Genomic DNA, 115,343 nt, shown 5'->3' with positions numbered 1-115,343 from the left:
TTTGTACACTCGTGCTTATGCCACCATGTTGGTACTAAAAGTTGAAGACACCGTGTTACCCGCGATCTTCAATGAAGTGCATGGCAAGAAAAACTTCCTACAGACCCCAGCGGCACTGCGTGATTTCTTTATTAAGAACGGCGTTGATGCCGGTCAGTATGATGGTGCGGTTAGCAGCTTTGCGGTTAACGGTCTGGTTAGCCAGATGCAGAAAGCCACCAAAGATTACAAGATCACCGGTGTGCCAAGCTTCTTCGTCAACGGTAAATACAAGGTTAACACCAGCTCTATCAAGTCTGCGGATGAGTTCGTACAGTTAGTGCTGTTTTTGTTAGAGAAAAAGTAAACCTGATAGCGTTTAGATGACGATTGATCCGGTTTAAGCAAAAAGGCGCCTGTAGGCGCCTTTTTTTGCGGGGTGATATATTGAATCTTGTTCTCACTTAGTAAATATTTTATGTTTCGTTTATGGTTTTTTTATCAGTAGCGGTTCCCAAATAGTGCTAGACACTTGCGACCCACTGGCTGCTTCAATCATCGAAAAAATAAGCTGTTCTGCAGACACACCTTGTTTATCTATGAGCGCCTGGAGTGCTAAATTGGCTGTGTTAAGCGTATCGATCATATCGAACTTCCATTGGTTGTTTTCTCGAATGAACTGATATTTATGGGAGGTTAGTTTTTCACCTATCTTCACGACCGCACTTGCTTGTTCTCCCTGAAGTTGAATATCCGTGATGGTTGTTTTTACAACTGTTTCATTACTAATCCAATCATGATTAGTGGCATATATAAAAGCATCTTTTCCAGTCATGGAGCGTAATTGTTCTAAAGGGATTTGGTGCTTAATAAGAAGCACCTGAAATTTATTGATAATCGATAAGTTCTTGAAGGTTCGTCTGTCAGCGTAAAGAGCCCAATCGACATACTTCTGATACTCATCAACAGTGCGTTGGCTGACATATTTCACCGCCCTTTTTCCTTGGCTACTTAGAATTGAGTGCTTGTATTCACTAAAGCAGGCCTTAACGGCATTGATATCCTCTGTGGAGCGGTCTTGGCATGCGAATAATGAAAATATTAGCAACAGACAGGTAAGTATTCTTCTCACTTCTTATTCCCTTAGAATTTATTCAATGATAGAGAGCTTTGTATAATATTGTTTATCGATTGTTTAAATGCTCATTTTATGACTATGAATATACGCTATTCTCTTGGTTCTAGGAAATAAAAGCAGCGGTGTATTATACCTGTGGACATTTAATTCAGTTTTGCTGGTAACAACAATAGATGGATGAATTGGGTTACCGTTTGCGAGTTAACATCATGGCTATTATTTGGATTCGACCATTGGCAGAAGTTATCAGTTTTTTATTTCTGGCGAGTTGTTCGGTCACCTCAAACACGTGTCTTTATTTGCACGGGCGGGGCTTAGTCTGCGCATTGTAATCATTGCCTATTGGCTCGGAATCTCCTAATAATAAATAGTCATCACTACAGAGTTATCATGGAAAAAATTCTCATCAGCGCCTGTTTACTAGGCGATCGCGTGCGTTATAACGGCGAGATCCAGCTATGTCAGCATCCGTTACTTAAACGTTGGCAGGCGGAAGGGCGATTAGTCAAAGTGTGTCCGGAAGTGGCGGGGGGGTTATCTGTGCCCCGCCCAGCGGCTGAGCAACAGCCGGGTGGCCGGGTGATCACGCAACAGGGTGTGGACGTGACGGCTGAGTTTGAAGCTGGCGCCACGCTGGCGGTTAAGTTGGCACAGCAGCAGGGGATTCGTTTAGCTTTGATGAAGGCGCGCAGTCCCAGTTGTGGTAGCGGCCATGTGTATGATGGAGCGTTTCAAGGGCGTCTAATCACGGGGGATGGTGTGACGGTGAGCCATTTGCGCCGTATCGGTGTACAACTGTTTGATGAAACCCAGTTAGATGCACTCGCGGCGGAGCTCCTGCGGTGTGAAAGTGGCAAAGACCCCTCACCCTAGCCCTTTCCCCTTGGAGAGGGGATCACAAGCAGAGCGGTTGTGCTTTGTTGTTTCGCTCCTTCTCCCCTAGCGGGAGAAGGCTGGGATGAGGGGACGCTTTTGCGTCTTCATGGTTGTTTGATGAAACCCAGTTGGATGCGTTGTCGGCGGCGATCCTGGAGTATGGAAAGGGCAAAGACCCCTCACCCTAGCCCTCTCCCCTTGGAGAGGGGATCACAAGCGGAGCGGTTGTTCTTTGTTGTTTCGCTCCTTCTCCCCTAGCGGGAGAAGGCTGGGATGAGGGGGCGCTTTAAACCCGCTACCCCAGTGGTACAGAATGTTAGGTAACCCAATATGACCCACAATGGTTTTGCAGGCGGTTTGTTGTTGCTTAGTGCTGCGCTGGCGCTGATCTCTGGCTGTGCTCAGCCTTTGCCAGACAATCTGACGCTTAAGCCTGATACCCAAGGCGAATGGGTATTTGAGCGGCCTTATAAAGCGCGTAATACGGGGCGTCGCTTGCAGTACAGTAAGCATATTATCTGCGTCACGCCCATTGGGTCATGCCCTATGCCGGGTAGCAGTCCAATAGATATTTTTTGTCAGTGTGCAGTGGAGCCCGAGGGTTACTTACAAGGCGTGACAGAATCTGTGATTGTCGCACCGGTATTTCCGCCCGCCAGCAGTTCAGATAACTGATCATCCTTTGCCTGCCACCAGCCATTGAGTTGTTGCTGAAACTGATGGCGAAATGCGGCGTCATCAAAGTAGTCGCCAATCAGCTCATCGGTCACCGCAATTGCTTCAATCTTTAGTACCACCCGTTTTAGTTCTCCTTTTAGTGCCGCAGGCATGGCGGGCTCTCTGTTGTCGGGATAACAGAGCGTGGTATTGAGGATGGCATCAAACTTCATTGCGTTTAGGGCAAAGGCGATCCCACCCGCTTTAGGCGCCAATAGATGTTGGTAAGGTGCTTGCTGATGTTGCTGCTTCTCAGCGGTAAAACGTGTGCCCTCAACAAAGTTGATCACTGTGGTGGGGCTATGACGAAAGTGGGCACAGGCAGCGCGCGTGGCATCAATATCTTTGCCTTTGAGGTGCGGATATTTGGCTAAAAACGCTTTGGAATAACGTTTCATAAACGGCATATCTAATCCCCATGCCCCGATGCCGAGGAAAGGCACCCAAATTAGTTCCTGTTTTAAGAAGAATTTGCCGATTGGGATACGACCATGGAGCTGGGAGGTGAGCACCACGATATCCAGCCAACTCAGGTGGTTACTGATCAGCAGGTACCAGTGCTTGGTATCAAGCTCGGCTGGCAGCTCAATCTGCCATTCAATGCAGTTGGTTAATGCCAGCGTACCGTGCATACACAGGGTCCAGGCTTGATAGAAGCCATGTAAGAATAGATTGATTAGCTTGCGCCAAGGGGAGATGGGTAACAGCTTCAGTAGGCCACCGAGAAAGATCAATCCGCCCCACAGTCCCAGCCATAGGCTGATAAAAAACAGATTGATAACGGCTAACAAAGGGCCCGGAAGAAAACTCAACATCGCGGATCAGCTACCTTGTGGTGTCGACGGAATGAACATTGAGGGAGGGGGTTGCTAAAAGCCTCATTGCGAGGCTTTCATCTCTGCCAGTTTGAGATCCTTCTCTTGCCACAGTTGGTTTACCCAGCCCTGAAAGCGTTGCTGGAACTGCTTGTCGTTCTGATAGTCGCCGATCAGGTGCTCATCAATCGGTAGTACGCGCACATCGACTTTGATCTCTGCTACTTTACCACAGACAAAATCCCAGAAGCTGGGGCGCTGTTGCGGATAAAGAATGGTCACATCCACCAGCTTGTGCAGTTGATTACCCATGGCATTTAACACAAAGGCGATACCACCCGCTCTGGGCAGCAGCAGATGCTGATAGGGGGATGCCTGCTTTTCATGTTTTTGCTCTGTGTAACGGGTGCCTTCAACAAAATTCATGATGCTGGTGGGTTTAAAGCGAAACTTGCGGCAAGCGTTGCGCGTTGCTTCGATATCTTTGCCTTTCAAGTGCGGGTGTTTCTTTAGGAAAGCACTGCTGTAACGGCGCATAAACGGGAACTCTAACGCCCACCAGGCGACGCCTAGAAATGGCACCCAAATCAGCTCTTTCTTGAGGAAGAATTTCAGAAACGGGATGCGATGATTGAAGATCCGTTGCAGTACCAGAATATCGACCCAGCTTTGGTGATTGGCCAGTACCAGATACCACTCTTTACGCACGACTCCCTCTAACCCCTGCACTGCAATGCGGGTGCCTGTGAGTAGCCGCTGGTTGACGTTGTTGATGCTGATCCAGGCAACGGCACAAGCATCTAACAGGTAGGTGCAGAGTTTGCGCCACAGGGTGATTGGTACCAGCAGCTTGCAGAATGAAAGCAGCAAGATCGGCAACACCCAAAAAATGGTATTCACGATATATAACAACAGGCCTAGGGGCCCTTTAATAAAACTAGGCAGAAAACTCAGCATGCTTAGTCCTCGAAATAGGTGTATCCGCTGACCCCTGCTTCCAGCTCGATCAGTAGCTTATTTACTTCTTTCCGGTTGCCTACTTTCGCCAGTTGGCGACGGTAGCTTTCGACTAGGCGACGTGGCTCAAAGTGAACATAATCTAACACTTGTGCAGCGGTATCGCCTTTCATTAACCTGCTGAGACTGTAGCCGTCGTCAGTAAGTTCAACATGCACAGAATCGGTATCACCAAACAGGTTGTGTAGATCACCGAGGATCTCCTGATAGGCACCGACCATAAAGAAGCCCAGTAGCTGCTCTTCATCCTGTTTCGCCTTTGGCATTGGCAAGCTGGCTTCGATCCCTGCGCCATCGACATATTGCCGGATCTGACCATCGGAATCACAGGTAATGTCCTGAATAATGGCGCGATCTGTGAGCGGACGATCCATTCCTTGCAGTGGCATCACTGGAAACAGTTGCTGAATGCCCCAGATATCCGGTAGTGATTGAAACAGGGAAAAGTTACAGAACAGTTTGTCGGCCAGCTTTTCGTTGAGCTCGTCTAATACTTCACGGTGGGCACGGCTGCTGTGTTTCAAGTGCTTACGTACTTCGTGACAGATAGCGAAGTAGATCTGTTCTGCCTGTGCCCATTGGCTGATGTTGAGCATGCCGTGGGAGAACTGGCTTGCCGCTTCGCCGATGCAGTACATCGCCTCGTGGTAGGCTTCCAGAGCACTGTGGGCATCGACACGCTGATGACATTGCCATAATTCATAGATCATGGAAGGCGCTTCGTCACCGACCTCCGGCAGGTTTTCACCCTTAGGTTGGCGTTCGTTGTCGATCACATTGGCTACCAGGACGGCGTGATGGGCGGTCATTGAACGGCCCGATTCGCTGATGATATTGGGATGTGGCAGGCCGTGTTCGTAGCAGATCTCATCCAGCTCGTGGACAACACGGTTGGCATAATCAAATGGCGTGTAGTTGACGCTGCAACCGTGACGGCTGCGGCTACCTTCATAATCCACCCCAAGACCACCACCAACATCAACCGTATCAATGGGTACGCCAAGGTGGCGAAGCTCGGCATAGTAGCGGGCGCATTCATGGATCGCCTTCTGAATATCGCGAATATTCGCTACCTGGCTACCAATATGGAAATGCACCAAGCAGAGATATTGCTCTTTACCCATCGCTTTCAGGCGTTCAACAGCTTCCAGTACCTGATGGGCGGCCAAGCCGAACTTGCCCTTTTCACCACCGGTGTTCTGCCATTTGCCTTTACCAGTAGAGTTTAAGCGGATGCGGATGCCGATACGCGGTTCCACTTCAAGATCCGCGGCTTCTTCCAGCACCTTATTCAGCTCACTGAGTTTTTCTACCACGATATTAACCGTGTGCCCCATCTTCTGGCCGATCAGCGCTAGGCGGATAAACTCGCGATCTTTGTAGCCGTTACAAACGATAGTGATCGGGGTATCTGAAACCCCTAAAATCGCCAGTAGCTCAGGTTTAGAGCCGGCTTCTAAGCCGACTTTGCCGCTGGTATGACTGAGTAGCTTTTCCACCACGCTGCGCTGTTGATTCACTTTGATTGGGTATACCGCGGTGTAGCCGCCAGGGTACTCACAATCTTGCTTGGCCTTTTCAAAGGCGCGGATCAGGGTATCAACACGGTGATAAAGAATATCGGTAAACCGGATCAGGATCGGTAGTGATAAACCATGGGCGCGGATATCTTCCACCAGATCTGGTAGCGGGATAGAGTGCCCCTCGCTATTGGCGGTCGGATTGGCAGTCAGGCTCCCTTGTTCATCGACATCAAAATAACCTTCGCTCCAATGAGCGACATTGTAGGTGTGACGTGCGCGTTCGGTGGCCGAATTACTCAATGGCGTGATCTCTGAATAGGTTAAATAAACAACAATTTTAAGGGCGCCATTCTAATGCTAGATCCGCCACTCGCCTAGTTTTTTAGGCTGTGCTCAACGGGGCTTTGCTTGCGACAGGCTACCAGTGGGTGAAGTTTAGCTGAATTTGGGCTGCTCCAGCCGATAGGGAGAGGCCTGAAGAGGGGCAAAACGGCAGCTTTGGTGCGCTGAATGACGGGTGCAAACAGAAAATAGGCGTGGCATTGGTAGCGGGAAAGGCGGTAGAAGTAAAATAGTTTGCCCTAATTATTCTGACGCTGCTTATGTCTATTTTGCTTGCCCCGTTTTGGGGCGTCACTCAAGCTGCTGTTTTTAGTGTTTATCTTTCTTTTTTAAGGTACTTAAAAGCTGATAACTCCCTGGTTTTTACGTTGCATTACTTTTACTAATCGTAACAACAAAAAAGAATCATTTTTCTTGCCTGAAAGCTTGCTTTATAAAGCGCTCCTAAACCGGCTAACGCCAATTTTTTCTACATTTAGTCAGCGAGTTAAAAGAAGTAGCCATGGACCTGTTCAACTTTATTGGCGCACTTGGTGGAGTGCTCTATCTTGCCTCATATCTACTGCTTAATGCCGGTAAGGTAAGCGGTAATAGTTATGAATATATCGGTTTGAACCTGGCCGCCTCTACTTGTATGGCTATTTCGTTGTTTGTACATTGGAATGGCCCCTCTTTTACCGCACAACTTTGTTGGATTGTGATCTCTTGTGTTGGGCTAGTGAACTGTTATCTTGAATCTAAGCACAAGGCAAAAGAGAGTGTTGAGCAGCTCGCTGCAGCGCCGCAGATACAACAAGAGATGCCAACCCAATTGAATGCTTAAACATGGAGCGCGACCAAGTAGCGCGCCCAGCCTTGAGATCAAGCCGCCGCTAACCTCGCCAACAATCGATCAAATGCTCGAAAGCCTAATGCTTCGCTGAGATGGCCGCTGTGTATGCTCGGTGCCTGTTCCAGATCCGCAATGGTACGTGCCACGCGCAACACGCGATGGTAGGCGCGGGCGGAGAGCCCAAGTTTGTCGATAGCCATGCCCAAAAACCGGTTATCTTCACTGGTTAGGCGGCAGTGCTGATCCAGTTGTTTACCACCGAGTTGTGCATTGGCGCAGCCTTGGCGCGCTAATGCCTGCTGATGGGCGGTAGCCACTTTAGCGGCAATGGTGGCAGTGTCTATTTGTGGGGTGTCGATATCCGCCAGTTCTGCGGGTGATACCCGCGGTACGTCTACGGTGAGATCGAAACGGTCGATAAATGGGCCGGACAGCTTGCTCAGATAGCGCCTGACCTGATCGGGTGTCGAGCGACTTTGTACACCAGGTACACCCCAAGTGCCACATGGGCTGGGGTTCATGGCGCCGATCAATTGGAAGCGTGCGGGAAATTCCGCTTGGCGAGCGGCTCGGGAGATAGTGACATGGCCTGTTTCCAGAGGCTCCCGCAGCATCTCTAGTACTTTGCGGTCATATTCTGTCAGTTCATCAAGGAATAACACGCCGCGGTGTGCCAGTGAGATCTCCCCAGGCTTCGGGTGGCTACCGCCACCCACTAGGGCGATGGCTGAACAGGAGTGATGCGGTGCGCGGAATGGGCGTTGCCGCCACTGTGCTGGCTTAAAGCCCTGACTACTGACCGAGTAGACGGCACTGGATTCGAGCGCTTGCTGTTGATCCATGGGGGGTAAAATTCCGGGTAAGCGGCTGGCGAGCATACTTTTACCTGTACCAGGAGGACCAAATAGCAGCAGGTGGTGGTTCCCTGCTGCGGCGATTTCCAGTGCTCGCTTCGCCTGATGCTGACCTTTTACATCTGCCATGTCAGGATAGTTTGGCGTGGCTGTCTCTGCGGGAGCACTATCCATCAGCTGCAAGCTTTGTTGTCCATTTAGTCCGGCACAGACCTGCAGCAGATGATCGGCAGCCAGCACCCGACAGTTGTCTACCTTGGCCGCCTCTGCGGCATTGTGTATGGGTAAAATCAGTGCGCGCCCGGCTTGTTCGCTAGCAATAGCGAGCGGGATAGCGCCGGTAATTTTCCGCAGAGAACCATCGAGCGCCAGTTCACCGGCAAACTCATAGCGACTCAGCGCGTCGAGGGGGATCTGCCCTGACGCCGCAAGAATGCCGATGGCGATAGGAAGATCGAAGCGACCGCCCTCTTTTGGCAGATCGGCCGGTGCCAGATTGACGGTGATCCGTTTGGCGGGAAACTCAAATCGTGCATTGAGCAGGGCGCTGCGAACCCGTTCGCGGGCTTCGCGTACTGATGCTTCCGGTAATCCAACAATGCTGAAAGCAGGCAAGCCTGCGGCTAAATGGACTTCGATATCTACTTGTGGGGCGATCACGCCAACAGAGGCGCGACTATGAACAATCGCTAAAGACATGGTGCGCAATTCCTTTTGCTGCAGTAAAACCTATATCAAATCTATTTCTCTAGTGCTGGTTGTATCTGGTTGAGTAACTCGGTTATCGCCTGATAATCCGCCGCAGCGACAAACCCTTTTATCCCTGCCGCAGTGGCAACCGGACTACTCGCCGATAAGCTTAGCAGAGCCATTTTAACTTGAGAGATCTGTTGCGCAGTTAAGCTATCGCTCACTACGACCCCCCAGTGTGGATATTTAGGGGTGGTATGAGGGCTATCGGCAGGATTGGCTGGCGGTAAGACTCGAAACAGAGTGGGATCATACTCCTTCGCATCGGCAATCAGCCCACTGCGGACAAACCCGGCATCGACCTGCTTATTGGCAACGCGTTGCAGAATGGCGTATTGATTATTCAGGGTGGCAAACTGCACATAATTGGATAGTGGCTGCCAACCTAGTTTTACCAGTTCATAGGCCTGGAACAGGAACCCTCCTGCAGATGTCGATTGATTAACCACGCCGATCACCCGGCCTTGCAGTTGCGCCATGCTGTGCAGCGGACTATCGCGATGAACGATAATATCTCCGGCGAATGCATCGCCATAGGCTTGGCTGTTTAACGTGGCGACCACCTGATAGTTGGGTTGGTACTTTAAGAGTTGGCTGGTGACGACCGGGTTACTCAGCAGTAGGTCGGTTTGCCCCGCCAATGCTAATAGTTCGGTGTGCTGCAACGGTACTAACGTCACTTCTGTTTGTAATGTGGTGGCGATAAAGTCAGCTAGGGGTTGCCAGCGCGCGCGGGCGACATCTGCACCACGGAAGTCCAATACCGCAAGGGTAAGTGCTGTTTTCGCTGGCTTGGCGTAGGCGTTTGCTGCAAGTAGTGTAAATAACAGCAGAAACAGGGATAACACACCGAAAAAATTGATGTTTTGCTGGGACTTTCGGTGAATAACAGGAACTGCTGCGCGATTCATTTGCTAAATCTAGCCCAAAAAAATTGTGATCTGTCAAAAGCTATGGTATTTATTTCGGTAATGTATCTGTAATCACAAATTTACGCAGAGCCAAGAATAGTGAACATGTTGTCTGTAAGCCTACTTATTATCGTACGTGTCGTGGTGGTGATTAGCCAACCGCGCGGGGCGTTATTTGGGTAGACAACACTGAATATCGAAACCCCCGCGCCGTAAGGCTCGGGGGTTTTTTTTTACCGCATTGACGTTGATGCGGATGACCGAGATAAAAGACAGGAATTCGAGATGAATGGAGCGCAGTTAGTCATTAAGGCGCTGGTACAACAAGGGGTATCTACCTGTTTTGGTTATCCTGGTGGCGCAATCATGCCGATCTATGACGCTTTTTATCAGAGCGAAATTAAGCACATCTTGGTGCGCAACGAACAGGGTGCTGCCCTGGCCGCACTGGGTTATGCCCGTGCCAGCGGTGAAGTTGGTGTTTGTTTAGCCACCTCAGGCCCTGGCGCGACTAATTTGATCACCGGTTTGGCTGACGCTTATCTTGACTCTATTCCTGTGGTTGCCATCACTGGCCAAGTTGCCAGCCCGCTGATTGGCACGGATGCGTTTCAGGAAGTGGATGTTTTAGGTCTGTCTTTACCTATCACCAAACACAGCTTCTTGGTTGAAGATATCGCCGAATTGGGTGATGTACTGCAGCAAGCTTTTGCATTGGCTAAAAGTGGCCGCCCTGGCCCTGTGCTGGTCGATATACCGAAAGATATTCAATTGGCTGCTGCTGAGTTGCCTCCCCTGTTAGTTTCTGATGATGCTTTGCCTGCGCCGACCGCGGATCAACTGGCATTGGCGCGGCAGCTGCTGAGTCAGGCAGAGCGACCGGTGCTATATGTTGGCGGCGGTGTGGGTATGGCGAAAGCCGTGCCTGAACTGCGCGCTTTCCTTGAACAGACGCAAATCCCGGCAGTGACCACGTTAAAAGGGATCGGCACCTTGCCGAAAGATCACCCTCGCTTCCTTGGCATGCTGGGCATGCACGGTAATCAGGCGGCGAATCTGGCGGTACAATCTAGTGATCTATTGATCGCCATTGGTGCACGTTTTGATGATCGGGTGACAGGCAAGCTGGATACCTTCGCTCCGGATGCCAAAGTGATCCACTTTGATATTGATGAAGTGGAGTTCGGCAAGCTGCGTCGCCCTCACGCACTATTACATGGCGATATGAAACCGGCATTGGCGGCTTTGGCAATGACATTATCTATTGATGAATGGCGTAGTCAGTGTGACCAACTGAAAACACAGTATGCATGGCGTTATGACGCGCCGGGCGAAGGGATCTACGCCCCGGCCTTATTGCGTCAGCTGTCCGACCAATTGCCTGATGATGCGGTGGTGAGCTGTGATGTTGGACAGCACCAGATGTGGGTCGCACAGCATATGCAGTTTGATTCGCCTCATGATCATCTGTCTAGTGGTGGTTTAGGCACCATGGGATTTGGTATGCCTGCCGCGGTTGGTGCGCAGTTAGCTCGCCCTGATGCCACCGTGGTGAATGTGACCGGTGATGGCTCCATCATGATGAATATTCAGGAGTTAGGCACAATTAAGCGCTTTAACTTGCCAGTTAAAATCGTCCTCATCGACAACGAGCGGTTGGGCATGGTGCGTCAGTGGCAGGAGTTGTTTTTTGATAAGCGTTATAGCGAAACCAATCTGTCAGACAACCCAGATTTCTTAACGCTGGCCAGTGCTTTTGATATCCCTGGCCAGTTAATTACCCAGCGGGAGCAAATCCCCGCGGCGTTAGATGCCATGTTGTCTGCAACGGGTCCGTACCTGTTACATGTGGCTATTGATGCCGAAGAAAATGTATGGCCCCTGGTGCCACCAGGCGCGGCAAACCAACAGATGATGGAGAAACAGTCATGATGCATACCATGCATATCGAGGCTAAGGATCGCCCAGCGACATTAGAGCGGTTACTGAGGGTGACACGCCACCGCGGTTTTGCGGTGCGGGAAATGCAGATGAATGCCTCAGCTGAACGGGATAGTGTTACTATTAGCGTCACTGTGGCCAGCGACCGTCCCATCAGTCTGTTGCAAGGCCAACTTAGTAAATTAGTGGATGTTGCGTCGGTGAACATAGAAGCCCAGTCGCAACCCCTTTCGATCACCGCATAAGGAAGTTTTTGATGGCTGCTCAAGCTGAATTTATTTGGTTTAACGGCGAACTCATGCCCTGGGCTGACGCTAAAGTACACGTATTGAGTCACGCAATTCACTACGGCTCCTCTGTGTTTGAAGGTGTGCGCGCCTATAACACGCCGAAGGGCCCTGCAATTTTCCGTCATCAAGAGCACACCCAGCGCTTGTTTGACTCGGCCAAGATCTATCGCATGAAAGTCGACGTGACTGCACAACAGATCATGGATGCGACCAAAGAAGTGATCCGTGCCAATAAGCTGAATAATGCGTATATCCGTCCGGTGATCTTCTATGGTGATATCGGCTTGGGTTTACGGGTTAAAGATGATGCCAAAACTGATGTGTCGATTGCCGCGTTTGAGTGGGGCACTTATCTGGGCGACGATGCGCTGGAACAGGGCGTTGATGTCGGCATCTCCAGCTGGAACCGTTTAGCAGCCAATACCATGCCAACCGGCGCGAAAGCTGGCGGTAACTACCTTTCCAGCCAGTTAATTGGCCAGGAAGCTAAGCGTCACGGTTATCAGGAAGGTATCGCACTGGATATCAATGGTTATATCAGTGAAGGTGCTGGTGAAAACCTGTTTATCGTTAAAGATGGCAAGTTGCTGACCCCACCGACTACGGCCGCGATCTTGCCGGGTATCACCCGTGCGACAATCATGCATCTGGCACAGCAGCGCGGTATCGAAGTGGTTGAGCAATCACTGCCCCGTGAAGCGCTTTACCTTGCTGACGAGATCTTCCTCACGGGTACTGCGGCAGAAGTGACGCCAGTGCGCAGTGTCGATGGTATCCAGGTCGGTTGTGGCAGTCGTGGCGCAGTGACCACCACCTTGCAGAAAGATTACTTTGACCTGGTGAAAGGGGTCAGTGAAGACAAAAACGATTGGTTGGATTACGTCGAGTAATCTACCGAATGAACTAGCTCTGAGCCGCATTTACTGCGGCTCAGTTGTCTAGTAGACAGACAATTTTCAGCACAGAGAGTTTAGTTATGCCACGTAAATTGCGTTCAGCGACCACGACTCAGGGTCGTAATATGGCCGGTGCCCGCGCCCTTTGGCGTGCCACGGGTATGAAAGATGGTGATTTCGATAAGCCGATTATCGCCGTTGTTAACTCCTTTACCCAGTTTGTTCCCGGTCATGTGCACCTGAAAGATATGGGGCAGTTGGTCGCAGGCGCAATTGAAGAAGCCGGTGGTGTGGCAAAAGAGTTTAATACCATCGCCGTCGATGACGGTATCGCCATGGGCCATGGTGGCATGTTGTATAGCCTACCTTCCCGTGAGCTGATTGCTGACTCGGTGGAGTATATGGTGAATGCACACTGCGCTGATGCCATGGTTTGTATCTCTAACTGCGACAAGATCACCCCAGGTATGTTGATGGCGTCACTGCGCCTGAATATCCCAGTGATCTTTGTTTCCGGCGGGCCGATGGAAGCGGGTAAAACCAAGCTATCTGACCAGATCATCAAACTAGATCTGGTTGATGCCATGGTGCAAGCGGCAGATCCGACTATCTCTGATGAACAAACCGAACAGGTTGAGCGCAGTGCCTGTCCAACGTGTGGCTCTTGCTCTGGCATGTTTACTGCCAACTCTATGAACTGTTTGACGGAAGCCTTGGGTCTATCTCAGCCCGGCAACGGTTCTTTGCTGGCGACTCACGCTGATCGCGAGCAGTTGTTCCTCAATGCGGGTAAGCGCATTGTTGACCTGTGTGAGCGCTATTATCAGCAGAATGATGATAGTGCCCTGCCACGTAATATTGCGACCTATGAAGCGTTTGAAAACGCCATGGCGCTAGATATCGCCATGGGCGGTTCGACCAATACTGTGTTGCACTTATTGGCTGCGGCACAGGAAGCGGAAGTTGATTTCACCATGGCGGATATGGATCGATTATCTCGTCGGGTGCCTAATTTATGTAAGGTTGCACCTGCGACCAGTAAATACCACATGGAAGATGTGCATCGTGCAGGCGGTGTGATCAGTATTTTGGGCGAACTGGCGCGTGCTGGCTTGCTGAATACCGATATCCCTACGGTATTGGGCCAAACCATGGGTGAAAATCTGGCCGAGTACGACATCACTGTGACCGACAGCGAAGCCGTGAAAACCATGTATCGCGCAGGTCCTGCAGGCATTCGTACCACCAAAGCGTTCAGTCAGGATTGTCGCTGGCCAACGCTGGATGATGACCGTGAAAACGGCTGTATCCGGAGTAAGGAACATGCTTACAGTCAAGACGGTGGTTTGGCCGTATTGTTCGGTAACTTGGCAGAAAAGGGCTGTATCGTAAAAACGGCTGGGGTTGAGGAAGAGAATCTCACTCACCGTGGCCCTGCCCGTATCTATGAAAGCCAGGACGACGCGGTGGCCGGTATTTTGGCCGGTGATGTTAAGGCTGGCGAAGTTGTGTTAATTCGCTACGAAGGTCCGAAAGGTGGCCCGGGTATGCAGGAGATGCTTTATCCCACCAGCTACCTGAAATCGATGGGCTTAGGCAAAAAGTGCGCTCTGATCACCGATGGTCGTTTCTCCGGTGGTACGTCCGGCTTGTCGATCGGTCATGCTTCGCCAGAAGCCGCCGCTGGGGGCAACATTGCACTGGTAGCGCAAGGGGACATCATCGATATCGATATTCCTAATCGTAAGGTACACCTGGAAGTGTCTGATGAAGAGCTGGCCAAGCGCCGTGCCGCGATGGAAGCGAAAGGTGAGGCTGCTTGGCGTCCGGAGAATCGTGAGCGTGCAGTGAGCTTTGCGCTGAAAGCTTATGCGGCCTTGGCAACGAGTGCCGACATGGGTGCTGTTCGTGATAAAAGCAAACTGTAAACTGGGATAGTCGATGAATAACCTGTTACCTCACCTGAGTGCTCGTCAGCCGAGTGCTGCCGAGTATCTGCGCCGGATATTGCTTGCCCCTGTTTATGATGTGGCGGTGAAGTCAGATCTGACACCGATGCGTAAATTGTCGGAACGTTTGGGCTGTGAAGTGCTGCTGAAACGTGAAGATCAGCAACCGGTGCACTCATTCAAGATCCGTGGTGCTTACAACAAGATCGCCGGTTTGAACGCGGATCAGCAGGCAAAAGGTGTGGTGGCAGCATCGGCAGGAAACCATGCGCAAGGGGTGGCTTTATCTGGGCAAAAGCTCGGTATTAAAGCCACCATTGTGATGCCCAACAACACACCGGACATCAAAATTGATTCGGTGCGGCGTTTGGGTGGCAACGTGGTGATCCACGGCAATAGCTTTGACGAAGCATCTGCAGAGTCCCGTCGTTTAGCCGAAACCGAAGGTTATACCTTGGCGGCACCCTTTGATGATCCTGATGTGATTGCGGGTCAGGGCACTATTGGTGTTGAGCTGTTGCAACAGGCGCGGGATATGGACTATGTGTTCCTCCCTGTCGGTGGTGGTGGCTTGGCGGCTGGCGTGGCTTTGTATCTGAAGAGCTTGAAGCCGTCTATTAAGGTGATCGGCGTTGAGGCCGAAGATTCCGCCTGCTTACTGGCGGCGCTGGAAGCCGGAGAGCGAGTGAACTTGGATCAGGTTGGCTTGTTTGCCGATGGCGTTGCGGTGAAGCTTATCGGTGAAGAGACCTTCCGCGTATGTGCGGCGTTTATCGACGAAGTGATCACTGTTTCTACCGATGAGATCTGTGCGGCGATCAAAGATATTTTTGATGATACCCGTGCTGTTTCAGAGCCCGCGGGGGCGCTGGCGCTGGCGGGCTTGAAGAAGTTCCAGGCACGCTACAAGCTTCATGGTAAAAAACTGACTACGGTGTTGTCAGGGGCCAATGTTAACTTTCATAGCTTGCGCTATGTGTCTGAGCGGACTGAGCTGGGAGAAGGACGGGAAGGCGTATTGGCTGTTACCATCCCAGAGCAGAAAGGCAGCTTCCGCCGCTTCTGTGAACTGTTGGGTGGTCATGGTATTACCGAGTTTAACTACCGCTTTGCTGATCCTGCGAAAGCCCATATCTATGTTGGTGTGCGGTTGGCGGAAAAAGCTGACATGGCTAACCTGTTAGCCACTTTGGGTGACAGCGGTTATGAGGTGCATGACTTAACTGACAATGAACTGGCGAAGTTGCATGTGCGCTATATGGTTGGCGGCCGCCCATCGCAGCCATTGATTGAGCGTTTATATGGCTTTGAATTCCCAGAGTCCCAAGGCGCGCTGATGCGTTTCTTGAATCGCCTTGGTGAGCGCTGGAATATCACGCTTTTCCATTATCGTAATCACGGCGCCGCTTATGGTCGAGTGCTAGCTGGTTTTAATGTTAGCGATCAAGAAAAAGCTGAATTTGAAGCCTCTTTGGATGATGTTGGCTACGAATGGCGTGACGAAACGTCCAATCCTGTCTATGATTACTTCTTAGCACATCGCGATTAATACTGATTTAAATAGATACATGGCTCGCCGGATCGCGAGCCACAAAAATAACATGGAGGTACACTATGCGCCCTATTACATCTGTCGCCTTATCCCTTTCTCTTGTGGCATCCAATGCCGCTGCTGATAACGTCCCAAAACCTTTCGTTGAAAAAATGATCGCCAAAAGCATGCAGGAACAGTGTGCTAGCTCGGCCTATCTGGCGTGTCGCGACATCTCTGCTGCTGAATGCCAGAAGCAGGGGGAGCTGTATCTGAAAACCTGTATTGCCCCGCTGCCCGACCAGATCCCAATGGGAAGTGCGGCGTTTGAGAAGGAGATGGAAGCCTGCGGTGTGAAGCTCGCGGACAAGCTGGGCATTGACTTAGATAAAGTAGAAGCCTGTGATGATGCGATGGAGATGGCTGAGGAAGAGTCTGTTTACCATGATGAGTTGACGCCGGAACAGCTTGAAGAGTTGATGCGTGCAGAGCAACTAAAGCAGCAGCAAGAGATGCAAGCGTTTGTTGATATGATGCGCGAGGCAACCGGCAACGGCAATCGCCTTGAAGAGATCACTTTGCCGCTCTATGAACCCTATGAGTTGGGGATCCATATGGCGGATGGTGCCGCTTGGGAGGAGCTGAGGGGGTTACCCGCTGTAACATTCCGCGTTAACGCCAGCAAAGATGAAGTGTTGGCTTTCTATAAGCAGAAATTGCCAACTTTTAAAGTGGATCCTAATGATCCTTATCGTTTAGTGGAAAAGGTGCTACCTGGCGAAGAGACAATCGCTAAGTACATTAATGTTCCTCACGTGGCAATCTATGGCGATACTTTCGTTCAGCTCACCTACCGCCGCTAATATAGATGCGCCAGTCCCTTGTACTGGCGCAATCCCCTTCTCTGATGTTTTCCGTTAGAATGCTGCGCCTAAATATCTAGCCGGTAGCGTTTTGATGATCTCTATTCAAGCATTTAGCCTGAGCCTGACCTTGGTCTTTTTGGCGGAAATAGGCGATAAAAGCCAGCTAGTGTGTATGGCTCTGGCCGCACGCCATCGCGCCTGGCCTGTACTGCTTGGCTCTGTGGCGGCGTTCTCGGTTTTGAACTTACTTGCGGTGCTCTTTGGTGCGGCGCTCGCTGAGTGGATCCCAGCGTCATGGCTGGCGGTTGGTGTGGCGCTGCTGTTTCTTTGGTTCGGGATCCAGTCGCTACGTAATGGTAGCGAAGAGGATGAGGAGTGTATTCAGCGTCCTACGCACCACTTGATCCTGTCGACTTTTATGATGATTTTTGCCGCAGAGTTTGGCGATAAAACTCAACTGGCAGTGGCGGGATTGGCTGCGCAACAACCTCTGCTATCGGTCTGGCTGGGGGGCACCTTGGCTTTGGTTTTTACCTCTGCCTTGGGAGTGTTCGCGGGACGTCGTTGGCTGTCGAAGTTGCCCGTAAACTATTTGCATAAGGGGAGTGGGGTGCTGTTTTTGCTGATGGCAGCGCTCAGCGCCAGTAGCTTAGTTTGGTCTTTTTAACGAGCTGATCTGGCAGTAATAAATAGCCCCGAGAGTCCGGGGCCTGGCCGTTTTCAGGGCTTACCAGAACTTATAGCTGACGCCCATGAATACGCTGCTTTCTGCATCGTCGTCAACCAGCGGGCTATCTTCAAGCTCGCTATCTAACCATGAGTAGTTAGCGCCAGCAGACACGCTCCACTCTTCGGTAATACGGTAGGCCGCCGCCAGACCAACGCCATACTTCAGTGCCGAGCCTGTGTCATAAGCAGAGACACCACTACGGGCAGATTCTTCTTCTGAAACGCCATAGTAGTAGTTGGCATAGTCTGAATCCATGTAGCTCAGGTGAATGTTAGGGATCAGCATCAATTCGGGTGTCACAGGATAAGGGTAGCCGTAGCCCAAGTCGGCTCGGATACCGTTGTGGTCATCACTGATATCTGTGCTGAGTTTGGCGCTGAATTGGCCATAGATACGATCTTGAAAGCGGTAAGAGACGCCAGCGTCAATACTGCGATGGCGGGTATCTAACGTACGGAAACGATTGGTGTTCTTTGGATCCCACTCCTCTTTGCCTATCCCGATGGCGATACCGACGCGGTGTTGTTGATTTTCAAACAGTTTGTAACCGGCCCCATCTTTATCGACAAAGAAGTGCTCGTTTTCAAATTTCACCAGAGGAATAACGCGATTATCATCATCATAGTCAGCGTAAGCGCTGTTTTGCAGTACGAATCCGGCACCAATACTTAGGCTTTCCTTTGTGTCTGCGCAAGTCATAAAAGGCAGTAGAGAGGCTGCGAAAAGAGCTGTGTACTTCATAGGGTTCTCATTCATGTGACGTTTGGGGGGATTTACGCGGCACTATACGATAAAGATCAAAAAGTTAAATCTGATTAGACGTAAACAAATGTTATTTATCTGAAAAACGGCATTTAGAAAAGTTTGAGAAGTATATTTTGTATGCAAATGGGGTGGCGGAATGTCGTTGCTGTGGGCAAAAAATAGGGATGAGTGGACACTCATCCCTATTATTCATATCACTTGAATGCTTTAGAATTTATAAGCGACACCCAGCATACCACTGGTTTCGTTATCGTCGTCTAGCAGAGGGCTCTCTTCCAGATCATCATCTAACGAGGTATAGGTGACGCCAGCGTATAGGTTCCAATGTTCGGCAAGATGATAGCCAGCCATCAAACCAACAGAGATGTTGGTAGCGCTGCCAGTATCGTAGGCCGAAACAGCGGCGCTGGTGGCGGCATCTCTATTGCTGATACCGTAGTAGTAGTTGGCGTAATCTTCGTCCATATACTTGATACGTACGGATGGGATAAGAACGATTTTGTCACTGACTTTCCAAGGGTAGGCGTAGCTAAGCGCTGCACCATTGCCGTCGTGCTCGTCGCTGATATCGGTGAAGTATTGTGCTCTTACCACACCCCATTTGGCTTGGAAGCGGTAGCTGGCACCTAGATGGAATGCTCTGTCTTTGTCTTCAAAGCCATCGAATTCCGCTTGATCATTATCGCTGCCATCCCACTCCTCTTCACCCATGGTGAGGTAGATACCAATACGGTGAGGACCTTTATCCAACGCTTTGAAGCCGAATTCTCCGCCATCAGCATAAAACCATTCGGTATCGAATTTGATGATAGGAATTGCGCGTGCGCTGTCGTCATAATTACGGTAGGCCGAGCTGGGCACCTGTACGCCGACACCAATTTCTGTGTCACCGGCGGCCATCGCTGTTGCTGGTAGAGAGCTAGCTAATGCTAAGACCAACAGATGTTTCATGTTCATAAGTGCGTCCTTGTTATCTGCATTGGATAAACATTTTTCTACTAATAGTCTAGTTTAGTTGAAATTTTCTTAATAAGAATGAATTATTTTGCTTTCTTGTTGTCACGTTGAACGTGGCGCCTGTGTCATTCGTTGTTGTTTTCTTCATTGGCTTGATTATTTTCAAGCTGAGACAGACGCTGCTCGAGAGCGGTCAGTTTTTCCCGTGTGCGCAACAGTACCTGCGTTTGTACATCGAACTCTTCCCGCGTTACCAGATCCAGCTTAGCGAGTTGTGCCTGCAACACCTGTTTGGTTTTGGCTTCAAACTCATCAGCAATATTTTTGACGCCGGGCGGTAGTGCATTGCTGATCTGTTTGGCTATCTCTTCGAGTTTGCTGGGGTTTATCATCTTGATACCTTTACTCTATTTTGCATTGCGGATTATCAATGCTGCTATTTTTCCATTGTAGCTAGCTGGTGAGCATGAAACTAGTCAGGGAGTAAAAAGCGCTCTCCCTGACATGTTGTTTATGTGTGTGCTCTTTGATCTTTTAACAGGGTCGCGACATCCGGCAGAGGTTTATGGCGTTCCGCCAGATAGCTATAAATCACCGGCAGCACAAAGAGGGTGAAAATAGTGCCGATCCCCAAACCTGCGCAGATCACCAGACCGATACTGAAGCGGCTGACGGCACCAGCACCTTCTGCCATCAATAGTGGGATTAAGCCGGCGATCATCGATACTGTGGTCATCAGGATAGCCCGCAGGCGGACATGGGCTGCTTCAATGACTGCTTCCACACGATCCAGTCCTTTTTCCAGTTGCACCTCTTTCGCCACTTCACAGATGAGAATACCGTGCTTACTGATTAAGCCGATGAGGGTGACTAGCCCTACCTGAGCGTAGATGTTCATGGTGGAGAGCCCCCATGCCATGCTGATCAATGCACCACTTATTGCGAGTGGTACCGAGACCAGGATCACCAGCGGATCTCGTACACTCTCAAATTGGCTAGCTAACACCAGAAAAATGACCGCCAGAGCCAATAGGAAGGTGGCGAACAGCGCTGACCCTTCGGTGACGTACTGACGAGCCTCTCCAAGGTAATCATATTGATAGCCTTGTGGTAATAGCCGAGTGGCAAGCTCTTCAAATACGGCGATAGCATTGCCCATACTTACCCCAGGAGCGGCAACAGCGCCAATCGTTGCCGAATTTAGTTGGTTGAAGTGGGGCAGTGCTCTGGGCTGTCCCTCAATGGATATACTCACTAGATTCGACAGCGGTACCGGATCACCGTTGACCGAGCGGACATAAAAGTTATTTAGGGATTCAGGATTTAACCGCCATTTACGCTCAACTTGGGGGATCACTTCATAGCTGCGGCCATCGAGATCGATGCGATTGACGTAACCATCGCTGAACATAGCGCTGAGGGTGGTGCCGATATCTTGCATCGTGATGCCGTATGCTCCTGCTTTATCACGATCAATCTGCACTTTCATGGTGGCTGAGTCATAGTTCAGATCAAGATCCAGATAGACGAAGTTAGGGTTGCTACGCAGTTCTTCGAGAAAGCTGCTGGCCACGGCAAATAAGCTTTCAAAGTTGTTAGGCGTGGTGATCACAAATTGAATTGGTAAGCCGCTGGACGCACCAGGCAGCTCTGGGAATGGGAAAGCGGTCATCGCCACTGCGGGAACGTCGGCGATCAATGGATTGGTTGCCTGGATCACTTCGGCTTGTTTTCTCTCTCGTTCGCTCCAGGTTTTGAGGTTAACGATGCCGAGTCCTTGGTTGGCGCTAGGTATACCTGCAAAGACCAGCGTGGAACGGACTTCTGGTAGGGTGTCTACCTTTTGTAACCCTTCGACCATCGCGTTTTCTATGAAGTCTAAGTTGGCGTTCGCAGGTGCTTTGCCAAACAGCATATAGCCGCCCTTATCTTCACTGGGCGCCAATTCACTGGGAATAAAACTGGCAAGAATAGGTAAGCTTGCAAAGGCGAACAGTGCAAATACAACCACCACAGGACGATGGTTCATTACGCTACGCAGGGCTTTGTCGTAGCCACGGGTTAGCGCGCCTAAATAGCCTTCGACAAAGCGCTCGAAGCGCCCGGGCTTATCGTGGGGTTTGAGCATTTTTGAGCACATCATTGGCGACAGGGTCAGTGCTACAATCCCCGATACAAAGACTGCGCCAGCCAGCGTCAGGGCGAACTCCTTGAACAGTGAGCCGGTGATCCCTCCCATTAATGCGATGGGGGCATACACGGCAGCCAGCGTCAGGGTCATTGATATCACAGGGCCGGCGATCTCTCGCGTACCAATAATCGCTGCCTGAAACGGTGTTTTCCCTAACTTGACGTGACGATCTACGTTCTCCACCACGACGATGGCGTCATCCACTACTAATCCGATGGCGAGTACCATGGCAAGCAGCGTCATCAAATTCAGTGAAAAGCCAAACAACGACATCATCATCGCAACGCCGATGAGCGACAGCGGAATAGTAACAACGGGGATCAAGACTGCGCGAAATGAGCCCATAAACAGGGTGATAGCGATTAGTACAATCACACCTGCTTCGATAATGGTGGCGACCACCTCGTTAATTGACTCCTCAATAGCGATGGTGGAGTCATACAGCACATTCATTTTGATGGTGCTGGGAATGTTATTGGCAAACTCCGGCAGCATATCGCGGATCGCGGCAGTGACCTCTAACGGGTTGGCCGTCGGCGTGGGGTCGACTGCGACCACAACGGCGCTCTTGCCATCGGCTACGGCGCGATACGTATCATGGCTCTTCTCCAGAGTGACATTGGCAATATCATCAACGCGAATGAGTGAGCCGTCGCGGCTCGCTACTACCATGCGTTTTAGCTCATCAACGGTGCGGACCTGGGTATTGGCTTCGGAGTTATATAACACATAAACGCCGGTAGCTTGCCCGGGGGCTGACTGAATATTATTGGCCTGCAGTACCTGCATCACTTCAGTGGCTGTGAGATCGAAAGCCGCCATTCTTTGGGGATCCAACCAAACCCGCATGGCGTATTTCACGCCACCATAGAGATTCACTTTTGCGACACCATTGACAGTGAATAACTGGGGTTGGATAACCCGCTCCAGATAATCGTTGATTTGGCTGGAATTGAGAGAATCACTGGTGAACGAGATATAGATCAGTGATGTGGTTGAGCCGGTGGACGAGGTGACCGTGGGATCTTCTGCTTCGCTGGGCAGCTGTGAACGCACCGAGTTCACCTTGGCAAGAATATCCGCCAAGGCTCCGTTGGGATCCGTGTTCAGTTTCATCTGCACGCTGATACTACTGGACCCCATAAAGCTTTGGGAGGTCATAAAATCAACGTTGTCGGCCTGGGCGATCGCTTGCTCTAATGGTTGGGTAATAAAGCCTTGAATCAGATCGGCATTGGCACCGTAGTAACTGGTATTGACCGAAATAACTGTATTGGTCATCTCCGGATATTCGCGGATCTGCATCTCTTTTAGTGCTTGCAGTCCCAGTAACACAATCAGCAGGCTAATAGAGATCGCCAATACCGGCCGACGGATAAATGTATCAGTGAATCGCATCTGATTATCCTCTTCCGGGCTTAAAGCGCCGGGATCTCCGCTGGAGTATTTAGGGCATCACTCTCAACGACTTTGATCTGGCTGCCGTTAGACAGGCGTACCTGGCCTGAAGTGACAATGGTTTCGCCGGGATTCAAGCCGCTCACTCGTGCCACATCGCCACGGCGTTCCTCTACCTTGATGGTGCGCTGTGTTGCTATCAGTTGGCTATCGCCTTCGCGGGTTTCAGCAATAAAAATGGTTTCACCATACAGGGTGAAGTTTACTGCGGTTTGCGGGACGACGAGCTGCTGTGGCAGCGTGGGTAGGATCACATTAACACGCGCAAACATGCCGGAACGCAGTACGCCATTTTCATTGGGAACGTCAGCCTGCACCTGTACCACACCACTTTGGAAATTCACCGCCGGTTCAATGGTGGTGATCTTGCCGTGGAAACTGGTTTCCGGATACGCATCCACTTGTACTTCAATGGTTTGGTCGACAAAAATCTTGCTGAGCTGATTTTGTGGAATAGTGAAGCGAATACGCATGGTTGAGGTGTCTTCGAGCCTGACAATCTCGGTACCTGCCTCCAGATACTGTCCAAGAAACACCTGGCGAATACCTATTTGCCCAGCAAAGGGCGCGCGAATTTCACGGCGAGCGATGGTGGCTTTTTGTGCTGCGACGTCCGCCACTTGCGCTTCATAGTTGGCAACCGCTTCATCTCTTTGTCCTTCCGAGGCGCTGTTTTGTCTCAATAGCACTTCCATACGATGGGCTTGTGCTTTTAGTGCGGGCAAACTGGCTTGTGAGCGTTTCAGATTAGCGCGTTCAACATCGGTGTCTAAAGACAGCAGTAAGGTATCAGCGGAGACCTTCTCGCCAGATTCGAAGTCGATCGTCTCAATCAAACCGGCGGCTTCACTTTTCAGGGTGACCCCCCGGTAGGGTTCAATAAAACCAATGGAGTCAATGCTTGGGATCCAATCGACCGGAGAGACGGTGGCAGTGGTCACCGGAAAGGTAGGGGCGGGCTGATTGGCCATATATTCGCCGATCATCTTTTGTTTAAACAGGTTAAATCCGATCACACTACCGAATACCAGTACAACCAAAACCAGCATAAGCAGGCTCCAGATAATACGTTTTCCGTTGACCATCACACATTCTCTCTCATTGGTTGGCGATGGCTTGCCAGCTCGCATTCGCGGCGGTGGCGATCATCGCATCATTCAAAATAAAACTGCCTTCAATATGCCGCCGCGCTAGGGCGGCACAGCTTTCAATACCTATCGCTCCGAGCACTTCAACAGGTAAAGGTTTCAGTTGTTGTGCCGCGAGCCCCGCCTCTAACATCGCGGCAAGTGGTAAAAATAGCTGTTGTCGTCGTTTGATTAAGTGCGCGAGCTGCGATTTATCGGTGACATGACGGGATAACTCCCAGCCATGTAATGTGTCTGGGTGGGCGATTAGATATTGAAACAGTGCTTGCCAGATCTGGGTAAATTGTTGCTCCAGGCTGACACCCAGCCGATGTTGTTTGAAGCAGGCATCAGCGATTAGCTCCAAATTGTTTTCCAGAGTCTCCAGCAGCAGGGTCTGTTTATCTTTAAAGTAGAGATAAAGAGTGCCTGCCGCCATATCGGCGTGCTGCGCTATTTCGCCCATGGTGGTGCCGTGAAACCCTTTATTGGCAAGGGTGACACTGGCTGCTTGGAGAATTCGTCGTCGTTTGTCCATCATCGCTATCGCATTATAATGAATGAGCGTTCATTCATTTTGTAAGATTTGTAACAGCTGATGAAAAATCAGCAGTTGATTTCGCTCACGTTCGTGGCTGGCTTGCAGTAAAATCGCCACCTCAAGTTTAGTCTGTGAGTCAGAATGAAGTTAAACCCTGGGCAAGCTAACGCCGTCAAACATATCTCTGGACCTTGTCTGGTGCTTGCTGGAGCCGGTTCCGGTAAGACGCGAGTGATCACTTTGAAGATTGCTCATCTGGTGCGTCAATGTGGCTATCAAGCTCGGCATATCGCGGCGGTGACCTTTACTAATAAGGCGGCGCGGGAGATGAAGGAGCGCGTGGGACAGACCTTAGGCCGCAAAGAGGCTCGGGGCTTGATTGTTTCCACCTTTCATACCTTAGGGCTAACTATTCTCAAGCGTGAAGTGACTACCTTGGGGATGAAAGCTGGTTTTACTCTGTTTGATGATCAGGACAGTCGTGCGCTCATTAGCGAGCTAACCGAGAAAGAGTACGACGGCGATAAAGATCAGATTAACTTGTTGTTGAATCAGATCTCCCGCTGGAAGAACGACCTGATCTTACCGCCACAGGCCATTAAGATGGCTGAAAGTGGTGGTGAACAGATCCTTGCTATGTTGTATGAGCGCTACCAGCGCCACCTGACGGCATACAATGCTCTCGACTTCGATGATCTTATCCTGCTGCCAACGCTGCTATTGAAGCAAAATGAACAGGTGCGCCAGCGTTGGCGTGATCGTATTCGCTATCTGCTGGTGGATGAGTATCAAGATACCAATACCAGCCAATATGAATTGGTGAAGCTACTTGTGGGCGAGCGTGCGCGCTTTACCGTGGTGGGTGATGATGATCAGTCAATCTACTCATGGCGCGGCGCGCAGCCGAAAAACCTGGCCTTGCTGCAACAAGATTTTCCGTCATTAGAGGTGGTTAAGTTGGAGCAGAACTATCGCTCCACGGGCTGCATCTTGAACGCGGCTAATATCTTGATCGCCAACAATGACCATATTTTCGATAAACGCCTGTTCAGCGAGTTGGGTTACGGTGAGCGTTTGCGAGTGCTTTATGCCAAGGATGAGGAGCATGAAGCTGAGCGCACGGTGGCAGAGCTGCTGAGCCATAAGTTTATGAAACGCACCAACTATAAAGATTACGCCATTCTCTATCGCGGCAATCATCAGTCACGACTGATTGAAAAATCGCTGATGACCAACCGTATTCCATACAAGATCTCCGGTGGTACCAGCTTTTTCTCCCGCGCCGAGATCAAAGACATGATGAGTTATTTGCGTCTGTTGGTGAATCATGATGATGACAATGCGTTTCTGCGTATCGTCAATGTGCCAAAGCGGGAGATCGGCCCGGCAACATTAGAGAAGCTAGGTAATTATGCAAACATGCGTGGTATTAGCCTATTTGCTGCCAGTTTTGAGCTGGGGCTAGAGCAGCACCTGACCGGACGCGGTTTGGCTTCGCTGCAGCGCTTTACCCGTTGGATGGTGGAGCTCGCTGATTTTGCCGAGAAAGGCGAAACGATTGAGGCGGTGCGCCAGTTGGTACGGGATATCAATTACGAAGAGTATCTTTACGACAGCTCCCCTAGCCCGAAAGCCGCAGAGATGCGGATGAAAAATGTCTCCGAGCTGTATCGTTGGATCACCGGCATGTTGGAGGGGGATGATCTCGATGAAGCGATGACTTTGCCAGAGGTCGTGACCCGTTTGACCCTGCGCGACATGATGGAGCGAAATGAAGGGGATGATGAGAGTGATCAGGTGCAGTTGATGACATTGCACTCATCGAAAGGTTTGGAGTTTCCGTACGTCTTTATGATCGGTATGGAAGAGGGGTTGTTGCCACACCAAAGCAGTATTGATGAAGAGAATGTAGATGAAGAACGGCGTTTGGCCTATGTTGGGATCACCCGGGCACAAAAAGAGCTGAGCTTTATCGTCTGTCGTGAACGACGTCAATTTGGCGAAAGTTTTCGTCCAGAGCCCAGCCGTTTTCTGTACGAGTTACCGCAGGATGATCTTATCTGGGAAGGTAAAACTCAGAAATCGAAAGAGGAAAAGAAAAAAACCGGCATGGCGCATTTAGCCGCGATGAAGGCGATGTTGAATAAAGATAAGTAGTGGTGGACTAAAAACAAAAAAGCCGCGAAAGCGGCTTTTTTGTTTTACTCGACGGGCGATTAGATCCCTTCAATCATAAAATCGATAGCTGCCTGGATCTCTTCGTCAGAACAGTTACCACAGGTGCCACGTGGTGGCATGGCGTTGAAGCCGTTGATTGCGTGGTCCATCAGTTTGTCCATGCCTTTTGCCAAGCGCGGCGACCAAGCTGCGGCATCGTCTTTCTTCGGCGCGTTCATTGCGCCAGTGCCGTGACAAGCAAAACAAGATGCTTGGTAGACATCGCCGCCAGAGCGAGGGCCTGCCGGTTCGGCTGCCAGAGCTTCGCCAGCAGGAGCATCGCCTTCAATATAATGGTCACCGACAGGTTTAATGCGTGATTCAACAGGGTCTACTTCTGCTGCAAAAGCAGTGGAGGCCATAACCAAGCTGGTGATTCCTGCGACGAGGAATTGTTGAAGACGAGTTGCCATTGGGATCTTCTCTCTCTAGTTGTTGTTATGCAGATCAATCATGATCTATATCGGCTGCATCCTGATTTTTCGATTATAACGTTAAAACCCGGTAGCTAAAATGCTAACTGCGCTGATTTTTCAGTCAATAATGATTCGGATCGCAAGAGTTTTTCAGATTCTTTAAAATAATCGTAGACAAGCGATTAGTGCTTTTGTAATATGCGCATCCGCTGAAGGCAGGTGAGCGCCCGTAGCTCAGCTGGATAGAGCGTTGGCCTCCGGAGCCAAAGGTCACAGGTTCGAATCCTGTCGGGCGCGCCAGAGCTACAACGTACTTCATCTTCAGCAAAGTAAGACACTGGTGGCTGTAGCTCAGTTGGTAGAGCCCTGGATTGTGATTCCGGTGGTCGTGGGTTCGAGCCCCATCAGCCACCCCAGTTTTAGTGTCGGCGATTAGCGCAGCTTGGTAGCGCACTTGGTTTGGGTCCAAGGGGTCGCAGGTTCAAATCCTGCATCGCCGACCATTTCTTCAGAGCCCTCGGCAACTATGCCGGGGGCTTTGTCGTTCTAACACCCTATTCTTTCTATCGCTCCCTTGTTTGTTGCAGCAACGCGCACGGCAGAGTTATCCTGCCCTATTCTTGTTTGTCTGGAGCGACCCCTTTGGATCTTCAGTTAGCCGCTATCGCTGCTGGTAGCCTAAGTCTGCTTTTTCTCGTCACTACCCTGATCTACCGCCAGCGGGCGTCGCGTTTAGCGCAGCATTATCAAAGCTCAGAACAGCTTCTGCAGAGCGAGTTGGCGTTTAAGTCGGCAGCACTTGAAGCGCTACAGGTCGATGTTCAGCAGCTAACAGAAAAAGAGCGGGAGCAATCCCTCAGCGCGACTGCACTCCGAACCCAGTTGGCGGTTGAACAGAGTGCCAATCAGGAAAAAATAGCGTTGCTGGCGCAGTCAGAAGCACGCCTGAAAGAGCAGTTTGAGAATCTGGCTAACCGTATCTTTGATAGCAAAGCACAGCAATTTGATCAGCAAAGCCAGCAGCGTTTGGCAGCCACGTTTGCTCCTTTGAAAGATCAGTTAGGTGCATTTCGTCAGCAGGTGCAGTCAGTTTATGAAACTGAAGCGAAAGAACGTCATACCCTAAAAGCCGAAATTTTGTCTCTCAAACAATTAAATGAGCGGATGAGTGAAGATGCATTGAATCTCACCAAGGCACTAAAAGGCGACAGTAAGCAGCAAGGGAACTGGGGCGAAGTGGTATTGGCGCGGGTATTGGAACAATCTGGGCTGCGTCAAGGCCATGAATACAGCACTGAGGTCAGTCAATCCACCGATGACGGCAAGCGTTATCGCCCCGATGTGATTGTGCATCTGCCGGAAGGCAAGCAGATCATCATTGATTCGAAAGTTTCGTTAACCGCTTACGAGCAGTATTTTAATAGTGATGATGACGTCGAGCGTCAGGCGGCGTTAACAGCTCATGTGCAGTCGCTACGTAATCATATTAAAGGGTTAGGAGCAAAAGATTACCAAGCATTACCAGGGATCCACAGCCTAGATTACGTATTGATGTTTATTCCCATCGAAGCTGCTTTTTTAACCGCGCTGGATCAGCAGCCGGACCTGGTGAAGTTGGCTTTAGATAACAACATTATGTTGGTTAGCCCAACCAATTTGTTAGTGGCCCTGCGTACGGTGAATAATATCTGGCGCTATGAGTATCAGAACCAGAACGCCAAGCTGATCGCTGACAAAGCCGCGGCGATGTACGACAAGCTGCGCTTGTTTGTTGATGAGCTGCAAAAGCTGGGTAAAGGGCTTGAGCAAGCACAGCTAAGTTATGAAACGAGCTTGAAACGTCTGGCCAGTGGCCGGGGGAACTTGCTGTCGCAAGCGGAGGGGTTGCGTGACCTTGGAGTGACAGCGAAGAAAGCGATTGATCCTGAGTGGCTCCAGCAAAAAGGTGTTGTCGTTGAGAAAAGCAGCGACAACGGCGCTACCAATGGTGAAATGACCCGACCAGTAGCCTCAGAGCGGAGCGCCAACGATGAATAAGGCGTTAGCTGCCAATGCCGTTTCGCCGATTTTTGTTCATGACGACTTCTGGATCTTTAATAAGCCGGCGGGGATCAGCTGTCATGATGAGCCTACAACCGGTGAGCATGGCTATTTTCGCCTGCTGCGGCAGGCTCTATTGGAAGATGTTTATCCTGTTCACCGCTTAGATAAAGTCACCTCCGGGCTGCTGATTGTGGCTCGCAGTAGCGAGGCAGCCGCCCAATTTGGCTCGCTGTTCGCCAATCGAGAGATGCAGAAATTTTATCTTGCGATCAGTGATCGCAAGCCGAAAAAGAAGCAGGGCTGGGTGATCGGTGATATGCAGCGCTCACGTCGGAGTAGTTGGCGCTTAACGAGTGGCAAAAGTGACCCAGCTGTCAGTCAGTTTTTCAGCTATTCGATGAGACCGGGATTGAGGCTCTTTGTTGTTAAACCTTTATCGGGTAAGACCCATCAGATCCGTGTGGCATTGAAAAGCCTTAGTGCACCTATTGTTGGCGATCATTTGTATGCTGGGACGCCCGCAGACAGAACCTATCTGCATGCTTATGCGGTAGAGTTTAATTGGTTAGGAGAGTGTTTGCGCTATCACTGTTTACCCACTGAAGGCGTTGAGTTCTCCCCCGTTGAGTCGCTGCTTATGGCAAAAGAGCTGTCTTGCCCTTGGCTGCTCCCTTGGCCACAACGTTAATGACAGTGTTGCGTACCAAGCTAATAAGCCACCCTACTGCGGTGGCTTATTGTTATGTTTTTAAGCTAGCTTAATTACTGTAATTCAGATAGATAGGCTCGACATAGCCAGCCACGCTTTGGGCTTTTTTCACTGTCCCTGCCGCTGGCGGAGCTGTTCTGAGAAGTGTGTCTAGATCTGTTACTGTTGGATCAAACTGGTAGTTAAGGTAGCCGGGGGTAAATACCCCATTTTTTGAGGTTTTTCCCATCGGCAGCGTTGTCCCCTCGTGACTGATCTTAACTCCATAATTCAAATAGATAGGCTCTTGGTAACCGTTGTTGGCATAGGCGGATGTGGCTAGCAAGGTGGCGCCGAGAAACATTATTAGGTTTTTCATCTCTGTATCCTCCGGGCGAGCCGTGCCAGTGTTCATTGGGTTATGCCAGCTCGCGTAGTGTCTTCCTGATAGTTGACCTACTCCCAGGCCATCTGCTTTTAGACGCTGCGGTTATGAGGTGGCAGTTTAGGATCTGAAAGATATTTAGCTATCTGGTTAACTTTGTCTGCATATTGACTGTGCTATGGTGTCGGGGTTAAACCAATATCACGCTTTGGTTGGTTATAAATGTATGGAGAGGCCTGTGGAACAAGTGATGTCTGCCCCAAATACCATTGAGATCTCAGTGGCTAATTTTCAACAAACTATTCAGCAGTTGACGCCTGATCAGCTATTGCTTGTGGAGTTCTGGGCGCCGGAGATGGAAGCTTGCCAAGCGATGAGCCCGATACTTGCGAAGGTGGCGGCGGAACATAGTCATGCGTTGGTTTTAGGGCGGGTAAATTGCGCAGCAGACCAACAGTTGGCCATGCAGTGCGGAGTGAGAAGCTTACCCACGGTGATGCTGATTAAAGAGGGCAAAATGCTTGATGGCTTTGATGGTGGTGCGGATGAGATGCAGATCCGTGCTTTGCTGGATAAGCATTTACCCAAAGAGCAGGACCAACTGTTAGCTCAAGCGCGAGAGCACCTGCAACAGCAGCAAGCTGGCGACGCATACCCGCTGTTAAAGCGTGCCATCGAGCTGGATAGCTCTCGGGTCGATATTAAACTGGCGCTATCGGATGCACTGTTGGCGTTAGGCAAACTCGCTGATGCAGAGAGCTTATTGCGCAGTATCGGGATGGCTGATCAGGATGGCTACTATCAGTCGTTGATGGCGCAATTGGAGCTGAAGCAGCAGGCGGCGCAATCGCCCGAATTAAAACAGCTTGAGGAGCAGCATGCTGCCTCCCCTGACGACTCGCAAGTCAGTTTTCGGTTAGCAGTGCAGTATCAAGCGGCAAACCGAAGTGAAGAGGCGCTGGCACTGCTGTTGTCTCTGCTGAAGAAAGATCTAAACGCCGCTGATGGTGATGCGAAAGCGGCGCTGTTGGATATTTTGGCTACCCTGCCCCAAGGCGACCCCCTGGCTGGTACCTACCGCCGCCAGTTCTATAGCCTGCTTTATTAAGAGAGCATCGTTGCCGATGCGAGTGGGGCAGGTTTACCCAACAAGTAACCCTGCCCATGCTCAACACCTAACTGTCGCAGCAGTGCCAGATCTTCTTTTTCTTCAATCTCTAATGCGATCAAGGTGCATTGCAAACCGCGGCATAGCTGTAACAGTGTCTGAATAAAAAACTGATTGTCTATATGTAGCGCCAGTTGGTGGCTATAGCGGCCATCAAGTTTCAGATAGTTGGGTTTCATTGATGTTAACAGGGCGAAACTGGCTGTCGCAGCGCCAAAATGGTCGATGGCGAAGCGGACGCCCAGTAATGCCAACTGTGAAATGATGTTGCTGATACTGTTATAGCTCGGCGTTAGCCGCCTTTCATCGAGCTCCAAGATTAACCGCTTGGCTAAAGTGGGATCTTTGCGGCAGCGATCAATTAACCAGAGGGAAAAATCCCGATCCTGCAGCGTCAACGGATCCAAATTGACGGAAAAATCACCACCGGGCTGCTGTTTTGCGAAGGCTAACGCTTCTGTGACTATGCCTCGCTCTAGTGCCGGTAGCTGATCCGTTTGCCGGGCTAATGCCAGGATTGTCGCTGTCGGTAGTGCTTGTCCTTTAAGATCTGCAAAAGTTGGTAGCCACTCTTTGTACAGGTGATTGTCGCGGATCAGCTGCTTCACCCCCTGCCAGCGAAACTCAAAGCGTTGTTCCTTAATGATGGCGTCGATCAGCTGCTGTCGGCGCTGGGTATTGAGCAAAATGGTAGGTAACTCTCGGTTACCTTGATTGAAGAAAAGATTATGTGCACCTTGCTGTCGCGCCTGCTGTTGTGCCAGATCCAATTCACTTAACAGCTGATCCTGGCTATCTCCAGGACGGAAGTAGCATAGCCCGGCGTGGCCTAAGCCTTCATCGGTCAGTTCGCTCTCTTGTTCTGACAAAAATTCGAGCAGGCCTTGCATGGATCGTTCGGCACGTTGCCGGTCGCATTGTGGAAAGAGGATGGCAACTTCGTCATCGTGTAACCTAAATGACTGGTTTGCCGCTAATTTTTCTTGTTCGATGCGCTGAACTAATCCGCGCCACAGTTGGGTGACCGCACTGTAACCCTGTTTTTGATGCAAGGCTTCGATATTCAGTTTGAGTAGGCCGATACAGCCGATCGACGCTTGTTCACTTTGGGTTAAGTGCTGTAGTTCGGCGATAAATCCACGACGATTGCCAAGCCCTGTTTCATCATCCTGAAAAGCTTGAAGTTGTAAGTGTTCAGCTTTCTCTTCTAGGCCAGAAAATAGCTCCTTGAGTGCGTCAGACATCTGGTTGAAACTGTCAACCAAGCTGTCAATCTCCTGCGTACCAGACATGGCTTGCATCGGTTTAAAGCTGCGTTGACTGATCTGAGCGGCTTGCTTTTGTAGCTGTTGCAGTGGCTTGAGTATTCTTTTCACCAGCAGTCTGGCTGCAATGACGGCGACGAGCAGTATGATTAAAGTGGCGATCATAAACTGCCAACCGGCAAGCCATAACCGATTGTAGGCTTGGGTGACATCGGCAGTCACCTCCACTCTGCCCATGACGCGCCAGCCGTCACTTAGCTCCATCTTTTGGGTCGGTGCTTGTAATGGATACAGTTGTTTAAACCACTGCGGAGCACCGTTCTGTTGCTCTAGTGGGGTCTGTTTTCCCGCGATCAGGCGATTATCGTTATCAAACAGTGCTATCTGACTAAAGTAGCCCCGGTCATGCAGTGCAGTGATTGTCGCGGTGATCGCGGCGACGTCCAGGGGTGAGGTGTATGGGGTAAGCGTTAGACTTAGAGCGGTGGCAGTGTCTTGGGCGTGATTGCCTAACTGCTGTTGCATCTCGCTACGACTGTTTTGCAAGTAAATTAGCCAACAGGCGACCAGCATTAAGCCTAATAACAGTCCGATCATTCGCAACAACTGCCGCGATAGTGTCATAGAGTCCCTCCTAGATCTGTTTTTCAATGCGTTCCATCAACTCCTGCCAGAATGCGCCGCCCTCCTCTTTCACTTTTCCACCGCGCCCTTGCACCCGTGCCAGCCATTGGCCGTCATCATTGAAGCTGATGATGGGGAGTAGATCGGTGCGCTCACTGGCAGGGCGGATCTCCTGGTCGAGGTTGTCTAGAACCAATGGTATGTCACCGTGGCGAGGGTGGTAGGTTAATACCATGTGGGGCTGATTATCGGCGATATTCTTCACATACATCAGGCGTAGCTTTTCTGGCGATACGCCCATCATCTTTAGCGTCGCCAATTTCGCCACCGAGTAGTCTTCACAATCCCCGCCGCTGGTAGCGATAAATTCCAGTGGTGTTGCCCAATAGTCCTCTTGCTGCCAATGCTCCATGTCACTGATGAAAGCCATTTGGTTGAGAAACTGATTGGTGAGCAGCAGTTTTTCGTCATCGCTGCTGAGCTGGCGACCATCATCAATCAGTGTTTGCCAAGCGAGCACGTTGGCCCGCGCATCGACACCATAGGTCTGCTCTATGTTGGCTAGCGCTTGATCTGAAAAATAATTTGATGGGTGGCTATCCATTGCCCACAAGGGAAAAGTTGTCATCCAAAGCAGCGCAGCAAAGAAAGTGTTTTTTATCATCGGCGTAATAGGATTCTCTAATTTATAAACCAAGTGTAGTCGGCAAATTCAACAAATAAACCTTATTGCCGTAGTTTGGCATGTAATTAGCGTTTGGGGAGTCGTGCTATTTTTCAGTACACTGGGCAGCAATAAGTTATTGAGGGGAAAGCAGTGAGCGGATCATCAACGGGCGATACCACCCATTTTGGTTTCAAAACGGTCGCCAAGGCCGAGAAGGAATCATTAGTAGCCGATGTGTTTCACTCTGTTGCGGCCAAATACGATTTGATGAACGATTTGATGTCTGGCGGCATCCATCGGGTATGGAAGCGTTTTACTATCGATTGTAGTGGTATCCGTCGTGGTCAACGGGTGCTGGATCTCGCTGGTGGTACGGGTGATCTTACCGCGCGCTTCTCTCGCTGTGTCGGTGATACCGGTCAAGTGGTGTTGGCAGACATCAACAGTTCGATGTTAAAAGTCGGACGAGACAAACTGCGTAATATGGGGATCTTGGGCAATGTCAGTTATGTGCAGGCAAATGCCGAGGCGTTACCCTTTCCCGATAACCACTTTGATTTAATTACCATCGCTTTTGGCTTGCGCAATGTTACCGAAAAAGAGCGTGCACTCGCTTCCATGCTGCGTGTGCTAAAACCTGGCGGTCGCTTGTTGGTGCTTGAGTTCTCTAAGCCGCAAATAGAGTTATTAAGTAAGGCCTACGATGCCTACAGTTTCCATCTGCTACCAAAGATGGGAGAGGCGGTGTTGAAAGATGGCGCTAGCTATCAGTATTTGGCGGAATCGATCCGTATGCATCCGGATCAGGAAACCCTGAAACAGATGATGGAACAGCAAGGCTTCGAACAGGTGAGTTACTACAACCTGACCGGTGGCATTGTTGCCTTGCACCGGGGTTATAAGTTCTAGGAGTTTTGGTGATGCCGATCTCGCCGCTGTTAGTAGGCGCATTGGAAACAGTGCTCAATCAATACCTTAAGTTAGATCCTGACTATGCGAATGGCTTGCTCCCTATGGCTGGTAAGCGTTTGCGTATGGATCTGTCGGAATTGCCTTTTCCTCTGTTATTTGTTTTCAGCGCCAAGCAGATAGACCTGCTCTCCGGTGAGCAGGATGATTGGGATTGCCGTATGCAATTAGCTATCCGCGATCTGCCGAGACTACAGGATGGTGAAACGCTGGCGCAGCTGATCAAACAAGACCGGCTGCAGATGGAGGGGCAAGCGGAACTGGCACAACAGTTTGCTGGCATGCTCAAAGGGTTGGACATCGATTGGCAAGAGCCGTTGTCCCGCTGGCTTGGTGATCCTGCCACGCACATGGTGGCGCAGGCCCTGACTCGTGCCAAAGCGTTTGTCGTTAACCAAACGCAGGAAGGGAAACAGCAGTTCGGGCGTTTCATTACTGATGAAGTCGCACTGCTCGCTCACCCCTTGGCTCTCGCTGCATTTGCCGACGATGTGCAGCTACTTGCCGCAGATGTGGATGATGTCGAAGCCAGAGTAAGACGTTTGGAGCGTTCGCAGGCGGATATCTCATGAATCCCTTTAGGCAGCTGTTTCGATTGTATCTGATTGGCGCGACCTTGTTGCGTCACGGCGTTGATCAGATCATTCCTCGTCAACGCTGGCCGTTGTCGCTGAAGTGCTTACGTATTGGGTTGTTTTGGCTACGCAATCAACATCCCGACGCCTCGGAAGCGAAGCGCTTACGCCTCGCCATGGAGGCGCTTGGTCCGGTGTTTATCAAGCTCGGGCAGATGCTTTCTACCCGTCGCGACCTACTTAATGATGATTATGCCGAAGAGCTGGCATTGTTGCAGGATCAGGTTGCCCCTTTTCCTGGCGAGCAAGCCTTAGCTTTAATAGAAGCGTCGCTTGGTTACCCCTTAACTGAGCGCTTCAGTGATTTTGATGAGACGCCGTTGGCTACGGCGTCGATTGCCCAGGTGCATACCGCCACATTGTTGGCTGACGAGCAGGGACAGTCGCAACAGATTGTCTTGAAGGTGATCCGGCCGGGGATCGACAAACAGATTTTAGCGGATCTGCATTGGATGGAAAGCTTGGCAGAGCTGGTGGCGCGCTTGCTGCCGGATGGCAAGCGGTTGCGGCCGAAGGAGGTGATCCGGGAGTATCGCAAAACTATCCTGGACGAGCTGGATATGGCGCGAGAAGCAGCCAACGCAATCCAGCTAAGGCGCAATTTTGAAGGCTCAGACGCCCTCTATGTGCCGCGTATTTACAGTGATTATTGCCGCCCTCGCCTGTTGGTTATGGAGCGTATTTATGGCATTCCAGTGGGCAATATCGCTGAGCTGGAATCTAATGGCACCAACATGAAGCGCTTGGCTGAGCGGGGTGTCGAGGTGTTCTTTACTCAGGTATTTCGTGACAGTTTCTTTCATGCCGATATGCATCCCGGGAATATCTTTGTTGCCAAAGAGCATCCGGAAGATCCTCTGTGGATAGGTATTGATTGCGGCATTGTTGGTACCTTGAATCGCGAAGATAAGCGCTATCTGGCGGAGAACTTCCTAGCGTTCTTTAATCGAGATTATCGCAAGGTGGCTGAGTTACATGTGGATTCAGGTTGGGTGCCTGCTGATACCAGTATCGATGAATTTGAAGTGGCGATCCGTACTGTCTGTGAGCCTATTTTCAATAAGCCTTTATCTGAGATCTCGTTTGGCCATGTGCTGATCAATCTGTTTAATACCGCCCGCCGCTTCAATATGGAGGTGCAGCCGCAGCTGGTGCTGTTGCAGAAGACCCTGCTCTATATCGAAGGCCTGGGGCGTCAGCTATACCCGCAGCTGGATCTGTGGCAAACCGCTAAACCTTTTCTCGAAGATTGGATGCAGGATCAGTTGGGGGCGAAAGCGCTGAAGCGCAACTTATTGGAAAATTTACCTTACTGGGGGGAGAAACTGCCGCAACTGCCAGACCTGATTTTCAATAATCTGCAGCAAGCACAGCAACTCCTTCCTCGGTTAGAAACGCTATCTGAGCAGTACCATCAGCAAGCTGACCGCCGTTCTCGCAGCCTGTTTTGGCTTGGTACTTCTGCCATCATCGCCTTGATTACGCTGTTTTTTGATTGGCCATCTGTGACTTGGTCGATGCTGGGATGGAGTGGCGTAATTGGGTGCTGGATCTCGGCTTGGCGGTTTAGCAGCCGTTAGAGGTTTTCATGAACAACCATCTGCCTATAATGGGTCAGCATAGCCACTTCTGGCGTTTGGGAGAGTAAAAATGGGTTTTAGTTGGCCTCAGCTATTAATCGTTGCCGTTATTGTCATCCTGCTGTTTGGTACGAAAAAGCTCCGTAGTCTAGGTGGAGACTTGGGCTCAGCGGTTAAGGGCTTTAAAAAAGCGATGAGTGACGAAGATGCTAAAGGCGAAAAAGCCGATGCAGATTTCGACAAGCAGCCTATAGAACACAAACAAGACGCCAGCGCAGATGTGAAAGAGCCGGTAGTCAAGGATAAGGACAAGGCCTAAGCCGTGTTTGATATCGGCTTTTGGGAGCTTGTTATTATCGCTGTGGTTGGGCTGCTGGTACTTGGGCCTGAGCGACTGCCGGGTGCGGTGCGCAGTGTTACGCGTACCATCAGCAGTGTGAAGCGTTATGGCAGTGCGATCCGTAGTCAGGTAGAGCAGGAGCTGGAGATCGAGCAACTGCATAATGACCTGAAGAAAGCAGAAGCCTTAGGTACCAAGGTAACGCCCGAGCTACAAGCATCGTTGAACAAGCTACGTGCGCAAGCGGATGCTGTGAATCGACCTTATGCTGCAGAAGAGCCTGAGGCGCAGGTTGATGGTGATAGTGCTGAGAATAAACTCGACGTTGAAGAGGATCTGCTTTCTGCCAATGATTCCGGTCACCGAGAGTATCCTGGTCCTGATGATAAAGTGGAGCCACTCCCTACCCCCTCGGATAGTAAACGGCAATGAATAACCCCACCCAGCAGCCATTTTTAAGTCATCTGTATGAGTTGCGAGACCGCTTACTGAAAGCGTTAGGTTCTGTGCTGGTGATATTCCTCGGGCTGGTTTATTTTTCCCAGGAGATCTATCACTTTATTGCGGCACCGTTGATTGCTGAGATGCCAGACGGGGCCTCGATGATTGCAACTGATGTGGCCTCGCCGTTCTTTGTACCAATTAAGCTCACCATTGTGCTTTCCGCAGCGCTGGCTGTGCCATTTATTTTGCATCAGGTGTGGGCTTTTATCGCGCCAGGGCTTTATAAACATGAGCGCAAGTTAGCGCTGCCTTTGGTGGTGATGAGTTCACTGTTGTTTTATGCCGGTGCTGCGTTTGCTTTTTTTGTGGTGTTTCCATTGGCGTTTGGCTTTCTTACTGCGATTGCCCCAGAGGGCGTGACCATCGCCACTGATATCGGCAGCTATCTCGACTTTGTGCTGAAGCTGTTTTTCGCTTTTGGGCTGGCTTTCGAAGTGCCCATCCTGATTATTGTGCTCTGTTGGGTTGGCATTACGACCCCGGAGAGTCTGAGTAAGAAACGGCCCTATATCATTGTGGCCGCATTTGTTTTTGGAATGTTGCTGACGCCGCCTGATATCTTTTCGCAGACGCTATTAGCTATACCTATGTTGCTTCTGTTTGAAGTTGGCTTGTTGATTGCGCGATTGTATCGGCGTAAAGATGATGAGCAGGAGGAGGAATAATGATCCGAACCACGGTCCTTTTATCTGTGGCGTTAAGTTGTTTAAGCGTTCATGCCGCTCCCGCTTCATTGCAGCAATGCGCCGCGATCAGCGATGATGCCCAGCGCTTGAACTGCTACGACCAACTTGCTGCTCGCACGCTGCCTGACTCCCCGGCCGCCATTGCGCCAGAGACGCAGCCATTACCAGCCGTGCAACCTGCTCCGGGCGGTTTAGCTGGCGCACCTGACGCACCCACCGTGATGGCTGTTGAACCCACCGCCGAAGAGAAATTTGGCCTCGAACATAAGCAAGCGGTCGCTGAAGATGCACCTGAGACGTTAACGTTACGGATCAGTAAGAAGAAAAAAAATGCTTACGGCAAGTGGGTATTAACCCTAGAAAACGGCCAAGTTTGGCAACAGACCGATAGCACACGTTATAACTTTAATCATAAAGATGGCCTGGTGGTGATCTCGCGCGGCTCTGTGGGTAGCTTTTTTATCGGTCAACCAGATCGTAATAAACGGATCCGGGCGAAGCGAGTGAAGTAAGGTGAGTTGGATCGATATTGGGGTTAATCTCACGAATGCCCAGTTCAAAGATGACGCTGCTGATGTCGTGGAGCGTGCCCTAACCGTCGGTGTTAATCAGCTGATTTTAACGGGTACCTCGTTGCTTGAAAGTCAGCAAGCGCTCTCTCTGGCAAAGAGGTGGCCTGGTACTTGTTTCAGTACCGCGGGCATTCACCCCCACGATGCGAAAGAGTTCCAGCCTGAACAGCTGACAGCGCTTGCACAGTTATTGACACAGCCGCAAGTAGTGGCTGTCGGCGAGTGTGGCTTGGATTTCAATCGTGATTTTTCACCGCGACCAGTGCAATGCGAGGTGCTAGAACAGCAACTCTCGTTGGCGGCTGAGCTAAATATGCCGGTATTTCTCCATGAACGCGATGCCAGTGACACACTATTGGCGATACTCAAACCTTGGCGAGATAAGTTGCCGGCGGCAGTGGTGCACTGTTTTACTGGTAGCGAAATAGCATTGCGTCAGTATTTGGAGCTAGATTTGCATATCGGTGTGACAGGATGGGTGTGCGATGAGCGTCGAGGTACTGAGCTTTTAGCTATGATGCCGCTGATCCCCGCCGGGCGCTTGATGTTGGAAACTGATGCGCCGTTTTTGATTCCACGAAATGTGCAGCCAAAGCCTAAACGCCGACGTAATGAGCCTGCTTATCTGCCTCATATTGCGGCAACCATTGCGGCACAACGGGGCGAAACATTGGCAGAGTTGAGTCTACATACGGTGAAGGCAAGTCAGCAGTTCTTTGGCCTTAAATAGCAAATTTGCTAGCGCTGGTGCGGCAAGGTGATTTGTTACTCAAATGAGAAAAGCCTAATTAATTGCTGGTAGACTCATGTTTGGACAATCTGTTTGCCCTCATGTTGAGGGTATGCGAGAAACGTGAATAGGATTTTAGTATTGCCTATGGGTATCCAACAGCTCACCCGGGCTTGGTTTGGCTGGTTGCTGATCTGTGTCAGTACAACGGCCAATGCTGCGTGGGTATTGAGTGACGATACCCTGCATACATTGGTTACTAGCCCGTGCTGTGAGTTTTTGGCGACCGATGATGCTGAGCTTTCTGCTCAGCAGATCATGGCACTCCCTGAGTCGGCCTGGCAAAAATTATCCACCTCCCGCATAAATGCAGGCTTTTCGTCACGTATCTATTGGCTGCGGGTAAGCATTGATAATCGTGCCGTGCAGAACCGTCAGTGGTTGCTGGCGTTGGATAACCCGCTAATCGATTGGATTAATATCTATCTACAAAGCGGGGACGAGCCTTGGCTGCAAGTGGCAGCGTTAGCGGAAGGTGATCATGGGCGAAAGGTCTCTCACCCGAGTTACCTAATACCTCTGGAACTAGCTGGCGACGCGCAGAGACCAGTATTACTAATTCAGTTTCAGACTGCAGGCGCGGCGAATCTCTCTCTCACTCTGTGGGATAGAGACAGCTTTGTGGAATCGGATCATCGCAGCAGTTTGGGATGGGGGCTCGCTTTTGGTGCCTTACTGTTGATGGGCACTTATAACGTCTTGTTGGCCGCTTCCACGCGCATGCTCAGTTATCTGATGTATGCTGCTTACATCTTCAGTGGCTCTTTGTTGGTGGCCGGTTTACTGGGGATTAACAGTTACTACCTTTGGCCAAACAGCCCTTGGCTACAACACATCTCTCTACCTTTGTTAGGGGGCTTTACTCTTCTATTCGCCAGCTTGTTTACCGAAAGAGTGTTGCAGACAGAGCGTCGTCAAATCGGTATTAAACGCCTGCACCGTGGCTTGCAGGCCGGCATTGTTTTATATCTGTTTTCTGTGTTGCTGCTGGATTATCAGAGCGCAGTGATTGTACTCGCCGGCTTGGTGGTGTTGGTCGTGATCAGTCTGCTCGCTCTTGGGATCTGGCTCTGCGTTCAGAAGGCGCCATTGGCACGCTACTACACTTTTGCTTGGCTGGCGTTGCTGGTCGGTGCACTCATCAGCAGTTTGGCCTATTTTGGCTGGGTACAACTGCCAATAGATAATTTGACTCCCTTCTTAATTGGCGCGGGGATCGATGTCGCTGTTATGGCGGTAACGCTGGCGTTGCGGGTCGGTGACTCTTACCGCTCTCATCAATTAGCCGAAAAAAATGCCATGGAGCAAGCGCGCCGAGTGCGCTTGGTGCAGGATAAAGCACTACAGATGCAGGCGACGGCCAATGCAGAATTGGAGCAAAAAGTACGTGAACGTACGTTTGAGTTAGAGGTGGCGCTGCGGGAGTTGGCAGACAGCAATCGAGAGCTGGAAGAGCAAAATACCCGTGATGCGCTAACTGGCGTACGCAACCGAAAATACTTTGACAAACGCTATATAGCGGAGCAGCGACGTAGCCGTCGTGAACAGACACCGCTTGCTCTGATCATGGCGGACATTGACCACTTTAAGCAGATCAATGACACCTATGGTCACCCCGTTGGTGATATCTGTATTCGGGAAGTCGCGTCGCGAGCTGCTGAAGTGGTTAAACGTCCAGGGGATGTGGTGGCTCGCTATGGTGGTGAAGAGTTTGCGCTGATTTTACCCAATACCTCGCCGGAAGGGGCGAGACAATTGGCCGAGCGGTTATGTAGTGCTATTCGTGACCAAGGTGTAGTGACGGGGGCGGGAGAATTACCTTTGACCATCAGTTGTGGTGTCGCTTGTTTGTATATTGATCCCCAACTCCCCCCTGAAACCTTACTCGCGCAGGCAGATAAAGCACTCTATCAGGCCAAACAGCAAGGTCGTGATCGGGTATGCGTTTTTATTACTGAGGAGCAGCAGGTTGAATAGTTATTGGCAAATCGCCGTTGAGCGAAGTGGATTAAGATTAACGGTGATGATAGCCGTCGGCTTGTGCTGCTTTATGCTATTAACTGGGTGTCAGGAGCAAGCTGTAGAGCAGGAATTAGATCCCATCCATTTCCGTTTGCAGGTGAGCGATTACGGCTTATATCAACGCCCGGACAACGTCAGTGAAGAGTGGTCAAATGAGGCCGAACTGTTGCGGCAGCGACGTAAATTAGAGCTGGGAGCGCAAATCAGTTTTGGCTTTCGTTTTATTCTGCATGCTGATCCTGCCGAACGCCCAGTGACCCTGACGTACACCGTCAAGCCGCCGGTAAGTGAAAACGGATTGAAGTCGTTACAAAAGAAAGTCGTGGTAATGCCAGAGCAGTTCCCTTACCAAGGTAGCTTTATTCACACCCTAGAAGATGCTGATAGCCTGGTACCTGGTACGTGGCTTATTTATCTCAAAGCTGACGGTGAGTTGTTAAGCCGTCAGCCGTTCCAACTATTACCTTCAGTGCAACCTTAACGGAAAATTATTCATGTCTGATGTGATTAACAGTTTTGGTCAGTTTCCTGCGCGGCGCCCTCGCCGTATGCGTGCTGATGATTTTTCCCGCCGTTTGATGGCAGAGTCGCAACTCTCCGTGGCTGATCTTATCTTTCCGATGTTTGTGCTTGAAGGTGAGGGCCAACGGGAATCGGTGACCTCGATGCCGGGTGTTGAGCGGGTATCTATAGACCTGTTGCTGCAGGAAGCTGAAGAGTTGGTTGCCCTTGGGGTTCCTGCCATTGCGCTTTTTCCGGTTACGCCTGATGGGGTGAAATCTTTGGATGCTGCTGAGGCCTATAACCCTGAAGGTTTGGCACAACGGGCAGTGCGTGCGGTAAAAGCTACGTTTCCTGAGTTGGGGGTGATCACTGATGTTGCTTTGGATCCGTTCACTACCCATGGCCAGGACGGTATTATTGATGAGCAAGGTTACGTGGTAAATGATGTCACCACAGCGGTATTGGTCAAACAAGCGCTGTCCCATGCGGATGCGGGTGCTGATGTGGTGGCGCCGTCTGACATGATGGATGGCCGCATCGGTGCTATCCGCGCCGCGTTGGAAGCCGCTGGTCATGTTAATACGCGCATTCTTGCCTACTCAGCTAAATATGCTTCTAGCTACTATGGTCCGTTCCGTGATGCTGTCGGTTCAGCCGGTAATCTTAAGGGCGGCAATAAGTACAGCTACCAGATGGATCCGGCCAATAGTGATGAAGCGCTGCAGGAGGTGGCTCTGGATCTCCAGGAGGGAGCCGATATGGTGATGGTGAAGCCAGGTATGCCGTATCTGGATGTGGTGCGCCGGGTAAAAGACAACTTTAAAGTGCCTACCTATGCTTACCAGGTTAGCGGCGAGTATGCGATGCATATGGCGGCGATTGAGAATGGCTGGCTAGCGGAAAAACCGGTAATAATGGAAAGCTTGTTGGCTTTTAAGCGTGCCGGGGCTGATGGCATTTTGACCTATTTTGCCAAGCGAGTGGCGCAGTGGCTTAATGAGAAATAGCCCCTGTGTTGGATGCTGAAAATGGCGAATAAAAAAGCGAGCTCAGCTCGCTTTTTTATTGTCTGCTACTTTGCTAGCTAAAGTTAGCTATTCGCTGGGCGATGGCCTTTTGCCAGTTCGCCGGAGCGTTGTCCATCCGCGTGTTCGATTTTAGGTTTCTTCGGCTTTTTAGGTCGCGGAGCACGCCTTGCTTGTGGCGTGCGTGAAGGCGGTAGCGGATGAGTCGGTTCAAAACCAGATAACTCTTTACGCGGAATAATATCGCCAATAAGTCGCTCAATAGCAGCAAGCAGTTTGAAATCATCGGCACAGACTAGTGATACCGCTTCGCCACTGGCACCAGCTCGGCCGGTACGACCGATGCGATGGACATAATCTTCAGCCACATGGGGCAGATCGTAATTGACCACATGGGGTAACTGATCGATATCCAAGCCGCGGGCAGCAATGTCGGTGGCAACGAGAACGCGGATAGCACCACTCTTAAAATCGGCTAATGCTTTGGTTCGCGCCCCCTGACTCTTATTGCCGTGGATCGCTGCGGCGTTGATCTCTTTGGCGTTAAGTTGCTTGGTGATACGGTTGGCACCGTGTTTGGTTTTACTGAATACCAACACCTGTTGCCACTGATTATCTTGGATTAAACGGGTCAATAGCCCGGATTTCCGCCCCTTATCCACTGGATAAACTAACTGCTCGATACGCTCGGCGGTAGTATTAGGGGGAGCAACGGAGACCTCAACAGGGTTGTTAACCATCCCTTTTGCCAGCGCCCGGATCTCGTTTGAAAAGGTTGCCGAAAACATCAGGTTTTGGCGTTGTTTAGGCAGCAGGGCGAGGATCTTCTTGATGTCGTGAATAAAGCCCATATCCAACATACGATCGGCTTCATCAAGTACCAGTATTTCCAGTTGCTTAAAACGCACCGCATTTTGATTGTATAGATCAAGCAGTCGACCCGGTGTAGCGACCAATACATCCACGCCCCGTCGTAGTGCCATCATCTGTGGATTGATCTTAACGCCACCAAACACCACCGCAGATCTTAAGGGTAGATGTTTCGAGTAAGTTTCAACACTTGCACCTACCTGCGCCGCCAGTTCGCGGGTTGGTGTCAGCACCAGAGTGCGCACCTGGTTGGCTTGTGCTTGCGGCCCCTTCGACAATATTTCCAAGATAGGTAAGGTAAAACCAGCCGTTTTACCGGTACCTGTCTGTGCCGCTGCCATCACGTCCCGCCCTTCGAGTACCGCAGGAATGGCCTGCGCTTGAATAGGAGAGGGGGTTTCGTAGCCCTGCTCTTTGATCGCTGCAAGAATGGAATCAGAGAGGCCGAGTGAGGCAAATGACATATAAAGGTCTCGTTTTGTTACGGGGGTAAGTGCCTAATGGCGGGCGCGCAGCTTACCCTATAAAGAGCGCCAGCGCGAATAGGTCTATAAAATCGTTATGTGGCCTTGTTAAACAGTGTAGCGGGTTTTAGGGGGCTAAGGAGCTGAGATAAGAGTGCTCAATCAGGATCCTGTCGCCGCAGTGAGCTTTAATTCACCGCCAATCTTCAATGTGTAGCACGCTTCTTGCTGCAACTCACTGCTGACCAGCGGGTGGCTATTTAGCCATGGCTGGGAAAGTTGCAAGCTCAGGGTCTCGCCCTCTGCTGTCAAACTCAGCTCAGGTACCGAGCTGTCTTGGCGGCGGCCACAGAATATAATGGCCAAGCGCAGTAGCCGAGTCAGGCGCATGGCTGTTGTTGGCTCAATGCCGGTCAGCTGCTCATAGCAAGCATTGTCGAGAGGCCCTTGATACTGACCGAGCAGATTTGCCAACAATAATTTCTGGCTGTTGCTAAAACCGGGGAGCGTGGCATTTTCGATGATATATTTTGCGTGTTGCTGGGCATTTTGGTAGCCAATCAACAGGCCGATTTCGTTGAGTTGTGCCGCACTGGCAAGTAGCTCATTGAGTTCGATATCTTCTAGCTGCCATGGAGCCGCTACTTGCTGACATAAGGCCAATGCAAGTTCACTGACCCGAGTGGCGTGGGGCTGATCGATTCGAAACTGTTGTTTGAGGCCGGCGAGGGTGCGTTGGCGGACATTCTCTTGGCGCTGCTCGCCTAACATCTCGTAGACGATCCCTTCTCGCAGGGCGCCGCCAGAAGTGGTCATCTGCTCAATGCCAAACTTACGAAACAGGGCAATTAAGATCGCCAAACCACTGACAAACACCGGTTTGCGTTCTTCTGATAAGCCGACGATATTCAATGCCTGAAGTTGGCCACAAGCTACTGCTTGCGCCATCATTCGCTGTAACTTAGGCAGCGTGATCCGCTCGTCATATCCTTGCGCCAGCAACACTTCCTGTAATGCCTGTACTGTGCCGGATGCGCCGACACAACGCTGCCAGCCATAGGCGCAATAATCGACGACCAAGGGCGCGACTAAGGCTTCTGCCGCGCTAATGGCTGCATCAAAATTACTTTGTTGCAGTTGACCGCCGGCGAAATAACGCTCACGGAACAGTACACAGCCCATATTCAAACTATGCAGAATGTGGGGTTCATACTGTTGCCCAACAATCAGCTCGGTGCTGGCACCGCCAATATCAATCACCAACTGATTACCACTGCCACTGGAGGTGTGCGCGACACCTTGGTAGATGGTTTCTGCTTCTTGCTCGCCGGTAATGATTTGGATTGGGTGGTCAAGGATCTGTTCTGCCGTCGCAATAAACTGCTCGACATTTGCGGCGACTCTGAGGGTGGCGGTGCCGACAATACGAATATTGTTGGCGGGAATATCCTGCAGGCGTTCAGCAAACAAACGCAAACAATCCCAACCGCGGATCATCGCTTCTTCGCTAAGTTGGTTTTGCGTGTCTAGCCCTGAGGCCAGCCGCACTTTGCGTTTGATCTTCGCCAGTACCTGCACACTACCCGCGACCACCCTGACAACCAACATATGAAAACTGTTGGAGCCAAGGTCGATGGCGGCATAAAGCTGGTTAGGCGAACTATTCAAACATTAGCCTCGGCGATGGCCACCGCTGCGGCGTTGTGAAGAGCGGTTCTGTCCGCCGCCACTGCGTCTTGGGCGGTGCTGACGGATCGGCGCTGGCAGATCATCCAGCAGAGCCGTAGGATCATATTGGCTGACGGGAATGTCATGACCAACATAGCTTTCAATTGCTGGCAGATTCAGTGCGTAACGTTCACAAGCAAAACTGATGGCGTGGCCACTTTCGCCAGCACGGCCTGTCCGGCCTATACGGTGAACATAATCTTCACAGTCATCTGGCAGATCGTAGTTAAAGACGTGAGTCACTTTTGGAATATGTAAACCACGGGCGGCAACATCTGTCGCTACCAGAATATCCAAACTACCATCTGTAAATTGCTCGAGAATTTTTACGCGCTTGCGCTGAGGTACGTCACCCGTGAGCAGTCCAACTCGGTGGCCGTCAGCGGCTAGATGGCCCCAAACTGCTTCCGATTGGTGCTTGGTATTAGCAAAGACAATTGCTTTGTCCGGCCACTCTTCTTCCATCAAGGTCAGCAGCAGTGGCATTTTATGCTCGTTAGAGGGATAAAACAGTTCTGCTTTAACGCGATCTGCCGTCATCTTTTCCGGCTCGACGTGAACGTGAGTCGGATCATTCATATGCTCGTAGGCTAACTCACGAACGCGCATCGATAATGTGGCAGAAAACAAAAGGTTGAGTCGGTTATCAGGCTCAGGCATGCGGCGGAAAAGATAGCGAATATCTTTAATGAAACCGAGGTCAAACATACGGTCAGCTTCATCCAATACTACGGCTTGGATATGGTTGAGGCTGAAAATGCCCTGCTTGAAATAGTCAATCAGGCGGCCGCAAGTGCCAATAAGGATATCAACACCTTCATTGAGCGTTTGCCGTTGAGATTCGTATCCCTCGCCCCCATATACCAGACCTAGGCGCAAGTTTGAGCTTTTCGCCAGCGCTTCAGCATCATGGTAGATCTGAATGGCCAATTCTCGGGTCGGTGCAATAATAATTGCACGCGGATCCTGTGGCTTGCGCTCTTCAGCAGCAGGGTTGTTTAACAGGTAGTTGACGGTTGCAACAAGAAAGGCAATGGTTTTACCTGTGCCTGTTTGGGCTTGCCCTGCAACGTCTCCACCGGCTAATGCCACTGGCAGGCTCATCTTTTGGATGGGCGTACAATATTCAAAACCCTTGCTATGCAGGGCGGCGAGGACCTCCGGACGGAGATCAAACGCGTCAAAGCGCGTATCTGATAGGTGTGTTTTACTCATGGCGCCAAGCATATCAGGTTGCGCTTGCTTTACAACTTGAGATGATTTGAAATACTAACGCTAGTGCACATGCGCTTCGCGCTAGTCGATTAATAAAGCGGAGAAGAAAATGAACGAAAAGATTGTTCAGCTAAGCGATGATAGCTTTGAAGCTGACGTACTGGCTGCAGACCAAGCGGTATTGGTAGATTTTTGGGCCGAGTGGTGTGGTCCTTGTAAAATGATCGCCCCTATCTTGGATGAAGTGGCTGATGAGTACGATGGAAAGCTGACCATTGGCAAGCTGAATATCGACCAGAATGCTCAAACTCCCCCTAAATACGGCATTCGTGGTATCCCTACTCTGCTGTTATTCAAGGGCGGTAATGTGATTGCGACTAAAGTGGGTGCGCTGTCTAAAACTCAATTAAAAGAGTTTCTCGACGCCAACATTTGATCGTGCTCGACAATGCGGCGGGAATTCCGCCGCATTTAGTGGACGCCCCTAATTTAAGCTGCTAATCTGATCCTGCTTTGAGCATTTCCTGACCAATTTTCAATATAAATCCTTTTTAACATTAAATATTCTCGGGAATATCCAGGGTTCAGCCACGCATTCTGCGTGCTTAATACCCACCATTCAAGAAACCCACCGATATGAATCTAACTGAATTAAAGAACAAACCCATCTCAGAACTCGTTGCCATCGCAGAGTCGATGAAGCTAGATAATCTGGCTCGTGCTCGCAAACAGGACATCATCTTCGCAATTCTTAAAGCCCATGCGAAAAGTGGCGAGGATATCTTTGGTGGAGGGGCTCTTGAGATTTTGCAGGATGGTTTTGGCTTCCTTCGCAGCGCCGATAGCTCATACTTGGCCGGACCGGACGATATCTATGTATCGCCGAGTCAGATCCGCCGCTTTAATCTGCGTACTGGCGATACCATTGCCGGAAAAATTCGCCCGCCCAAAGATGGCGAACGCTATTTTGCACTGTTGAAAGTCAATGAAGTGAACTTCGACAGACCGGAAAACGCCCGCAGTAAAATCCTTTTTGAAAACCTCACGCCACTGCACGCTAATGAACGCCTGCGTTTGGAGCGAGGAAACGGTTCGACCGAAGATATCACCGCACGAGTGCTGGATCTGGCTTGCCCCATAGGTAAAGGCCAACGCGGTTTGGTGGTTGCACCACCTAAAGCCGGTAAAACTATGCTGTTGCAGAACCTGGCGCAGTCAATTGCCTACAATCACCCTGAGTGTGTATTGATGGTGTTGTTGATTGATGAACGCCCAGAAGAAGTCACAGAGATGCAGCGTTTGGTACAGGGAGAAGTGGTTGCTTCTACCTTCGATGAACCAGCAAGCCGTCACGTTCAAGTGGCCGAAATGGTGATCGAGAAAGCCAAACGTCTGGTTGAGCATAAGAAAGATGTGGTGATCTTACTTGATTCCATTACCCGTCTGGCACGGGCTTACAACACTGTGATCCCGAGCTCCGGTAAAGTACTTACCGGTGGTGTTGATGCCAACGCCTTGCATCGTCCGAAGCGTTTCTTTGGTGCGGCGCGTAATGTTGAAGAGGGTGGTAGCTTGACGATCATCGCTACTGCGCTGATCGATACCGGCTCGAAGATGGATGAAGTGATCTACGAAGAGTTTAAGGGAACTGGTAACTCTGAAGTTCACCTGGATCGTAAGATTGCTGAAAAACGTGTTTATCCAGCTATCAACATCAATCGTTCTGGTACCCGCCGCGAAGAGCTGCTGACGGCACCGGATGAACTGCAGAAGATGTGGATATTGCGTAAAATCGTTCATCCTATGAATGAAAGTGATGGTATGGAATTCTTGATTGATAAGTTGGCCATGACCAAAACTAACAATGAGTTCTTTGATGCGATGAAGAAGCAAAAGTCATAGTCTGACACGTTTTTTTTAGCATAGAAAACCCGCCATATTGGCGGGTTTTTGTTTATCAAATGTACAGAGTTGTTAATTGTTTGAGTGTTAGCTGATATACTGCACCGGTATTCTCAGTTGTTATCGTCGTCATTCGGCGATCTGTAGTAGGGAACCCCGATGTTGAAAACCTCTTTTGTGGTCTCTTTCTTGGCATTGCTATGGGCGCCATTGGCCTCGGCAAACTTGATTGTAAATGGCAGTTTTGATCAGTTTGAACAAACACCCACACGCAGTTGGTCTGTTTATCAGTCGTTGACTGGCTGGCAAACGACGGCAGGATCCGGCATTGAAGTGGGTAAATATCATCTCTACACCAGCAGCAACCCTGAGGATGATAACCCTTGGGTCGTTGAACTCGATAGTTACAACAATTCAGCTATGCAGCAGACGGTACAGGTTGAGCAAGCAAGCTTGTTTGAGTTGAGCTTCAGTTATGCGGCACGTACCAATAGGCCAAATGACAACATCATCAATGTTGGCTTGCTGCCGTTGAGCCCTGATTTGGCCAGCTTCAACGAAACAAAGCGTTCCCAGCAAGGCTGGCAAACGGTGAGTTATAAGATTTGGTTGCAACAAGGTGCTTACGACCTTGAGTTAAGTGCGGGCGGTATTAGCAACTCTCTGGGTGGTTTGATCGACAATGTGCGTTTGATTGACGTGGATGCACCAGCAACCCCTCTGCTTGCCAGTTTGGCTCTGTTTGGTTTGTTGCTTCCTCAGTTGCGCCGTCGCGGGGAGTAATCTCTTCGCTGGTGTTTATAGGCTTAATCCGGGTAACGTGTCCGGATCGCCTTAATCTGTTCGAAGTTCTCTATCAATAGGTCAACAAGGCGTGGTTCAAACTGTTTACCACGCTCTCTTTGCATCAGATCGACAATTTTGTCGTATGACCATGCCTCTTTATAACAACGCTGGCTGGCCAAGGCGTCTAACACGTCGGCCACGGCAGTGATCCTGGCGGCTACGTCGATCTCTTCTCCCGCTAACCCTCTTGGGTAACCTGTGCCATCCCAACGTTCATGATGCTGCCCGGCAATCACTGAGGCGAGCTTAAGTATTCGCTTGCCGGAACGTGCCAGCAGGGTTTCACCAAAATTGGCGTGGGTCTGCATGGTTTGCCATTCCACATCGTCCAGTTTGCCTGGCTTATTGAGAATACTGTCGGCGATACCGATCTTGCCGATGTCATGCAGGGGCGATGCATACTTGATTAAGTCTGCCGATTCTTCGTCTAAGCCATAGCTGAGTGCGAGAAAATGGCTGATTTTGGCAACCCGTTTAACATGGGCGCCGGTCTCCTTTGAGCGCCCCTCAACAGCCTCACCTAGGATATAAACAAGCTCCCTCTGGGTATCCTCTACCTCTTCCCGGATCAACAGGTTTTCGTAGGTAAGGCCAACATTGGAGGCGTAGATCTCCAGCAGTTGTTGGTCGAGGTCGGTGAGATCTCCCGGATACTCCAAATAGAGCAAGTTTTCTGCCCCCATGTGAGAGCGCTTGTAGCAGACGTAGTAGTGTTCGGTAGCGAATGATCCCTGTGTTTCTGATGCTTTTTTAAAGGCATTGGCAACTTCTGCAGGCAGTTCGTCAATGGATTGCACATCCTTGTATTTGTCCATGTCACCACTGGTAGCCAGCACATGGTAGTGGCCTTCCTGTACGCTGGCGGCGTAAGCGCTGAGTTGGCGGCAGCAGATCGCATCTGACTGGAGACCCAGTAAGTTGATGATCTGATCGAGTATGGCCGAGGCGAGCGTGCGTAACGTGTGTGATTCATTGACTTCACTGATTGCGTCGATAACCCGGCGTAACCCTTTACGACTTTGATTGACGGTGCAGATGTCGCGGTAGCTGCGGATAGTGGAGTAGACGAGCGTTTTCATTTTGGTGGAGGTTAGTTCGGTCTTGTCTTTGTAATCGTTGATGTCATAGTCTCGAATGACTTGCTCTTCCGGTGCTTGCCCTGGCTGGCCGGTTCTAAGAACGAGGCGCGTGTATTTGTTTTTCATCTCTTCACGGATCACGCGGGCGCAGTTGAGACCGGCATCGGGGGTTTCCATCACAACATCAAGTAACGCCAGTGCGATATCTTCTCGCTCTGCCATCACTTGCAATGCTTCTTCACCGGTATAAGCGCTGATCAGCTTCAGAGGTCGGCCTTGAACTTCCATGCCGCCGAGCACCATGGTGGTGATCTGATGCACTGCCGGTTCATCATCGGCGATTAACACATGCCAAAACTGTTGTGCGTCGTGATTACTGGGAACCGCGACTTCTTCTTCACTGAATAACAGCTTGTCGTCCATTCATACTCTCCTATCCACCTCATAAGAAAAGATAATTCAAGCCGCCGGTAATGCCAGTGAAGCGACGATAATTACTTCTATTTTGGTAGATTGAGCAGCCTTTTTATTAATACCGGGTACTCTTTGGCCATGGCTTGCCATTGCTGTTGATCAAAGCTCAGTACCTCAACAGCACAGATCGCTTTGGCGCGATTGGTACAAGGGGTGGGTGTTGCTGGGTCTTGACCTAGTTGCACCCCCGCCCCCTTGGCACTGATATCGGTGATGTGGCCTTTGTCGGTATCAAAAACCTGCACTGTTCCCGCCAACAACAGTAGCCAACATGATCTGCTCTTTTCGTTGAACAGCAGCTCGCCTTCGTCGATCAATTGGTGCTGGCCATGTCTGAGTAGTGACTGCAGGTGTTCGATAGGCCATTTTTGTAGAGATTCTAATTGCTGTAGTTGTTGTAACTGGTTTTCATGCAGTGAGGGCAGTTTGAAGTGCTGTAACTGCGCCTTTTTCATTTGGTTGTCGGTAAGCAGCTTTTCTCTCTCCCCACTTTCCAGCAAGCCTTGGCTGGCCAATTTTTCAATCGTTTCAGCTCGATTGTTGAGCAGTACACGTTGACTGATATGGGTTTGTAATGCCCGACATAAAGCGGGGTAGTGCTGTTCTAATGCTGCGAGCCGGAACTCAAGCTGACGTTGGTTTTCATGGAGCAAGTGCATTGCTTCATTGGCTATCTCTGCGGGCGGCGAAAGTGTGGGTAGCAGGATCTGCAGATCCTGTTGTGCCTGGACAAACCCCCGTGCCATATCGTATTGCAGGCGCAGCCTCTGCTGTCCCAGTGCCAAGGTATTGTTTTGCCATCCCGGTAACTGACTGATTAAGCGGTGCCAAAGCGGCGGTTTGGTGAGCTGATCCAAAATTTGATGATGGTTTAATTGCGGCTTGCCATCCAGTGCCAAGTCGAGCGCTTGGAGCAGTTTATGCAGGGCACTGCGGCTGAGATAGCCCTGGTGATACTGTTGCCAGTAGAGCTGGCGTTCGGCCTCCAATAACTGACGGAATAGGGCTTCCCGATCGGTTGGAGTGCCGAGTTCGTGAGCCTGTTGAATACCCAATTGCTGCTCAATTCTAGGCCAGTTACTGAGGCGTAGATGGGGGTTACTCTTTAGTTCGGCAGCGCTGGCTAGCGTTGCTTGATTGAGCAAACCGCAGGCATGGTCCATGGCGGCTTGTTTGGCGGGTGATAATCGGTCCAACTTTAACCATTGGCAAAGGTGGCGCATGGTGGCGGCATTGATAAGTAGGGTCAGTGATACCACCCCTGCGGTGAGGAAGAGGATTTGATGGCCACGTTCGTCGCTTAAGCTCGGCGCATGCATCAGGCTTAAGGCGAGTACGAGAGCGACAGCGCCCCGTAGGCTACCCCATACCAGTACTATCGCTTTGTCGAGGCGAAAGCCCCCTGGCATTTTCTTTAGAGCGGGATAAAGCAGGGCAACGGTGATTGTGCGTACCAACATGACGATTAAGTACACCCAGGGGATCAGTCCCCAAGACAATTTGTCGTCTAACGGAATATTGACCGCGATGGTGATGCCAACCAGCAGGAATGCCAGCGTATTGGCGACATGTGCCAATAGGTGCCAGAACTGATCAAGAAACCGTATCACCTTGTTCGGTAGCCAAAGGGCGATGTGGGTGGCGAGGGTAAGCCCTAAGGCTACCACGGCGACGACGCCGGAAAGGTGGAGTACTACTTCCGCCAGCATGTAGCAAAAAAAAGCGGACACGACGGAGAGACTGATCTGAGCCAATGGATCCTGCTGTAAGCGTCGCATCCAGATGAGGAATAGGCGGCCAATCAACCAGCCTAGTACCCCTCCGCCGATGGCGACCACCACAAAATCGACCAGCGTCATACCGCTCATGGCGGCGCCCGGCTGCAACAGCCCAAGGAATAGCAGGAAGATGACAATGGCGGTGCCGTCGTTGAGGAGCGACTCCCCTTCCAGCAGTGTTTCCAAGCGCTTTGGTGCGCCAAGCTCCTTGAGGAGAGCGACGACCGCCACCGGATCAGTTGCACTGATCAGCGCGCCAAATAGTAGAGCTTCGGTCCAACTCCATTGCCAGGGCAAAAACATGCGGCAGGCCCAAGCGGTGAGTACGGTGGCAATAATCAGTCCAGGCACGGCGAGTAAACTGATCTGTGGAAATAGCCGTTTAAATAAGTGCGGCTCCATATTGAAGGCTGATTCGAAGATTAAGATGGGCAGAAACAGCGCGAGGATCAGGTGAGGTTCCATGGTGGCGATGTAGCTGACCATTTGATTGCTGACGGGATCGATCTCTCGTAACAAACCGCTGCGGTCCAGCCCGCCAAGTAGGAGGCCGACCAACATCAGTGCCACCGTGTAGGGTAGTTTTTTCCCATGCAGCATCTGCCGCACGGCAGAGCCGATCACCAGCGCGCTGATGGCGCATAGGAGCAAGAGCAGTTCGGCGGTGAGTTGCATAGGCGACTCCGGCAGATATCTTGTTGAAGTATAGGTGCTGAGGAAGAGAGCTTGGGCATGGCATGGTTCACTGTCATCGTTATAATGACGTCAATCAAAGATTGGGTAGCAAACAGATGAAATATAGGGATTTACGAGAATTTATCGCACATCTTGAAGAGATGGGGGAGCTAAAGCGGGTATCACAAACCATTGACCCTTATCTGGAAATGACCGAGATCTGCGATCGTACCCTGCGGGCAGAAGGGCCAGCGTTGCTGTTTGAACACCCGAAAGGGCATCAGGTGCCGGTGTTGGCCAACTTGTTTGGTACGCCGCGGCGTGTCGCTTTGGCGATGGGGCATGATGATGTGGCATCGTTACGGGATGTGGGTAAGTTATTGGCTTACTTGAAGGAGCCTGAGCCACCGAAAGGCTTCCGTGAATTGATCGATAAGCTGCCTGCGTTCCGTCAGGTGTTAAATATGCCCACCAAAAAGATTAAACGCCCGCCGTGTCAGCAGGTGGTGATGAGCGGTGATGAAGTAGATTTGACGGCGTTGCCGATCCAGCATTGCTGGCCGGGAGATGTTGCCCCATTAGTGACCTGGGGTTTGACCATCACCCGTGGACCACTTAAAAAACGTCAGAATCTGGGAATTTACCGCCAGCAACTGCTTGGGCGCAACAAGCTGATTATGCGTTGGTTATCCCACCGTGGTGGTGCGTTAGACTTTCAAGAGTGGCAGCAAGCGCATCCTGGTGAAAAATTCCCCGTGGCAGTGGCGTTGGGCGCCGATCCTGCGACAACGCTGGGGGCGGTTACGCCGGTACCGGATACGCTTTCAGAGTATGCTTTTGCCGGTTTACTCCGGGGCAGTAACACCGAAGTAGCGAATTGTTTGAGCTGTGATTTAGAGGTGCCAGCGCACGCTGAAATTGTGCTTGAAGGTTATATTGAACCAGGTGAAGAAGCGGATGAGGGGCCTTATGGCGATCACACCGGCTACTACAACGAAGTTGAGCGCTTCCCTGTGTTTACTGTTACCCATGTCACCATGCGTGAGAATCCAATCTACCATAGTACCTATACCGGCCGTCCGCCTGATGAACCGGCAGTATTAGGGGTGGCACTGAATGAAGTGTTTGTACCGATCTTGCAGAAGCAGTACCCCGAAATCACCGATTTTTATCTGCCGCCGGAAGGTTGCTCGTATCGTATGGCCGTGGTGACGATCAAGAAACAGTACCCGGGACATGCCAAGCGAGTCATGATGGGGGTGTGGTCGTTCCTACGTCAGTTTATGTATACCAAGTTTGTGATTGTTTGCGATGACGATATCAATGCCCGTGATTGGCAAGATGTGATCTGGGCGATCACCACACGGATGGATCCTAAGCGTGACACCACCTTTGTGGAACATACGCCGATTGATTATCTCGACTTTGCCTCCCCTGTGGCAGGCTTAGGGTCAAAAATGGGGCTTGATGCCACCAATAAATGGGCAGGGGAAACCGACCGTGAATGGGGCGAACCGATCACCATGGATGAAGCGGTTAAGAGCCGAGTCGATGAGCTATGGGATGAGCTGGATATCCTGAAGTGAGTCAGGTTTTTCAGGTGCAGGTGAATGACGGTGAATATGAGTTTACCGTCGATGGGGGCGAGACCTTGCTGCAAGCAGCATTAGCTGCGCCTGTGCCTTGGCCACATCGTTGTCGTCAAGGTGGTTGTGGCAGTTGCTTATGCAGGGTGACTTCCGGTACCGTGTGCTACCCTCGGATGGCGCCGATGCTAACAGTGGCAGAACAGCAAGAGGGTTGGTGTTACGCCTGCTTGGCGACACCGACTAGCGATTTAACGATAGAGATTGGCTGAATATAGAGACTGGTTGGGGTCAATGTGTCCCGACGGCTTTCAGGTGAGGAGTTTCAAAAAGTGTCGCAGATCCTGCAGTGTAAGGTAGAGACAGTTACGCCGTTGACCGAGTTTGTCTATCGGGTGAAGTTGCGTTGCCAAACGCCGGTTGAGTTTGCCGCAGGTCAGTATCTGCAGTTATGCATTACTGAGCGGGACAAGCGCCCGTTCTCTATTGCATCGGTTCCCGGTGACAATGTGATCGAGCTGCATATCGGCGCGTCTACCCGCGATGGCAAGGCGATGGAGGTGATCCACTTCCTGCAGGTTAATCGTGATATTCAGGTGGAGTTGCCGTTGGGGGATGCGCAACTGCGACAACCATTGGCACGTCCTATCATTTTGGTGATCGGCGGCACGGGTTTCTCATATGCCCGTTCTATTGTTGGCGAACTGCTGAAACAGCCTCTATCACAACCGGTTTATCTTTATTGGGGCGGTCGTGATCGGCGCTCTTTGTACTTGGCACCGTTAGCACAGCAATGGGCGCAGCAAACTCCGCATTTCCACTTTATTCCGGTGTTAGAGAACCCGCCATCGGGTTGGCAGGGAAAGCAGGGCAAGGTGCATGAAGCTGTGTTGGAGGATTTTGTCAGCCTGGACAGTTACGATGTGTATGTGGCCGGTCCATTTGAGATGGCCGGTGTTGTGCGAGCCGCATTTGCCCGTCAAGGGCTGCATCCTGATCATCTATACGGTGACGCCTACGCGTTTATCTAGCACATACCTCAGGCCAACTTTCTGTTGGCCTGTATCTGTTATCTATTCACTCATTTGCCTAGGTTAGATCTAAACTGCTTTGGCGATAATGTTTCAGCGCTTGGTCGGGGTTATTACTGGCCGCATGCACCTCTGCCAGTGCCACATGGGCGGTTGTCGATGGTGCCAGCCTTAGCGATTTCTCAAGGTAGGTTTTTGCGTCTTCCAGGCGTTTCGCTTTTAGGCTGAGTTGACCCAGTGTTGCCAGCAAGTGGGGATTCTCCGTTTGACCCTTTAGCCAATGCTTTGCTTCCAGTAACAGAGCTTCGGGCTCCGCTTTTAGTTTGACCACCAGATCCAGTAGTGCGCCATCGACCTGCTTGCGCAGTGCCTTTATCAGTATGGGCTGCACTTCATCATCTTCGCCGCAGCGCAGCATTTGGCTGACATAACTGGCGGTAATGGTGGGATCGTGGCGCAGCTTGCGTGATAGGCTTTGCCAATGTTCCTGCAACCCTTGCCCACTCTGATGAGAACCGAGCTGAGCAAAGTAACCCTGCTGTGCCTGTCGTTCTAGGGCATCGAGCTCAGCACTAGGCATACGCTTTGATTGTCGTAACGGTGTCAATAGATCCAGCAAGTTCGCCCAATCTTCCAGCTGTAGATACAGATCCTTTAATAACATGACAGCGTGGGGGCTATCTGGGTACTCGCGCTGAATACTGCTTAATGTGGCTAAGGCCTGCTCTTTTTGACCCTGTTGGATCTGCAACCTCGCCTGCGTTAAAGCCACGGCTAACGGGTTGTCTCCCTGCTTTCTATGTGCCAATTTAAGGTATTCGTCGCGTCGCTCAACTAAATTTTGTGCCTGCGCGGCTTCTGCGGCACCGAGATAGTTAATGACAGGCAGCGCAGCCCCTTTGGCGCCTTTGGTCATCAGTTTTTCGGCGTTAGCCCATTCGCCGCTCATCAAGGCGAGCAGGCCACTGCGGGTAAACTGACGGGATTGACGTCGGCGGCGCCCGGAGATCAATTCACGGGCTTGGCGGGTAGCGTTGATCGTGCGCTTCAGCAGCCATTCAATCAGCCAGATACTGAGTAGCGCGACGGTTAATAACAGGCTAAACGTCACAGCCGTCATTTCGATGGTGGTATGCCCTAGGGCGAACAGCACGTAGCCCTTATTTCCAGCCAGCCCTGGTCCCAGGATGAGCCCTGCTGCGGCAATGACAATAAGAATGATCAGCTTGCTCATATCTGCTCGCCCTTATCTGCGCTGTCAGCTGCCGGTACCTCGCTGGCTGGTATCTCCTGCTGAGGCTGTGCTTGCGCTTCTGGGGACTCTTCTGGCGCAGCTTCGTCGGTTGGCTTGACGGCTACGGGTGGTGGCTCCATGGCGACGGCTTTGTCTTGCTGTACAGGCGCGTCGCTCTGCAGTAGTGACTTCAGGCGTTTTTCCAAGATCCGCTCCAGAGGTTGGCGAACCATAAAGTCTTCTGGATAGCTGGGCTCGATATTGTGCTTTTGCAATGCCAGAAGCTCTGCCTGCATCGACTTACCTAAGTCGGAGTCATCGATGAAGTAGGTATTGATCCATTCATGGGCGGTAGCTAGGGCGTCTTGATAGACACCTTGCTGCTCGCGAAACAGGGCAAGCTGCGCCAGCATCAGCTTGGCACGCAGGTTTTCCTGCAGATACCAGCGTTGATCCGGTGCGAGTAGCGGTTCCACATCGTCCGTGCGTTTGCGTATGGTAATGAAATCATCTGCAAATGAATGCCAGGTTTTGATTAGGTTATCTTTCCAGTCTTCAGGTGAGTGACTGAGGCGGTTTTCTGCTATGGCCTCATCTAGATCAGGAAGAACAACCCCTTTCAGAGGCAGTTCAGTCACTTGACTGGTGAGTGCACTCAAGGTCAAGGCTATCTCACTGCGATCAAGATCCGGCAATGCTTTAAGTGCTGCCATATCTTTGGCTAAATCTGCGCGCAGCGGGATTAAGCTGGGATCTTGCAATTCAGCTAGGCGTTGATCCGCTTCCCGTAACAACATCAGAGACGTGGTGACATCGTGCTCTAACCACAGTTTATGGCCCGCCAGGCGCACCAGATAGTTGGTTTCTGCCAGCAGCCAATCACTTGGTTGACGGCTTGCCAATGACAATAAGGTATTACTGAGGCGATCCATCTCTACCGATTGGCGTTCAAAACGGCCATCCCAATCCAGCTTTAATGCTCCGATTTTGGCGGACAGTTGGTTGAGGGGCTGCATCTTATCTAGCTGCAGTTGCTGTTGTAGTGCTTTTGATTTGAGTTCCGCGATATCAGTACCGGCGTCGTGCCCTCGTTGATACAGGTGATAGCTGATAAACAGTAGCAGGGCGATAGCGATCACTGACAGTAGCAATGCCAGCTGTGCGAGTCGGCTCTTGGCCGGCGAATTGGTAGCCGCTTTGCTGACCGCGGCAGCCTTAGGCTGCGGCTCTGTTTTGGCCGGTGAAGGCGTCGTTGATTCGGCCTTGGCGGATGAGGTGTCTGCGTCGGGTTGAATGTTTTTATTATTCTCTTGTTCAGCCATTGGCGTTACCTGTGTTGGTCATTTCTGACAATACCCTGATGACGGCATCATCACTTGCGCCTTGAGTATTGATAATATTAGTAAAATTAAGCGATTGTGCGATCTCTTTCACGCGTTTACTCGGCACTAGTAGGGTAAGTGCTTGTTTCTGTGCTGAGTTATCTGGGATTACCTGGTCGATTAACTCGACCAGCTCAGCGCTGGTGGCTAATAGCGTGTTGATTCTTTTCTGTTTTAAGATATCGGCCAAGCGTGAGGTGTTGCCATGGGGCTGGCGTCGGTAGAGGTCAAAACTGTGCACAACGGCACCGCGTTGTGCTAATTCGTCTTCTAGCAGTGTGCGCCCGCCTACGCCTTTGAGGATGACGACTTGCTTAGCCGCGATAGCGTTGGGCTGCAGCGACGGCAGCATCAGTATGCCTTCACTGTCTGCATGCTGGGGCACGGTGGCGTTCACTCCCAGAGCCTGCCAGTGAGTGGCTGTGGCATTACCTATGGCAATCGTTTCGCTGGATGGCCAGTGGGTTACGGTGTCAGCCAAGGCGAACAAAGCATATTGACTGGTGGCTATCACCTTGTCGTCGGCACAGAGTTTGGCGAGTTGCTGCGCTGCATTTTTAATATCTGGGCCGGGCTGGATCTGTTGCAGGGGTAATAGTTCGCACTGACAACCAAGCGCTGCAACTTTAGCTTGCAGCGCTTCTCCTCGCCCTTGCGGTCGGGTGATAAGCATTCGGATCCCAGCGGGAGCACTCATGCGTCGTTGTATACCTCAGCCAGTACTTTATCAGCCCCTTGCGCCAGCAGGTCATCGGCGACCTGATGACCTAAGCTGACGGCATCTGCAATCGGCGCTCTGGCTTCAGCCGTGTACATCACTGAGCCGTCTGGGTGGCCGACAAGACCGCGTAACCAAAGTTGCTGGTCGACGATCTCGGCATAGCTGCCGATCGGCACCTGGCAACCGCCTTGCAATCTCAGGTTCATCGCGCGCTCTGTCGTCACTCTTGCCGTGGTGGCTTCATGCTGCAACGCTGCCAGTAGGCTTTGTGTTTGCAGATCATCGGCACGACACTCAATACCGACGGCGCCCTGGCCGACGGCGGGCAAGATCTGCTCGGGGCTGAGTTTGGCTCGGATACGCTGCGGCATCTCTAAACGTAATAAGCCTGCGGTAGCCAGAATGATGGCGTCATATTCGCCAGCATCCAGCTTGGCTAAGCGGGTATTTACATTGCCCCGTAGATCTTTGATCACCAGATCTGGGCGCTTGCTGCGCAATTGACACTGGCGACGGAGGCTTGAGGTGCCAACCACGGATCCTGCTGGCAGCTCGTCGATACTGGCGAAGTGATTACTGACAAAGGCATCGCGGGGATCTTCCCGTTCGCAGATGGTGTGGAGCAGCAAACCTTCGGGAAAGTCGACGGGCACATCTTTCATTGAGTGCACGGCGATATCGGCACGGCCCTCAAGCATAGCGACTTCCAGCTCTTTAACGAACAGACCTTTGCCACCGACTTTCGCCAGTGGTGTATCAAGGATCTTATCGCCTTTGGTGCTCATAGGTACCAGTTCGATGGTGAGATCCGGATGAGCAGCCTGCAAGCTGGCTGCGACAAATTCGGCTTGCCACATGGCCAGTGGACTTTTTCGTGTTGCAATGCGGATGGTGTGAGTCATAACAGCGGATCAATATCGATAGATAAACTCATCCTACCATGCTGTTATGGTCAGGTCATCGTGGCTACTTGCTGTTTGTTTTTAAACAGAGTTATTCGATCCGCACTACGCGTTGCCAGGTCGTTTAAGGTTGGCGATAGAAGTCGTAATAGGCCAATAATTCTTGGCTTGGGCCACGTAGTTCTACCCGCCATTGTCCCGGCAAACTGGCAGAGATACGCTTACTTGAATAGGTACGCCAGCGATCACTGCCCACAGGCAGTGAGATATCAGCGATCACTCGTTCATTGTAGAGCCAGCGATGATGCACGGTTTTTCCTGCTAACCCAGAGAGCTCGGTAAAGTAGTACAGGGTTTGTAGCTCCCCCCCTGTGACGATGCTGCCTGCGGGCAGTTTGTCTTGTGGCTCTTTCTGAACAATGGCGGTGGTGAGTGTGTGGCGTTCCACCAGGTTTGGTTGTAGCAGCGCCATGCCGATAGTGTCAGTGGGTACGGCTGGCTCTGATGCTGCCTCCTGTTCAAGGGGCATCATCTGCTCAGCTGCCGGCGTCTCCTCGACTGTTGCTGGTGGTATTTGTAACGGCGCGCTGTTTGCCGCTGCCGGTTCACTTGGTAAGGCTACGGGTGGGTGTTCGACGTCGATCTCTGCTGTTTCGTCTGCTGCTGGCTTGGGTAACTTTGCTGCCTCAGCGGCAGGCGTCTGTGGTTGCACTTCAGCAGCTAGCCGTTCTGTTGTAATGGGCAGTGCGGCGGCGACAGGCTGCGTTTTATCTACGTCATTTGCCACAACGACAGCGGCTTCGGTAGCTAGGTTTTCGTTCGCTTTTTCATCTGAAAAAACAAAGTAAAACAACAGGCTGGAGGCACAAGCCAAAACCAAAATCAGGCCGCTGATACGCCGCCAATGCCACTGATGCTCGATCTGTGCGCTTGGTTCTGGTGGCGTGATATTAACTTTGATATTGAGTGTTGCGGGCATGGATTAATGTTGATCGCTTGTTAATAGATAAAGGAATATACCCAAAAACGCTTACAACAAATAGGGTTGTTGGTTTACTGAGCAATTGAGTACTGTTATGCTGCTCACAATACCAACAGAAAATACCGCCTTGATCACGCCGTTTGCCTGGTGCAATGTGGTTCACCAATAACAATTATTTAACAGGTTGCAGAGGTCGGTTGATTTGCAGATTGCACAGTTAACGAGAGTGAAGCAGCGGGTTGTCAATTACAACCAGCTTCGTCTCAGCCGTGCGGAAGCTGGTCTGACCACTGTGGGGCGTCGTGTTTTCCGCCTGTTACCTACCCTGTTCCACTTCAATCATCCTGAACTGCCCGGCTTTGTTTCCCTCGATACGCCGTCAGGTATTGCCAATTTTGAACCCAGTAATCAGCAGCTTTCGTTAACCGAAGAGCTGATCCGCAATATGGGCGGTGCTGGAATTGAGCAACTACCGAGCCCTCAGCAGACCGATATTATTGGCCTCTACTGCATGGGCTCGACCGCTTCTATCGGTCAGTGCAGTGAAAGCGATCTGGATATCTGGGTGTGCCATCATTGCCATTTAGCACCGGCCGTACTTGAATCCCTGCGCCTGAAGTGTGAGCAACTTACCGCTTGGGCTGCAACCATGGGTGTTGAAGCCAACTTCTTCCTAGTGAACCCCGAGCAGTTCCGTAGTGGTCACAATCAGGTGCTCAGTGAAGATAACTGCGGTAGTGCGCAGCACTGGTTGCTGTTAGATGAATTTTACCGCAGTGCAGTCCGTATTGCCGGGCGTCACCTTGTTTGGTCATTGATCCCTGCCGATCAGGAAGCGAACTACAACGAAGTTGTAGAAGGCTTTTATGAAAGTGGAGAAGTGGATAAGAGCGAATGGCTGGATATGGGCGGTTTCAGTGGTGTTCCGGCTGAAGAGTATTTTGGTGCGACGCTTTGGCAGCTTTATAAGGGGATCGACTCTCCCTACAAAGCCGTGATCAAAACTTTGCTGATGGAGGCGTATTCCCACGAATACCCGCACAGTAAGCTGCTTTGCGTGGAACTGAAGCGTATTCTCCATGAGGGCTGTGACGATCCGCTGCTGTTAGATCCTTATTATCGCATGTTGTTAAAGGTTACTGACTATCTTGAGAGTCAGGGCGATATGCAGCGCCTAGATCTGGCACGTCGCTGCTTCTATTTGAAAACCCATGAAAAACTGAGTTCTCCGGATCGCCATGAGGGTGAGTGGCGACGGCAAGCGATCCGTGAACTGGTAGATAGCTGGGGCTGGGATCAGGAAAAACTTCGTCATCTAGATAATCGCAGCCACTGGAAAGTGGAACAGGTGCGTGTGGCGTACACTGAGTTGCTGGATACGCAGCTACTTAGTTTCCGCAAACTAATTCAGTTTGCCCGTGACAACGATCTCTCTGATGCGATTAATCCCGAAGATATCTCTATCTTGTCACGCAAACTCTACTCCGCATTTGAAAGCTTGCCCTCGAAAATTAACCTGATCAATCCGCAGATATCTCCTGATCTCCATGAGCCGGAAATTACCCTGATTGAGGTACCGGAAGGGCGTAAAGTTGATGCCGGTTGGTATCTGTATAAGCGCCCTTTGGAAACCTCAAAATTGATCGGGGCCAAGCCACAAAAGCATGCCGATTCACTGCTGAAGGTCATGAGTTGGGCGCATTTTAATGGCGTGATGACGAACGACAGCGAGCTTTATCTCTATCGCCAGTGTAGCGCGCTGGATCTGCGGACGCTGCAACAATGCAGCAGTGATCTACGCAATTGTTTTCCGGTACGGCGTCCGGCGGTGGACAAGCAAGCGTTGTCGCGACCTAGTCAGATTGGTCAGTTAGCGGTATTCATCAACTTGGTTGCCGATCCAACGGTACGTTGGCGCGACCGCGTGATCGATTTCGATGTCAGTAGCCATGATGTATTGAAATTTGGCCCTGAGCAGCAATGCTTGGTGACAAGTATTGATCTGCTTTATTTGAATAGCTGGAATGAGCTGCATGTAACCAGCTTTAGTGGTGAGCAAGCGCTATTGGATGGCATTAAAGCGATCACCAATAAGATGAGTAAACATGCCAGCCCGCCGACACAGATCGACCTGTTCTGCTACAGCGAGCAGTTTTCCAGTCAGATACGTCGTCGCGTGCAAGGTTTGCTGCAAGAGTCGATAGAGCATCGTCTGCATCGCGATTGTCACCGCCCTCACCTGATGGTGGTTCCTATTGGCCGCGACAAGTATGGATTGACCTTCTCGGCAAAAGAGGTCAGCAGTCAGCAGATCGATAATTCTGTGGACCTGTACCGTCATATCTCAAAATGTAAGCGCGAACATGCGGCAGTGCAGTTTGATGACAGTGGCGAGCTGATGGTGCCAAAAGTGGTGGAAGCCAATGCCAGTGAAGGCTTAGTCCAGTACTTCTTTGAACAGTTGGCTGATCAGCTGAATATCTACGTGGTTGATGAGAACAATCGTGTCGAGGCCTATGGTGACTACAACGGTAGTCGGGAAGATCTCGTGCAGAGTGTGAATCGTTTCTTCACCTCTTCGGAGCAGGCGTGCAGTGCGGAGCAGGTAAACTTTAATCTGCCACAGTTTTACGACATTGTTAGTACGGGGAGTGATGAAGTGCAGGTGCAGCCGTACCGTTCATGCCGTCAAAGTGTCGCTGCCGAGCCAGTACCGCAAGCGGTCTGACCCTTCAGTATTAAATCCCCTGTTGTTGCTATTTTCGCTCAGCCGTTGAGTGGTGGCAGCTGTTTCTGAATAAACCCACCGATCTCCTTAAGCTCATTAAGATCCACTGTGTGGGCGAGCGGATAGGTATTGAACGCCACGTTAAAACCATTTGCTGTTAAAGTCTCGACGGCGGCTTTACCGGCCGCATAAGGCACCACCTCATCTTGTGTGCCGTGACCAAAAAAGATCGCTAGTTGGCGATTTTCCGGGCTGGCCTGCCCCGCCATCAAGCTGGGCTGACACAGATAGGTTGATAATGCTACCAACCCTGCCAATGGCTGCGCATATCTGACCGCGAGATGCAGTGCGATAACGCCTCCTTGAGAGAAGCCTGCCAATAAGATCCTAGATGACGGGATCCCTTTAGCGATTTGTTGCTCTATCAGTGCGGTGACCTGCTGGCACGACACCAGCACCTCATCCAGCGGTGCTCTGCCCTCCAGATCCATGCTTTTGATGTCGTACCATGCGCGCATCGCCATACCGTTATTAATGGTCACTGGGCGCACAGGGGCGTGGGGAAAGATAAAGCGAATACGATGATTTTCCGCTAGATCCAGATAAGGGGGGACACCAGCAAAGCCATCACCGGAGTCACCCAAGCCATGCAGCCAGATCACGCAGCCATCTGCTTCCTGTTTTGGGTTCAGTTCAATATAATCGAGTGGCTCTAAGCTGCTATCGGCCATTAGAAAGAGACCTCTTCGCCACTTTGTTGTTTGATGGCGCTGCTTAATACAGTAGTAAATTCATCACCGCTGCGATCATCTATCCACTGACCATCAACATAGTTGTAGTGATAGCCACCAAACTTGGTTGCTAGCCATAACTGATGCAGTGGTGCTTGCTTGTTAATAATAATTTTACTGCGATTTTCGAACTCCAGTGTCAGGATCCCACCTTGGCTTTCATAATCGATATCGGCACCGGCGTCATCGATTGCTTGTTCAATGGCGCTCATCTGTTGATCGGCTAATTGGTGATATTGGCTATCGTTCATTCTTGGTCCGCTTTGCTTTTATCCGTATGGGTGCGATTATAGAGGTCATTTTGATTCAGATCACCGACTGCCATGATGGAAAAGAAAATAGGCTTACTACTGGCGTGTGCTTTGCTACTTGCCGCGGGTTGCGGCAATAAGGGAACGCTTTATCTGCCAGAGAAAGCGCCTGACCCTGAAAAAACCGAACAAGTAGCTGCGCCATCCGCAGTTGATGAAGTAGAAGCTGTGCCTGTTGATTGATAAGGAATACGCATTTGGACCATTTTAATTATCAGGACGGCCAACTGTTTGCCGAACAAAATCCTGTGACTGACTTGGCGTCACGCTTTGGTACGCCGCTGTATGTTTACTCTCGAGCAACGATTGAACGTCATTTTCAAGCGTTTGAAACCGCTGCTGGTGATCACCCTCATCTGGTCTGCTATGCGGTGAAAGCGAACTCAAATATTGCCGTCCTGAATGTATTGGCGCGCTTGGGAGCTGGGTTCGACATCGTATCGGCTGGAGAGCTAGCGCGAGTGGTACAAGCGGGTGGCGACCCTTCGAAAGTGGTTTTCTCCGGTGTGGCGAAAACCGAACAAGAGATGGCTTACGCCCTGGAGTTGGGGATCCACTGCTTTAATGTAGAAAGCAGTCAGGAACTTGATCGCCTAAACCATGTGGCTGAATCTATGGGCGTGCGTGCCCCGGTATCTATCCGGGTTAATCCAGATGTCGATGCGAAAACCCATCCCTATATTTCTACCGGGTTAAAACAGAACAAGTTTGGTATCGCCATTGAGCAGGCTCCGGAGATCTACCAGAAAGCCGCCAGTTTGAGCCATTTGAATGTGGTGGGAGTGGATTGCCATATTGGTTCGCAGTTGACAGAGCTGTCGCCGTTTATTGATGCACTCGATCGGGTGCTGACTCTGGTCGACAAGCTGGCTGAGCAAGGTATTGAGATCCGTCATCTGGATGTTGGTGGTGGTTTAGGGGTGACCTATGACGATGAGACACCGCCGCATCCGGAAGTGTATGCGAAAGCCTTACGTGAGCGGGTCGCTGACCGTCCTGAATTGACCCTGTTGTTTGAGCCGGGTCGGGCAATTATGGCCAATGCTGGCTTGTTACTCACCAAGGTCGAGTTCATTAAGCCCGGTGATGAGAAAAACTTCGCCATTGTTGATGCGGCGATGAATGATCTTATCCGCCCTGCGCTCTACAGTGCTTGGCAGGCGATTGTGCCAGTGGTGCCACGACTGGATGAGCCGGAAGCGGTTTACGATATTGTTGGTCCGATCTGTGAGACCGGAGATTTCCTTGGCAAAGATCGTGCGCTTGCGCTGCAGCCAGGAGACCTCTTGGCGGTGCGCTCAGCGGGGGCTTACGGCTTTACCATGAGCTCAAACTATAACTCTCGACCTCGTGCTGCCGAAGTGATGGTTGATGGTGAACAGGCGCATCTGATCCGTGCGCGGGAAACCCAAGCTTCGTTGTGGCAAGGGGAAGCGTTGTTGCCCTAGTCTGGCTGTGGCTTGGCTAATTTAGTCTTTTCAATTTGTCGGTGCTCGTTATATCTTCGAGCCTGCGAATAGCGTACAGAATATTGCGGATACGAGTGGATGCTGGTTAATTTTTCCAAAATGCATGGTTTAGGTAATGATTTCGTCGTCATCGACAGCGTTACTCAGAACGTGTTTCTTTCCAAAGAACAGATCCGGAAATTAGCGGATCGCAATTTTGGTATCGGTTTTGACCAGCTACTGGTGGTGGAGCCGCCGTACGATCCTGAGCTTGATTTTCACTACCGCATCTTTAATGCCGATGGTAGTGAGGTTGAGCAGTGCGGTAACGGTGCCCGCTGTTTCGCTCGCTTTGTACGCTCCAAAGGGCTGACCAACAAGCAGCGTATCGGGGTGACGACTAAATCAGGCAAGATCGTATTGCAGATCGAGCGTGAAGGCGGTGTCACCGTTAATATGGGGGTGCCAGAGTTCGAACCCTCGAAAGTGCCGTTGCGTGCCAATAAACAAGAAAAGACCTACCTTGAGCGTGTCGGCGATAGAACGGTGTTTTTTGGCGCTGTCTCCATGGGCAATCCCCACTGTGTGTTGGAAGTGGATGATGTGGCCAGCGCTGATGTTGAAGGCTTGGGCCCTTTGCTGGAGCAGCATGAACGCTTTCCTGAGGGCGCTAATGTCGGTTTTATGCAGATTGTCTCCCGTGAGCATATTAAATTGCGGGTATTTGAACGTGGCGTAGGCGAAACCCTGGCCTGTGGCACCGGGGCTTGTGGCGCGGTTGCTGTGGGCTATCAGCAGGGGAAACTGGCCGAAAGAGTGCAGGTCGATCTGCCTGGTGGCAGTCTGGTGATCCGCTGGCAAGGCCCGGGCAATCCGTTACGTATGACGGGACCGGCGGAGTTTGTATTTGATGGACAGATTAACTTATGAGTGAACAATCTAGCGAAGAAGTAGTATTGGCAGAGCTGGACGATATCCGGGTTTCCGAGTATTTGGCCCAGCATCCCGATTTTTTCGCTCAACATCCTGAACTTCTCAGTGAGTTGCGTTTACCCCACGCTGAGCGTGGCACCATCTCTTTGACCGAGCGTCAGCTCACTGTATTGCGGCAGCAGAACCAGCAGTTGAAAGAGGAGATCACTGAGCTGATGTCGATGGCATCGCGCAACGAAAAGATTTTCCGCGTTTATAGTCAGCTATATACCGATCTGTTGAGTTGTCATCAGATCAGTGAGGTGCAAAAGCTGTTGCAACAACATTTGGCAGAACAGCTGGGATTGCCCGTGGTGGCCCTGCGCTTGTTTGACTATGCCGGCGACCGCCAGTTGACCTTGATCCGTGATGACGCTGAGCAGGTACTTACTCGTCGCCTTGGCGGTGGCAGCTGCTACTTTGGTCGTTTGGGACAGCAGGAGCAGTGGTTGCTGTTTGGTGAGAAAACGGTCGAATCGGCCGCATTGTTGCTGATCGGTGAGCCGGGAGAGGCGCACGGTATTTTAGCCATTGGCAGTCATGATGCTCACCATTTTGAGCCAGACATGGACTCGTTATTGGTGGATCAATTGCGGGCGCTGTTATCGACGCTGCTGCCTCGTCTGCTTACGGCTGATGAGTAGCAAACCGGCTGCTGCGCTGGAGCATTGGATCCAGCGCTTTCTCGACTATCTGCGTTATGAACGTGTGTCCTCGCCCCATACCTGCAAAAACTATCAGCGTACTTTGAATCACTTCAGTATTGAGATGGCTGAGCATCTGCCTGATTGGCAGGCGCTTAAACCGAGTTATATCCGCGAGTATATTAGTGAATTAAGTTTTCAAGGGCTGGCTGCCTCATCGCTTAACTTGCGGCTGTCGGCTCTACGTAGCTTCTGCCGTTTCTTGCTCCGAGAAGGGGTCCTTCAATCTAATCCGGCGGATGGCGTGCAAGCGCCAAAGCAAGCTAAACCACTACCAAAAAATATGGATGTCGATGAGCTAAATCAGCTGCTCGATATTCAGGATGACGATCCGCTCGCATTGCGGGATAAGGCGATTTTTGAGCTGTTTTATGCCAGTGGCTTGCGTCTAGCCGAACTAGTGTCACTGGATATGGTGATGGTGGATCTGCGAGAGCAGGAAGTGAGGGTCACAGGTAAAGGTAATAAAACCCGCATCGTGCCCTTTGGCAAGCAAGCCCGTGATGCGATCAAAGCTTGGATAAAAGTGCGGGGAGAGTTAGCCCCCGCTGATGAATCGGCGCTGTTTGTTAGTCAGCGACGCCAGCGCATGTCCCCCCGTAGCGTCGAGGCGCGGTTAAAACTTTGGGCCAAGATCCAGGGGCTGGGTGACAACGTCCATCCTCACAAGTTACGGCACTCCTTTGCTACCCATATGTTGGAATCATCAGGTGATCTGCGGGCAGTGCAAGAGTTGCTAGGGCATGCCAACCTGAGCACCACACAGGTATATACCCATCTAGATTTTAATCATCTGGCAGAGGTCTATGATAAAGCCCATCCGCGAGCTAAGCGTAAGGAGTAAGCTGACATGATCCCGCACTGGCGCTGTTATCGAAGCTATCATGCAGCAGATGCGATCAGCTTCGATCTCGATGATACGCTCTATGATAATGTGCCGGTGATCCTCGCCGCAGAGCAAGGTACTTGGGAATTTTTGCAACAGCAGGTACCGCAATGGCAGCAGTACCGCCGCGAGCAATGGTTGGCGAAGCGTCATCAACTGGTTAAACATTATCCGTTCTTGCAACATGATGTCAGTCGCTTACGCCGTTGGGCAATCCGCGAGATGGCACTGGCGGTGGGTGTGAATCGCCGCGATGCCCGGCGCTTGAGCCATGATGCCTTTGAGCATTTTTTACTGTTGCGCAATCGTGTCGTCATCGCCGATGAAGTACATCAACTTCTGGCGCAACTGGCCGAACGCTATCCTTTGGTGGCGATCAGTAACGGCAATGTCAGCTTGGAAGCGATCGGCTTGGCTGAGTATTTTGATTTGGCGTTGTTTGCTGGTGAAGGTTGGCCAATGAAGCCCTCCCACTGTTTGTTTCGCGAAGCCGAACGGCGGTTGAAGCTTAAGCCCCGTCAGCTTCTGCATATAGGTGATAACCTGCATGCAGACGTTCATGGTGCCCATATGGCTGGATGGCAAAGTGGCTGGTTTAACCTGCAGCAAACGGAGCTACTATATGAAACCACGACATGTTCGCTGCCGACCTTTGAATTCTCTGATTTAGCCGCTCTCTATCGGTTGCTATAATACTGCCTTCAAATTATCTCCAAGAGTGTATTGATGGATGTTTCTCACCTGCTCGATGGCCTGAATGAGCATCAGCGACAAGTGGTTAGTGCCGCCCCCTGCAGCAAATTGGTGTTGGCAGGAGCTGGCTCCGGTAAAACTCGGGTACTGGTGCATCGTATCGCCTGGCTAATGCAGGTGGAACAGCTCTCTCCCCACGCTATTCTGGCGGTGACCTTTACCAATAAAGCCGCTGCAGAGATGCGCGGGCGGGTGGAAAGATTGCTTGGTAGTAATGTCCGCAGTATGTGGATAGGGACCTTCCATGGCTTGGCGCATCGCTTGTTGCGTGCCCATTACCGTGATGCCAAGCTGCCGGAAGGGTTTCAGATCCTTGATGCTGAAGATCAGCTGCGGATGGTTAAACGAGTGATCCGGGCGATGAACCTGGATGAAAAGCAGTGGCCACCGCGGCAAGCATGCTGGTATATCAATGGCCAGAAAGATGAAGGCTTAAGGCCAGAGCATATTGATCATTTCAATGATCCGCAGGCGCGGGTGCAGCTGGATATTTATCGAGCCTATCAGCAAGCCTGTGACTTGGCGGGGCTGGTCGACTTTGCTGAACTTCTATTGCGCGCCCATGAGCTGTTGCGGGACAACGAACATCTGTTACGCCATTACCAGCAGCGCTTTGGCAATATTCTGGTGGATGAGTTCCAGGATACTAATGGCATTCAGTATGCGTGGTTGCGCCTATTGGCTGGCAGTCAAGGCAACCTGATGATTGTTGGTGATGATGATCAGTCGATCTACGGTTGGCGCGGTGCCAAAGTGGAAAATATTCAGCAATTTCTGCAGGACTTCCCTACCGCTGATACCGTGCGGTTGGAGCAAAATTACCGTTCCACGGCGACCATTCTCAATGCTGCCAACGCCCTTATTTCTAATAACGCTGGGCGCTTGGGTAAAGATCTATGGACCGATGGTAAAGAGGGGGCGCCCATCTCTGTGTATGCCGCCTTTAATGAACTGGATGAAGCGCGGTTTATCGCCGGGCAGATCAAGCAGTGGTTGGACGACGGTAATGCCTTGAATGACGCGGCTATCTTGTATCGTAGCAATGCCCAGTCTCGGGTACTGGAAGAGGCTCTGCTACAAGCGCAGTTGCCCTATCGTATATACGGTGGTCAGCGCTTCTTTGAACGGCAAGAGATCAAGGATGCGTTGGCCTACCTGCGCTTAATCAGTAATCGGGATGACGATGCCGCGTTTGAACGGGTGGTGAATACGCCAACCCGTGGCATCGGTGATCGCACTCTAGGCATTTTGCGCAGTCATGCGCGCGACGAAGGCAGTACCCTTTGGCAGGCAGCCCAAAGCCTGTTGGCGAAAACGGGATTAGCCGGTCGTGCCGCGAAAGCGGTGGAAGGCTTTCTCGCTTTGCTGCAACAGCTGGATGACACCGTTGATGATTTGCCCCTGCACAGTCAAACTGAGCGGGTGATCCATGGCTCAGGTTTGATGGCGATGTATCAGGCGGAAAAAGGTGAGAAGGCGGAAACACGGGTGGAGAACCTGAAAGAGTTAGTTTCGGCCACCCGCGGCTTTGTGCCACCGGAAGATGCCGAGTCGATGCTGCCGCTGGACGCCTTCCTTTCCCATGCTGCGCTGGAAGCGGGTGATTCCCAAGCTGATGAATTTGACGATGCTGTGCAGCTGATGACGCTGCACAGTGCCAAAGGTCTCGAATTCCCACTGGTGTTTATGGGGGGGGTTGAAGAGGGGATGTTCCCCAGTCAGATGTCTTCCGAGGAGCCGGGGCGTCTGGAAGAGGAGCGCCGCCTCTGCTACGTCGGTATGACCCGTGCTATGCAGCAGCTTTATATCTGTCACGCTGAAAGTCGACGCATCTATGGCCGGGAGAATTATCAACGCCCTTCCCGCTTTTTGCGAGAGATCCCGGAGAAGTATCAACAGCAGATCCGTATTCGCTCGCAGGTGGTTAGTGCGCCTGTGCAGCAGCCTAACCGTTTTAGCCAAGCGCCGGCACAGTTTGCTGAAAGTGGATTGCATTTAGGCCAGCGGGTAGCACACCCGAAATTCGGTGATGGTACCGTGCTGAATTACGAAGGTGTGGGTGAGCAAAGCCGGGTGCAGGTTAATTTTGACGATGCTGGCAGTAAATGGTTGGTGGTGGCCTACGCCAGACTACAGGGGTTGTAACGCCCCAGGGCTCGTCGGCTCTCTTCCTTGCGCCATAGTGGAATAGTTTTGCAGTGGTGACGACAATGGTTCGGCCGCGTCATGGGTAACACCCCATGACATAATGCGGCCGCATTATGTCACCGAGGTAACAGAGCCCGTTGCCGTGGCAGGCTAGTTTGTATAGCTGTCGCTGTAGGGGTCATCACTCTCTTCATCGAGCGCCGTTGTCATCGGCTCATCGAAATTATCTTCTTCAAAGTAACCCCGCGCCTCCAGTTCCTGAGCCATGCAATCCATTAGGTACTCGGTTTGATCTGCCGTTGGGATCTGTTGTGAGTCAGCCCATTCTTGGCAGAGTTGACGCACTTCATCTTCGGCAAATACCGAGGCGGGCTCTGCAAATGCTTTACCACCAAAGCAGCAGAAAATAACTAGTAGGTATGATGGTTTCATTCGTCTCACTATCCATGTTGTTGAGTAGGGTGTCGCCAATAGTTCGGATTTGGCAGATAAAATAATGTCACTATTCTGGGAAGAAAAATCAATTGATTAAGTTTGATTGTTTGGCCTAGGTACCAATTTTTATATTTTTTGATTCTTTATTAATCAATGGTTTAGGTGGCTTTTTATTAGTGGATTCAGATGTAGCGTCTCACTATTGGTCGCTTGATTTTGGTGCTGGTATTGGGATCTGCTTAGGGGAGATAGCAGGGGGTTTGACACCCCTGCGCGGGTTAACGCGGGAGCTCGCTAGTTTTTATATCTCTTTTCATATTTACCATGAGCTTGTGGTGATTGATCATCCCAGTCGTCTGTTTGCTGATCATGACTTTTTAGCTTTTTACGCTGCTGCCGCAGTTGTCTTTTCAACTTGCGGTCATGCTGCTCGTCACTCATAAACTCTTTCATAGCGGTCAACTATCGATTATTGGGGCTTTTAATACGCTTCTGGCGCAGGCTCGTCGAGTTCGACCTCTTTCGCGTAAGGGTCGTCGCCTTCACCTTCCATCTCTAACTGTTCATCAGTGGCTTGCTCGTCGTAATAACCCCTCGCCTCCAGCTCTTCTTGCATGCATTTCGCTAGGAACTGATGGTGTTCTGAGGAGGGGACCTCCTCGGCTTCCGCCCACTCTTCGCAAAGCATTCTTACCTCTTCTTGCTCGTAAGGCGGAGCGGGTTCAGCAATGGCCGCACTGCTGTGAGCCGTGGCTTATGATTTTTAAAGGGGGGCAACTATTCGGATGGCATGCATCAGCGAAGCAGCGGTATTTGATAGGGTAAGAGCTATGAAGCTGTTGGTTAGCGTTGTCGCTCACTGCGGCGCATGAGGCACTCCTCCAGCATCTGCGCCTTATGCTCTTTACTTGACTCCCTCCACGCCAATATCTCCTCGAGAGAGCGAAAGCAGCCCAGACAGATATCGTTATCGTCCAAACAGCAGTTGCGGACGCAGGGCGAGCCTGTTGTGCGGTGTGCTTGTTGGATTTTATCAACCATGATCTACCACCATTACTTCCCTATTTAACAAATGGCCTAACTAATTAGAATATAGCTTAAGCCACCGGTGTCCGTGCAACTAATCAGTCATAGCAGTGCCGTCACAGTGACTGCATCGAAAGGGATTGTGAATGAGGTGCTCGGCTTGCCCCTCTTTGAGAGTGCTCACCCGTTTTAGCTTATGTCAGATATCGGTTCTCTGTTGATCCTTATATCAGCCGACCGTGTCAGGTTTTTTTCTCAGACTGTCATAGGTGAATAGCGCCAGTCCCGCCCAGATAAAGCCAAAGGTGATTAACCGCTCTAGCTGCAGCACTTCGCCATACAGGCCAATGGCTAATAAAAACATGCAGCTGGGCCCTATATATTGGAAAAAGCCGAGGGTTGATAATGGCATGCGTTTAGCCGCGGCGGCAAAGCAGAGTAACGGCAAGGTGGTGACCACACCGGCGGATATCAACAGCGTGTTGAGGTAGGTGGTATTTGCCGCTAGGTCACTGCTGGCAGAGTCGAGATTCGCCCAGTAAACGAGCGCTAGTGGCAGTAGCAGTGCGGTTTCTAGCAATAAGCCGGTGAGGGCATCCACGGGGATCTGTTTGCGGATCAAGCCATAGAGGCAGAAGCTACTAGCAAGGGTTAATGCGACCCAGGGCAAGGTACCGAGTTGAAGTAGAGGGATGAGTACGCCAACCGCAGCCAATGCGACGGCTCCCCACTGTAAAGGGCGTAAGCGCTCACCGAGGAATAACATGCCCACGACGACATTGAATAGTGGGTTGATGTAATAGCCCAGGCTGGCCTCCAGCATCATGTCGTGGGAGACCGCCCAGATGAAGAGACCCCAATTACCAGCGATTAGCACTGAGCTAAGGGTCAACAGAGCAAGGTGTTTGGGCTGACGAAACAGCTGTTGTACCTTATTCCAGCGCCCCGCTAGCAGGATCACTACCAGCAGCAATAGGAACGACCAAACCACACGATGGATCAGCACTTCAGGGGCGCTTATGCCTGCTAACTGTTTGAAGTAAATAGGCGCAACGCCCCACATCAGATAGGCCGCTAAAGCGAAGAGGGTACCGTGACGAGCGATAGAGGTTGTCATTGCCGTTGTTCTGAAGGGTAACGCGGCGATAGTAGCAGAGAGAGATGGCGGGAGATAGCCTTGCGAGCATCGGCGATGGATTAGATATTTTTCTTTTGTTATCGCTTAGATTCGTGGTGGAAATGTTAGTATTGTTGGGCTGCATCAGATAGATGGTTGAACGCAGAATGATCGCCAAGGTGATGAAGAAAAGTGTTAAAAATAATGACACTATTTTATAACAATTTCTTTCTGTATAATTTTTCGCTAATGGTGAAATATTTAGTAGTCGTTCTGGATTTATATCAGTTTGTTGCAAGGGAGCAGTAAATATGCGTCGTTTAATTTCCGCCGCCGTTCTAGCTTTATGTAGTGCTAGTGCCGCAGCAATTCCGATGGTTGATTTGACTATCGATGGTAACACTTGGAATGACCCGTTTGTTTTAGAGAACATGTCAACCGAAGGTGAGCTTATTAGCTCAGTTTCTATTGACTTGTCAGGCATTGGTTTGGTGTTTGATACGGAAGGGTTATCTTCTAAGCTTGAATTCCTAGATGGCGACGCAGATTATGTTGCTTATCAGAAGTCGACAGGTGAAACGGTAGACGGTTCTAATGACGTATTAGAGATTACGTTTGATGAGCTAGTTAGTGATAGTTTTGCTTGGATTGTCGATGTAGATTTTGTTGATCCTAGCCTTACATATGTATCTGTATTTGGTAACGATATGTTTGGTGGTCTGGTTTCTGTATTTTTCGATTCAGGTGCTACCTTAGGCGGACAATTCTCTCGTGTTGCTGGTAACGATGATGCTGCGCATTTGAAAGTGCCTACACCTGCTCCTCTGGCTCTACTGGCTGCAGGTTTGATCGGTGGTGGACTGCTTCGTCGCCGTGCATAAGCTCTTTATCGCTTATTCAATTTGAAAAGCCGCCATTTGAGGCGGCTTTTTTATTGCCCTTATTTATTCTGTTGTTCACTATGAGATTGAGCTTTGTTGAGCTAATAGGTTGTTACTTTAGTTTGGAGTGGATTAGCTTTTGAGGTGGCTCTCACTCATTACACTTTGCACTTAGGTGCGCAAAAATCATCTTGCATGCGAACGCGGATTCGGCATTATCCAACAAACAACACTAACGGTTAGTACTGATATGAAAGTGAGGGCGTTGGCTGCTGCTTGAAGATTAAAATCAACCGCGCAGTGAATGATCATCACCAAGATTGCCATACAACAGCCAAATGAGATCCCTTTCATTGTCTGGCTTTGCCTATTTCGCATTGTCTTTATCGTGAGAAAGAAGCTCCAAAGCACCCCCGCGCAGGCAAGAAGAAAAGCTGGAATGCCATATTCCAATGAAAATTGAAGGTAGTCATTGTGGGTGTGATCGTAGAATCCACCTAAGTCCGCAGTCTGGTAGCGATTAAACGCGGTATAAAAACTGCCTGCACCATGACCAACAAACGGCTTGTCGAAAAGCATTGGTAATGATTGGCTAACGACATCATCCCTTGTTTCTGTCGCTATGTTAGTTTCTTCTAATCGTTGTTTAACTTTCTCCAATCCAACTAACGAGCCGACGACAAAAATATCGATAATGAAAATGGAAACGATAAAATACTGAAGTGCTTTAGGGCGCGACTTATAAAACAGCATCGCAATGATACCTGTACCAATAAGGCTAGAGAAAAATGCCGCATTTCCCATCCGGGATCGTGTTAGCACTAAAGCGATCACTATGACTATGAGTGAAAGGCGAAGTACCATCTTCCGACCTGTCATCGCATTTAACCAATCATGCACTTTGAGTTTGATGGAGCCAGCAGAAGCGTTTTTGAATTGGCTGACCATTAGACCAATTCCCATTGCCGCACATAGCGCTAAATAGTTAGCAAGGTGATTGTGATAAACAAAGGATCCGTTAGCTCTGTTAGTTATTGCGATGTCGAAAATCGGGCTACTGCTTAATCCTGTGAACATCAATGTCGAAGCATACAAAGATTGAAATACTGCAGAAAAGACGAGTGTCGTTACCAAAATTTTTAGTCGCTTGGGAGTGCGAACAAGAACGGCGACGGAAAAACTAAAGGCTACGTAGCTGAATCCTAGAAGCGCCAACAGTTCTGCACGGCCTAAATCTTCCTGCGGGGTATTGAAAATATTGAGTTGAGTTAATCCGATCAAACTTTGGCAGAAGGCCATAACAGGCAATGCGCTCAAGCAGATCCAAAGCGGCATGAAATGTCGAAGGTGGGCTTTGTATATGCCTGGGGTCTTCCATGCCTGTAAAAGTGACAGCAGGGCAAGGGAAAAACACATGATTTCAAGAACTGACCAAGCCCAGACTCTGTTACTTCCTAAGGGGATAGGTACCCAAACTAAGATGGCGATAAGAAGGCCAAAGGCAAGGCGGTTTGTTGTCACTATGCTAGTCATGGGATCTTAATGTACTACAAAAGATAAGGGCTCCCAAGGGAGCCCTTATTGGTGTCATTCACTGCTGAGGCAGGCTAGTTGGCAGATATAGAACCACCACCACTACCACCACCGCCAGTTGCTGTAGGTGCTGAAACTGTTAGCCCGCTATCGGCTTCTCCACCTGCTGCTGTCTGTGGACCTAATGATGTCGGATCTGCGCCACCTAAAATAGCAGCGGTTAAAATCGTATTGTCATCCAGCCCACGTTTGAGTGCTGCGCTATATAGATCTTTGTGAGCATCTGCAGATGTGAGCTCAAAAGAAAGTGCAAGCACCTCTTCCAACTGATCGCTAGGGGCACCTTCAATCGCTAGTAGTGCTAGCTTGTCGGCAGCGCTATTACATACGGTAATTGCCGTTGATAAGATATCAGTTGTAGCATAAGTGCTATCTGCAATCTGCTGTTTAACTATGGTCAATGCTTCTTCGCTACAAGTGCCATCTTCCAGTTTTGTTGCAGCAAGTTGTATTTTAAGGGAGGTCATTTCGACGATTCCCGGCTCTATTACAGCGGTTTCTGCTGCTGATGCACTTAGGGAAAAACCCCCAATTAATACAGCGGCGTATACTGATAACATCGACTTCCGCATGTCGCTTCTCCTCAGACGGCTTAACAGGCTTTAAGCCCTTAATTGCTGGCTATAATATCATCGCATTAACGAAAACTAAACAAAACTAACGTTACAATATGAAAGTAATTTGAGTTGCTCAAAAACGGTGCTCAAGTGCACTGTAATAGTGCTTATAGTCTTATTTAGTTAGTCCCGAAATACTCAGTAATCTTGCCTTGTCACAAAAGAGTAGGCTAACCGCTTACAATTGCAATCGTTCCTCATTTTTTATGATCTCTTTCTAAACCAGTTAGTTAGCAATGACGGTCAAAAAATGTGCGCTATACAGTTTGACAGTTAATGTGATCAATGGCACATTTCCTGCGTGTTGGCAAAGTGTTGCAAAAAGGTAATGCCGTAGGTTGGGCATTATTGTTAGATCAAAGGATAGCTTTAGTCAGGGACGTAAGATTAAGCGAATGAACGGCACTTTGGACATGAGTACATGCCGAGCATTGTTATTTTAATTTAGTTGTCTTTTTGTTGCCCTGCCTTTCCTAATTCATTTTTTTAACCTTTTCCAACTTAAATAGGTTGCTTGAGTGTCGCAAGCGATGGGGTGAATACTCCCTAAATTGGGAATTGGGATCCATAACCTAAGGGCGGTAGCGTGTAACCCTGTAAAGGTTTATCGCCGAGTGACGCTCTACGTTAGGCATGTTAGTCGGACTATAGACATCGTATCGGAACATTGGAAAGGGTTTCCGGATAGGACTTGGAGCTGGAGTAATTGATGAACAACCAACCAAAAGTGGATATCACTATTCTTTCATGGGATAGGGTTGATGATACTTTGAAAGCTATTGACAGTGCTTTGTCTCAGGCGGGGATTGATAAGAAGATTATCGTCGTTGATCAAGGATCAAAGCCTGAAGGACTGGCGCAGTTGCGTGAACACTGTGCAAAGGACCCTGCCATCCACTTGGTATGTAACCACGAAAACCTTGGTGTTCCTGGTGGCCGCAATCAGGCCGCGCTTCAAGGGACGGGTGATTACATTGTTGCGTTAGACAATGATGCGGAGTTTGTTGACCAATACCAACTAGCTAAAGCGTGCGCCATGATGGAAAAAGAGGATGACCTCGGTGCGTTGGCATTTAGGATCCTGCGCTTCGGGTCTGAAGAAGATGATCATACGAGTTGGTCATATCATCAGGATATGCTTGAGTGGGCTGAGAAAGAGTTTTACACCGATCGCTTTGTTGGTGCTGGTCACATGCTTACTCGTAAGGCATTTGATGGCATCAACGGCTACGACGCAGATCTGTTCTTCCTGCATGAAGAGGTAGACCTATCCAAAAGGCTGATTAATTCGGGCTATAAGATTAAATATACGCCTGAAGTTGTCATTGGTCATAAAGTGTCCGCAGAGCATCGTGTTGCTTGGACTGGCGGTCGTTGGACGTTTGACGTCAGGAACAAGACCTACCTGCATTTCAAATTTCGCACGTTCTTTCCTACGGCAGTGTTCCATACCTGCTTATTGATTTGGCGTGGATTCCGTTCGGGCTTGTATTCATCCACTTTGAAAGGTTTGTGGCAAGGCTTGTGTATGGCACCGCGTGCCATTCGTTGTTGGAAAAAAGATCCATCAGTATCGATGACTGAGCAGTCTAAAGCATATTTTGATTCCTGTTCTCCTACTCAAGGAATGAGTGTATGGCAAAGAGTCAAGATGAGATTAACAACAGCTAAGCCTGTTCCTGTGCAACCAAAAGGATAAGTAAGTGACCAAGCAAGCGCCTCTTTTGACTCCAGATTTTTCTCGAATGGAAACTTTGCGAGATAAGCTTTTATCTGATTTGCGTCCACATCTTGGAGGCAAACGTGCTGTCTATATTGATTATCCAATGCACTTGAATGTGGGTGATCTACTTATTCAGGCTGGTACTGAAGCGGTGTTTGATGCGCTGCAAACAAATGTAATGATGCGTATCTCCGAGCGGAATGCTAACCGTTTGTTTGAAGCGACTATCCCTTCAGATGCTGTACTCGTTTTGCATGGTGGCGGTAATTTTGGTGATTTGTATCCTCATCACCAAAATTTACGTGAGCAAGTGATTGAGGCGTTTCCAAATAACAAGATTTTGATTATGCCTCAGTCTGTTCATTACAACGATGAGGCAGCGTTGTTTGCATCCGCTGCGATCTACCAGAATCATCCTGAACTTTACATGTTCGTTAGAGACAATCCGTCCAGAGATGTGATGAGCAAAGTATTGTCTGACAAACAATTACATATGCTGCCTGATATGGCATTTGGTCTGCTAGGGAAATGGCAGTGGCCGTCATCTTTAGCGAACAAGACGCTGACATTAAGGCGCCGTGATATTGAAGCTAATCCGGCAGATGGCAGCGTTGATGAGTTTGATTGGGATAACCTATTTACTACCGGTGATAATCTTTTCTATAGCTTTGCTCGACGCCTCGCGAGGTTGGAGAACCGCTTTAAGCTCAACCTAGGGTTAGACAAACTGTGGTGGTTATATATTCAGAACATGATGAATCGTGCTATTCGTCACTTCTCTCAATATGGGCGTGTTGATACAGATCGTTTGCATGGCATGATTTTGTCCTTGCTGTTGGGTTTGGAAGTCTCAATGAGGGACAACAGTTATGGCAAATTGAGGCGCTATGCGGAGTGTTGGCTGGGTCTCGATTCGTCTGATGGCATTGAGAAAAAGGCCAGCTAAATGAATGGTCGAGTCATCAAGCTGCTTTGGATTGCTTTAGAGAAATTTGGCATTACCTTTATCTCTATTGCTACGTTCTTTGTTTATGCAAAGATGCTTGGCCCTATTGAATTTGGTTTGGCTGTATTGGCTCTATCTGTGGGCCAAGGACTATCACTTATCTTTGGTAATCTATTTGAAGATGCCATTGTCCGCCATCAGGAGCCTCTGCAAAAACACTTCGATAGTGGCTGGTGGGGAGGCATCTTTATCAGCGTCGTGTTGTGTGTTCTGGTTGTGGCGATTTCGCATGCGCTAGCGCTACAACCGTTACTTCATGATTTGATTTTGCTATCTATTGTTCAGATCCCTTTGGTTAGTATCAGTACTGTCTATGTTGCTGGTTTGCGTCGAGAGGGGCATTTCAATGTGCTTGCGAAGCGCACTATCATTGCTCGTCTTTTAGGTGCGGCTGTCGGCTTAACCATGGTTTTTCAGGGCGCAGGAAGCTGGTCTGTTGTTACCCAGGCGGTATTGATAGAGCTTTTTAGTCTGCTCTCTTTAGCTGTTTTGAGTGACAAAAAAATAGGCATGCAATTTTCTTGGCGTGCTTTTTGTGAATTGGTTTCGGTCGGTTGGGCTTTATCGTTGCGTCGATTGAGCTGGGATGCGTCTATTCGAGGGATCCCGATCATCCTTGGCGCGACAGCGGGTGCCGCCGCGGTAGGTATTTATGGATTGGCTTGGCGCATGGTTGAAATGCCTAGAAGTGCCATCGCTAGTGGTCTGCTCAGTTATGCGTTACCTGTGTTTTCTCGACGTCAAAGTGATCTACCGAAATTACAGGGCTTATTCCTCGACGCCACTAAAAATACTGGACTGATCGTTATTCCAATGTTTGTTGGGTTGTCTGCGTTGGCTCCTGTACTGCTGCCATGGATCTTCGGCAGCGAATGGGATGACGCCATTGTGCCCGTCCAACTTTTAGCCATTGTTGCAGCTCTTAGTTTCACGCGTATTTATATCCCTGTTTCGTTGACCGCGTTGGCTCGGCCTGGCGTCACATTAACGACGGATATTATTGGCACGGTGATCGCTTTGATTGTGACTTATTGGTATGGCACCGAGTTAGGAGCTTTAGCAGCAGCATTTGCGATGCTACTGCGCAGTGTTGTTGTATTTCCATTCAGTTCTATGGGGCTTAAAAAGGTGCTTGGCATCGGCTTTAAGAGCCAGCTGTCCACATTCGTTGGTGCAGCGTTCGCCTCCTTGTGTATGGCTATTTTCGTTACATTTGTTAGCCGTCAGCTTGAATATTCTGTATTGGTTTCGGCGTTGTCATCTGTTGTTGGCGGGGGCGTATGCTATCTCCTCGTTCTGACAGTTATTCACCCGAAATGGTTTTCTGAATTGAAAGCCTTTTTTGGCAAGTCGTAAATGCTACATCTGGTATCACACACTTTGGATAGATTATGCAGCAAGAATTGAATAAGCCGACAATTGCCATTTTTTCGAATCATCTATTGAGCTACTCGGAAACTTTCATTCGTGCACAAGGTGAAGCGTTAGTTGGCTTTTGTCCTCACTACGTAGGTAGCTACGCTGTAGAAGGTGGACTTAAGCTACCTACCGAGCGAGAACATATTATTCGCAAGGGGTTCGTAGGCAAGTTGGCTGATATGGCGCTTAAATTGGGGCATGTGACCCCACCTGTGGCGTTATTGGGTAAGCGCTTGTCGCCAAAATTGGTTCACGCACACTTTGGGCCTAATGGCCTGACAGCTTTGCCTTGGGCGAAACGATTACAGGTACCTCTAATCACTACTTTTCATGGCTTTGATGCCACGATTGATACTCCAACGATGGAGCAACATGGTCGTTTACATTTACGTTTTCGCCGTGAATTGAAAATGCTAGCAGAGCAAGGTGACCTGTTTATCGCGGTGTCAGACTTCATTCGTAATAAGTTGCTGGGGCTTGGTTTCGCGCCTGAAAAAATCGTTCGTCACTATATCGGCATTGATACAACGTTCTTTCAGCCAGACCCCGCTATATCTCGCAATGGTTCTGTACTACTTGTTGGCCGAATGGTGCCGTACAAAGGTCATAAGTTGTTGATTCGCGCCATGGCTGAAGTTCAGCAAAAGAATCCTAATGCTAAGTTAGTGCTTGTTGGTGATGGCCCGGAAAAGGCAGCGTTGGAAGCCCTGGCTTCGAAACTCAGCGTAAATGTTGAGTTCACGGGTAAACTGCCCCCGGAGCAGGTGAAACTGAGAATGCAGCAAGCGGCGGTCTATTGCCAAACCAGCATGCGTTTAGACAATGGCCATGAAGAAGCGTTAGCTCTCGCTATTGCCGAGGCACAGTCAGTTGGGACTCCCGCAGTTGTTTTTCAAAGTGGTGGTATGCCGGAAGCTTTGGCTCGGGACGAATCTGGGTTCGTGGTTCCTGTGGGTGACGTTGCTAAGTTGGGCGAATCTATAGCCACGTTGCTAAATGACGAGGATCTTTGGCAACGCTTTAGCCTGCGAGCGATAGAGAATGTGCGTGAGAACCATGACTTGGCTAAGCAGTGCAAAAGTTTAGAAAAAATCTACGAGGGAATTCTCTCGAAGAGTAACTGTATGACAACAAAGGAAGTTTAAGTGACTAAAGCATCTTTGAAGCTCTCCGTTATTATTCCTTCATATCAGTCTCAAGATAATTTGGGACGGAATTTGGCCGCACAAACTGATCAGCTAAAGAATGTTGATGCTGAAATCATTGTTGTAGATTGCTCGCCAACTGACGAAGTTGATCAGATTTGTGCCGCATTTGATGGTGTGCGTTTGATTAAGGTCGCCGAAAGATTTAACCCTGGTGGTGGGCGAAATATTGGTGCTCAACATGCAAACGGTGATTATTTGGTGTTTGTTGATGCAGACGTTGTCCTCAAACATGATGCATTAGAAAACATTGCGAAACATGCTTGCAGCAGCGAAGCGGGCAGCCAGATGTTTGGTGGGGCGTTGGATTTGGATATGCAAAGTGACCCAAATTTGTCTTCCTACATTGAGCATTACTACTTTAATCACGAGTCTCAATCCTCTAGAACCCCAAGCATCCGCTCAAATTTAAGTTCGGCGCTGATGATTGTTGAGAAGAAGTTATTCGATTCTGTAGGGGGGTTTAGTGATATACCAAGAATGCAGGATACCGAGCTGACAGAGCGATTGGCATCAGACGGAATCCAGCTAGGATTTTTCCCCGATGTAGTTGGCTACCAAATCCAGGATTCGCCGTTGAAAAAGGTCTTCAGAAAGATCTATATCACGGGTAATAACCTATTTTTCCTACGTTATGGTTCCCGAGACAGCTTTTTGAAAAAGCTGGTATTGGCATTGTTGTTACCGCTCATGATGTTGGCAAAAATCACGCGTATTAATATACGTAACTTGCGTTATGCCGCGAGTTTGAGAATGATTTTTGTGCTTTGTCCATTGATGTATGCGTGTGGGTTTACTTGGATGTTAGGGTTCTACAAAGCGCTATTTGCCGGTGACGGCATTGCATCAGGGCGCTGAGAATGGCTGTTGCATTCTTTTCTATTGCAGAATCCTATAATAAATTCCACCGGCGCCCTTTTCTTTCTGCTCTGGCGAAAGAGCTAGCAAAGCGGGGGCAAAGTACCTTGTATTTTCATCGACCACAGTGGTTGTTGAAAATGCTACTCAAACCGGTGGGGGAGAAGGGAACCTGTGATGGTATTTTGATTTACCGCTTATGGACCTTGCTGCCCGTGTCATGGTGCTTCTCAAGTCGTTTGCTGATGTACCTTTTCGTTTCTTTACCTGTGCGCTGGCAAGTTTATCGGCGTATAAAAATCACAGGAGAAAAGAAGCATCTCGCGTGGCTATATAAGCCTGATCAGTACCTGTATTTGCGACATTTGGGTATTGCTTATGCTTACACCCATTATGACAACTACGACGATGATAAAGAGTATCAGTTTTCTCGTCGTAGCAACTACGCCTCGACGTTAAGCGCTTGTGTTCAGAATAGTATCAGCACTTTTGCAACGAGCACGCGATTGGTCAGCCGTTTAGCTAATCCCGACAAGGTAAAGTATCTCGGTAATGCGATTGACGAGTCGCTACTCCAAACCAACCAGGGTGCCGGGAGTACTAAACCAAAGCCGGTGATAGGGTTTGTTGGCGCGATCGATCAGACTACAGATGCCGAGTTAGTCAGTAAGCTATGTGAAGCTTTCCCTGAATGTGATATCCAGATGATTGGTGCGGTACATAATGATGAGATTAACGCGTTAGCTCAGAAGGCAAATAATCTTACGCTCATTGGGCGGGTCGACTATCAGAAGTTGATCGACTTTGTAGGCCTATTCGATGTTGGTATCTGCCCATACGCTGAATCTCCATTCAATGCATATCGAAACCCACTCAAGCTCTATGAATATTGTGCCTTTGGCTTACCTGCAGTCAGCACTGGGTGTGATTTTGACCCGGTAGGTCGTGAGTTAGTTGATATTTGTAATAGTGAAGCGGAATTTATTGCTGCTACTCGGCGTGCTTTGTCTGAGGGAGAAAGCTCAAAAAAGCAAAAGCGTATTGATTTTGCAAAGAGCAATACATGGCAGAAACGAGCATGTTATGTGCTCGATTATCTAAACATAAAATGATGGCGTTGGATAACGAATGAAAGATGTTTTCAGAGGGTTAGTAAACAAGATCACTGTGTGTCGCACAGATAAAGAGGCTATTGATGTTTGTATACGGCGCCTCGAAACTGAAGGTCATCTTACCGTTTCTTTTGCCAATGCTCATGCTTTTAATATGAGCTGCAAGAAGCCTGAATTTTACGGGGCTTTGTCTGCGAGCAGCGTGCTTTTTCGCGATGGTATCGGTGTAAAGATCCTATTTAAGCTGTTAAAGAAAGAGCCAGGAGCTAACCTTAATGGTACCGACTTAATCCCACAGCTTCTTGAGGGGGCGTTTAAAGGGAAACGAATAGCTATATTTGGCTCAACAGACAATGAACTGAGCACCGCGGCGGAACAGGTCACGAAATTAGGACTAGATGTCGTATGCACGTGTGATGGATTTAGAGAGAGCAAAGCGTATCTTGCATTGATCGACTCATATGCCCCAGAGGTTGTATTACTTGCGATGGGCATGCCGAAGCAAGAGTTGGTATCGCAGCAAGTTGCCGCTTCGTTTGAGGGAATAGCTTGTATCAATGGCGGTGCCATTGTTGATTTCATGGCTGGTAAAGTGGAGCGTGCGCCAGAGTGGATCCGTAAGCTCAGTCTTGAGTGGTTATATCGGTTGTGTAAAGAGCCTAAGCGGCTATTTAAACGTTATGTTGTCGGTAACGTAACGTTTTTAACCCGCGCTATTGTCGCTCGGTTTTAGGTCTGTGATGCTGCTAGCGCGATATTATTTCGGATCATTAAAAGGATCGAAGATAATGTTTAGCGTACTTATAATGTCTATTTTAGCTGGTTGTACTTTTAACTATACAGAATACTCCTTATGGGCAGGTGATTTTTCCAATGCCTTTCCGACATTAAGCTCCGGACGAGTGCACTTAGAATGCTGGCATGGCGACGCTTTAATTGGGCAAGCTCCAGGCCAGGCCGGTTTTACGCTTGGAGCCAACCAAGGCAAGCGTTGTGAAGTAGCTGTTCACGACTTGTTGGAGCGTGATCGGCCTTTCTCTCTGTCATTTAAATTTAAAACTGCAGCAGAAAACAGTAGTGACCATTACTGGCATAGTTATTTTCAGGTACACAGCTTTCCCGACGAAGGTGAGCAATGGCGCTGTCCAATTATGGCATTAGAGGCTCTTCAAGGTGAGCTAAGAATGTTTAATCGCTCGGATAAAGAAGCCATTGCTCATTTACCTAATGGCACTTGTGCTGGTGAGGGTAACTCCATTTCCTCAAGAACATTATTTGAAAATTTACCTCTTACTCCCGAAGTATGGCATGAGTTTAGAATGTCAGGTGTGCTATCTACTTCTGACTCTGCTTGCTTGACTGTTGAAATTGATGGATATGTTGTTTCAGCTGAATGTGGTGCTAACACCTTTAATGATAAAAGTAGTCCCTTCCTAAAGTTTGGTATTTATAATCCAACAGGTTGGAATGGTATCAGTACTCTTTCTATCGAGTATAAAGATATCTACTTTTCAAATGACGTAGAACTATGATTGTAAGAAGAGATACATTTAATAGAGGTGTGTTGACGTTACTAACATACTTAGTGTTGTTAAGAAGTACTAATATGGGGATCGGCTACCCAAATGCCGAATACTTATTGGCAACAATAGGTTATATGCCACAGAAACTTATGCAGATTGTTGCAATGTTACTGGTTCTTGTGTATTTCTTCTTTAATTCAGCAAGCAAGGTCAAAGCGATAAAGCCTAATTTTATATGGGCTTTTTTTATAGCTGTATGCCTTTTCTCTATTCTTTTTTCACCAAGCATTAGCTCTACTCTAAGATATTTTCTTTCTGTGTTTTTTATTAGTATCCCCCTTTATCTCTATTTTAAAGAATATGGTGGTGAAGCACTTTACAAAGTCGTCTACAAATTTATATTTTTTTCTTTAGTTGTAAATTTTGCCTATACCATACTGCTACCTCAGTATGGTGTAATGACTGCGAACCACCACGGTGCTTGGAGAGGACTTTTTGTCCATAAAAATGTTTTTGGTGGATTTATATCTCTAGCTGGTATCTTTCTGTTTTATGAGGCATTTATGACCGCAGGCAGAAAGAAAATTGCAGTTTTAGGCTTTTTTGCCTGCTTCCTAATGGCTGTAATGTCGAAATCTACAACCGCGCTCATTACATTTTTGGCTGTTATTCCAACATTGCTGTTTGTTCAATTTTTATTGGCTTTAGATGATAAAAATAAGAAAGCAATATTCTTGTTTATTTATACAGTCCTTCTGGTTTTGGTTTATTTTACGGTCAATTCATTTATAGATGAGATATTTATCTTGCTGGACAAAGATCCGACTTTAACTGGGCGAACTGGTCTTTGGGATGTATTGCTTGAGCTTAGTGCTCAAAGGCCAGCTATCGGTTATGGATTAGGATACTTTCATCGCCCTGAGGTTATGTATAAATATTCTGTTGATTTTGGATGGGATGCTAAGTCTACCCATAGTTCCTATATTGATATGATCTTGGGTGTTGGTTATTTGGGAACGATTATTTTTTCAACTATTCTTGTAAAGTTGCTTCTAAATACATTGATGAAAAGAAAGCCTGTAGATTCAGGTGTTGATAGGCGTGCAGTAAGTGTTACTGTTGTTGTTGGTTGTCTTTTTGTTGGCAGTGCTACAAGTGGCGTTATACTTGGAACCTCTTTCTTTTGGCTACTGATGCTTGCGATGATGATTTATATGTCAGAGACGAAAACTGAATAGTTTTTACTTTATAGATTTTAGGTGAAGTGTTGAAAAAAGATAATACAGTTGAAACAGTCCGAGGCTTGGCGTGTATACTCTTGGTTGCATACCATGTTGTAGGAGATACCAGTCTCTCAGGTTTGAAAGTCGCTGACGATAGTTTTATTAGGTATATAAATGATACTCTATCTTATTTGCGCATGCCTTTATTTACATTTTTGTCTGGTTATGTCTATGCTATTCGCCCATACAGTGGTGGCGCTTACAGTTTCTTAAAGGGAAAAGCTCGGCGTCTACTTATTCCCATGCTTATCGTTGGCACTGCGTTCGCGATTCTGCAATCCTTGGTTCCACAATCAAATAGATCCTTATCTTCTTCTGATTGGCTTATGTTACACATAGAGCCTGTTGCCCATTATTGGTTTTTAGAATCTCTTTTTATCATATTCATTTTTACCATTTTTATGGAAAAAGGAGGAATTCTGAATTCTCGCGCTAAGTGTGCCTTTACAATTATTTTAGTATCAATAATCTATCTTTTTGGTGAGAATTTGCCGAATACCCTTGGAGTCTCTGGCGCTCTTTATCTTTTCCCTTATTTTTTGTTGGGTGTAGCAACTTATCGTTTTTCATTGGTACCCTCAAAATGGAGCTATAAGTTAGCTATATTTTTAATTGCTATTGTAGCTTTTGTATATGCGAATTTAGGTTTGCTCGGGTATGCAGAAACAGTTGGAAGGCACACTATTACGTCTTTGTGTATCGGTGGTGGAGGAGCGTTATTGCTATTGTCATCTCGCCTAAACAGTAGGGTGTTAGTTTACATTGGTGGCTACTCATATAGTATTTATCTTTTTCATGTCTTTGCGACTTCATCTAGTCGGATTTTTCTAAATAAATTGGGTGTTTCTGAACACTTAATCCTGCTTCCTATCGGCGTTGTTGCTGGGCTGTTAATGCCGATTCTCGTAGAACACATCGCGCTTCGGTGGAATGTTTCTGCCACCGCATTACTTGGCCGAAGGTGGACTGCTGAGGCTGCGCGCTAATCATCGCTACTTTGGGCGTTCGTTGTAACCACTTCTAGCGCCCTAAATTGGTGCAGATCTTCCAAAAAGTGCGTCATTTCATCTCTTTTTCACGTAACAATTTGATCTTTGATATTAAGTGTTTGATTGTAAAGCGAAAAGCAATCTTAGGTTGTTGGCATTAGATTTGCTAATAGTGTTATTAAAAGGTTGCAAATGTGACCTAGATCGTGAAAATAGGCACTTGCTCAATTTTAAGACGAATTCTGTTGTGTCACTAATGCTAATGGTAGGAGAGAAGGGCAATGGCTAGGGAAGGTTTTATCCGATCTCACCAAAATCAGTTTTCCACGCTATACCGATTCTTTGACGTGTTCATCATCATTGGCAGTTTTTTGCTGACGTGTCATTCATTGAAATTGGAAGTGAGTTCTACATTCACTTTAATGGCGGTAATCGCCGCCATCAGCTTTATGCTCGTGGCGGAGAGTATGGAGCTTTATCGCTCCTGGCGTTTTTCAACCGGATCAGAGCTACTGGGTACAGTGAGTTTTAGTTGGGGTATTGTTGCCCTTGCTGGACTGGTTTGCCTGTTTCTATTTGAGGAAAAAATCGGCATGTCACGCCGAAGTTTCTTCGCTTGGATAGTCTTCTGCTGGGTCCTGTTGTGCGTATGGCGCTTATGGTATCGCCAAGTCCTGTTTTTTATGCGTGAACAAGGCCACAACACTCGTACTGTGGCCATTATTGGTATGACCGAATCAGGCTTAGAGCTCGCTAATCAGATCGAAAAGAATCCGCAACAAGGTATTCGTCTTAAAGGTATCTTTGATGACCGGGATGTGGATAGGTTCTCATCATACGATCGTACCCGGATCATCGGTAATATCGAAGATGCTATAGGGATGGCGCGTCGAAATGAGATCGATTTGCTCTATATCGCCATGCCTTTAAAGGCTGAGGATCGCATTTTCCAGATTTTGGAGCGCTGCGGTGATACTACGGTTGATGTGCATATTATTCCTAACCTCTTTATCTACAAAATACTGCATGCTCGTTGGCATAGCGTCGGTGAGGTTCAGACGTTAAGCGTTTTCGATTCTCCTCTTAACGGTTTTTCGTCATGGTTAAAGCGCGTTGAAGATCTTGTTCTCGGGTCACTTATTTTGGGTCTGATCGCCATACCTATGATGATGATTGCAATTGCGATTAAGTTAACGTCGAAGGGACCGGTGTTTTTCAAGCAGGATCGTTACGGTATTGATGGTTCTCCCATTCGTGTGTGGAAGTTTCGTTCCATGCGGGTGATGGACAACGGGGAAGTGGTTAAGCAGGCAACCAAGGGTGATCCAAGAATTACCAAGTTAGGTGCGTTCCTGCGCCGAACTTCATTGGATGAACTCCCTCAGTTCATCAATGTGCTCCAAGGCTCAATGTCTATCGTTGGACCAAGGCCGCACGCTGTAGCGCACAACGAGGAGTATCGTTCACTTATCTCCGGCTACATGCTTCGCCATAAGGTCAAGCCCGGTATTACCGGCCTTGCGCAAATTAGCGGCTTTCGGGGAGAAACGGATACGTTGGAGAAGATGGAAAAGCGAGTCGAGTTTGACCTCAACTACATCCGCCAATGGACTCTGTGGCTAGATATCAAAATTGTCTTTTTGACTATTTTCAAAGGATTTGTGGGCAGCAATGCGTACTAAGGGAAAATTTATGTTGGATACTCCAAAAAAATTAGGGCTACTTGCGGCTATATGTGCCGGTAGTTATACCGCGGTTGTCGGTGCTGAAGGGTTCGAGCCTGCGCCTATCAAGCTTGATTCGGGCATGACCCTGACTCCAGTTTTAACAACCGTGGTTGGTTATGACGACAATGTTGCTAATAGTAATAGTGACGAAAAAGACAGTATGTATACGGTGATATCTCCGCGAGCAAAGCTTGAGGCGGGTAATGATATTACCAATGGTACGCTCGACTTTGGGTTCGACTCAGGTTGGTACGTTGACTCCAGTGATGATGACTATTTTGATCATTCAGTTTCGGCCCGTGGTCATCATGAGTTCACGGCAAAATATCGGTTAGATCTTGATGCGAGCTATCGACGTACTCACGATGCTCGTGGTACCGGCATTTCAGAAGGTAATCAAGGCGTATTTGATGATGTAACCAAATATAACTACTACGTTGTTGGCGGTGTTTTCGGTCTGGGTGCTCAGTCTTCCGATTTAAGGTTTGATTTACGCTCTCTGTACAAAAAGAAAGATTATCGTAACTTTGAAGATGTCACTCAGTACCGTGATTACGATGCTGTTGAGGTCGGTGCAACGACCTATTGGAACGTCATGCCGAAGACCGACCTGTTGTTGGATATTGGTTACGAACAGATAGATTATGATGTCACTGATCCCAGCACTATCTCTAGAGACAGTGATGTGTTTAAAGCACTTGCTGGTGTTGAGTGGGATATCACAGGTAAAACAGAAGGTCGTGCCAGTATCGGTTGGCAAAATAAAGATTTCGATGATAACGGCAGAGAAGATTTTGACGGCGTATCTTGGGATGTTGCATTGACCTGGAAACCTAAGGAATATTCCGCATTGACCTTCGCAACCGGTCGCGAAGCAAGAGATCCTGATACCTTCGGTGACTACATCAAAGAAACTTATGCCTCTGCGAGCTGGAGACATAAGTGGTTAGACCGTTTCAGCACCGAAGTCGGGACTAAATATGTTGGTGAGTCCTACACCGGTGTTGACCGTGATGATGACTATTGGAGAGCCTCTTTGGCCGCCATCTATGACTTCCGTCGCTGGTTGCAGTTCAAAGGTGAATACGTTTGGAGTGACCAAGACTCAAATGTCGATTCCGTTACTTACGATAAAAACGTGGTATACCTATCAGTGAAAGTTGCTCTGTAACTGAGGTTATTTCTCGCTATGTCTTTTTCAAAGTTATTCTATAAAGTTTTAGCCGTTGTTTTCATAGGCGTTTTGTCGCCTTTAAACGTGTTCGCTAATACCTCACTAGAGAATTATCAGTTAGGTGCTGGTGATGAGATTCGCATACACGTTTTTGGTGAAGAAGAACTCTCTGTTGAGACGACTCTCGGCCAGAACGGCAAGATTAATTACCCTTACTTGGGCAGTGTGCTAGCCAAAGGTAAGACGACACAAGAGTTGGGTGAATTGATTGCCGATGGGTTGAGAGGTGATTACCTGATCAACCCTAGCGTTTTGGTTAGCATTATAGAATACCGCGCTTTTTATATTTATGGCGAAGTGAACAAACCGGGTGGCTACCCATTTCAACCAGGTTTGACTTTGGAAAAGGCTGTCGCGTTGGCTGGCGGTTTCACGCAAAGAGCATCAACCGATAAATTCGAATTGTCTCGCCAGGATGGTGATGGCAAGAAGACGATAGTGGCGACGCTGGTGACTAAGATTAGACCCGGTGATGCGATTCTCGTAAAAGATAGTTTCTTCTAAAGGGCGGAAGTAATAAGTGGATACAATGGAAAATACATCTGCTCACTTAAATAAAGTGAAAGAAGAAGAAGTTATCGACTTTGGCGCATACCTAAAAGTCATTGGCCAATATAAGTGGCGTATCTTCGCATTTGCGATAATGGTCACCATTGTTACAGCGTTAATTACGCTGAGTATGACACCTAAATATCGAGCAACAGCGACCCTGTTGCTGGAGGCGGAGCAAGCGCAGGCTGTCTCTATTGAAGAGATTTATGGGCTTGATTCTACAAGAAAAGAGTACCTGCAAACGCAATATGAGATCCTCAAATCTCGGCGCTTGGCTGAAAAGGTTATCATTCGACTAAATTTAGCGGAAGAACCCGAATTCTTACCCAAGCCTAAAAGTTTACTGGTTTCGACGATCAACTCTATAAAGGCAATGCTGCCAATAGAGCAGGAAGTTGTTGAAGTTGATATAGAAGAGCAACGCGCTCGTGCTCGCTCTCGGATGATTAGTCATGTGCTTGGCAATCTATCTATTGAGCCGATTAGAAATACTCAGTTAGTAAAGATTACCTACGAGGCTGAATCTCCGGCGTTGGCAGCAACAGTGGCTAATACGTTAGGTGATGAATTCATAAAGAGCCACCTCGAAGACAAGCTTGCCTTGACTGTAAAGGCATCTGATTGGATCCGTGAACGCTTAACCGGTCTTAGGACTGGCCTGAGAGCGTCTGAGGTTCAGTTGCAAGCATTTCGTGAGCAGAAGGGCTTGGTTGATATTGAGGGTGTTGTTGCTTTAGCGAGTGTCGAGCTGAATGAGATTACTTCACAGCTAACTAAAGCGCGGCAAGCACGTTCGCAGGCGGCGACAGTTATGCGCGTGTTAAAAGCGGATGAGAGCCGTGATCTGAATAAGCTAGAAACCTTGCCTCAAATATCCAAACACCGACTTATTCAAGAAGCCAAACGAGCGGTTGGTCAGGCAGAGCAGCGAGTAGCCGAGCTTTCTAAACGTTATGGCCAGAAGCATAACAAAATGAAAGCGGCACAGGCGCAGTTGACAGAGGCAAAAGCCAGTTTGCAGCGACAGATTGAGTTGCTGGTAAAAGGGATTGAGCAGGAAGTTGAAAAGACCACACAAAACGAGCAGGCGTTGGTTGCTGAACTTGCAGATGCTAAAGCACGATATCAACAGCTGAGCAAAACTGAGGCGGAATATAGAGAGTTAGTTCGTGAAGTTGATGGCAACCGTCGACTGTATGACACCTTCCTGACTCGCTTAAAAGAGACTGGTGCGGTTGGCGATTTCAGTGCAGCACATGCACGTTTCTCTGATGTCGCAGAGATGCCACTTCAAGCAGCGAAACCGAAGAAGAAAATTATTGTTGTCGCTGCGTTTATCTTAGCGTCAGTGCTAGCAACTTTGATGGCTTTTGCTATCAATGCACTCAGTGATCATATCGTGACACCTGAAGACGTCGAACAGCATTTGGCTCAACGTATTGTGGGTCTTATCCCGAAGATGAAGGCTAATCGTAAAGGTGAGTTTTCTACACATAGCTTCTTTGATAAGAATGCTCAGGTATTTGCTGAAGCGTGGCGAACACTTCGTACGGGATTGGTCTTATCCCATCTTGATTCGCCAGCCAAAGTTCTTGCTGTGACTTCAACTATCCCTAACGAAGGTAAAACTACCACGGCAATAAATACTGCGTTTGCATTGGCTCAAGTTGAAAAAGTGTTGTTGATTGATGCGGACATTCGTAAACCTAGTATCTGTAAACGCTTCAATATTGCTAACTATCAGCCCGGTTTAACCAACTTGTTGACGGGAACACATAAGCTAGATCAGTGTATCTATCATGATCCCCAGTCTGGACTCGATATTTTAGTTGCAGGATCGCCTATACCTAATCCTTTGGAGCTCCTGGCGACAGAAGGTTTTGATAAGTTGATTACGTCATTGCGACAACAATATGATCGCATTGTTATTGATACGCCGCCTGCAAGTGTTGTTTCTGATGCCATCGTTGTTGCTCGTCACGCCGACTCATCACTGTATGTTGTGCGAGCTGAACAAGTTCGGCGCAAGGTGATACTTGAATCAATTGGACGACTTCAACAGTTGAAGGTGCGTATCGACGGTGTGGTATTGAACTGTATCTCTGAGCGTTCCAATTTAACGATTTATGACTACAGCTATGGTTCTGCCTACTCTGATGAGTTGTTAGGCAATGAGAACAAGCCCGTTAAGCGAGAGGCATAACGAGCGTTGATAGATCTCCACTGTCATTTACTTCCGGGTGTCGATGATGGTGCCCAAGATCTATCTGAGTCACTAGAGCTGGCTCGAATTGCGGTCAGCGAGGGCATCAGCACAGCAGTGTTGACGCCCCACTTCCATCCCGGCCGATTTGATAATGACATTGATGGTCTCAGTGCTATTTTCAATACATTCAAAGCTGAGTTATCAAACGCTGATATCGCTTTGGATATCCATTTGGCTGCAGAAGTTCGCATGACAGATCGTTTGTTAAGCGACATCCCAAATAATCGGATCCCGTTTTTGGGTGTCTATCAAGGATGGCGAGTGCTGCTGTTAGAACTCCCTTATAGTCATATTCCTCCTGGCACAGAACAACTGATAAATTGGCTGAATAGTCGAAAGATCATGCCAATGATTGCTCATCCGGAAAGAAATCGGGAAGTGATTCAGAATCCGAATATTCTCTCTCGATTATCTAGATTCAAGTTGATGTATCAGCTCACCATTGGTTCATTTTCCGGCGACTTTGGTGACCATGTGCAAGCAACGGCCACTAGCTTGTTGCAAATGGGCTTTGTTGGCGTTTTAGCGACAGATGCTCACAGTGTAAAAAGACGTCCTCCAATTGTTGCAAAAGGGCTGGCTGTTGTTTCTGATATGGTTGGTGAAGCTCAGGCAAATCAATATATTATTGAACGTCCTGCACAGATCCTCCAAGGGCGTAAAGAGTTGTTGAATGTTGTTGGTTAGCTCGGGTATGAAAGATGATTCGATCCGCTTAGCGCTCTTTTCTGCGCTCCTGCTAGCGCTGGTTGTTGCGTTTTGGACATCTGCGAAGTGGGGTATTGCAAACATCAACGCGGTGTATGCTGAACGAAAGCTAAACAAATGGTCTCATCAAAAAGCAGTTAGTGACAATGAGTTATCATTGGTGACAGCGAGTGTAGAACGCGCGGTCGATTTGCACTCAGATAATGCTCACTACGTTTTTTTGCAAGCGAAGCTGCTGGAGTGGTTAGCATACCAACAGCCGCAGAGCGCGGACCTGTTTTTGCAACAAGCCTTAGCATCTCTCAATAGAAGCCTTTTACTGCGCCAAGGCTGGCCGAATACTTGGTTGAGCGTAGCCAGCGTGAAGCATCGGATGGGGCAATACGATGCTGATTATTCAAAGGCGATGCGACGCGCCGCGGCGCTGGGCCCATACAAGCAAGATGTGACCCTTGGGTTGATACAAATAGGCTTTGAAACCTGGTCACACAGTGATGTAGAGATGAAAAAGGCACTGCTTGAAGCTATCAAGCGAGGTCTCTCAAGAAGTGCTACAGGTTGGCAGGTGATTGCATTGGCAAAGCAATACGACAAACTCTCTATCGTTTGTACTGTGCATCGGCGTCAAAAAACGGCATCCGCTCTGCCAACTAAATTTTCTGACTGCCGATAAATCTTACCATTGGCTTGTGCTTTGACTTGAGGCAATGCCTTGGAGATAGCCTTGCGTAGCTATCTCCCTGACCGTCGGTCCTACAAGCTGAACTTACCTAGCTCCCCTTTCAAATCACTACTAAGCGCGAGTAATTTTTCACCGTGGCGATGGATTAGTTGGGCGTCGTCTTCGACCTGTTGTGACAGGCTGTGGATCGAGGTGACGTTGCGGTTGATATCTTCTGCCACTGAGCTTTGTTCTTCCGCAGCGGTGGCGATCTGGGTGTTCATATCGTTGATGCTGGTGATATTGAACTGGATCTGATCAAGCGACTGGCCGGCACTTTGTGACTGCTCTATGGTGTTATCGACCGCGGTGCGACTCAGTTGCATGGCGTCGTAAGCATTGTTGGCGGCGGATTGCAGCTGCTCGATGATCACTTCAATCTCTTGGGTGGATTGTTGCGTACGTTGTGCCAGGCTCCGAACTTCATCGGCAACGACGGCAAAGCCTCGGCCTTGTTCCCCTGCCCGCGCAGCTTCGATCGCTGCGTTCAGTGCTAATAAGTTAGTTTGTTCGGCAATACTCTTAATCACTTCCAGCATTGAGCCGATGTTGTCGCTGTTATCCCGTAACTGCGAAATTCGCTCCGCAGTTTCGCTCATATCATTGCCGAGCCCTTCAATCTGCTGAATAGTCTGTCCAACAATACCGCCACCCTCCTCTGCCAACGCGGTGGTTTCACGGGTGCTGGCAGCGGTCTGATTAGCATGCTGGGCAACTTCATGGGTGCTGGCAGACATCTCGTTAAGTGCAGTTGCGACTTGCTCTGTCTCTTGCAATTGTTGGCCAGTAGCTTGGGTGGTGCCTTGCACTGTGCGGGTCATTTCGTTGGCGGCAGCGGATACCTCCTCTGCGGAGTGAACCACTGAGCTGAGCAGTTGATGCAGTTGTTCGATGAAACGGTCGAAGTTATTGGCCAACAAGCCGATCTCATCATCGCGATCGATGTGCAGTCGGCGGGTGAGGTCGCCACCGCCCGCGGCTATCTCGCCCAAGGCATCTGTCACTTGCTGCACCGGCTGAACCACCAATGAGCGCAGTGTCATTAAGTTGGTGATCTGTAATGCGATTAACAGCACGATGACGATGACTAAATAGGTGAGCAACACGCCGGTGAGCTGTTCGTTGGCGCTGTCCTTGCGGTAGCTGATCTCTAAGGTGCCGATCTTATCTTTGCCTTCCCACAGCAGATTAACTGTTTGCATGACGATATCGGCAGCTGCTGGCTCGTCACCGGCTTGGGTGACATCACCTAAGGCTTTGCCTCGCTGGTCCACCGCCTTAATTTGATAGACAAAAGGATACTTGCTGAAAGTTTCCAGAATGGTTTTTATCTGATCCTTGTCGTAACTGTAGACCGGCTCCTGCATCACCACGGATAAGGCTTCGCTGGTGTCTCGCATATTATTGTCGAGACGTTCCATGATGCCGCCACGGGCGACCATATAGCTGATCGTGAAGATTATCAGCATAACCACCAAGGATGCTGCCGAGAGCGCCACCATGGATTTTTTGGTAATAGAATTCATCGTCTTTTTGACTCCAGTGAGCGTTACAGGCTGTTGATATCCAACCAAAATTCTTTGCGATTAACCGGTGTTTTCGGATCCATTAGCGGGTTGGGCAGACGGATCACCGTACGTTGTTTGAGTTTACTCAGTTGCAGCGCCTCTTTAATCATCGGGTGGTTAAAGAACAGCTTGTCGTAGCTGCCATCAGCGATCGCCGCTTCAAAGCCTTTGTAAATTAGATCGTGAAGTTTTTTATCGTCTTTATTGACGAAGAAGTACATGGCAAAGGGGTAGATCAATAGCACGTTGTCATCGACCTTAAGTCCCAAATCTTTGTTTCTCTGAACTTCGCCCCAAGGTTCGTTGACCGCTCTGGGGAAGTAATCAAAACGGCCACCTTCTAACATAGGAAAAAGGTTGTGGTATTTGATGGTGGTTGCCACCGGAATATCATTTGCCTGCAAGATAAACGTGTCACCCCAAAATCGCCCTTGGCCAGCGGTTAACCTTTTTAGGTCGGCAAGATTCTTGATGGCGCTGAAACGCGCTTGATCGTTGCCGCGGATGATGAATATACGATGGCCGAGCAAGCCCTTAAGTACCGGGATACGCACCGGTGCCATTCTTTTTTCAAAATCGGGTGTGGTGCCTGCCCACATTACCGACATCTTACCGGCATCGATCATCTCCATCCCTCGGGCTTGGTTGACCGGCTCGCTCAAAGCCTGATATTTGGTGCCGGGTGCAGATTTGGAAAGCGCTAACTTTAAGATGTCGAGGAACAGTGCTTCGCTATCGCTGGCGACCGGATTGTGGATCAGCGGGGCCGCATGCATGCTAAAGCTGAAACAGCATAGCGTGAAGAACAGGGTCAGGGTACGTCGCACGTGGGCATGCTCCAGATCGCAGTTAAAGTAACTCTAAATCTAGAACAGAAAACATTATGTTGCCCATTCAGTTTGTTACTGAATGGGCAAACTGCGAACTTAACGGGCTAACTAAAAGTTGAGGTCGCAAAAAATGCGATCATTGCGCTTTATTGATCAGTCGGGTCAGCTCTTTCATCGGTGTGGGATGGTCATCAAACAGGTTTTGCATCCGCAGCAGGGTGATCCCACCAAAACCAGGCTGACGGTCGAGTGCGCGGGCGATCTGCTGCCATCCCTGTTTGCCATAAAGCTCGCCAGCCAGGGCGTTCTCACCCATTAGGCTGATGCCCAGCTCGGCCGCCGCATCTGCCACCCAGTTAACCAGGTCTTCAGCACGAGAATAGCCTTCATAATCTTTATTGATCATCTCCAGGCAGGTGAAATGCAGAATAACTTTCTCCCGCAGATGAGAGGGCACCAACTGACCGAGCAGTTTGACATATTCACCACGATTGTGGGGGCCGAGCTCTGGATGAGGCGCGACTAAACCTGCCGTGATCTCAGCGACTCGGGGCATCGCCGGATCACTGATCTCCCAATGAATGCCTGGTACTTTGACTCCCAGTGGCACGTTCGCCATTGCACCCTCACTGAATACGTCGTTGGCACATTCAAGAATGCCGCGTCCGTGCTGAATCAGCTCTCCTTGATACCAAGTGAGGAATTCGCGGGCCCAGCTGGAGTAGAGATAGTTCTTCTGTTCAAACAGCGGATGTGGATCAGGAATGGCAACGCTGTCAAAGCTCTTGTGTTGGCCGTTGAAGGCGTAGTTAAGGGCTTTTACGGTTTTGAATTTTTGCTTCAGGTGACTTTTCCAGCGTTGCTCGGCAAGACGGCTAAAGCATTGCAGTGTGCCGCGGTTGGGGTATTCACCCCAATCGTGGGCATTGTAGCTGGGATAGCGAAGTTCACCGGCAGGGCCCAAGCTGACATTGATCTCATCAATTAGGTCGGCACGATCTTGGTAGTGATCACGAAAGGCCTGCATAAACTGCCGGTAGTAGGGCACCACATATTCATCGGCCCAGAGCGATACATACTCCATCGATGTATCCCCCGTTTCACTGACATATTGCAGATCCCGCACCGACTCCAGTTCATCGTGGTTTTCGATTAATTTACCCCACAGCCACAGTGGAATGGTCTGCATGAAGTCATCATTAACGTTACCTCCCGCCTGATGAAATGACAGGATGGGTACCCAATGCATCTCATTCGCTGCCAACACCTCGACCATGCGGTCATAGTAGGTCCAGTCGAATAGGCCCGGTTGGCGTCCCTCGATGAGGCCCCACCAAAGGTCAGTTGATATGGCACTGACACCGATTTTCCGAAGTTGCCGGATCTCCCGTTCAAATTCGATCCAGTTCTCCTCTTGCAACATCATCAGCTGGTTACCCACTTTCAGATGCAGTGGCCCCATCACCCGGAAGCTCTTACGTCCTAACTGTTGGCCGACTTTACCCATGCCATGTTTCATTCGGCCGAGTTGACGCAGTCTGGCCGCACCGGCTTGTTCGGTGTCTAACACCGAATCCAGATCCCGCAGCGCCCAACCGGCAACCCCGGTTTGCTGCAGGCTGCGTTGCATCAGTTTGTCCCACGCCAAATGGTCATCTAGTGCATTGGCCTGGCGGTTTTCCACATACAGTTGGATGCCTAGCTCACCGGCGCGCCCTACCCAGTCACTCATTTGATAATGGGGCTGGGTGGATTCGACACCCGACAACAAGACGCAAAGTGAGTTTGCGTCGGCGTTCAGTTCTATCTTGCTTAAGGCATCAAACAAGCGGCTAAATAATGCGGTCTCATGATCCAGAGCGACCCCTGCTAAAGCCAAAGCGTGTTGATCAGCATGGTCGTTACTGGCGTTGAGTGACACTGGAACGCGCAAACCAAAACCACAAGACCATTGCTCTGGCAGGGTTTGGCTGAGCGACGACAGGGTCTCTGCACTGAATGTAATTAGCTGTGATTGATACCAGCGGTAGAAATCGCTGATCGGCTTCGAGCTTCGTGTGTTGTCGGCGAGTAAGGTGTTGATCTGCTGCTGTATCTGCCCGAGTAAATCATTGGCAGTCAGAGCGTCATCTTCTACCTCCCAAGCACTATACCAGGCCGCTTTTTCACCATACTGAGAGAGCATGGCCTGTTCAAAGCTGTCTACTGCGATGCCACTAAAAACACCGAGCTGGTGTTGGTCGGCGGGTTCAATCAATGCATCTAAAATAGGGAAACGTACTTCGCCGTCAGGCCCGGCACCGAGCAAAATTTGCGGAATACATGATTGAAATTCGGCAGCATGATGAAAAAACGCTTTTAGCCACTGGCTGACATAAGGGGTGTAGAGCTCTCTCGCCCACAGGCTGGGAGCGGAAATTGTGTCATTACCCAGTTGGTCGACATACTTTAAGCTATCTTGTGGCCAGTCTGCGGGCTGTTCGTGCCCTAGCTTGCCCCAAAACCAGTCGGGTAACAGGTGGGGGGTTCCTGCTTCACTGACCCCAGAAGCACCGATATTAAATTCAGGGATCAGTTTCAGTTGTGCCTGACGGATCAATGAAAACAGGCTGAGATAGCCTTGCCAACGTTGCGCCTGCTCGACATTGTCAGGGTGAAATGGCGCCACAGTACGCCAGCTGATCGGCACGATAATGCCATCAACGCCATTTTTTTTCGCCGCCGCAAACTTCGTTGCCAGCGCCTGACGGTAGGCGGGTTGGTCCGGTAAGCTGTTGATTATGCGATGAAGAGAAGCAGGGGCATGGACCCATATCTGGCCAGGCTGATGCAATGGATTCATAGCGCGTTTCATCTCCTATAGGTGCTGCAAGTAGCCAACTTAACAGGGTGATAGTTGGCTGTTTTTATGTCCCGAATGGTTCATCCTTCTGGACATGGTGCAGTACTGAAATGCGGTTATTTGCTGAAGCAGACTATAGAGGTCGGATAACGGACGCAATTTGCGTTAGAACAAACTCGATGCCGATATGTGAACTGGCTCACAAGTTATAGCGTAGAAAGCGGAACGTGTTACAGACGCGGTGGGACCTTAGCCTGCTGACTGAACGATAAATATGCTACCCCATCATGTATGCGCCGGTGCCAAAAGCTATCTGGCTACCTTTTTCATTGTGTAGCTCCATTCGACAGACGCTGACTCGACTGCCTGAACGTATCACTTCGGCGCTGGCGACAAAGTGCTCACCGCGACCAGGACGCAGGTAATCCACCCGCATATCTATGGTACCCATTTTGGCGAGCTTCTTATTCAGCAGTGCTTGATCCATCGTGTCTGATTTCTCGAGAAAGTTAGCGATGGCAATCAAGCCTCCCGCTACATCCAATACTGAAGCAGTGACACCGCCGTGGAGAATGCGTTGTATTGGATTGCCGATCAGCCCCTCATGCATAGCGAAATGCACCTCCACCTTGTCGCAAGTGAAGTAAGGGATGGAAAGCCCCAAGCTGCGATTAAACGGCATTTGATCAGTAAATAGGTGGGCAATGGCGGCCAGCTTGGGTGGTAAGTCAGGTGCTACACGTGTCTGTTGCGGAGTGTGTTGGTCAGCCATGATAACAACCGGTAGCTTAGAGTAATTATTCAATTGTTGGTCTGATTTGTCTGTGGCGCAACTTTTCGATGTCATTTTTTAGTGATAACGCACTGTTCAAAAAGAGTGTTTACTAACGCCAGTCGGTGCCGGTGTGATAAACGCCCGATGCCTCAAGACAAAGTGCGCTGCGGCAAGTAAACTAGCCTGCCTGTTCGCCAAACCGGTGACCAATAGAAGAGCGCCCCTTAGTCAATGAATCCTGGTTCTGCCGTTCCATCTGCTGCGATAGCCGTCGACTCAAGTCGACTGGATCAGAGTGATCCCTTGTTGCAGAGGGCGTTAGCCACGCTGAACAGTGTGTTTGGCTACGACAGTTTTCGTCCCGGACAATCCGAGGTGGTCAGTGCTCTGGCTGCTGGTGCCGATGCCATGGTGATCATGCCGACAGGGGCGGGAAAGTCGCTCTGTTATCAGATCCCCGCGCTGGTGCGTGATGGCTTGACGGTGGTGGTTTCTCCGCTGATCGCCTTGATGAAAGATCAGGTGGATCAATTGGTCAGTAATGGCGTTAGCGCGGCTTACCTGAACTCGACCCTTAGCCGAGAACAACAGATAAAAACATTGTCGGCATTAGCTCACGGTGAATTGAAGTTGCTTTATGTCGCGCCGGAACGCCTGCTACAGGCCAATTTTCTGGAACGCTTGCGGCAAGTGAACTTGTCGATGTTCGCCATTGATGAAGCCCACTGTGTGAGTCAGTGGGGGCATGATTTCCGTCCTGAGTACGCAGCCTTGGGGCAGCTGAAGCAGCTTTTTCCCCATGTGCCTGTCGCGGCGTTGACCGCTACCGCGGACCATGCGACCCGCGTTGATATTATCGGCCAGCTGGCACTGCAGCAGCCGTTTCTGTTTCTTGGTAGCTTTGACCGTCCAAATATTCGTTATAACCAGATTGAAAAATATAAACCGTTCGACCAGCTCAGCGACTATTTACATGGCCGTAAAGGCCAGAGCGGCATTATCTATTGCACCAGTCGTAAGCGGGTGGAAGAGATCGCCGAGCGTTTAAAGGCCAAGGGAGTGGATGCCGATGCCTATCATGCTGGTATCGACATCAAGCTACGTAATCGGGTACAGGAGCGTTTTGTTAAAGACGAGCTGGCGATTGTCGTAGCGACGGTAGCGTTTGGCATGGGTATCGACAAGCCGAACGTGCGTTTCGTTGTGCACTACGATATCCCGAAGAATATTGAATCTTATTATCAAGAGACCGGGCGTGCCGGGCGGGACGGTTTACCTGCCGAAGCTCTGTTGCTTTATGATCCTGCGGATATCAGTCGAGTGCGGCGCTTGCTGGAGAACATCGAAAATCCGCGCCAACAGCAGGTAGAGCAGCATAAACTCAATGCGATGGCCTCTTTCTCTGAGGCGCAAACCTGTCGTCGCCAGGTATTGCTGCATTACTTTGGTGAGCAGCGTAAGCAGAGTTGCGGTAACTGCGATATCTGTTTGGATCCCCCCAAACGCTATAGCGGTACTGTCGATGCACAGAAAGTACTCTCTTGTATCTATCGGATGGGGCAGCGCTTTGGCGCTGGTTATCTGGTGGAAGTGCTGCGCGGTGCTGACAACGCACGCGTCAAAGAGTACGGCCACAACAAACTATCCACCTGGGGCATAGGCAAAGATCAGCCGCCGGAACATTGGCTTAGCGTTGTTCGTCAGTTGGTGCACCTAGGCTTGCTGGTGCAGGACATCACGCAAAGCTCGATTTTGCGTTTGACCGAAGCCGCGCGTCCCGTACTCAAAGGGGAACAGGCGCTGGAGCTGGCAGTGCCACGGGTTAAACTGGCTAGTCAAAAGCGGCAAATTGAGTTGGAGGGAGATGACCGCCGACTGTTTGCCCGCCTCCGTGGCTTGCGTAAAAAGCTGGCTGAAGATGAAGGTGTGCCACCTTATGTCGTATTCAATGACGCCACTCTGCTACAGATGGCGCAGGAAAAGCCAACTCGCGAAGTGGAACTGCTGCAGATCAGCGGCGTCGGTGAGCGAAAATTGTCGCGCTTCGGCGATCCGTTTCTGGAAGTGATTTGTGACCACCTGCTGGGGCGCTGAACAACAACTTGATTCTCGATCTTTGTTGCCGTAGCTCTACAAATCGTTAATACCTCAAGCTTTCTGCCTGATAGCTTAGAAATAGCCTTAAGTTACCATTATGTTAATATCCTTCGAGTAGGCACTGTCTGTTTTGTAACATCAAGGAATATGTAAATGTCTAAGCAACTGAAAAGTGCATTAGCTTGCGTGCTATTTTTCGCAATGTCATTTTCTGGGCAAGCGCTTGAAAAGACGACTTCGTTTTATGTTGGTGTCGATGATGCGACTGTTGAAGCTGTTGGAGAGGCAATTATCTATTCGTTGAACTACCGAGGTTGGGTAGTTGATAACAGAGATGACCCTCGCATATTGTCTCATTTGTATAAGCGTGGGACGGAAGCGGATCTCATCATTGATTATACCGAGCGCAAGGTCACCATCAAAACAACAGCCTTTCGTTTACAACAGTCAACAGACCCTATGACGATCGGGCAAGTGACACGGAATGATTATTATCCTCGCGGCTGGATCAGCAATATAAAAAAAGATGTCATTAGAGTGTTGCCACGTATTTCGGCTGAATTGGCGAAAAAGAAAGAAGCTGAAGTGGTAGTCGTTGTGGACATCAAAGAAGAGCTTGATGAGCTTAAAAAGCTATTCGAACAAGGGCTCATCACCAAAGAAGTTTACGACCAGATGCAGCTCAAGCTGCTTGAAAAGCGGAATGTGCTTTAGAGGCCGTTCGTTTTTATCAATCAGTAGATATTGGATTGAGAAAATTGTTATGGAGGATCGGTTGTGGCACTGCGCATTAGTTTGTTGAAATCTGTTGCCTTGCAAGGTTTGCTGGCTTTGTGCACTTTGTTTGTTTCGTTGCACCTGCAAGCTGAAGATCTTGAACCTCGCCGTTGGGCGCATCTCCCTATCAATACCAATTTCCTCGGTGCGGGCTATGCCAGCACCAAAGCTGATATAGACTTCGATCCGGTGCTTAAAATTGAAGAGGCAGAAGCGACGGTAGACACTTGGGTGGCCAAGTATATTCGCACCTTTGAACTGTTCGATAAAAGTGCCCGTATCGGCGTGGCACAGGGCTATCAGAAAGGGCATTGGACTGGCATCCTTGACGGTGAGGCGGCGTCAACTTCTCGTGATGGCGCTACCGACACCCTTGTTCGGTTCGCGGTGAATTTGTATGGCTCGCCACCGCTAGAGGGCAAAGAGTTTGTTGCCTATCGTAAAGCCAACCCTAATGAAACAATTGTTGGAGCCGGTATCTCGGTACAACTGCCTACCGGTGACTACATGTCGGATAAGCTGATTAATCTGGGTACGAATCGCTATACATTGCGTCCACAGATTGGGGCGATCCACACCCGTGGTCAATGGTCGTTTGAAAGTACGGCGAGGGCGGTGATCTATTTCGACAATGATGACTTTTATGGTGGCAAGAAACTAGAGAATGATCCGCTCTATGTGTTGAGTGGTCATCTTATTTATACTCATCGCCCCGGTATTTGGGGCAGTATCAGTGCTGCATACGATTACGGTGCGAAGCCGACCGTTGACGGTGTTGAGAAAGACAGCCGCAAAGAGGAGTTGCTGTTTGCCGCCAGTGTCGGCATTCCGATTAACCGCCATTTGGGGATCAAACTGGGTTACATCGGCTCGCGAACGCAGCGCACCACAGGTGTTGATACGGACTCCTTCGTTCTCGCAATGTCTGGATATTGGTAGGCAGCATCACAGCGTATAGCACTTATTCTGCTTGTTATTGCTGTTGCCACTGTTGATAGATAACCTCTTTTATATGCTCATAGCGTTTGCCCAAGGGGCGATGCTTTTTGCTGATTAGGTAGACGGTTTCAGTGACCGGTTGCGACAGTGATGCACAGCAGATCTGCCCAGCGTAAGGAAAATCATGCAGTGCCGATGCGGGTAGCACAGTAAAACCTATTCCTCGGGCTATCGGCAGTAATATCTGGTTGAGTTGATTGATATAGCCGGCTTCATTAATTTCTGACATGCCAATAAACTGCGCTGGAAAATTCGCCGCCAGCGCTGCCGTGGCATAATGATGACCATCGGGATGATTAATAAATCCTAGCGTTTGCAGTTGCTGCCAACTGAACTCAGAGCCTGCTGGCATCACTAAGCAAAGTTCATCTTGTCCCAGTGTTTCTTGTTGTAGTGCGGGATCGTTCACTGCACGGGTGATCAAACCTAATTCACAGTGGTTCTCTTTAACATCGGCAATGATGCTTTCGTTTGGCGCAGCTTCGAGCTTTATCTGCAAGGCAGGGCAGCGTTGTTGCAGTGACAGTAGCTCAGGGTAAAGCTGATTGGCAATGGCGCCGGAGCATGCCAAACGGCACTCACCTTGCTCTCCTTCATCGCTGGCCAACTGCTCAATTAGATTTTGCTCTGCCGCCATTTGTGCCTGAGCATACTGTTGCAATGTTCGCCCCGCTTCCGTGAGCTCAAATCGTTTGCCAAATCGATGCAGCAGTGGCGTACCCAAGTGGGCTTCCAGTTTCATGATGTGTTGGCTAACACCGGGCTGTGTCATATGCAGCTGTTCGGCGGTGTGGGTGAAATGTCCGGTTTCAGCCAGTACCAAAAAGGTTCTTAAATGGGTTGGATTTATCATTTCTAAATATTATCAAAATAATAATTTATGATAATTTAATATTATCACAACTGTTCCCTATACTTGCTCTCGTTCCCAACGAAGAGAGTATTAGTTATGACAAGCAATCAACCAACGCCTTATCCACGTACCTTTTCCCATATCGGTATCTCAGTGCCTGATTTGGATGCTGCGGTAAAATTCTATACCGAAGTCATGGGCTGGTACCTGATCATGGAACCCACGGATATCACTGAAGATGACAGTGCCATTGGCGAGATGTGTACTGACGTATTTGGCGCGGGGTGGGAGCATTTTCGTATTGCCCATCTCTCCACCGGTGATCGTATTGGCGTGGAGCTGTTCGAATTTAAAAATCAGCAGAACCCGGAAGACAACTTTGAATACTGGAAAACTGGTGTGTTCCATTTCTGTGTTCAAGATCCGAACCTGGAAGAGTTAGCTGAAAAGATTGTGGCGGCGGGTGGTAAAAAGCGGATGAAAGCGCCGCGTTACTATTACCCAGGTGAAAAGCCTTACCGTATGATCTACATGGAAGACCCGTTCGGTAATATTGTTGAGATCTATAGCCATAGCTATGAGCTGCATTACTCCAGCGGTGCTTATAACGGCTAAGTACAAAGATAGCGCAGGCATTGTTGGCCTGCGCTATCGATCTATTCACTTAAATGTTCATGCTATTTCATTAGCCTGAACTCACTGCCTTTAAACAGCTTCACCGGATTGCCCCGCTCTAGGGTCAAGTGGCTTTGCCACTGCTGTTGTTTCTTCGCTGCCACGGCTGAATCAGCCAGTTTTGCTAGCTTGTAAGCGATTAACTGTGTCGCTAAGCGCTTATTGGCGTGCTGACTGCGTTCAGAGGTGACTTTGACACTAATGCCGGTGGCAATGTGCGTCGCTTGGATCGCCGAATCAGTCTTGTTGACATGCTGACCGCCCGGACCACTGGCACGACAAGCACGATAGCTGATTTTGTTGTCTCCAGCGGTGTTGCTTGAGGCAAACAGCTCACAGCCAATAAACCAATTTTTCCGCTTATGTCGCGGCCGGTAAGGGCTGACACAGATCCACTGGATCACCCCCTGCCACTGGCTTGCAAACTGCCGTTCGTTCTCGCCATCGATACTCAACAGTATCGAAGCAAAGGTGCCTTTTTCAGTGCCTTCGACTGATTCTATGACAGATACCGATAGCCCATGCTTGTCTGCTTCTTTTAGCAGGCAGGCATATGCTTTGGCGACGGCCAAACAACACTCAGCAGGCCCCTGGCCAGCGCTTAATTGCAATATCAACATCTGCCGTCTCCCTTGCCCATAGGCACGAAAACGGTGTTGGTTTGCCAGATATTTTTAGTTTGATTTTGTAGGTCGACCATCGATAACCGTCGGCACGACATTGATTGAACATAGTTGCCCATATCCCAATTCCATAGTGATGATACAAATAGATGAATTGGCAAGCCGGCTGGCTGGGCAAACAGAAAGGCGTGTTAACCCAGAACAGGCTTGCATAGGTTTGTTGCTAATCGCATGGTGACCTCCTGCAAGTTGGTAAGTGAAAGCGGCGACATATTAACCAGTGTTATCTATTGATTCAATCGCCATGACGGCTTTTGTTTCTCGTCTACGGGTTCCATCCATTCAACGGCCAGTTGCTAAGCTATTTTGTTGCTAAATAGCTCGTTGGTGACAAAGCATCAGGTGGGGTTCTGCGGTGTTTGCATTGTCAGCTAAATTGACATTTTGATAGCCCCGTTGTTGAGGGTCTTGTTAATCTTTTGATTATAAATAGAAAGATTATCTGGCCTCCGCTTTGCATTAGTAGTCCTTACTTTAATAAGAAAATGCACAAGGAAAGAAGCTAATGAATAAATTTGTTAATACACTAATTGCTGCCACGGCGATGTTGACCACGTCATTTGGAGCGTTTGCTGGTGTTATGTATACCAACACTGGGCTAGCTTCAGCTGATACGACCTTAACGTTTGATGAAGTGGTGCTTGCCGATGGTACCGCACTTACCAATCAGTACTCAGCCTTTGGGATCACGTTTGCTGGTGCCTTTTACAACCCTCAAGCTCAGGCATTTCCACCTGCCACCGATGGAAATCAGATAGGTAATTTTTTTCCTGCAGCCAGCCCTTGGTCAATTATGTTTGACAACGATATAGAAGAGGCCGCTTTCGGTATTGCGACGAATCAAAATTCAACATTGGTTGAAGTGTTGTTAGATAGCGTTGTTGTTGATTTTGTATCAGCTAATACTGATTTTGATGGCACAGATTTTTTCCAAATCACAGGGCTTGTTTTTGATGAAATCCGTTTGACCACCACGGGCGATATGTTGGCGTTGGTTGATAATTTGCAGTTTTCAGCAAAAAGCGATGTGCCGGAGCCTGTTAGCGTCGCGCTGCTCGGTTTACTGCTTGCCGGTCTCGGTTATTCAAGAAGATCCGTATAGCCGTTTTTACTGTTCGTATTTATTCTAGCCTCGGTATTCACCGAGGCTTTATTTTGTTTAGAGCGAGCAAACCCATAGAACGCCATACCGCGTATTATTGAGTAGGCTTATTATTCGGTCATGCCATCGGTAGATCAAACCATAGCCATTCACTGTCTGGGGCATTTTCAACTATCAGGTTTTGCATATCATGGCTGGCACTCACATTAAGGCCATCACCAGCAGCTAGCTGATGATGTTCCAGATCTATAGACCCCTTGATCAGTTGCAAGTAGCCTTGGCGCCCGGCTGGTAATTTCAGCTGCGCTGTTGTGGTTTTGGCGTACCTTGCCAGATACACGGTTGCGTCTTGATGGACAGTTAAACTGCCTTCAGTGCCGTCTGGAGAAGCGACTTTGATCATCCCCTCCCCACGGAATTTTTTCTGTTGGTAGTCAGGCGTCAGCCCCAGTTGATCAGGCTGGATCCAGATCTGTAGGAACTCAGCCGTTTCAGTGTTTGAGCCATTGTATTCCGAGTGGCTGATCCCGGTACCAGCACTCATTAATTGGAATTCACCGGCCGTTAGCCGTTGAATATGCCCCATGCTGTCTTGGTGCTCGAGAGTGCCTTTCAATACGTAAGAGAGGATCTCCATATCCTGATGGGGGTGAGTGCCAAAGCCGCCACCTGGTTGCACGATATCCTGATTGATCACCCGCAGGGCTGACACCCCCATATGTTGAGGATCGTAGTAGTGGCCGAAAGAAAAGCTGTGGCGGCTGTCTAGCCAACCTAAGTTGACGTGGCCACGTTCATTGGCTGGGCGAATAGCGATCATCAGACTCTCCTTCTGTGGGTATGAGGAGAGATTAGATCCGACTATAAAGAACTAAAAGCGCAACTTGTCGCCTGTTTTGTTCGATTTTATGACTATGTTCGTCGTTTTGGTTTTGCTGTCTGTTACAACTTCAGGCTGGCGTAATAGAGCGCGAGTTGGCGGATATCCTCATCAGAAAGTGGCTTGGCCAGATTACCCATGATCGGGTTTGGTCGCGCACCACTGCGAAACGCTTTCATCTGATTTTCAAAGTACACGGCTTGCTGTCCCGCCAGATGGGGATACATGGGGATCACCGAAACGCCCTGTTCGCCATGGCAGGCGGCACAGGTCGTCGCTTTCTGTTTTCCTATAGCGATATCATCAGCGTTAACCGCTGTGCTGCAGATGAGACTGCTGATGACGGATAGCGCAAGCAAGGTGGAACGAGGGCTCATTTTGAGATCCTTAAAATCTATCGCGATGCGCGATGGCGGTTTCACCACAGTATATAAACCAAGCCGTATTCGGTTAGTGACCTTTATCAAGCTTGTTTTATGGCATTAGCCGTTGACCAAAAAATGCACGCCGATGCCGGCACCATAGCCTAAAGCGATGGTCCAGCTCCATTTCAGGTGTGACATAAAGGTGTAATGCCCTTTGGCTGCTCCCATTAAGGCCACGCCTGCTGCGGACCCCACCGACAGTAAGCTGCCGCCAACACCTGCAGTGAAGGTGATCAGTAGCCATTGGAAATGATCCATCTCGGGCGCCATGGTCAGAATGGCAAACATCACTGGGATATTATCGATCACAGAAGAGATCACGCCGGCGGCAATATTGGCTGGCGTAGCGCCCCAGTCGCCATACATAACGCCAGAGGCGGCGGTAAGATAGCCAAGAAAGCCGAGGGCACCGACACAGTACATCACGCCAAAGAAGAACAGTAGGGTGTCCCATTCCGGAACTGCCAATTTACTGAACGTATTAAAATCTCTGTCTTCGTGGTCATCGGCGAGAAACTGCGAACCAAGGTAGATAGATAGAAAGAGCAGTGATAGCCCAAACATCATGCCCAGATAAGGTGGCAGGCCGAGGGCGTTTTCAAAAGTCACTGCCAGACAGATGGTGGTAATAAACAGCAAGCAACTTAGGTAACCTCCCCGTTTAACCTTGACCCTGTCTTCGATCGCGGGTGGCTTACCTGCAGGAATGAATCGCGAGATGATGAGCGCCGGCACGATGTAGTTGGCGATCGCCGGCAAAAACAGCTGAAAAAATTCGGTAAATTCAATGCGCCCCGATTGCCAAACCATCAAGGTGGTAATATCGCCAAATGGTGAGAAAGCACCGCCCGCATTGGCGGCAATGACAATGGCGATACAGGTGAGACCAATAAACTGGCTGCTCTCCTTACCCACCGCCATCACGACTGCGCCCATGATCAGGGCGGTAGTCAGGTTGTCGGCAATTGGCGACAGGAAAAAAGCGATGATGCTGGTGGCCCAGAATAGCTGCTGGTAACTGAGCCCTCTGCCAACCAAATAGCCCTTTAATGCTTCAAACACGTTGCGCTCTTCCAATGCATTTATGTAGATCATCGCGACCAACAGGAACAGAAACAGCTCGGCGAACTCCGACAGGTTATGGGTGACTGCGGCCTCCAGCGCTTCCCGGCTCATACCCATCTCCGCGCCAACTAAGGCGGCCAGCACCCATAAGATCCCCGCCGCATTAATCATTGGCTTGGATTTAGGCAAGTTCAGTTGCTCTTCAAAGATCACCAGCGCGTAGGCGATAAAAAAGATGCACAGCGCGAAGATCGCCAAGGGGTGACTGAGTGCGGAGATCGATTCCTGGTGCGCCTCAAAGGCCGCACAAGGAAAACTGGTTAACAGGAAAACAGGCAATAGTCGCAGTGTACTGGCATTGGGTATAAAGCGCATAGGTGAAAAATCCGCAATGAAGTCAGTGAGTAACCATAGTTAAAAGTGTAGTGGCTAGAGGCCTGCCCAGTCAGAGATTTTTTTAGGGTGGGCATTATAGCGATGCGCTGACTTTTACTGGATAAAAGCACAACACGGTATGGATGTGCATGTGATGTCTGGCAAATCACAATCTGCCGCTAATTTCGGCGTATTTTGTGAAAAAGAGAGTAAAAATCGACTAATCAGTAAGTTATGATCAAATTACTAATTAATAAAAAGTAGGTTAGACGGGATCTTTTCGGTTTGGGGTGATAGGTAGACATAGCCCCTTTATCCAGATAGATGATCCGTGTAGTTCTATTTAGCGTTATGCGCTATCGCGTGAGATTAAGTAATAATGCGAATATTTGATATTTTCAAAAATAGAGATAGGGACCCGAAAGGACTAATAGAGTACTTCTCTCTTCAGGATTGGTGGCTTAATAAATTAAGTGATTCTGAACGAAAAACCATTTTGGAAATCTATCAGCCTATGGGCGGAAGTGGATTGATTGATGGAAATATTCAAAGCACCACACAAACCGATGTTGGCCTTCTTTCAGGTATGGTAGGTTGGTTTTCTAAAGCCGAAAACCGCCATATCTCGTACAAGCTAATTGAGCAGGCAGAAAGCCTTATTACTGCCGAAACAAGCCCATTAGATATTCATTTCCTGTACGGGGCGAAAATTGAAATCACCTATAAAGATCGAGATCTGTCGAGTGCTGGGCTGGATATAGCAGTTAGGGCTTGTGAGCAACAAATATCAGTTGCAGAAGCTTCTGCCAAAGAGTTTCTTCGACAGTATAAAGACAGCCCTCTACCTAGCCATAAAGGCTTTACTCAATTAGCCATTGTATTAGAAAAGAAAAAGGATTTTTCTCAAGCCATAGATCTTGCCAAAAAGGCTAAGAAGCAAGGTTGGGCAGGAGATTGGGATAAGAGGATCGAACGGTGCAGCAAAAAAATCGCATAACAAAGCAATCTACCGGACGTCCACTGCGTCGCTTAAAGTGTGCTTTAATAGCACACTTAAACCAACTCCGTTCCCGTCGGTAATTGCGGCGTTATGCGTAAAGTAAGATGAATCCACACCGAGTAAACATCATCACTCTCTTACAGCTAGTTGCAAGACATAAAGAACAGGTCGAGTACCAGAGGAAAGTGCCTAGTGTTAATGTTGCGACCGAAATGTGCTGTCAGTGGTTCGATGATTTCTATCACCCTGAATTCGAAGAGTTCAAAGTGAATTTTTCGAAGCCAGAGTTAATGTGGTTGGCGAAGTTCAATGAGGTGTTTGAAGACTGTGTCGATGAACTACCGGAAACACTCGATGACTTTCATCGTGATCCCCGGTGGCAAAAAGTGACTTCGGTGGCAGAGAGCCTTCTAATCGAGCTTGGTTGGCAAGACATTAGACCTATCTATGACCGCCAGTAATGCGCATAACAAACCAACCCACGTGGACGGCTTTTCGCAGGCTTTCGTCGCTCCGCCCCTTAGCTTAGCCTGCTCAATCCGCCCATGGTTGGGGCGTTGGTATGACTCCCTCTGTCAAGTTTGACGCACTGATCCCTGCTAAAAAACTAGCCATCGTATTCTCCTAAAAAAGAGCTGATACATCAGATGAAGCCGGTACTTTCGTCGGTTGCTATGCTGGTATCCGTGGATTACT

Annotated in this window: 108 protein-coding genes and 3 tRNA genes (1 of these 111 running past the window's edge); 67 read left to right on the top strand and 44 right to left on the bottom strand. The window is 49.5% G+C overall.

Going from position 1 to position 115,343, the window contains the following annotated elements; genetic code table 11:
- Window positions 1-346, top strand: the 3' portion of a protein-coding gene (locus EZV61_RS12880; RefSeq protein ID WP_114339309.1) for a thiol:disulfide interchange protein DsbA/DsbL. Its footprint begins 257 nt before the window's first position; 346 of the gene's 603 nt are visible here — the last part of the coding sequence; the start codon falls outside the window, past its left edge; it ends in the stop codon at window positions 344-346.
- A 120-nt stretch (window positions 347-466) separates the two neighbouring features.
- On the opposite strand, the gene EZV61_RS12875 is transcribed toward EZV61_RS12880, so the two are convergent.
- Window positions 467-1,111, bottom strand: a complete 645-nt coding sequence (locus EZV61_RS12875; protein ID WP_131416101.1) for a hypothetical protein — start codon at window positions 1,109-1,111, stop codon at window positions 467-469.
- A gap of 396 nt (window positions 1,112-1,507) precedes the next feature.
- Between EZV61_RS12875 and EZV61_RS12870 the strand changes: the two genes are divergently transcribed.
- Together EZV61_RS12870 and EZV61_RS12865 are read left to right on the top strand one after the other, a co-directional pair.
- The gene (locus EZV61_RS12870) at window positions 1,508-1,990 is read left to right on the top strand and encodes a 2-thiouracil desulfurase family protein (protein WP_131416099.1); all 483 of its coding nucleotides are present in this window, start codon (window positions 1,508-1,510) and stop codon (window positions 1,988-1,990) included.
- A 333-nt stretch (window positions 1,991-2,323) separates the two neighbouring features.
- Window positions 2,324-2,668, top strand: coding sequence for a hypothetical protein (locus EZV61_RS12865; protein WP_131416097.1), 345 nt, complete (start codon window positions 2,324-2,326; stop codon window positions 2,666-2,668).
- On the opposite strand, the gene EZV61_RS12860 is transcribed toward EZV61_RS12865, so the two are convergent.
- The 3 genes from EZV61_RS12860 to speA all read right to left on the bottom strand — a co-directional run bounded on the left by EZV61_RS12860 (window position 2,596) and on the right by speA (window position 6,365).
- The gene (locus tag EZV61_RS12860; protein WP_131416095.1) at window positions 2,596-3,525 is read right to left on the bottom strand and encodes an acyltransferase; all 930 of its coding nucleotides are present in this window, start codon (window positions 3,523-3,525) and stop codon (window positions 2,596-2,598) included. The genes EZV61_RS12865 and EZV61_RS12860 overlap by 73 nt on opposite strands.
- Before the next feature lie 63 nt (window positions 3,526-3,588).
- A complete protein-coding gene (locus EZV61_RS12855) occupies window positions 3,589-4,482 on the bottom strand; it encodes an acyltransferase (RefSeq protein WP_130567820.1) in 894 nt (297 codons plus the stop codon).
- 2 nt (window positions 4,483-4,484) lie between these two features.
- Window positions 4,485-6,365, bottom strand: coding sequence for a biosynthetic arginine decarboxylase (speA, locus tag EZV61_RS12850; RefSeq protein ID WP_131416093.1), 1,881 nt, complete (start codon window positions 6,363-6,365; stop codon window positions 4,485-4,487).
- Between the two features lie 544 nt (window positions 6,366-6,909).
- On the opposite strand from speA, the gene EZV61_RS12845 reads away from it, so the two are divergent.
- Window positions 6,910-7,230 carry a CBU_0592 family membrane protein gene (locus EZV61_RS12845; protein ID WP_131416091.1) on the top strand — a complete coding sequence of 107 codons (321 nt, stop codon included), beginning with the start codon at window positions 6,910-6,912 and terminating at the stop codon, window positions 7,228-7,230.
- Between the two features lie 38 nt (window positions 7,231-7,268).
- On the opposite strand, the gene EZV61_RS12840 is transcribed toward EZV61_RS12845, so the two are convergent.
- Window positions 7,269-8,792 carry a YifB family Mg chelatase-like AAA ATPase gene (locus EZV61_RS12840; RefSeq protein ID WP_131416089.1) on the bottom strand — a complete coding sequence of 508 codons (1,524 nt, stop codon included), beginning with the start codon at window positions 8,790-8,792 and terminating at the stop codon, window positions 7,269-7,271.
- 41 nt (window positions 8,793-8,833) lie between these two features.
- Window positions 8,834-9,754 (bottom strand): phosphate/phosphite/phosphonate ABC transporter substrate-binding protein, encoded by a 921-nt coding sequence (locus tag EZV61_RS12835; RefSeq protein WP_131416087.1) that lies wholly within the window; start codon window positions 9,752-9,754, stop codon window positions 8,834-8,836.
- A 285-nt stretch (window positions 9,755-10,039) separates the two neighbouring features.
- Here EZV61_RS12835 and ilvG point away from each other — a divergent pair, with 285 nt between their 5' ends.
- The 7 genes from ilvG (at window position 10,040) to EZV61_RS12800 (ending at window position 17,894) form a co-directional block, all read left to right on the top strand.
- Window positions 10,040-11,686 (top strand): acetolactate synthase 2 catalytic subunit, encoded by a 1,647-nt coding sequence (ilvG, locus tag EZV61_RS12830; protein WP_131416084.1) that lies wholly within the window; start codon window positions 10,040-10,042, stop codon window positions 11,684-11,686.
- Window positions 11,683-11,940, top strand: a complete 258-nt coding sequence (gene ilvM, locus EZV61_RS12825) for an acetolactate synthase 2 small subunit (RefSeq protein ID WP_233496514.1) — start codon at window positions 11,683-11,685, stop codon at window positions 11,938-11,940. The genes ilvG and ilvM overlap by 4 nt, the downstream gene beginning before the upstream one ends.
- Before the next feature lie 11 nt (window positions 11,941-11,951).
- Window positions 11,952-12,875 carry a branched-chain amino acid transaminase gene (locus EZV61_RS12820; RefSeq protein WP_131416080.1) on the top strand — a complete coding sequence of 308 codons (924 nt, stop codon included), beginning with the start codon at window positions 11,952-11,954 and terminating at the stop codon, window positions 12,873-12,875.
- 86 nt (window positions 12,876-12,961) lie between these two features.
- Window positions 12,962-14,809 (top strand): dihydroxy-acid dehydratase, encoded by a 1,848-nt coding sequence (gene ilvD, locus EZV61_RS12815; protein ID WP_131416078.1) that lies wholly within the window; start codon window positions 12,962-12,964, stop codon window positions 14,807-14,809.
- 13 nt (window positions 14,810-14,822) lie between these two features.
- Window positions 14,823-16,379, top strand: coding sequence for a threonine ammonia-lyase, biosynthetic (gene ilvA, locus EZV61_RS12810; protein WP_131416076.1), 1,557 nt, complete (start codon window positions 14,823-14,825; stop codon window positions 16,377-16,379).
- A gap of 65 nt (window positions 16,380-16,444) precedes the next feature.
- Window positions 16,445-17,224 (top strand): hypothetical protein, encoded by a 780-nt coding sequence (locus EZV61_RS12805; RefSeq protein WP_131416074.1) that lies wholly within the window; start codon window positions 16,445-16,447, stop codon window positions 17,222-17,224.
- Between the two features lie 94 nt (window positions 17,225-17,318).
- Window positions 17,319-17,894: a TMEM165/GDT1 family protein gene (locus tag EZV61_RS12800; protein ID WP_131416072.1), complete on the top strand. Its 576-nt coding sequence runs from the start codon at window positions 17,319-17,321 to the stop codon at window positions 17,892-17,894.
- Window positions 17,895-17,954: 60 nt separating this feature from the next.
- On the opposite strand, the gene EZV61_RS12795 is transcribed toward EZV61_RS12800, so the two are convergent.
- The 6 genes from EZV61_RS12795 to EZV61_RS12770 all read right to left on the bottom strand — a co-directional run bounded on the left by EZV61_RS12795 (window position 17,955) and on the right by EZV61_RS12770 (window position 24,996).
- Entirely contained in the window at window positions 17,955-18,698 is a 744-nt protein-coding gene (locus EZV61_RS12795) for a MipA/OmpV family protein (protein ID WP_165569605.1), read from the bottom strand.
- A gap of 231 nt (window positions 18,699-18,929) precedes the next feature.
- Entirely contained in the window at window positions 18,930-19,679 is a 750-nt protein-coding gene (locus EZV61_RS12790) for a MipA/OmpV family protein (protein WP_131416068.1), read from the bottom strand.
- Window positions 19,680-19,804: 125 nt separating this feature from the next.
- The gene (gene ubiK, locus EZV61_RS12785; RefSeq protein ID WP_131416066.1) at window positions 19,805-20,071 is read right to left on the bottom strand and encodes a ubiquinone biosynthesis accessory factor UbiK; all 267 of its coding nucleotides are present in this window, start codon (window positions 20,069-20,071) and stop codon (window positions 19,805-19,807) included.
- 119 nt (window positions 20,072-20,190) lie between these two features.
- Window positions 20,191-23,268, bottom strand: coding sequence for a multidrug efflux RND transporter permease subunit (locus EZV61_RS12780; protein ID WP_131416063.1), 3,078 nt, complete (start codon window positions 23,266-23,268; stop codon window positions 20,191-20,193).
- A 20-nt stretch (window positions 23,269-23,288) separates the two neighbouring features.
- A complete protein-coding gene (locus tag EZV61_RS12775; RefSeq protein WP_205695384.1) occupies window positions 23,289-24,413 on the bottom strand; it encodes an efflux RND transporter periplasmic adaptor subunit in 1,125 nt (374 codons plus the stop codon).
- Window positions 24,414-24,426: 13 nt separating this feature from the next.
- Complete coding sequence (locus EZV61_RS12770; RefSeq protein WP_114339329.1) at window positions 24,427-24,996, bottom strand: TetR/AcrR family transcriptional regulator; 570 nt, start codon at window positions 24,994-24,996, stop codon at window positions 24,427-24,429.
- 141 nt (window positions 24,997-25,137) lie between these two features.
- Between EZV61_RS12770 and rep the strand changes: the two genes are divergently transcribed.
- Window positions 25,138-27,153, top strand: a complete 2,016-nt coding sequence (gene rep, locus EZV61_RS12765; RefSeq protein ID WP_114339330.1) for a DNA helicase Rep — start codon at window positions 25,138-25,140, stop codon at window positions 27,151-27,153.
- A gap of 59 nt (window positions 27,154-27,212) precedes the next feature.
- Here the strand turns inward: rep and EZV61_RS12760 are convergent, their stop codons facing one another.
- Window positions 27,213-27,626, bottom strand: a complete 414-nt coding sequence (locus tag EZV61_RS12760; protein WP_114339331.1) for a c-type cytochrome — start codon at window positions 27,624-27,626, stop codon at window positions 27,213-27,215.
- A 226-nt stretch (window positions 27,627-27,852) separates the two neighbouring features.
- On the opposite strand from EZV61_RS12760, the gene EZV61_RS12755 reads away from it, so the two are divergent.
- The 5 genes from EZV61_RS12755 (at window position 27,853) to EZV61_RS12735 (ending at window position 30,360) form a co-directional block, all read left to right on the top strand.
- Window positions 27,853-27,929, top strand: a tRNA-Arg gene (locus EZV61_RS12755).
- Window positions 27,930-27,969: 40 nt separating this feature from the next.
- A tRNA-His gene (locus EZV61_RS12750) sits at window positions 27,970-28,045 on the top strand.
- 10 nt (window positions 28,046-28,055) lie between these two features.
- Window positions 28,056-28,132: transfer RNA gene (locus tag EZV61_RS12745), tRNA-Pro, on the top strand.
- A 139-nt stretch (window positions 28,133-28,271) separates the two neighbouring features.
- Window positions 28,272-29,666 carry a DNA recombination protein RmuC gene (rmuC, locus tag EZV61_RS12740; RefSeq protein WP_165569604.1) on the top strand — a complete coding sequence of 465 codons (1,395 nt, stop codon included), beginning with the start codon at window positions 28,272-28,274 and terminating at the stop codon, window positions 29,664-29,666.
- A complete protein-coding gene (locus EZV61_RS12735; RefSeq protein WP_131416059.1) occupies window positions 29,659-30,360 on the top strand; it encodes a TIGR01621 family pseudouridine synthase in 702 nt (233 codons plus the stop codon). The genes rmuC and EZV61_RS12735 overlap by 8 nt, the downstream gene beginning before the upstream one ends.
- 70 nt (window positions 30,361-30,430) lie before the next feature.
- On the opposite strand, the gene EZV61_RS12730 is transcribed toward EZV61_RS12735, so the two are convergent.
- A complete protein-coding gene (locus EZV61_RS12730) occupies window positions 30,431-30,739 on the bottom strand; it encodes a hypothetical protein (protein ID WP_131416057.1) in 309 nt (102 codons plus the stop codon).
- 244 nt (window positions 30,740-30,983) lie between these two features.
- Between EZV61_RS12730 and EZV61_RS12725 the strand changes: the two genes are divergently transcribed.
- The gene (locus EZV61_RS12725; RefSeq protein WP_165569603.1) at window positions 30,984-31,853 is read left to right on the top strand and encodes a tetratricopeptide repeat protein; all 870 of its coding nucleotides are present in this window, start codon (window positions 30,984-30,986) and stop codon (window positions 31,851-31,853) included.
- Here EZV61_RS12725 and EZV61_RS12720 read toward each other — a convergent pair.
- Together EZV61_RS12720 and EZV61_RS12715 are read right to left on the bottom strand one after the other, a co-directional pair.
- Window positions 31,850-33,802 (bottom strand): bifunctional diguanylate cyclase/phosphodiesterase, encoded by a 1,953-nt coding sequence (locus EZV61_RS12720; protein WP_131416053.1) that lies wholly within the window; start codon window positions 33,800-33,802, stop codon window positions 31,850-31,852. The genes EZV61_RS12725 and EZV61_RS12720 overlap by 4 nt on opposite strands.
- 10 nt (window positions 33,803-33,812) lie before the next feature.
- Window positions 33,813-34,466: a transglutaminase-like cysteine peptidase gene (locus EZV61_RS12715; RefSeq protein WP_131416051.1), complete on the bottom strand. Its 654-nt coding sequence runs from the start codon at window positions 34,464-34,466 to the stop codon at window positions 33,813-33,815.
- Window positions 34,467-34,619: 153 nt separating this feature from the next.
- Between EZV61_RS12715 and ubiE the strand changes: the two genes are divergently transcribed.
- The 11 genes from ubiE (at window position 34,620) to hemB (ending at window position 44,078) form a co-directional block, all read left to right on the top strand.
- Complete coding sequence (ubiE, locus tag EZV61_RS12710; RefSeq protein WP_114339338.1) at window positions 34,620-35,378, top strand: bifunctional demethylmenaquinone methyltransferase/2-methoxy-6-polyprenyl-1,4-benzoquinol methylase UbiE; 759 nt, start codon at window positions 34,620-34,622, stop codon at window positions 35,376-35,378.
- An 11-nt stretch (window positions 35,379-35,389) separates the two neighbouring features.
- Window positions 35,390-36,010: a ubiquinone biosynthesis accessory factor UbiJ gene (locus tag EZV61_RS12705; protein WP_240695207.1), complete on the top strand. Its 621-nt coding sequence runs from the start codon at window positions 35,390-35,392 to the stop codon at window positions 36,008-36,010.
- Window positions 36,007-37,653 carry a ubiquinone biosynthesis regulatory protein kinase UbiB gene (gene ubiB, locus EZV61_RS12700; protein ID WP_131416046.1) on the top strand — a complete coding sequence of 549 codons (1,647 nt, stop codon included), beginning with the start codon at window positions 36,007-36,009 and terminating at the stop codon, window positions 37,651-37,653. The genes EZV61_RS12705 and ubiB overlap by 4 nt, the downstream gene beginning before the upstream one ends.
- A 70-nt stretch (window positions 37,654-37,723) precedes the next feature.
- Window positions 37,724-37,972 (top strand): twin-arginine translocase TatA/TatE family subunit, encoded by a 249-nt coding sequence (gene tatA / locus EZV61_RS12695; protein WP_114339341.1) that lies wholly within the window; start codon window positions 37,724-37,726, stop codon window positions 37,970-37,972.
- Between the two features lie 3 nt (window positions 37,973-37,975).
- Window positions 37,976-38,425 carry a Sec-independent protein translocase protein TatB gene (gene tatB / locus EZV61_RS12690; protein WP_131416044.1) on the top strand — a complete coding sequence of 150 codons (450 nt, stop codon included), beginning with the start codon at window positions 37,976-37,978 and terminating at the stop codon, window positions 38,423-38,425.
- Complete coding sequence (tatC, locus tag EZV61_RS12685; RefSeq protein WP_114339343.1) at window positions 38,422-39,162, top strand: twin-arginine translocase subunit TatC; 741 nt, start codon at window positions 38,422-38,424, stop codon at window positions 39,160-39,162. The genes tatB and tatC overlap by 4 nt, the downstream gene beginning before the upstream one ends.
- The gene (locus EZV61_RS12680) at window positions 39,162-39,695 is read left to right on the top strand and encodes a hypothetical protein (protein ID WP_131416042.1); all 534 of its coding nucleotides are present in this window, start codon (window positions 39,162-39,164) and stop codon (window positions 39,693-39,695) included. Before tatC ends, EZV61_RS12680 begins: the two co-directional genes overlap by 1 nt.
- A 1-nt stretch (window position 39,696) precedes the next feature.
- Window positions 39,697-40,485 (top strand): TatD family hydrolase, encoded by a 789-nt coding sequence (locus EZV61_RS12675; RefSeq protein ID WP_131416040.1) that lies wholly within the window; start codon window positions 39,697-39,699, stop codon window positions 40,483-40,485.
- A 123-nt stretch (window positions 40,486-40,608) separates the two neighbouring features.
- Window positions 40,609-42,522: a sensor domain-containing diguanylate cyclase gene (locus EZV61_RS12670; protein ID WP_131416038.1), complete on the top strand. Its 1,914-nt coding sequence runs from the start codon at window positions 40,609-40,611 to the stop codon at window positions 42,520-42,522.
- On the top strand, window positions 42,515-43,048 hold the full coding sequence (locus EZV61_RS12665; protein WP_131416036.1) for a DUF3859 domain-containing protein: 534 nt from the start codon (window positions 42,515-42,517) through the stop codon (window positions 43,046-43,048). The genes EZV61_RS12670 and EZV61_RS12665 overlap by 8 nt, the downstream gene beginning before the upstream one ends.
- Before the next feature lie 13 nt (window positions 43,049-43,061).
- Window positions 43,062-44,078: a porphobilinogen synthase gene (gene hemB, locus EZV61_RS12660; protein ID WP_131416034.1), complete on the top strand. Its 1,017-nt coding sequence runs from the start codon at window positions 43,062-43,064 to the stop codon at window positions 44,076-44,078.
- A gap of 83 nt (window positions 44,079-44,161) precedes the next feature.
- Here the strand turns inward: hemB and EZV61_RS12655 are convergent, their stop codons facing one another.
- From EZV61_RS12655 to rhlB, 3 genes are all read right to left on the bottom strand, one after another.
- A complete protein-coding gene (locus tag EZV61_RS12655; protein ID WP_130567793.1) occupies window positions 44,162-45,430 on the bottom strand; it encodes a DEAD/DEAH box helicase in 1,269 nt (422 codons plus the stop codon).
- A 162-nt stretch (window positions 45,431-45,592) separates the two neighbouring features.
- Window positions 45,593-47,098: a guanosine-5'-triphosphate,3'-diphosphate diphosphatase gene (gppA, locus tag EZV61_RS12650; protein WP_131416032.1), complete on the bottom strand. Its 1,506-nt coding sequence runs from the start codon at window positions 47,096-47,098 to the stop codon at window positions 45,593-45,595.
- A gap of 3 nt (window positions 47,099-47,101) precedes the next feature.
- Complete coding sequence (rhlB, locus tag EZV61_RS12645; protein ID WP_114339400.1) at window positions 47,102-48,373, bottom strand: ATP-dependent RNA helicase RhlB; 1,272 nt, start codon at window positions 48,371-48,373, stop codon at window positions 47,102-47,104.
- Between the two features lie 109 nt (window positions 48,374-48,482).
- Between rhlB and trxA the strand changes: the two genes are divergently transcribed.
- The 3 genes from trxA to EZV61_RS12630 all read left to right on the top strand — a co-directional run bounded on the left by trxA (window position 48,483) and on the right by EZV61_RS12630 (window position 51,058).
- Window positions 48,483-48,809 (top strand): thioredoxin TrxA, encoded by a 327-nt coding sequence (gene trxA / locus EZV61_RS12640; protein ID WP_114339351.1) that lies wholly within the window; start codon window positions 48,483-48,485, stop codon window positions 48,807-48,809.
- Window positions 48,810-49,009: 200 nt separating this feature from the next.
- Window positions 49,010-50,275, top strand: a complete 1,266-nt coding sequence (gene rho / locus EZV61_RS12635) for a transcription termination factor Rho (RefSeq protein ID WP_114339352.1) — start codon at window positions 49,010-49,012, stop codon at window positions 50,273-50,275.
- A 159-nt stretch (window positions 50,276-50,434) separates the two neighbouring features.
- Complete coding sequence (locus EZV61_RS12630) at window positions 50,435-51,058, top strand: DUF642 domain-containing protein (protein WP_131416030.1); 624 nt, start codon at window positions 50,435-50,437, stop codon at window positions 51,056-51,058.
- 23 nt (window positions 51,059-51,081) lie between these two features.
- Here the strand turns inward: EZV61_RS12630 and EZV61_RS12625 are convergent, their stop codons facing one another.
- The gene (locus EZV61_RS12625; protein ID WP_131416028.1) at window positions 51,082-52,623 is read right to left on the bottom strand and encodes a DUF3369 domain-containing protein; all 1,542 of its coding nucleotides are present in this window, start codon (window positions 52,621-52,623) and stop codon (window positions 51,082-51,084) included.
- A gap of 77 nt (window positions 52,624-52,700) precedes the next feature.
- On the bottom strand, window positions 52,701-55,127 hold the full coding sequence (locus EZV61_RS12620) for a cation:proton antiporter domain-containing protein (protein ID WP_131416025.1): 2,427 nt from the start codon (window positions 55,125-55,127) through the stop codon (window positions 52,701-52,703).
- Window positions 55,128-55,243: 116 nt separating this feature from the next.
- On the opposite strand from EZV61_RS12620, the gene ubiD reads away from it, so the two are divergent.
- The 3 genes from ubiD to fre are packed head-to-tail and all read left to right on the top strand — an operon-like array spanning window position 55,244 to window position 57,744.
- The gene (gene ubiD, locus EZV61_RS12615) at window positions 55,244-56,713 is read left to right on the top strand and encodes a 4-hydroxy-3-polyprenylbenzoate decarboxylase (RefSeq protein ID WP_131416023.1); all 1,470 of its coding nucleotides are present in this window, start codon (window positions 55,244-55,246) and stop codon (window positions 56,711-56,713) included.
- Window positions 56,710-56,985: a 2Fe-2S iron-sulfur cluster-binding protein gene (locus tag EZV61_RS12610; RefSeq protein WP_205695383.1), complete on the top strand. Its 276-nt coding sequence runs from the start codon at window positions 56,710-56,712 to the stop codon at window positions 56,983-56,985. The genes ubiD and EZV61_RS12610 overlap by 4 nt, the downstream gene beginning before the upstream one ends.
- Window positions 56,986-57,045: 60 nt before the next feature.
- Window positions 57,046-57,744 carry an NAD(P)H-flavin reductase gene (fre, locus tag EZV61_RS12605; RefSeq protein ID WP_199405260.1) on the top strand — a complete coding sequence of 233 codons (699 nt, stop codon included), beginning with the start codon at window positions 57,046-57,048 and terminating at the stop codon, window positions 57,742-57,744.
- A 58-nt stretch (window positions 57,745-57,802) separates the two neighbouring features.
- On the opposite strand, the gene EZV61_RS12600 is transcribed toward fre, so the two are convergent.
- The 5 genes from EZV61_RS12600 to EZV61_RS12580 all read right to left on the bottom strand — a co-directional run bounded on the left by EZV61_RS12600 (window position 57,803) and on the right by EZV61_RS12580 (window position 62,962).
- Window positions 57,803-58,978: a heme biosynthesis HemY N-terminal domain-containing protein gene (locus EZV61_RS12600; protein ID WP_131416021.1), complete on the bottom strand. Its 1,176-nt coding sequence runs from the start codon at window positions 58,976-58,978 to the stop codon at window positions 57,803-57,805.
- Entirely contained in the window at window positions 58,975-60,300 is a 1,326-nt protein-coding gene (locus EZV61_RS12595) for a uroporphyrinogen-III C-methyltransferase (RefSeq protein WP_131416019.1), read from the bottom strand. The genes EZV61_RS12600 and EZV61_RS12595 overlap by 4 nt, the downstream gene beginning before the upstream one ends.
- A complete protein-coding gene (locus EZV61_RS12590) occupies window positions 60,293-61,057 on the bottom strand; it encodes a uroporphyrinogen-III synthase (protein ID WP_131416017.1) in 765 nt (254 codons plus the stop codon). The genes EZV61_RS12595 and EZV61_RS12590 overlap by 8 nt, the downstream gene beginning before the upstream one ends.
- Window positions 61,054-61,983, bottom strand: coding sequence for a hydroxymethylbilane synthase (gene hemC / locus EZV61_RS12585; RefSeq protein ID WP_114339359.1), 930 nt, complete (start codon window positions 61,981-61,983; stop codon window positions 61,054-61,056). The genes EZV61_RS12590 and hemC overlap by 4 nt, the downstream gene beginning before the upstream one ends.
- A gap of 124 nt (window positions 61,984-62,107) precedes the next feature.
- Window positions 62,108-62,962, bottom strand: a complete 855-nt coding sequence (locus EZV61_RS12580; protein ID WP_131416015.1) for a DUF2914 domain-containing protein — start codon at window positions 62,960-62,962, stop codon at window positions 62,108-62,110.
- A gap of 205 nt (window positions 62,963-63,167) precedes the next feature.
- Between EZV61_RS12580 and EZV61_RS12575 the strand changes: the two genes are divergently transcribed.
- Complete coding sequence (locus EZV61_RS12575; protein ID WP_165569602.1) at window positions 63,168-65,693, top strand: class I adenylate cyclase; 2,526 nt, start codon at window positions 63,168-63,170, stop codon at window positions 65,691-65,693.
- Between the two features lie 38 nt (window positions 65,694-65,731).
- Here EZV61_RS12575 and EZV61_RS12570 read toward each other — a convergent pair whose 3' ends face one another.
- Together EZV61_RS12570 and cyaY are read right to left on the bottom strand one after the other, a co-directional pair.
- On the bottom strand, window positions 65,732-66,424 hold the full coding sequence (locus EZV61_RS12570; protein WP_131416011.1) for an alpha/beta hydrolase: 693 nt from the start codon (window positions 66,422-66,424) through the stop codon (window positions 65,732-65,734).
- Complete coding sequence (cyaY, locus tag EZV61_RS12565; RefSeq protein WP_114339363.1) at window positions 66,424-66,735, bottom strand: iron donor protein CyaY; 312 nt, start codon at window positions 66,733-66,735, stop codon at window positions 66,424-66,426. Before cyaY ends, EZV61_RS12570 begins: the two co-directional genes overlap by 1 nt.
- A gap of 75 nt (window positions 66,736-66,810) precedes the next feature.
- On the opposite strand from cyaY, the gene lptM reads away from it, so the two are divergent.
- The 7 genes from lptM to uvrD all read left to right on the top strand — a co-directional run bounded on the left by lptM (window position 66,811) and on the right by uvrD (window position 73,703).
- Window positions 66,811-66,978, top strand: a complete 168-nt coding sequence (lptM, locus tag EZV61_RS19540; protein WP_205695382.1) for an LPS translocon maturation chaperone LptM — start codon at window positions 66,811-66,813, stop codon at window positions 66,976-66,978.
- Between the two features lie 14 nt (window positions 66,979-66,992).
- Window positions 66,993-68,243, top strand: a complete 1,251-nt coding sequence (gene lysA, locus EZV61_RS12555) for a diaminopimelate decarboxylase (protein WP_114339365.1) — start codon at window positions 66,993-66,995, stop codon at window positions 68,241-68,243.
- 99 nt (window positions 68,244-68,342) lie between these two features.
- On the top strand, window positions 68,343-69,173 hold the full coding sequence (dapF, locus tag EZV61_RS12550; protein ID WP_131416009.1) for a diaminopimelate epimerase: 831 nt from the start codon (window positions 68,343-68,345) through the stop codon (window positions 69,171-69,173).
- Complete coding sequence (locus EZV61_RS12545) at window positions 69,170-69,859, top strand: DUF484 family protein (protein WP_114339367.1); 690 nt, start codon at window positions 69,170-69,172, stop codon at window positions 69,857-69,859. The genes dapF and EZV61_RS12545 overlap by 4 nt, the downstream gene beginning before the upstream one ends.
- Window positions 69,852-70,763: a tyrosine recombinase XerC gene (gene xerC, locus EZV61_RS12540; protein WP_114339368.1), complete on the top strand. Its 912-nt coding sequence runs from the start codon at window positions 69,852-69,854 to the stop codon at window positions 70,761-70,763. Before EZV61_RS12545 ends, xerC begins: the two co-directional genes overlap by 8 nt.
- Window positions 70,764-70,769: 6 nt before the next feature.
- Window positions 70,770-71,498, top strand: a complete 729-nt coding sequence (locus EZV61_RS12535; protein ID WP_131416007.1) for an HAD-IA family hydrolase — start codon at window positions 70,770-70,772, stop codon at window positions 71,496-71,498.
- A gap of 33 nt (window positions 71,499-71,531) precedes the next feature.
- The gene (gene uvrD, locus EZV61_RS12530) at window positions 71,532-73,703 is read left to right on the top strand and encodes a DNA helicase II (protein ID WP_131416005.1); all 2,172 of its coding nucleotides are present in this window, start codon (window positions 71,532-71,534) and stop codon (window positions 73,701-73,703) included.
- A 153-nt stretch (window positions 73,704-73,856) separates the two neighbouring features.
- On the opposite strand, the gene EZV61_RS12525 is transcribed toward uvrD, so the two are convergent.
- The 5 genes from EZV61_RS12525 to rarD all read right to left on the bottom strand — a co-directional run bounded on the left by EZV61_RS12525 (window position 73,857) and on the right by rarD (window position 76,284).
- Window positions 73,857-74,138 (bottom strand): hypothetical protein, encoded by a 282-nt coding sequence (locus EZV61_RS12525; RefSeq protein WP_131416003.1) that lies wholly within the window; start codon window positions 74,136-74,138, stop codon window positions 73,857-73,859.
- 297 nt (window positions 74,139-74,435) lie between these two features.
- Window positions 74,436-74,582, bottom strand: coding sequence for a hypothetical protein (locus EZV61_RS19450; protein ID WP_165569601.1), 147 nt, complete (start codon window positions 74,580-74,582; stop codon window positions 74,436-74,438).
- Between the two features lie 40 nt (window positions 74,583-74,622).
- Window positions 74,623-74,829, bottom strand: coding sequence for a hypothetical protein (locus EZV61_RS12520; RefSeq protein WP_131416001.1), 207 nt, complete (start codon window positions 74,827-74,829; stop codon window positions 74,623-74,625).
- Between the two features lie 155 nt (window positions 74,830-74,984).
- A complete protein-coding gene (locus EZV61_RS12515) occupies window positions 74,985-75,182 on the bottom strand; it encodes a DUF1289 domain-containing protein (protein ID WP_114339375.1) in 198 nt (65 codons plus the stop codon).
- A 214-nt stretch (window positions 75,183-75,396) separates the two neighbouring features.
- On the bottom strand, window positions 75,397-76,284 hold the full coding sequence (gene rarD / locus EZV61_RS12510; RefSeq protein WP_131415999.1) for an EamA family transporter RarD: 888 nt from the start codon (window positions 76,282-76,284) through the stop codon (window positions 75,397-75,399).
- 311 nt (window positions 76,285-76,595) lie between these two features.
- Between rarD and EZV61_RS12505 the strand changes: the two genes are divergently transcribed.
- Window positions 76,596-77,165: a hypothetical protein gene (locus EZV61_RS12505; RefSeq protein WP_131415997.1), complete on the top strand. Its 570-nt coding sequence runs from the start codon at window positions 76,596-76,598 to the stop codon at window positions 77,163-77,165.
- Between the two features lie 186 nt (window positions 77,166-77,351).
- On the opposite strand, the gene EZV61_RS12500 is transcribed toward EZV61_RS12505, so the two are convergent.
- Both EZV61_RS12500 and EZV61_RS12495 read right to left on the bottom strand, forming a co-directional pair.
- Entirely contained in the window at window positions 77,352-78,686 is a 1,335-nt protein-coding gene (locus EZV61_RS12500; protein ID WP_165569600.1) for an O-antigen ligase family protein, read from the bottom strand.
- An 86-nt stretch (window positions 78,687-78,772) separates the two neighbouring features.
- A complete protein-coding gene (locus EZV61_RS12495; RefSeq protein WP_131415993.1) occupies window positions 78,773-79,330 on the bottom strand; it encodes a hypothetical protein in 558 nt (185 codons plus the stop codon).
- A gap of 754 nt (window positions 79,331-80,084) precedes the next feature.
- Between EZV61_RS12495 and EZV61_RS12490 the strand changes: the two genes are divergently transcribed.
- The 16 genes from EZV61_RS12490 (at window position 80,085) to EZV61_RS12415 (ending at window position 97,653) form a co-directional block, all read left to right on the top strand.
- Window positions 80,085-81,074 (top strand): glycosyltransferase family 2 protein, encoded by a 990-nt coding sequence (locus tag EZV61_RS12490; RefSeq protein ID WP_205695381.1) that lies wholly within the window; start codon window positions 80,085-80,087, stop codon window positions 81,072-81,074.
- A 4-nt stretch (window positions 81,075-81,078) separates the two neighbouring features.
- Window positions 81,079-82,044, top strand: coding sequence for a polysaccharide pyruvyl transferase family protein (locus tag EZV61_RS12485; RefSeq protein ID WP_131415989.1), 966 nt, complete (start codon window positions 81,079-81,081; stop codon window positions 82,042-82,044).
- A complete protein-coding gene (locus EZV61_RS12480; RefSeq protein WP_131415987.1) occupies window positions 82,045-83,460 on the top strand; it encodes an oligosaccharide flippase family protein in 1,416 nt (471 codons plus the stop codon).
- A 35-nt stretch (window positions 83,461-83,495) separates the two neighbouring features.
- Window positions 83,496-84,668, top strand: coding sequence for a glycosyltransferase (locus tag EZV61_RS12475; protein WP_131415985.1), 1,173 nt, complete (start codon window positions 83,496-83,498; stop codon window positions 84,666-84,668).
- Window positions 84,669-85,586 (top strand): glycosyltransferase family 2 protein, encoded by a 918-nt coding sequence (locus tag EZV61_RS12470; protein WP_205695380.1) that lies wholly within the window; start codon window positions 84,669-84,671, stop codon window positions 85,584-85,586.
- A gap of 2 nt (window positions 85,587-85,588) precedes the next feature.
- Entirely contained in the window at window positions 85,589-86,698 is a 1,110-nt protein-coding gene (locus tag EZV61_RS12465; RefSeq protein WP_131415983.1) for a glycosyltransferase, read from the top strand.
- Between the two features lie 16 nt (window positions 86,699-86,714).
- Entirely contained in the window at window positions 86,715-87,431 is a 717-nt protein-coding gene (locus EZV61_RS12460) for a WecB/TagA/CpsF family glycosyltransferase (RefSeq protein WP_131415981.1), read from the top strand.
- Between the two features lie 55 nt (window positions 87,432-87,486).
- The gene (locus EZV61_RS12455) at window positions 87,487-88,230 is read left to right on the top strand and encodes a heparin lyase I family protein (RefSeq protein ID WP_165569599.1); all 744 of its coding nucleotides are present in this window, start codon (window positions 87,487-87,489) and stop codon (window positions 88,228-88,230) included.
- A 74-nt stretch (window positions 88,231-88,304) separates the two neighbouring features.
- Window positions 88,305-89,459, top strand: a complete 1,155-nt coding sequence (locus EZV61_RS12450; protein ID WP_165569598.1) for an O-antigen ligase family protein — start codon at window positions 88,305-88,307, stop codon at window positions 89,457-89,459.
- Between the two features lie 29 nt (window positions 89,460-89,488).
- Entirely contained in the window at window positions 89,489-90,490 is a 1,002-nt protein-coding gene (locus tag EZV61_RS12445; RefSeq protein ID WP_165569597.1) for an acyltransferase family protein, read from the top strand.
- A gap of 284 nt (window positions 90,491-90,774) precedes the next feature.
- Window positions 90,775-92,175, top strand: a complete 1,401-nt coding sequence (locus EZV61_RS12440; RefSeq protein WP_131415973.1) for an undecaprenyl-phosphate glucose phosphotransferase — start codon at window positions 90,775-90,777, stop codon at window positions 92,173-92,175.
- Between the two features lie 10 nt (window positions 92,176-92,185).
- A complete protein-coding gene (locus tag EZV61_RS12435; RefSeq protein ID WP_165569596.1) occupies window positions 92,186-93,391 on the top strand; it encodes an outer membrane beta-barrel protein in 1,206 nt (401 codons plus the stop codon).
- 72 nt (window positions 93,392-93,463) lie between these two features.
- Complete coding sequence (locus tag EZV61_RS12430; protein WP_240695204.1) at window positions 93,464-93,958, top strand: polysaccharide biosynthesis/export family protein; 495 nt, start codon at window positions 93,464-93,466, stop codon at window positions 93,956-93,958.
- A 25-nt stretch (window positions 93,959-93,983) separates the two neighbouring features.
- Window positions 93,984-96,209: a GumC family protein gene (locus EZV61_RS12425; protein ID WP_131415967.1), complete on the top strand. Its 2,226-nt coding sequence runs from the start codon at window positions 93,984-93,986 to the stop codon at window positions 96,207-96,209.
- Window positions 96,210-96,215: 6 nt separating this feature from the next.
- Window positions 96,216-96,959 carry a tyrosine-protein phosphatase gene (locus tag EZV61_RS12420; protein WP_131415965.1) on the top strand — a complete coding sequence of 248 codons (744 nt, stop codon included), beginning with the start codon at window positions 96,216-96,218 and terminating at the stop codon, window positions 96,957-96,959.
- The gene (locus EZV61_RS12415) at window positions 96,946-97,653 is read left to right on the top strand and encodes a VpsP family polysaccharide biosynthesis protein (protein ID WP_131415963.1); all 708 of its coding nucleotides are present in this window, start codon (window positions 96,946-96,948) and stop codon (window positions 97,651-97,653) included. Before EZV61_RS12420 ends, EZV61_RS12415 begins: the two co-directional genes overlap by 14 nt.
- Before the next feature lie 80 nt (window positions 97,654-97,733).
- Here EZV61_RS12415 and EZV61_RS12410 read toward each other — a convergent pair whose 3' ends face one another.
- From EZV61_RS12410 to EZV61_RS12395, 4 genes are all read right to left on the bottom strand, one after another.
- Window positions 97,734-99,227: a methyl-accepting chemotaxis protein gene (locus tag EZV61_RS12410; RefSeq protein WP_114339377.1), complete on the bottom strand. Its 1,494-nt coding sequence runs from the start codon at window positions 99,225-99,227 to the stop codon at window positions 97,734-97,736.
- 23 nt (window positions 99,228-99,250) lie between these two features.
- A complete protein-coding gene (locus EZV61_RS12405) occupies window positions 99,251-100,096 on the bottom strand; it encodes a substrate-binding periplasmic protein (RefSeq protein ID WP_130567779.1) in 846 nt (281 codons plus the stop codon).
- 139 nt (window positions 100,097-100,235) lie between these two features.
- Window positions 100,236-102,941: a family 14 glycosylhydrolase gene (locus tag EZV61_RS12400; RefSeq protein ID WP_165569595.1), complete on the bottom strand. Its 2,706-nt coding sequence runs from the start codon at window positions 102,939-102,941 to the stop codon at window positions 100,236-100,238.
- Between the two features lie 277 nt (window positions 102,942-103,218).
- Window positions 103,219-103,713 carry a thioesterase family protein gene (locus EZV61_RS12395; protein WP_114339405.1) on the bottom strand — a complete coding sequence of 165 codons (495 nt, stop codon included), beginning with the start codon at window positions 103,711-103,713 and terminating at the stop codon, window positions 103,219-103,221.
- A gap of 234 nt (window positions 103,714-103,947) precedes the next feature.
- Between EZV61_RS12395 and recQ the strand changes: the two genes are divergently transcribed.
- The 3 genes from recQ (at window position 103,948) to EZV61_RS12380 (ending at window position 107,529) form a co-directional block, all read left to right on the top strand.
- Window positions 103,948-105,810: a DNA helicase RecQ gene (recQ, locus tag EZV61_RS12390; RefSeq protein WP_130567777.1), complete on the top strand. Its 1,863-nt coding sequence runs from the start codon at window positions 103,948-103,950 to the stop codon at window positions 105,808-105,810.
- A gap of 156 nt (window positions 105,811-105,966) precedes the next feature.
- Window positions 105,967-106,527: a hypothetical protein gene (locus tag EZV61_RS12385; protein WP_114339382.1), complete on the top strand. Its 561-nt coding sequence runs from the start codon at window positions 105,967-105,969 to the stop codon at window positions 106,525-106,527.
- Window positions 106,528-106,590: 63 nt separating this feature from the next.
- The gene (locus EZV61_RS12380) at window positions 106,591-107,529 is read left to right on the top strand and encodes a transporter (RefSeq protein ID WP_114339383.1); all 939 of its coding nucleotides are present in this window, start codon (window positions 106,591-106,593) and stop codon (window positions 107,527-107,529) included.
- 34 nt (window positions 107,530-107,563) lie between these two features.
- Here the strand turns inward: EZV61_RS12380 and EZV61_RS12375 are convergent, their stop codons facing one another.
- Window positions 107,564-108,442, bottom strand: a complete 879-nt coding sequence (locus EZV61_RS12375) for a LysR family transcriptional regulator (protein ID WP_131415958.1) — start codon at window positions 108,440-108,442, stop codon at window positions 107,564-107,566.
- 96 nt (window positions 108,443-108,538) lie between these two features.
- On the opposite strand from EZV61_RS12375, the gene EZV61_RS12370 reads away from it, so the two are divergent.
- Complete coding sequence (locus EZV61_RS12370) at window positions 108,539-109,057, top strand: lactoylglutathione lyase family protein (RefSeq protein ID WP_114339385.1); 519 nt, start codon at window positions 108,539-108,541, stop codon at window positions 109,055-109,057.
- A 62-nt stretch (window positions 109,058-109,119) separates the two neighbouring features.
- On the opposite strand, the gene prfH is transcribed toward EZV61_RS12370, so the two are convergent.
- Window positions 109,120-109,737, bottom strand: a complete 618-nt coding sequence (gene prfH / locus EZV61_RS12365) for a peptide chain release factor H (RefSeq protein ID WP_131415956.1) — start codon at window positions 109,735-109,737, stop codon at window positions 109,120-109,122.
- Between the two features lie 568 nt (window positions 109,738-110,305).
- Between prfH and EZV61_RS12360 the strand changes: the two genes are divergently transcribed.
- A complete protein-coding gene (locus tag EZV61_RS12360; protein ID WP_131415954.1) occupies window positions 110,306-110,902 on the top strand; it encodes a PEP-CTERM sorting domain-containing protein in 597 nt (198 codons plus the stop codon).
- 118 nt (window positions 110,903-111,020) lie between these two features.
- On the opposite strand, the gene EZV61_RS12355 is transcribed toward EZV61_RS12360, so the two are convergent.
- The 3 genes from EZV61_RS12355 to nhaD form a co-directional block, all read right to left on the bottom strand.
- Complete coding sequence (locus EZV61_RS12355) at window positions 111,021-111,722, bottom strand: pirin family protein (protein WP_131415952.1); 702 nt, start codon at window positions 111,720-111,722, stop codon at window positions 111,021-111,023.
- 122 nt (window positions 111,723-111,844) lie between these two features.
- The gene (locus tag EZV61_RS12350) at window positions 111,845-112,159 is read right to left on the bottom strand and encodes a c-type cytochrome (protein ID WP_114339389.1); all 315 of its coding nucleotides are present in this window, start codon (window positions 112,157-112,159) and stop codon (window positions 111,845-111,847) included.
- 105 nt (window positions 112,160-112,264) lie between these two features.
- Window positions 112,265-113,647 carry a sodium:proton antiporter NhaD gene (gene nhaD, locus EZV61_RS12345; RefSeq protein WP_114339390.1) on the bottom strand — a complete coding sequence of 461 codons (1,383 nt, stop codon included), beginning with the start codon at window positions 113,645-113,647 and terminating at the stop codon, window positions 112,265-112,267.
- Window positions 113,648-114,026: 379 nt separating this feature from the next.
- On the opposite strand from nhaD, the gene EZV61_RS12340 reads away from it, so the two are divergent.
- Together EZV61_RS12340 and EZV61_RS12335 are read left to right on the top strand one after the other, a co-directional pair.
- Complete coding sequence (locus EZV61_RS12340) at window positions 114,027-114,644, top strand: hypothetical protein (protein WP_131415950.1); 618 nt, start codon at window positions 114,027-114,029, stop codon at window positions 114,642-114,644.
- Window positions 114,645-114,751: 107 nt separating this feature from the next.
- A complete protein-coding gene (locus EZV61_RS12335; RefSeq protein WP_131415948.1) occupies window positions 114,752-115,108 on the top strand; it encodes a hypothetical protein in 357 nt (118 codons plus the stop codon).
- The last annotated feature ends 235 nt before the right edge of the window (window positions 115,109-115,343 follow it).

Origin of the sequence: Corallincola luteus (assembly GCF_004336975.1) — a bacterium.
Lineage (GTDB): Bacteria > Pseudomonadota > Gammaproteobacteria > Enterobacterales > Neiellaceae > Corallincola > Corallincola holothuriorum.
The sequence above is the reverse complement of the archived record's forward strand: the minus strand, read 5'-3'. Positions and strand labels throughout refer to the sequence as shown.

Excerpts from the sequence above, each read along its gene's own strand:
- EZV61_RS12870 (WP_131416099.1), top strand. The coding sequence starts at position 1,508 with ATGGAAAAAATTCTCATCAGCGCCTGTTTACTAGGCGATCGCGTGCGT.
- EZV61_RS12865 (WP_131416097.1), top strand. The coding sequence starts at position 2,324 with ATGACCCACAATGGTTTTGCAGGCGGTTTGTTGTTGCTTAGTGCTGCG.
- EZV61_RS12860 (WP_131416095.1), bottom strand. The coding sequence starts at position 3,525 with ATGTTGAGTTTTCTTCCGGGCCCTTTGTTAGCCGTTATCAATCTGTTT.
- EZV61_RS12855 (WP_130567820.1), bottom strand. The coding sequence starts at position 4,482 with ATGCTGAGTTTTCTGCCTAGTTTTATTAAAGGGCCCCTAGGCCTGTTG.
- EZV61_RS12845 (WP_131416091.1), top strand. The coding sequence starts at position 6,910 with ATGGACCTGTTCAACTTTATTGGCGCACTTGGTGGAGTGCTCTATCTT.
- EZV61_RS12840 (WP_131416089.1), bottom strand. The coding sequence starts at position 8,792 with ATGTCTTTAGCGATTGTTCATAGTCGCGCCTCTGTTGGCGTGATCGCC.
- EZV61_RS12835 (WP_131416087.1), bottom strand. The coding sequence starts at position 9,754 with ATGAATCGCGCAGCAGTTCCTGTTATTCACCGAAAGTCCCAGCAAAAC.
- ilvG (WP_131416084.1), top strand. The coding sequence starts at position 10,040 with ATGAATGGAGCGCAGTTAGTCATTAAGGCGCTGGTACAACAAGGGGTA.
- ilvM (WP_233496514.1), top strand. The coding sequence starts at position 11,683 with ATGATGCATACCATGCATATCGAGGCTAAGGATCGCCCAGCGACATTA.
- EZV61_RS12820 (WP_131416080.1), top strand. The coding sequence starts at position 11,952 with ATGGCTGCTCAAGCTGAATTTATTTGGTTTAACGGCGAACTCATGCCC.
- ilvD (WP_131416078.1), top strand. The coding sequence starts at position 12,962 with ATGCCACGTAAATTGCGTTCAGCGACCACGACTCAGGGTCGTAATATG.
- ilvA (WP_131416076.1), top strand. The coding sequence starts at position 14,823 with ATGAATAACCTGTTACCTCACCTGAGTGCTCGTCAGCCGAGTGCTGCC.
- EZV61_RS12805 (WP_131416074.1), top strand. The coding sequence starts at position 16,445 with ATGCGCCCTATTACATCTGTCGCCTTATCCCTTTCTCTTGTGGCATCC.
- EZV61_RS12800 (WP_131416072.1), top strand. The coding sequence starts at position 17,319 with ATGATCTCTATTCAAGCATTTAGCCTGAGCCTGACCTTGGTCTTTTTG.
- EZV61_RS12795 (WP_165569605.1), bottom strand. The coding sequence starts at position 18,698 with ATGAAGTACACAGCTCTTTTCGCAGCCTCTCTACTGCCTTTTATGACT.
- EZV61_RS12790 (WP_131416068.1), bottom strand. The coding sequence starts at position 19,679 with ATGAACATGAAACATCTGTTGGTCTTAGCATTAGCTAGCTCTCTACCA.
- ubiK (WP_131416066.1), bottom strand. The coding sequence starts at position 20,071 with ATGATAAACCCCAGCAAACTCGAAGAGATAGCCAAACAGATCAGCAAT.
- EZV61_RS12780 (WP_131416063.1), bottom strand. The coding sequence starts at position 23,268 with ATGCGATTCACTGATACATTTATCCGTCGGCCGGTATTGGCGATCTCT.
- EZV61_RS12775 (WP_205695384.1), bottom strand. The coding sequence starts at position 24,413 with ATGGTCAACGGAAAACGTATTATCTGGAGCCTGCTTATGCTGGTTTTG.
- EZV61_RS12770 (WP_114339329.1), bottom strand. The coding sequence starts at position 24,996 with ATGATGGACAAACGACGACGAATTCTCCAAGCAGCCAGTGTCACCCTT.
- rep (WP_114339330.1), top strand. The coding sequence starts at position 25,138 with ATGAAGTTAAACCCTGGGCAAGCTAACGCCGTCAAACATATCTCTGGA.
- EZV61_RS12760 (WP_114339331.1), bottom strand. The coding sequence starts at position 27,626 with ATGGCAACTCGTCTTCAACAATTCCTCGTCGCAGGAATCACCAGCTTG.
- EZV61_RS12735 (WP_131416059.1), top strand. The coding sequence starts at position 29,659 with ATGAATAAGGCGTTAGCTGCCAATGCCGTTTCGCCGATTTTTGTTCAT.
- EZV61_RS12730 (WP_131416057.1), bottom strand. The coding sequence starts at position 30,739 with ATGAAAAACCTAATAATGTTTCTCGGCGCCACCTTGCTAGCCACATCC.
- EZV61_RS12720 (WP_131416053.1), bottom strand. The coding sequence starts at position 33,802 with ATGACACTATCGCGGCAGTTGTTGCGAATGATCGGACTGTTATTAGGC.
- EZV61_RS12715 (WP_131416051.1), bottom strand. The coding sequence starts at position 34,466 with ATGATAAAAAACACTTTCTTTGCTGCGCTGCTTTGGATGACAACTTTT.
- EZV61_RS12705 (WP_240695207.1), top strand. The coding sequence starts at position 35,390 with ATGCCGATCTCGCCGCTGTTAGTAGGCGCATTGGAAACAGTGCTCAAT.
- ubiB (WP_131416046.1), top strand. The coding sequence starts at position 36,007 with ATGAATCCCTTTAGGCAGCTGTTTCGATTGTATCTGATTGGCGCGACC.
- tatA (WP_114339341.1), top strand. The coding sequence starts at position 37,724 with ATGGGTTTTAGTTGGCCTCAGCTATTAATCGTTGCCGTTATTGTCATC.
- tatC (WP_114339343.1), top strand. The coding sequence starts at position 38,422 with ATGAATAACCCCACCCAGCAGCCATTTTTAAGTCATCTGTATGAGTTG.
- EZV61_RS12680 (WP_131416042.1), top strand. The coding sequence starts at position 39,162 with ATGATCCGAACCACGGTCCTTTTATCTGTGGCGTTAAGTTGTTTAAGC.
- hemB (WP_131416034.1), top strand. The coding sequence starts at position 43,062 with ATGTCTGATGTGATTAACAGTTTTGGTCAGTTTCCTGCGCGGCGCCCT.
- EZV61_RS12655 (WP_130567793.1), bottom strand. The coding sequence starts at position 45,430 with ATGTCATTTGCCTCACTCGGCCTCTCTGATTCCATTCTTGCAGCGATC.
- rhlB (WP_114339400.1), bottom strand. The coding sequence starts at position 48,373 with ATGAGTAAAACACACCTATCAGATACGCGCTTTGACGCGTTTGATCTC.
- trxA (WP_114339351.1), top strand. The coding sequence starts at position 48,483 with ATGAACGAAAAGATTGTTCAGCTAAGCGATGATAGCTTTGAAGCTGAC.
- rho (WP_114339352.1), top strand. The coding sequence starts at position 49,010 with ATGAATCTAACTGAATTAAAGAACAAACCCATCTCAGAACTCGTTGCC.
- EZV61_RS12630 (WP_131416030.1), top strand. The coding sequence starts at position 50,435 with ATGTTGAAAACCTCTTTTGTGGTCTCTTTCTTGGCATTGCTATGGGCG.
- EZV61_RS12625 (WP_131416028.1), bottom strand. The coding sequence starts at position 52,623 with ATGGACGACAAGCTGTTATTCAGTGAAGAAGAAGTCGCGGTTCCCAGT.
- EZV61_RS12620 (WP_131416025.1), bottom strand. The coding sequence starts at position 55,127 with ATGCAACTCACCGCCGAACTGCTCTTGCTCCTATGCGCCATCAGCGCG.
- ubiD (WP_131416023.1), top strand. The coding sequence starts at position 55,244 with ATGAAATATAGGGATTTACGAGAATTTATCGCACATCTTGAAGAGATG.
- EZV61_RS12600 (WP_131416021.1), bottom strand. The coding sequence starts at position 58,978 with ATGAGCAAGCTGATCATTCTTATTGTCATTGCCGCAGCAGGGCTCATC.
- EZV61_RS12595 (WP_131416019.1), bottom strand. The coding sequence starts at position 60,300 with ATGGCTGAACAAGAGAATAATAAAAACATTCAACCCGACGCAGACACC.
- EZV61_RS12590 (WP_131416017.1), bottom strand. The coding sequence starts at position 61,057 with ATGAGTGCTCCCGCTGGGATCCGAATGCTTATCACCCGACCGCAAGGG.
- hemC (WP_114339359.1), bottom strand. The coding sequence starts at position 61,983 with ATGACTCACACCATCCGCATTGCAACACGAAAAAGTCCACTGGCCATG.
- EZV61_RS12580 (WP_131416015.1), bottom strand. The coding sequence starts at position 62,962 with ATGCCCGCAACACTCAATATCAAAGTTAATATCACGCCACCAGAACCA.
- EZV61_RS12570 (WP_131416011.1), bottom strand. The coding sequence starts at position 66,424 with ATGGCCGATAGCAGCTTAGAGCCACTCGATTATATTGAACTGAACCCA.
- cyaY (WP_114339363.1), bottom strand. The coding sequence starts at position 66,735 with ATGAACGATAGCCAATATCACCAATTAGCCGATCAACAGATGAGCGCC.
- lptM (WP_205695382.1), top strand. The coding sequence starts at position 66,811 with ATGGAAAAGAAAATAGGCTTACTACTGGCGTGTGCTTTGCTACTTGCC.
- dapF (WP_131416009.1), top strand. The coding sequence starts at position 68,343 with ATGCTGGTTAATTTTTCCAAAATGCATGGTTTAGGTAATGATTTCGTC.
- EZV61_RS12545 (WP_114339367.1), top strand. The coding sequence starts at position 69,170 with ATGAGTGAACAATCTAGCGAAGAAGTAGTATTGGCAGAGCTGGACGAT.
- xerC (WP_114339368.1), top strand. The coding sequence starts at position 69,852 with ATGAGTAGCAAACCGGCTGCTGCGCTGGAGCATTGGATCCAGCGCTTT.
- EZV61_RS12535 (WP_131416007.1), top strand. The coding sequence starts at position 70,770 with ATGATCCCGCACTGGCGCTGTTATCGAAGCTATCATGCAGCAGATGCG.
- uvrD (WP_131416005.1), top strand. The coding sequence starts at position 71,532 with ATGGATGTTTCTCACCTGCTCGATGGCCTGAATGAGCATCAGCGACAA.
- EZV61_RS12525 (WP_131416003.1), bottom strand. The coding sequence starts at position 74,138 with ATGAAACCATCATACCTACTAGTTATTTTCTGCTGCTTTGGTGGTAAA.
- EZV61_RS19450 (WP_165569601.1), bottom strand. The coding sequence starts at position 74,582 with ATGAGTGACGAGCAGCATGACCGCAAGTTGAAAAGACAACTGCGGCAG.
- EZV61_RS12520 (WP_131416001.1), bottom strand. The coding sequence starts at position 74,829 with ATGCTTTGCGAAGAGTGGGCGGAAGCCGAGGAGGTCCCCTCCTCAGAA.
- EZV61_RS12515 (WP_114339375.1), bottom strand. The coding sequence starts at position 75,182 with ATGGTTGATAAAATCCAACAAGCACACCGCACAACAGGCTCGCCCTGC.
- rarD (WP_131415999.1), bottom strand. The coding sequence starts at position 76,284 with ATGACAACCTCTATCGCTCGTCACGGTACCCTCTTCGCTTTAGCGGCC.
- EZV61_RS12505 (WP_131415997.1), top strand. The coding sequence starts at position 76,596 with ATGCGTCGTTTAATTTCCGCCGCCGTTCTAGCTTTATGTAGTGCTAGT.
- EZV61_RS12495 (WP_131415993.1), bottom strand. The coding sequence starts at position 79,330 with ATGCGGAAGTCGATGTTATCAGTATACGCCGCTGTATTAATTGGGGGT.
- EZV61_RS12490 (WP_205695381.1), top strand. The coding sequence starts at position 80,085 with ATGAACAACCAACCAAAAGTGGATATCACTATTCTTTCATGGGATAGG.
- EZV61_RS12480 (WP_131415987.1), top strand. The coding sequence starts at position 82,045 with ATGAATGGTCGAGTCATCAAGCTGCTTTGGATTGCTTTAGAGAAATTT.
- EZV61_RS12475 (WP_131415985.1), top strand. The coding sequence starts at position 83,496 with ATGCAGCAAGAATTGAATAAGCCGACAATTGCCATTTTTTCGAATCAT.
- EZV61_RS12465 (WP_131415983.1), top strand. The coding sequence starts at position 85,589 with ATGGCTGTTGCATTCTTTTCTATTGCAGAATCCTATAATAAATTCCAC.
- EZV61_RS12460 (WP_131415981.1), top strand. The coding sequence starts at position 86,715 with ATGAAAGATGTTTTCAGAGGGTTAGTAAACAAGATCACTGTGTGTCGC.
- EZV61_RS12455 (WP_165569599.1), top strand. The coding sequence starts at position 87,487 with ATGTTTAGCGTACTTATAATGTCTATTTTAGCTGGTTGTACTTTTAAC.
- EZV61_RS12450 (WP_165569598.1), top strand. The coding sequence starts at position 88,305 with ATGGGGATCGGCTACCCAAATGCCGAATACTTATTGGCAACAATAGGT.
- EZV61_RS12440 (WP_131415973.1), top strand. The coding sequence starts at position 90,775 with ATGGCTAGGGAAGGTTTTATCCGATCTCACCAAAATCAGTTTTCCACG.
- EZV61_RS12435 (WP_165569596.1), top strand. The coding sequence starts at position 92,186 with ATGTTGGATACTCCAAAAAAATTAGGGCTACTTGCGGCTATATGTGCC.
- EZV61_RS12425 (WP_131415967.1), top strand. The coding sequence starts at position 93,984 with ATGGAAAATACATCTGCTCACTTAAATAAAGTGAAAGAAGAAGAAGTT.
- EZV61_RS12415 (WP_131415963.1), top strand. The coding sequence starts at position 96,946 with ATGTTGTTGGTTAGCTCGGGTATGAAAGATGATTCGATCCGCTTAGCG.
- EZV61_RS12410 (WP_114339377.1), bottom strand. The coding sequence starts at position 99,227 with ATGAATTCTATTACCAAAAAATCCATGGTGGCGCTCTCGGCAGCATCC.
- EZV61_RS12400 (WP_165569595.1), bottom strand. The coding sequence starts at position 102,941 with ATGAATCCATTGCATCAGCCTGGCCAGATATGGGTCCATGCCCCTGCT.
- EZV61_RS12395 (WP_114339405.1), bottom strand. The coding sequence starts at position 103,713 with ATGGCTGACCAACACACTCCGCAACAGACACGTGTAGCACCTGACTTA.
- recQ (WP_130567777.1), top strand. The coding sequence starts at position 103,948 with ATGAATCCTGGTTCTGCCGTTCCATCTGCTGCGATAGCCGTCGACTCA.
- EZV61_RS12385 (WP_114339382.1), top strand. The coding sequence starts at position 105,967 with ATGTCTAAGCAACTGAAAAGTGCATTAGCTTGCGTGCTATTTTTCGCA.
- EZV61_RS12375 (WP_131415958.1), bottom strand. The coding sequence starts at position 108,442 with ATGATAAATCCAACCCATTTAAGAACCTTTTTGGTACTGGCTGAAACC.
- EZV61_RS12370 (WP_114339385.1), top strand. The coding sequence starts at position 108,539 with ATGACAAGCAATCAACCAACGCCTTATCCACGTACCTTTTCCCATATC.
- prfH (WP_131415956.1), bottom strand. The coding sequence starts at position 109,737 with ATGTTGATATTGCAATTAAGCGCTGGCCAGGGGCCTGCTGAGTGTTGT.
- EZV61_RS12360 (WP_131415954.1), top strand. The coding sequence starts at position 110,306 with ATGAATAAATTTGTTAATACACTAATTGCTGCCACGGCGATGTTGACC.
- EZV61_RS12355 (WP_131415952.1), bottom strand. The coding sequence starts at position 111,722 with ATGATCGCTATTCGCCCAGCCAATGAACGTGGCCACGTCAACTTAGGT.
- EZV61_RS12350 (WP_114339389.1), bottom strand. The coding sequence starts at position 112,159 with ATGAGCCCTCGTTCCACCTTGCTTGCGCTATCCGTCATCAGCAGTCTC.
- nhaD (WP_114339390.1), bottom strand. The coding sequence starts at position 113,647 with ATGCGCTTTATACCCAATGCCAGTACACTGCGACTATTGCCTGTTTTC.
- EZV61_RS12340 (WP_131415950.1), top strand. The coding sequence starts at position 114,027 with ATGCGAATATTTGATATTTTCAAAAATAGAGATAGGGACCCGAAAGGA.
- EZV61_RS12335 (WP_131415948.1), top strand. The coding sequence starts at position 114,752 with ATGAATCCACACCGAGTAAACATCATCACTCTCTTACAGCTAGTTGCA.